Annotated in this window: 98 protein-coding genes and 2 tRNA genes (1 of these 100 running past the window's edge); 29 read left to right on the top strand and 71 right to left on the bottom strand. The window is 42.1% G+C overall.

The genetic code is table 11. From position 1 onward, the window contains the following. Both H8S63_RS03345 and H8S63_RS03340 read left to right on the top strand, forming a co-directional pair. On the top strand, positions 1-326 hold the end of the coding sequence (locus tag H8S63_RS03345; protein ID WP_149965228.1) for a site-specific integrase. It extends 898 nt beyond the left edge of the window; the window shows 326 of its 1224 coding nt (coding positions 899-1224); the start codon falls outside the window, past its left edge; it ends in the stop codon at positions 324-326. A 25-nt stretch (positions 327-351) separates the two neighbouring features. Further along, positions 352-1473: a YhcG family protein gene (locus H8S63_RS03340; RefSeq protein ID WP_149965227.1), complete on the top strand. Its 1122-nt coding sequence runs from the start codon at positions 352-354 to the stop codon at positions 1471-1473. Positions 1474-1706: 233 nt separating this feature from the next. Here H8S63_RS03340 and H8S63_RS03335 read toward each other — a convergent pair whose 3' ends face one another. From H8S63_RS03335 to H8S63_RS03260, 16 genes are all read right to left on the bottom strand, one after another. Next, a complete protein-coding gene (locus H8S63_RS03335; protein WP_149965226.1) occupies positions 1707-2069 on the bottom strand; it encodes a hypothetical protein in 363 nt (120 codons plus the stop codon). Positions 2070-2627: 558 nt separating this feature from the next. After that, positions 2628-3086: a hypothetical protein gene (locus tag H8S63_RS03330; RefSeq protein WP_149965225.1), complete on the bottom strand. Its 459-nt coding sequence runs from the start codon at positions 3084-3086 to the stop codon at positions 2628-2630. A gap of 577 nt (positions 3087-3663) precedes the next feature. Further along, complete coding sequence (locus tag H8S63_RS03325) at positions 3664-4599, bottom strand: LysM domain-containing protein (protein ID WP_186925720.1); 936 nt, start codon at positions 4597-4599, stop codon at positions 3664-3666. Positions 4600-4688: 89 nt separating this feature from the next. Continuing rightward, entirely contained in the window at positions 4689-5294 is a 606-nt protein-coding gene (locus tag H8S63_RS03320) for a hypothetical protein (protein ID WP_240058706.1), read from the bottom strand. Positions 5295-5334: 40 nt separating this feature from the next. Then, positions 5335-5982, bottom strand: coding sequence for a hypothetical protein (locus tag H8S63_RS03315; RefSeq protein ID WP_147331563.1), 648 nt, complete (start codon positions 5980-5982; stop codon positions 5335-5337). Between the two features lie 6 nt (positions 5983-5988). Beyond that, positions 5989-6465, bottom strand: coding sequence for a hypothetical protein (locus tag H8S63_RS03310; protein WP_013618436.1), 477 nt, complete (start codon positions 6463-6465; stop codon positions 5989-5991). A gap of 11 nt (positions 6466-6476) precedes the next feature. Beyond that, the gene (locus H8S63_RS19835) at positions 6477-7352 is read right to left on the bottom strand and encodes a TIGR02594 family protein (RefSeq protein ID WP_013618437.1); all 876 of its coding nucleotides are present in this window, start codon (positions 7350-7352) and stop codon (positions 6477-6479) included. A gap of 15 nt (positions 7353-7367) precedes the next feature. Next, entirely contained in the window at positions 7368-8093 is a 726-nt protein-coding gene (gene tssD, locus H8S63_RS03300; protein WP_149965221.1) for a type VI secretion system tube protein TssD, read from the bottom strand. Between the two features lie 133 nt (positions 8094-8226). After that, positions 8227-8946, bottom strand: a complete 720-nt coding sequence (locus H8S63_RS03295; protein WP_149965220.1) for a hypothetical protein — start codon at positions 8944-8946, stop codon at positions 8227-8229. Positions 8947-8951: 5 nt separating this feature from the next. Next, positions 8952-9872 carry a relaxase/mobilization nuclease domain-containing protein gene (locus H8S63_RS03290; protein ID WP_013618440.1) on the bottom strand — a complete coding sequence of 307 codons (921 nt, stop codon included), beginning with the start codon at positions 9870-9872 and terminating at the stop codon, positions 8952-8954. Beyond that, entirely contained in the window at positions 9838-10221 is a 384-nt protein-coding gene (locus tag H8S63_RS03285; RefSeq protein WP_013618441.1) for a MobC family plasmid mobilization relaxosome protein, read from the bottom strand. The genes H8S63_RS03290 and H8S63_RS03285 overlap by 35 nt, the downstream gene beginning before the upstream one ends. 145 nt (positions 10222-10366) lie before the next feature. Next, positions 10367-11332, bottom strand: a complete 966-nt coding sequence (locus H8S63_RS03280) for a toprim domain-containing protein (protein ID WP_055293697.1) — start codon at positions 11330-11332, stop codon at positions 10367-10369. A gap of 163 nt (positions 11333-11495) precedes the next feature. Next, positions 11496-12569: an AAA family ATPase gene (locus tag H8S63_RS03275; protein WP_055293699.1), complete on the bottom strand. Its 1074-nt coding sequence runs from the start codon at positions 12567-12569 to the stop codon at positions 11496-11498. A 5-nt stretch (positions 12570-12574) separates the two neighbouring features. Beyond that, positions 12575-12862, bottom strand: a complete 288-nt coding sequence (locus tag H8S63_RS03270) for a helix-turn-helix domain-containing protein (protein WP_055293700.1) — start codon at positions 12860-12862, stop codon at positions 12575-12577. A gap of 125 nt (positions 12863-12987) precedes the next feature. After that, complete coding sequence (locus H8S63_RS03265) at positions 12988-13902, bottom strand: hypothetical protein (RefSeq protein ID WP_055293702.1); 915 nt, start codon at positions 13900-13902, stop codon at positions 12988-12990. Positions 13903-14138: 236 nt separating this feature from the next. Continuing rightward, positions 14139-14222: transfer RNA gene (locus H8S63_RS03260), tRNA-Leu, on the bottom strand. A gap of 162 nt (positions 14223-14384) precedes the next feature. Between H8S63_RS03260 and H8S63_RS03255 the strand changes: the two genes are divergently transcribed. Beyond that, the gene (locus tag H8S63_RS03255) at positions 14385-15467 is read left to right on the top strand and encodes a mannose-1-phosphate guanylyltransferase (protein ID WP_186925719.1); all 1083 of its coding nucleotides are present in this window, start codon (positions 14385-14387) and stop codon (positions 15465-15467) included. Positions 15468-15574: 107 nt separating this feature from the next. On the opposite strand, the gene H8S63_RS03250 is transcribed toward H8S63_RS03255, so the two are convergent. The 15 genes from H8S63_RS03250 to H8S63_RS03185 form a co-directional block, all read right to left on the bottom strand. Next, positions 15575-18604, bottom strand: coding sequence for a hypothetical protein (locus H8S63_RS03250; protein WP_229102150.1), 3030 nt, complete (start codon positions 18602-18604; stop codon positions 15575-15577). A 22-nt stretch (positions 18605-18626) separates the two neighbouring features. Beyond that, positions 18627-20960 carry a hypothetical protein gene (locus tag H8S63_RS03245; protein WP_055279411.1) on the bottom strand — a complete coding sequence of 778 codons (2334 nt, stop codon included), beginning with the start codon at positions 20958-20960 and terminating at the stop codon, positions 18627-18629. A 21-nt stretch (positions 20961-20981) separates the two neighbouring features. After that, positions 20982-21548, bottom strand: a complete 567-nt coding sequence (locus H8S63_RS03240) for a DUF3575 domain-containing protein (RefSeq protein ID WP_007756596.1) — start codon at positions 21546-21548, stop codon at positions 20982-20984. A 7-nt stretch (positions 21549-21555) separates the two neighbouring features. Then, a complete protein-coding gene (locus H8S63_RS03235) occupies positions 21556-22614 on the bottom strand; it encodes a fimbrillin family protein (protein WP_007756595.1) in 1059 nt (352 codons plus the stop codon). Between the two features lie 17 nt (positions 22615-22631). After that, on the bottom strand, positions 22632-23723 hold the full coding sequence (locus H8S63_RS03230; protein ID WP_255467624.1) for a fimbrillin family protein: 1092 nt from the start codon (positions 23721-23723) through the stop codon (positions 22632-22634). A 9-nt stretch (positions 23724-23732) separates the two neighbouring features. Continuing rightward, entirely contained in the window at positions 23733-25016 is a 1284-nt protein-coding gene (locus H8S63_RS03225; RefSeq protein ID WP_186925716.1) for a fimbrillin family protein, read from the bottom strand. Between the two features lie 44 nt (positions 25017-25060). After that, the gene (locus H8S63_RS03220) at positions 25061-26434 is read right to left on the bottom strand and encodes a hypothetical protein (protein WP_229102153.1); all 1374 of its coding nucleotides are present in this window, start codon (positions 26432-26434) and stop codon (positions 25061-25063) included. A 4-nt stretch (positions 26435-26438) separates the two neighbouring features. Next, on the bottom strand, positions 26439-27794 hold the full coding sequence (locus H8S63_RS03215) for a hypothetical protein (RefSeq protein ID WP_186925715.1): 1356 nt from the start codon (positions 27792-27794) through the stop codon (positions 26439-26441). Next, positions 27794-28912 carry a DUF3575 domain-containing protein gene (locus H8S63_RS03210; protein ID WP_229102154.1) on the bottom strand — a complete coding sequence of 373 codons (1119 nt, stop codon included), beginning with the start codon at positions 28910-28912 and terminating at the stop codon, positions 27794-27796. The genes H8S63_RS03215 and H8S63_RS03210 overlap by 1 nt, the downstream gene beginning before the upstream one ends. 398 nt (positions 28913-29310) lie before the next feature. Continuing rightward, positions 29311-30603: a DUF4010 domain-containing protein gene (locus H8S63_RS03205; protein ID WP_022274834.1), complete on the bottom strand. Its 1293-nt coding sequence runs from the start codon at positions 30601-30603 to the stop codon at positions 29311-29313. A 50-nt stretch (positions 30604-30653) separates the two neighbouring features. Beyond that, positions 30654-31121, bottom strand: coding sequence for a CYTH domain-containing protein (locus H8S63_RS03200; RefSeq protein WP_007756567.1), 468 nt, complete (start codon positions 31119-31121; stop codon positions 30654-30656). A 22-nt stretch (positions 31122-31143) separates the two neighbouring features. Beyond that, positions 31144-32196: a porin gene (locus H8S63_RS03195; protein ID WP_149923680.1), complete on the bottom strand. Its 1053-nt coding sequence runs from the start codon at positions 32194-32196 to the stop codon at positions 31144-31146. Positions 32197-32320: 124 nt separating this feature from the next. Further along, entirely contained in the window at positions 32321-32455 is a 135-nt protein-coding gene (locus H8S63_RS19915) for a hypothetical protein (RefSeq protein WP_007756564.1), read from the bottom strand. 84 nt (positions 32456-32539) lie between these two features. After that, positions 32540-33656 (bottom strand): peptide chain release factor 2 gene (gene prfB / locus H8S63_RS03190; protein WP_143865140.1). Its coding sequence is split into 2 segments (ribosomal slippage): positions 32540-33592 and positions 33594-33656, totalling 1116 coding nucleotides; the frame shifts between segments, so codons are not numbered across the junction. Positions 33657-33730: 74 nt separating this feature from the next. Then, positions 33731-35539, bottom strand: coding sequence for a long-chain fatty acid--CoA ligase (locus H8S63_RS03185; RefSeq protein WP_186925713.1), 1809 nt, complete (start codon positions 35537-35539; stop codon positions 33731-33733). Between the two features lie 109 nt (positions 35540-35648). Between H8S63_RS03185 and H8S63_RS03180 the strand changes: the two genes are divergently transcribed. Beyond that, a complete protein-coding gene (locus H8S63_RS03180; RefSeq protein WP_186925712.1) occupies positions 35649-36716 on the top strand; it encodes a M20 family metallo-hydrolase in 1068 nt (355 codons plus the stop codon). 45 nt (positions 36717-36761) lie between these two features. Here H8S63_RS03180 and H8S63_RS03175 read toward each other — a convergent pair whose 3' ends face one another. From H8S63_RS03175 to dut, 4 genes are read right to left on the bottom strand one after another with little or no spacing between them, the layout of a single operon-like run. After that, positions 36762-38063: a murein hydrolase activator EnvC gene (locus H8S63_RS03175; RefSeq protein WP_186925711.1), complete on the bottom strand. Its 1302-nt coding sequence runs from the start codon at positions 38061-38063 to the stop codon at positions 36762-36764. Then, positions 38060-38626, bottom strand: coding sequence for a DUF4292 domain-containing protein (locus tag H8S63_RS03170; protein WP_186925710.1), 567 nt, complete (start codon positions 38624-38626; stop codon positions 38060-38062). Before H8S63_RS03170 ends, H8S63_RS03175 begins: the two co-directional genes overlap by 4 nt. After that, positions 38623-40380, bottom strand: coding sequence for a tetratricopeptide repeat protein (locus tag H8S63_RS03165; RefSeq protein ID WP_186925709.1), 1758 nt, complete (start codon positions 40378-40380; stop codon positions 38623-38625). Before H8S63_RS03165 ends, H8S63_RS03170 begins: the two co-directional genes overlap by 4 nt. Then, a complete protein-coding gene (dut, locus tag H8S63_RS03160; RefSeq protein ID WP_007756555.1) occupies positions 40377-40811 on the bottom strand; it encodes a dUTP diphosphatase in 435 nt (144 codons plus the stop codon). The genes H8S63_RS03165 and dut overlap by 4 nt, the downstream gene beginning before the upstream one ends. A gap of 98 nt (positions 40812-40909) precedes the next feature. Here dut and H8S63_RS03155 point away from each other — a divergent pair, with 98 nt between their 5' ends. Then, a complete protein-coding gene (locus H8S63_RS03155; RefSeq protein WP_186925708.1) occupies positions 40910-42253 on the top strand; it encodes a deoxyguanosinetriphosphate triphosphohydrolase in 1344 nt (447 codons plus the stop codon). On the opposite strand, the gene H8S63_RS03150 is transcribed toward H8S63_RS03155, so the two are convergent. After that, positions 42225-43238: a GNAT family N-acetyltransferase gene (locus tag H8S63_RS03150; protein ID WP_186925707.1), complete on the bottom strand. Its 1014-nt coding sequence runs from the start codon at positions 43236-43238 to the stop codon at positions 42225-42227. The genes H8S63_RS03155 and H8S63_RS03150 overlap by 29 nt on opposite strands. Positions 43239-43264: 26 nt before the next feature. After that, positions 43265-44083, bottom strand: a complete 819-nt coding sequence (locus H8S63_RS03145; RefSeq protein ID WP_186925706.1) for a 1-acyl-sn-glycerol-3-phosphate acyltransferase — start codon at positions 44081-44083, stop codon at positions 43265-43267. Between the two features lie 259 nt (positions 44084-44342). On the opposite strand from H8S63_RS03145, the gene H8S63_RS03140 reads away from it, so the two are divergent. From H8S63_RS03140 to H8S63_RS03070, 15 genes are all read left to right on the top strand, one after another. Beyond that, entirely contained in the window at positions 44343-44846 is a 504-nt protein-coding gene (locus H8S63_RS03140) for an RNA polymerase sigma factor (protein ID WP_186925705.1), read from the top strand. Positions 44847-45033: 187 nt separating this feature from the next. Then, positions 45034-45504: a division/cell wall cluster transcriptional repressor MraZ gene (gene mraZ / locus H8S63_RS03135; protein ID WP_007756540.1), complete on the top strand. Its 471-nt coding sequence runs from the start codon at positions 45034-45036 to the stop codon at positions 45502-45504. Continuing rightward, a complete protein-coding gene (gene rsmH, locus H8S63_RS03130; protein ID WP_186925857.1) occupies positions 45491-46405 on the top strand; it encodes a 16S rRNA (cytosine(1402)-N(4))-methyltransferase RsmH in 915 nt (304 codons plus the stop codon). Before mraZ ends, rsmH begins: the two co-directional genes overlap by 14 nt. Positions 46406-46411: 6 nt before the next feature. Then, positions 46412-46768: an FtsL-like putative cell division protein gene (locus H8S63_RS03125; protein ID WP_007756538.1), complete on the top strand. Its 357-nt coding sequence runs from the start codon at positions 46412-46414 to the stop codon at positions 46766-46768. Between the two features lie 57 nt (positions 46769-46825). Beyond that, on the top strand, positions 46826-48955 hold the full coding sequence (locus H8S63_RS03120) for a penicillin-binding protein (RefSeq protein WP_186925856.1): 2130 nt from the start codon (positions 46826-46828) through the stop codon (positions 48953-48955). Positions 48956-48981: 26 nt separating this feature from the next. Beyond that, positions 48982-50433, top strand: a complete 1452-nt coding sequence (locus tag H8S63_RS03115) for a UDP-N-acetylmuramoyl-L-alanyl-D-glutamate--2,6-diaminopimelate ligase (RefSeq protein ID WP_007756532.1) — start codon at positions 48982-48984, stop codon at positions 50431-50433. Between the two features lie 18 nt (positions 50434-50451). Further along, positions 50452-51720 carry a phospho-N-acetylmuramoyl-pentapeptide-transferase gene (gene mraY / locus H8S63_RS03110; protein WP_022276265.1) on the top strand — a complete coding sequence of 423 codons (1269 nt, stop codon included), beginning with the start codon at positions 50452-50454 and terminating at the stop codon, positions 51718-51720. A 131-nt stretch (positions 51721-51851) separates the two neighbouring features. Next, on the top strand, positions 51852-53186 hold the full coding sequence (gene murD / locus H8S63_RS03105; protein ID WP_186925704.1) for a UDP-N-acetylmuramoyl-L-alanine--D-glutamate ligase: 1335 nt from the start codon (positions 51852-51854) through the stop codon (positions 53184-53186). Positions 53187-53218: 32 nt separating this feature from the next. Next, complete coding sequence (locus H8S63_RS03100) at positions 53219-54535, top strand: FtsW/RodA/SpoVE family cell cycle protein (RefSeq protein ID WP_186925703.1); 1317 nt, start codon at positions 53219-53221, stop codon at positions 54533-54535. Between the two features lie 57 nt (positions 54536-54592). Next, complete coding sequence (murG, locus tag H8S63_RS03095; protein WP_186925855.1) at positions 54593-55711, top strand: undecaprenyldiphospho-muramoylpentapeptide beta-N-acetylglucosaminyltransferase; 1119 nt, start codon at positions 54593-54595, stop codon at positions 55709-55711. A gap of 31 nt (positions 55712-55742) precedes the next feature. Beyond that, positions 55743-57125 carry a UDP-N-acetylmuramate--L-alanine ligase gene (murC, locus tag H8S63_RS03090; RefSeq protein WP_007756520.1) on the top strand — a complete coding sequence of 461 codons (1383 nt, stop codon included), beginning with the start codon at positions 55743-55745 and terminating at the stop codon, positions 57123-57125. A gap of 6 nt (positions 57126-57131) precedes the next feature. Then, positions 57132-57872, top strand: a complete 741-nt coding sequence (locus H8S63_RS03085) for a cell division protein FtsQ/DivIB (protein ID WP_007756519.1) — start codon at positions 57132-57134, stop codon at positions 57870-57872. Positions 57873-57947: 75 nt separating this feature from the next. Next, positions 57948-59405 (top strand): cell division protein FtsA, encoded by a 1458-nt coding sequence (gene ftsA, locus H8S63_RS03080; RefSeq protein ID WP_186925702.1) that lies wholly within the window; start codon positions 57948-57950, stop codon positions 59403-59405. A gap of 56 nt (positions 59406-59461) precedes the next feature. Beyond that, positions 59462-60772, top strand: coding sequence for a cell division protein FtsZ (gene ftsZ, locus H8S63_RS03075; RefSeq protein ID WP_007756514.1), 1311 nt, complete (start codon positions 59462-59464; stop codon positions 60770-60772). Between the two features lie 85 nt (positions 60773-60857). Then, positions 60858-61307 (top strand): GatB/YqeY domain-containing protein, encoded by a 450-nt coding sequence (locus H8S63_RS03070; protein ID WP_186925701.1) that lies wholly within the window; start codon positions 60858-60860, stop codon positions 61305-61307. Positions 61308-61748: 441 nt separating this feature from the next. Here H8S63_RS03070 and recO read toward each other — a convergent pair whose 3' ends face one another. Continuing rightward, complete coding sequence (recO, locus tag H8S63_RS03065; protein WP_007763269.1) at positions 61749-62477, bottom strand: DNA repair protein RecO; 729 nt, start codon at positions 62475-62477, stop codon at positions 61749-61751. A 386-nt stretch (positions 62478-62863) separates the two neighbouring features. Between recO and H8S63_RS03060 the strand changes: the two genes are divergently transcribed. The 3 genes from H8S63_RS03060 (at position 62864) to gyrB (ending at position 65390) form a co-directional block, all read left to right on the top strand. Further along, a tRNA-Glu gene (locus H8S63_RS03060) sits at positions 62864-62935 on the top strand. 44 nt (positions 62936-62979) lie between these two features. Then, a complete protein-coding gene (gene rpsT, locus H8S63_RS03055; protein ID WP_007756504.1) occupies positions 62980-63234 on the top strand; it encodes a 30S ribosomal protein S20 in 255 nt (84 codons plus the stop codon). Between the two features lie 197 nt (positions 63235-63431). After that, positions 63432-65390, top strand: a complete 1959-nt coding sequence (gene gyrB, locus H8S63_RS03050; protein WP_007756494.1) for a DNA topoisomerase (ATP-hydrolyzing) subunit B — start codon at positions 63432-63434, stop codon at positions 65388-65390. Between the two features lie 118 nt (positions 65391-65508). Here gyrB and H8S63_RS03045 read toward each other — a convergent pair whose 3' ends face one another. Then, on the bottom strand, positions 65509-66090 hold the full coding sequence (locus H8S63_RS03045; RefSeq protein WP_007756492.1) for a DUF3109 family protein: 582 nt from the start codon (positions 66088-66090) through the stop codon (positions 65509-65511). 67 nt (positions 66091-66157) lie between these two features. Then, positions 66158-67672, bottom strand: a complete 1515-nt coding sequence (gene gpmI, locus H8S63_RS03040; protein WP_007756490.1) for a 2,3-bisphosphoglycerate-independent phosphoglycerate mutase — start codon at positions 67670-67672, stop codon at positions 66158-66160. A 271-nt stretch (positions 67673-67943) separates the two neighbouring features. Here gpmI and H8S63_RS03035 point away from each other — a divergent pair, with 271 nt between their 5' ends. After that, a complete protein-coding gene (locus tag H8S63_RS03035; protein ID WP_007763262.1) occupies positions 67944-68873 on the top strand; it encodes a magnesium transporter CorA family protein in 930 nt (309 codons plus the stop codon). A gap of 177 nt (positions 68874-69050) precedes the next feature. Here the strand turns inward: H8S63_RS03035 and H8S63_RS03030 are convergent, their stop codons facing one another. The 3 genes from H8S63_RS03030 to H8S63_RS03020 form a co-directional block, all read right to left on the bottom strand. Beyond that, positions 69051-70595: a DUF5723 family protein gene (locus tag H8S63_RS03030; RefSeq protein ID WP_186925700.1), complete on the bottom strand. Its 1545-nt coding sequence runs from the start codon at positions 70593-70595 to the stop codon at positions 69051-69053. 182 nt (positions 70596-70777) lie between these two features. Further along, on the bottom strand, positions 70778-71380 hold the full coding sequence (locus H8S63_RS03025) for a ribonuclease HII (RefSeq protein WP_186925699.1): 603 nt from the start codon (positions 71378-71380) through the stop codon (positions 70778-70780). An 88-nt stretch (positions 71381-71468) separates the two neighbouring features. Beyond that, positions 71469-73673, bottom strand: coding sequence for a sodium-translocating pyrophosphatase (locus H8S63_RS03020; protein WP_007763251.1), 2205 nt, complete (start codon positions 73671-73673; stop codon positions 71469-71471). Between the two features lie 39 nt (positions 73674-73712). Here H8S63_RS03020 and H8S63_RS19910 point away from each other — a divergent pair, with 39 nt between their 5' ends. Further along, the gene (locus H8S63_RS19910) at positions 73713-73859 is read left to right on the top strand and encodes a hypothetical protein (RefSeq protein ID WP_229091039.1); all 147 of its coding nucleotides are present in this window, start codon (positions 73713-73715) and stop codon (positions 73857-73859) included. A gap of 160 nt (positions 73860-74019) precedes the next feature. On the opposite strand, the gene H8S63_RS03010 is transcribed toward H8S63_RS19910, so the two are convergent. From H8S63_RS03010 to rimP, 8 genes are all read right to left on the bottom strand, one after another. Next, positions 74020-75231, bottom strand: coding sequence for a cysteine desulfurase (locus H8S63_RS03010; protein ID WP_022276254.1), 1212 nt, complete (start codon positions 75229-75231; stop codon positions 74020-74022). Between the two features lie 8 nt (positions 75232-75239). Continuing rightward, the gene (gene sufD, locus H8S63_RS03005; protein WP_029425929.1) at positions 75240-76583 is read right to left on the bottom strand and encodes a Fe-S cluster assembly protein SufD; all 1344 of its coding nucleotides are present in this window, start codon (positions 76581-76583) and stop codon (positions 75240-75242) included. Positions 76584-76585: 2 nt separating this feature from the next. Continuing rightward, positions 76586-77338, bottom strand: a complete 753-nt coding sequence (gene sufC / locus H8S63_RS03000) for a Fe-S cluster assembly ATPase SufC (RefSeq protein WP_007756466.1) — start codon at positions 77336-77338, stop codon at positions 76586-76588. Between the two features lie 19 nt (positions 77339-77357). Then, on the bottom strand, positions 77358-78812 hold the full coding sequence (gene sufB / locus H8S63_RS02995) for a Fe-S cluster assembly protein SufB (protein WP_007756465.1): 1455 nt from the start codon (positions 78810-78812) through the stop codon (positions 77358-77360). Beyond that, a complete protein-coding gene (locus H8S63_RS02990; protein WP_007763228.1) occupies positions 78790-79320 on the bottom strand; it encodes a CvpA family protein in 531 nt (176 codons plus the stop codon). The genes sufB and H8S63_RS02990 overlap by 23 nt, the downstream gene beginning before the upstream one ends. A gap of 78 nt (positions 79321-79398) precedes the next feature. Continuing rightward, the gene (gene infB / locus H8S63_RS02985; protein WP_186925698.1) at positions 79399-82524 is read right to left on the bottom strand and encodes a translation initiation factor IF-2; all 3126 of its coding nucleotides are present in this window, start codon (positions 82522-82524) and stop codon (positions 79399-79401) included. Positions 82525-82629: 105 nt separating this feature from the next. Beyond that, complete coding sequence (nusA, locus tag H8S63_RS02980) at positions 82630-83895, bottom strand: transcription termination factor NusA (RefSeq protein WP_007756462.1); 1266 nt, start codon at positions 83893-83895, stop codon at positions 82630-82632. 2 nt (positions 83896-83897) lie between these two features. Further along, a complete protein-coding gene (gene rimP / locus H8S63_RS02975; RefSeq protein WP_007756461.1) occupies positions 83898-84365 on the bottom strand; it encodes a ribosome assembly cofactor RimP in 468 nt (155 codons plus the stop codon). 172 nt (positions 84366-84537) lie between these two features. Here rimP and H8S63_RS02970 point away from each other — a divergent pair, with 172 nt between their 5' ends. Further along, positions 84538-84933 (top strand): hypothetical protein, encoded by a 396-nt coding sequence (locus H8S63_RS02970; RefSeq protein WP_186925697.1) that lies wholly within the window; start codon positions 84538-84540, stop codon positions 84931-84933. A gap of 158 nt (positions 84934-85091) precedes the next feature. Here H8S63_RS02970 and H8S63_RS02965 read toward each other — a convergent pair whose 3' ends face one another. Continuing rightward, positions 85092-85790 (bottom strand): SprT family zinc-dependent metalloprotease, encoded by a 699-nt coding sequence (locus H8S63_RS02965; protein ID WP_186925696.1) that lies wholly within the window; start codon positions 85788-85790, stop codon positions 85092-85094. A 129-nt stretch (positions 85791-85919) separates the two neighbouring features. On the opposite strand from H8S63_RS02965, the gene H8S63_RS02960 reads away from it, so the two are divergent. After that, positions 85920-86702 (top strand): head GIN domain-containing protein, encoded by a 783-nt coding sequence (locus tag H8S63_RS02960; protein WP_007756445.1) that lies wholly within the window; start codon positions 85920-85922, stop codon positions 86700-86702. 182 nt (positions 86703-86884) lie between these two features. Here the strand turns inward: H8S63_RS02960 and H8S63_RS02955 are convergent, their stop codons facing one another. The 6 genes from H8S63_RS02955 to H8S63_RS02930 all read right to left on the bottom strand — a co-directional run bounded on the left by H8S63_RS02955 (position 86885) and on the right by H8S63_RS02930 (position 91862). After that, complete coding sequence (locus tag H8S63_RS02955; RefSeq protein WP_186925695.1) at positions 86885-87364, bottom strand: hypothetical protein; 480 nt, start codon at positions 87362-87364, stop codon at positions 86885-86887. Then, entirely contained in the window at positions 87354-87863 is a 510-nt protein-coding gene (locus tag H8S63_RS02950; protein WP_186925694.1) for an RNA polymerase sigma factor, read from the bottom strand. Before H8S63_RS02950 ends, H8S63_RS02955 begins: the two co-directional genes overlap by 11 nt. Positions 87864-87923: 60 nt before the next feature. Next, positions 87924-88697 (bottom strand): acetylglutamate kinase, encoded by a 774-nt coding sequence (argB, locus tag H8S63_RS02945; RefSeq protein ID WP_007756439.1) that lies wholly within the window; start codon positions 88695-88697, stop codon positions 87924-87926. A 2-nt stretch (positions 88698-88699) separates the two neighbouring features. Further along, entirely contained in the window at positions 88700-90592 is a 1893-nt protein-coding gene (gene speA, locus H8S63_RS02940) for a biosynthetic arginine decarboxylase (protein ID WP_007756434.1), read from the bottom strand. 99 nt (positions 90593-90691) lie between these two features. Further along, complete coding sequence (locus tag H8S63_RS02935) at positions 90692-91219, bottom strand: shikimate kinase (protein ID WP_007756430.1); 528 nt, start codon at positions 91217-91219, stop codon at positions 90692-90694. A 40-nt stretch (positions 91220-91259) separates the two neighbouring features. Beyond that, positions 91260-91862: a nitroreductase family protein gene (locus H8S63_RS02930; protein WP_007756427.1), complete on the bottom strand. Its 603-nt coding sequence runs from the start codon at positions 91860-91862 to the stop codon at positions 91260-91262. Between the two features lie 124 nt (positions 91863-91986). Between H8S63_RS02930 and H8S63_RS02925 the strand changes: the two genes are divergently transcribed. Together H8S63_RS02925 and H8S63_RS02920 are read left to right on the top strand one after the other, a co-directional pair. Continuing rightward, on the top strand, positions 91987-92616 hold the full coding sequence (locus tag H8S63_RS02925; protein WP_007756422.1) for a viroplasmin family protein: 630 nt from the start codon (positions 91987-91989) through the stop codon (positions 92614-92616). A gap of 29 nt (positions 92617-92645) precedes the next feature. After that, entirely contained in the window at positions 92646-94376 is a 1731-nt protein-coding gene (locus H8S63_RS02920; RefSeq protein ID WP_186925693.1) for a glycosyltransferase family 39 protein, read from the top strand. On the opposite strand, the gene H8S63_RS02915 is transcribed toward H8S63_RS02920, so the two are convergent. From H8S63_RS02915 to H8S63_RS02855, 13 genes are all read right to left on the bottom strand, one after another. Next, positions 94366-96339, bottom strand: coding sequence for an LTA synthase family protein (locus H8S63_RS02915; RefSeq protein ID WP_022274916.1), 1974 nt, complete (start codon positions 96337-96339; stop codon positions 94366-94368). The genes H8S63_RS02920 and H8S63_RS02915 overlap by 11 nt on opposite strands. A gap of 39 nt (positions 96340-96378) precedes the next feature. Continuing rightward, complete coding sequence (locus H8S63_RS02910; protein ID WP_007756417.1) at positions 96379-96804, bottom strand: GtrA family protein; 426 nt, start codon at positions 96802-96804, stop codon at positions 96379-96381. After that, entirely contained in the window at positions 96782-97744 is a 963-nt protein-coding gene (locus tag H8S63_RS02905; RefSeq protein WP_022274917.1) for a glycosyltransferase family 2 protein, read from the bottom strand. The genes H8S63_RS02910 and H8S63_RS02905 overlap by 23 nt, the downstream gene beginning before the upstream one ends. A gap of 8 nt (positions 97745-97752) precedes the next feature. After that, positions 97753-98544 carry a polysaccharide deacetylase family protein gene (locus tag H8S63_RS02900; RefSeq protein WP_007756413.1) on the bottom strand — a complete coding sequence of 264 codons (792 nt, stop codon included), beginning with the start codon at positions 98542-98544 and terminating at the stop codon, positions 97753-97755. Between the two features lie 130 nt (positions 98545-98674). Then, complete coding sequence (locus H8S63_RS02895; RefSeq protein WP_186925692.1) at positions 98675-100756, bottom strand: BT4734/BF3469 family protein; 2082 nt, start codon at positions 100754-100756, stop codon at positions 98675-98677. A 183-nt stretch (positions 100757-100939) separates the two neighbouring features. Beyond that, a complete protein-coding gene (locus tag H8S63_RS02890; RefSeq protein WP_186925691.1) occupies positions 100940-102025 on the bottom strand; it encodes an SGNH/GDSL hydrolase family protein in 1086 nt (361 codons plus the stop codon). 17 nt (positions 102026-102042) lie between these two features. Continuing rightward, positions 102043-104529, bottom strand: a complete 2487-nt coding sequence (locus H8S63_RS02885) for a family 20 glycosylhydrolase (protein ID WP_186925690.1) — start codon at positions 104527-104529, stop codon at positions 102043-102045. 48 nt (positions 104530-104577) lie between these two features. Beyond that, entirely contained in the window at positions 104578-105474 is an 897-nt protein-coding gene (locus tag H8S63_RS02880; RefSeq protein WP_022274921.1) for a glycerophosphodiester phosphodiesterase family protein, read from the bottom strand. Between the two features lie 64 nt (positions 105475-105538). Further along, complete coding sequence (locus tag H8S63_RS02875; protein ID WP_022274922.1) at positions 105539-106987, bottom strand: hypothetical protein; 1449 nt, start codon at positions 106985-106987, stop codon at positions 105539-105541. Positions 106988-107029: 42 nt separating this feature from the next. Continuing rightward, a complete protein-coding gene (locus H8S63_RS02870; RefSeq protein ID WP_186925689.1) occupies positions 107030-108802 on the bottom strand; it encodes a RagB/SusD family nutrient uptake outer membrane protein in 1773 nt (590 codons plus the stop codon). Positions 108803-108814: 12 nt separating this feature from the next. Next, positions 108815-111718, bottom strand: coding sequence for a SusC/RagA family TonB-linked outer membrane protein (locus tag H8S63_RS02865; protein WP_370527599.1), 2904 nt, complete (start codon positions 111716-111718; stop codon positions 108815-108817). Between the two features lie 126 nt (positions 111719-111844). Next, positions 111845-112846, bottom strand: a complete 1002-nt coding sequence (locus H8S63_RS02860) for a glycerophosphodiester phosphodiesterase family protein (RefSeq protein WP_370527598.1) — start codon at positions 112844-112846, stop codon at positions 111845-111847. A 441-nt stretch (positions 112847-113287) separates the two neighbouring features. Next, entirely contained in the window at positions 113288-114931 is a 1644-nt protein-coding gene (locus tag H8S63_RS02855) for a DUF6377 domain-containing protein (protein ID WP_022274926.1), read from the bottom strand. Positions 114932-115343 lie beyond the last annotated feature (412 nt).

The raw sequence follows: 115343 nt of genomic DNA, 5'->3' as shown, positions 1-115343 counted from the left end.
TAGTTATTCCACTGAACGATGGTTTGCTGTCTATCATTGGCGAAGCTCCGGCAGACAAGAATTGTCTGATATTCGATTTGCCCTCATACGAAAGTTGCTGTAAATCAGTAAAGCGTTGGGTTAAAAGAGCCGGAATAGACAAGCACATAAGCTGGCATTGTGCAAGACACTCCTTTGCCGTGAATATTTTGAACAATGGTGCGAATATCAAGACAGTAGCCAGTCTTTTAGGGCATAGCGGATTGAAGCATACGGAGAAATACACTCGTGCGGTGGATAAATTGAAAGAGGAAGCAATAAACAGCTTACCCGAATTAAAGTTTTAACCATAAAAGACTTATCTTTGTAACTATGGACTTTGAATCATTAGTAGAACATATCAGTACGATACAGAACACGTTGCAGGCACAAGCCGCACACGCAGTAAACCTCGCCCTTACCGCCCGTAACTGGCTTATGGGGTGCTATATCGTGGAGTTTGAGCAGAACGGAGAAGACCGTGCCGCATACGGCGAACAACTGTTGAAGAAGCTGGAACAACGGCTGAAAACAAAAGGTCTGAATGAACGTAGATTTCGTGAGTTTAGGCGGCTGTACCTTGTTTATCCACAACTGAAAGAACAAGTATTACACTATATCATGTCGGGAAATGAAATTCAGCACACACTGTCCGCCGAATTCACAGAGCCAATTCGGCACTCAGTGTGTGCCGAATTACAAACATCAGAAATACAACATAATAAATGGAGTATTCCTTCAGAAAGATTATTCAACAAGCTGCCATATTCTCACTTAAAATTCATATCTAAAATCGAAAGTCCTATAAAGCGTGCTTTCTATGAAATGGAAGCAATACGTGGCTGTTGGTCTGCAAGAGAACTGGAACGGCAAATAGCGTCTTTATACTATGAACGTAGCGGACTATCCAAAAACAAGGAAGCTCTTTCCGATTTAGTCCGGCAACAAGCAGCCTTATTGCAGCCTAAAGATGTTATCAACACCCCTGTTACTTTAGAATTTTTAGGATTGAATGAACGTGCCTTAGTAACAGAAAGCGACTTGGAGCAATCCATTCTTGACAACCTGCAACACTTCCTGCTGGAAATGGGACATGGATTCTGCTTTGAAGCCCGGCAAAAACGTATCCTGATTGATGAGGATTATTTCTTTGCTGACCTTGTATTCTATCACCGCATTTTGAAGTGCCATGTCATTGTGGAATTGAAGATAGACAAGTTTCGCCATGAGTATGCTTCACAACTCAATATGTACCTTAACCACTTTAAAGCGGAAGTGATGCAGCCGGACGATAATCCACCTATCGGAATCTTGCTTTGTACCGAAAAGGGAGATACATTAGTAAAATATGCCACTGCCGGATTAGACCCGAACATCTTCGTGCAGAAGTACATGATAGAACTTCCAAGTGAGGAAGAAATAAAGGAGTTTATCACTTCTGCAAACTGCCAATAATTCAACCAAACAAATACTGGCGAAAAGAAAAAGACTATTTCTCTTTTCGCCAGCATAAATATTTTGCTGCTAATAGAAATAGGTTTAGTTTGTTTTGGATATATACAAAGCCATAAACTAACCTTATTATAAAAAGCTAAAAGACATCCCGTATAGAAATTGACTTTAAGTAAATACATATTTCTTGCTGATTAGCCTATTGGTTTCAATTTATTTCACAGCATGAACATTATTTATGGTATTTCCAGATTCATTTTCTTCATATAGGCAGTATCAAGCTCCGCGCCTTTCCAGTTTATGTCAGGAGGAAACTGTTTCCATCCGTCTTTGGGTGGCGCAAGTACCCATTTGGGAACAATGGTACTTAAGACATTCGCATTGCCCGGAAATACCGCAGAGAACATTATCAATGCGTATTTATGAGACACATCTGTATTATTAAATTTACTTGTTGTTGCGACATGTCTAATACTATCAACATAATAAATGAATCCTTTTTCTTGACTTGAACTTGAATTGATAACAAATCCATCTTTATAGTAAGTTCCAATTGTATAACGAATATTATTGTCATTAAAATAATAGAACTTATCCATAAAGTAGAATATAGGCAATTGCAATAAAACACAAATGCAAATAATCCTAAATATCCATTTCTTTTTTTGTGAGAGATTTATTTCCATAAATTTGATGAATAGCTTTGCCAAGTTAATGTTAATGAATTGCAAAAGAATGCCATTTAAGGATAGACCTCCCTTGCTAATAATGTTTTTTTACAAGATGCGAAATGACCATTGACAAAAACAAATAAATGAACACACAGCCTTGCATTAATATAAAGATGTCCGGTGCTATGGGTTTGCTGTTTGTGTAATATATGTATCCGAAACTGAATAAACAGGTCGCTACCAACATAATTACAGCCATTATACGAATTGCGTTGCAGTGCAACCATAAATCAGTTATGATAAACAAAAAAGAAACAAACAATTGCAAAATAAAGACACCAAGGAACATGCCAGAGATATATTCCGATTTTGGTATTGACTTTAAATAAAAACATGATAAATATATGTTTACACTAAATGCTGTAAAGAACAATATAATTGTTACTAATTGTCCTATTTGTTTTAACTTATTTCGCAACATGAACATTATTTAGGTATTTCCAGATTCATTTTCTTCATATAGGCGGTATCAAGCTCCGCGCCTTTCCAGTTTATGTCGGGAGGGAACTGTTTCCATCCGTCTTTGGGTGGAGCCAGAACCCATTTAGGAACAACTGTTTTTACAACAACTCCTGCTCCATGCATCTTTGTTGAATATTTAATAAGTAGTCTGTCTTCCTCAAGATTGTAATTGCTAAGAGTTGCTCTTGTGTAAGTATTATAGCTGTTTCCATTCACTTCATAAGAAAAATCATATTGTGTTTTTGGACTTTTTCCTACCAGAAAACTTGTATTCTTATACTTGGCTATGGTATAGCGTACATTTTCGGAATTATAAAAGTAATATTTATCAGAGAAATAGACGTAAATAATATTCATAGCCAGTAAGATACCAACTATTTTCCAACCGTTCTTTTTTATCCAATGTATAAATTTACCTGTCATACCACTTGATGCTTTTATTGCTTACCTGATAGTTTGAGGATAGTACAATTTTTCTTCCTTATTTAATTGAAAAATAGCCAATTGCTATTCCCAAGATAATGGCACATACAAGAATCCCCAATGCTATAAAGAGATAGTTGGGATAATGAAACTCAAGGTCCATATAAGGTATATGTTTTCGTTTCACATATTTACTCCATAGCCAAATAATATATTTGCCTATACTTTCCAGTCCTACAATATCAATCATTATTATCGTTTTTGAATATTCATTCCATAATTCGTTTTAGAAACAAACCGACCATTCATCGGTTTTCCGTTGGTCTCATAGGTCTTTGGTCAGTCTGAATAATGTATATCCTATTATGATGAATAATATTCCTACAATAATGCCAACTATCCAGAATAGTTTTATTGGATATTGAAATATAATATCTTCATATTTTATCTTTTTTTTCTGTGTATGATTATGCCAAATCCAAACTAAGAATTTCCCAATATGATAATATATACCTGGTGCACTCATTATTACTTATTGCTTTTGTTGTTTAATGTATCTATTGAAGTTTCATACCACTTAAAAATGTTCTTCTGAGGTATCATTCCAAAAGTTGAAAGTTTCTACCATGTCAATAAATGATTTACCTTCTCCACTCATTTTGAAACGTTGTTTAGCCTGCTGAAACATTTTTCCAGCCTCTTTTTGCCATCCGTGTCCTTTAGGCTTATAAAGATTTTGTTTATACATTGGAGATTTGACATAAGCATTATAGCCATTAAGACCACTTGTTATTTGACTGCAAGGTCCTAAAATTCTTAGTGCTCCTCCAATGAATGCAGTGGGAGCAAAGTCCATGAATGCTTGAGTTCTTTCTTGTGGTGTTTGAGAAAAACCTCCAAGTGTATGTCCTGTAATCCAAATTACAGGGGCATTAACCCCATCATAAAAGAATTTTGTGAATAACCTTAGCCCTTCTCCTAAAATGTTTGAAGAAGGAGAGTTTATGTCCATCTCAAAAGCTGCTAATCCTTTCAATTCTTTAATTTCACCATGGTAGACCTGTTCTGGTATATCTATAATTCTTCTTTCCGTTATGTCAATTATTAATAATCTTTGTCCTGTGGATATAGAATACTCACTTGACAGATCATTCCATCTTTTTAATTCCTCAACAGTAACGTCAAACATTTCTGCAATATATGCTAAGGTATCTCCTTCACAAACGACATACCTTGCGCATCCGTTTTTGTCAAACAGCCCTCTAAGGCTTTTTTTTATCATTTCCTTTGAGGTATCAATGCATTGGATTTGAACAATGTTAGGTATGCATATCTGGTATGATGGTATATTGTCGTTTATATCCATGACCGTTCCCTCCGTGTCCTCATAATAATTCTGATATTGCACAAAAGCATACCCTTCTCCTATGACAAATCCGGTATATGGGATTCCTTTTGCTTTATAATCCAGAAAATCGTCTCTGCTTATAAAAATATTATTGTATTGGCTCATAGATGGATATAATTAGAATTATGGTGTATTATTTCAAACGAATCTAATAAATTATTCGCAAATATCAAATAATTTTAGGTATTTTCTTACTATTTATTGTTATCAACCAAATGCAAGCTAAAACATCCCCCCCAGTCCATATATGATACTTCTAAACACTTTCCCTTTGTATTGCAAAACTTATATAGAAAATTGTTATGTTTTTTTTCAAATTTCTCCGATTCTATTTTATTCAGAGAGCATCTTAATACATTAACACTTAATTCATCAAAAGTACCAAGATAAACAGCACAACTGTCTGTATAAGATTTCATCTGCAAATCACAGTTGTTTCTTTCTAACAAAAACAAACTGACAAATAAGAACTTATCTGTTTTATCATGGTGCTTTTTAAAATACAATAAATCACTTGTCCCATTAGTATAAACTGATCCATCTGAATAACTTGCAGATTCTTCGTTCGTTATAAAAGAATTGACAGGATATTTACTATTATTCAATTCTTCTAATATCGAATGCAAGAGCATTTCATTATCAACAAAATTATTTATCAAGTAGGTGCAGCAACTATCTACACCTACATTATATATCTTAATATTATTGGTCGTTTGGATATTTTTTTCAATGACAACAAATCCAATAAGCACAATTGCAATTATAATAAATAATCGTTTTCGCATTTTACCTTGTTTCATAATATACATTCTATACACAATTCAACTCAGTATCAAGTTATTATGGAATTATATATTTATTAAAAAACAATTGGTCTGAATCTCTACTGTGTTTATCAAACATTGGAACAGGAACAGATAGTGTACCATAAATAGGAGCTAAATAACCAAGAAAAAACAGCCTAAAATAAAGTATATTATAATGTTGTAGCCTCTCTATGGATTCATTATCATTTTGGAATAAAGCAATATAATCATATCTATTAGTTTTTTTACTTGGATATATATAAATACTCTCAAGAACAGAATCTTTTCCTATTTCTAAAATAGACTGATAGCCTTTTCTTTCTATAAAAGGAGATAAAAAAGCTATTTTTGGAGCACGAGAAAAATCCTCCAATTTTTTATCTGAATTAAATTCTAATACATATACTGGATAATTTTTGTTATATGGTATTATACTATGAATTTCATCAGCATTAACTTGTCTAAATGAAAGCGGGATAATACGTGGTATTTGACATGTTCGATAATAGTTGTAAAGTTCATTTGCTGAATACAATAAAACTATCAAAACAACAATAATCCATAAGAAATGATATTTTCTTGTTTTAACTACATACCCAATAATACAAATAGAAGTAATACCAACAATCAAAAGACTAAATATAAGATATAAAATGCCCATATCCTTGACTAAATTTGCCAAAGCACATCACCTACTTTTACATTTTGATAATGCTTTGATTGAATGTAATGGACAATATTTATTTGGAAACACCTCATCAGCTACCTCTACATTAACCTTAGTGTACTCTTTATTAAATCTGAAAGAAAGAAAAATTTCTTCACTTTCATATAAATACTCTATAACAAGGTACATCTCACCATCTTCATTGAAATCCATTTCTGAGCCATAATCAGATGAGTATTTATTTTCAGCTACACCATTTACTCTCTTAATTTCATTTTTTAACTTATTATACGAGGTTAGTTCAAAATCAATTTTTATATCGTCTATTCGCTGAAAAACAAGAGTTTGACTTAATGTATCACAATTATAACAAAAAACTAATGTGTCTTTTGTTTTAGATTTTATATTCGTACTATCAATATTCAGGCAATTAGCATAAAATGGCATGAATATAAAGCCTAATATTGTCATGCTTATGTATAAAATAAATTTGCTCATAAAAATGATTATTATCGCGTTGATGAAACATCCAAACTTCTTCCTTTAAGATGATATTTAGGAAGATTATAATCAGGTGTAAACCCAATTGGATATCTATATGACTTCACTAATTTTGAAGAATTTGGAGATAAAGTAACAGCATCCCCTTGATTCCCTCCTAATAAGATAATTCGATGGTCGTCATTGATTCCTGCCACAAATCCAACATGAGAATAATTCATAATTGCTATTGCCCCATAAGCTGGTTTATTTAATTCTATTCCATAATGCAACCAAGAATATGCTAATGCGTTATTTGTCCCCACAATTCCAACTTGATATAAACACCAATTAACAAAACTGGAACACCAAGGTATCTCATCTTTATCAAAATTTGAATTAGTAACACTATGATATTCTATAATTCTTTCATTATGTTTCTTCCCTCTTACTTCTTGAACACCTAATTCTCCGATAGCAATATCCATCCAAGGAATTTTGTTGATTATTGGCATAGAAGCGATTATAGGAGTTTCTTGAAAATACCCAAATCCATTCGAAATGCCACAACATAGTTTTATTTCTTTTTGGGACAATAAACTCTTATAATCATAAGACTGTTTTAAACAAACTTCTAAATAATTTTGCATTTGGAAAAAATAAGCAGGAATTATATTTTTCAACATATCTAAGAATATTACCTCTTCAAAGTCCTCCTGTTTTAAAAATATCTTTAATAGGACATTGTAAGCCCAATATTCTTCAATATATAATCTTACCGTAGAGCCAAAATACCCTTTGTCTATTTTATTACCATCCTCATCTGCCCAATATGCTTTTAAATGAACTTTATTTAAAGTAGCACTTTTTTCTGAGTCTTTATAAAGACCAATAACCTTAACCATATAAAAATCCTCCAATTATAACAATTTTACATTTTTCACTTCTACTATACCTCTTGAATCAACGACACCTGAAAACCGTTTGAAAGTGCCATCATCAAATTCAAGTATAAAATTAACCTTATCACCTTCAGTTGCATGTTTTACTACAGCACATAAGGTAGCTATACCATTATGAGGAAATTCATTTATTCTTTGATGAGAATTTGCATCTTTCCAATAAACTTCAACAATTTCACCTACTGAACCCTCTTCTAAAACACGAGTAATTACTTTAAAGTTTTCTTCCTCCTTATATTCCTCCCACCAAAAGCCGTAAGTCGTGCTGACTCTCCTGTCCATTCTAACGGTTCTGTTTATATCCAACCGTGTAGGAGATATGAGGAAACGAGTAATCATAGGAGCATTTCCCTCCGCACTCATACTCTCCTCGTGAAAATAAAGGTACGCTTCATCAAAAGCGATTTCACGAAACATCATGTCATCCTTGGTATGAATTATCCGTCCGAACACAGGTATGGGTTCAGACCTTAAAAAGAAACTTTGAAGCGGTCTGTCCATATCGGCAAGCAGCATTTCCAATACATCATTACTGCTATCAGATTCCATCTCTACATAGATGTCTCCACCCAATATCCCAGTAGTAGGTCTACCTTTCCAATCAATGTTACGACAAAAGCCATATTCATACCTTAATATATTATGCTTGTAACTATTTATTTCTAAGGTTATTTCAGAATTCATACTCTTTACTTTTATATGTTTAACATCATCAATCCCAAATATATAAAAAATCAGGAAGAATGATATTATCTGAGCGGATTATCTCTGTTTATCTGTTCAAGAACATAAATATCTTTCTTCCTGATTATCAGTATTAACGGTTCTTCATCTTGTCAGCTTCCTTTTTCAACTGCTCGGCTTGTTCGTTGAGCAGTCTTGCACGCTCCAACGCTTCCGCCTGTTTCCGCAAGCGGTATTCAAAATCAATCACCGAATCCGTCAGGCTTCGGATAAAACGCTCATTTCTCTGCCATTTGAAATTGTTCTCCAGCAAATCAAGGGTCGTTCCATCTGCCTGTCCCTGCATCAGTAAATAGCGATATTTTATATCGTTGTCCTGTAACTGTTGTATTCGTGTAACCAAACGAATGTTCAAACATATGGAAGCGGAACAGAGAACCAGCACTGCCGAAAAGATAAACAATCCCGGACGAATCCAAGAAGTAACCTTGTTGTAAATCCGTTGATAAAACGGTAAGGGAATTACACTTTCTTTCTCTGTCCTGTAAGCGTTCAATGTATCAACCATTGTTTTGAAACAACGATAGGTTTCCAATGATATTTTCTTGGTGTCCTCAATATGCTGCTGCTGACCTTGTATCCTGTTCCGTACATCGTCAAGCTGACTTTGAATAGTCTGCAACTTCTCCACAGGAACAGCCGGGTTATTGTGCAGCCTCGACAATGCCTGTTCAATCGCTCCAAACCGTTCGAGAGTTTCCTCCCGACTGGCTGGGGTTATTTGTGCTTCCTGCTTCTCTTTCAGTTCAGTAACCATTGAGAGAAGCCCCTCTAAAATCAGATTATCGTCCATTCCGTTTACAATTTAAGTTGTCTTTTCTTTTTCTTCTTCTTTTTTAAGTAAGGATTATAAGGGTCTTCATTTGTCGGATTCGGAGAAAACAAGCCCCCACAACCTGAAAACAAAGATGTACCGCCGTTCTCCCGGACTGGAGCCTGTTCCCGGACTAGTGCACCAACTTGTTGCCCATTATGTTCAGCGACGGTTACCAACCCCGTATCTCCGAAAAATCCGTCCAATTTGGAGAAACTGAAACTGCGGTCTATCTCTGAACCCTTGAACGTATATTCTCCTTTGGTAAAGGATATGCCCTGTATCTCATCACTCTTTCCCTTATGCTTGAATTGGATGGTGATGTCCTTTTCCGCCAACCGCTTTTGTAGCTGCTGCCAGTTCCTGGATTTTCCGATTTCATTCTTCACAGCCGTGTAAATCTCGTATTTCGACTTGTCCGGCTCTTTCAATCGGTGTTGCTTTACCTGCTCCTTGCCACCTGCGAAATAAAGCCCGTGCTTGGCTTTTAGCTTCTTGCATACCTGCTCATTGCGGTACATATCGTTTCTGTCCGATATGGTCTTGCCGTTGTTGTCTATGCGGTTAAACACGATATGCACATGAGGGTGTTCCCTGTCCTGATGGCGCACGATGATGTACTGCGTATCGGTGATTTTCATTTCACGCATATACTCCTGTGCAAGCTGTACCATTTTCTCATCCGTCAGATTGGGCGCATCCACTACCGAATAGCTTAGCGCAATATGTCCGACCGGCTTTTTCAGACCGGGATTCATCCCTGCCTGTGTGCAGAAACTGCGGATTATATCTCCCCGGCTTTCCGTCAGTACCCCGTCCGCATGAAGCAAAGCCGCCTGTTCCTTGCCCAGCACATAGTTTACACACCCCTTAAAACCGCTTCCCTTTTTTATTTTTCCAATCATCGGACAACTGGTTTATGATTTCGACAATCCCGTTTTTGAGTTTTACCAACTCCACCGCTACAAGCGCAAACCCTCCTGCGTTTGCCCGATGTGCCAACTGGTTGAGGTTGTTGGCTTCTCCTGCCAGCTTGCGGATGGTGTCCGCATCCTGCCTGTTCAGACGTGGAACGACCTCTGCCGTAATAATAGCCTGCCGGACATATTCGCTGACCTTTACTCCGGCTTCTCCGGCTCGCCTTTTGACTGCGTAGTATTGCAGTTTTGTCAGCTTCGTACTGACTACCCTGTTCTGTCTTTCCAGTGTCTTTTTTACCGGGCGCCCCCCCGGCTTATCCTTTATCTCTGTCATACTTTTTCGTTTTAGATGATGTCTTAAAAATTGCGACCAACGGGAGAAATCTTCTTTGCGGTGAGCAAAGCAAGGTGGTTTCGGTCTACCGAAACATAACCTTGCTCTCCCTATGAAACCGCCTGCCGCTGGCAATCCTGCCGGACTAAATGCCCCTGCCCCTTTTCTGTCTTGGGGCGGCACGTTGTCCGGTTTCCTGCTTTATCTCCTGCGCTTGGCTGGTGCTGTTCTTCTGTTCCTGCTTCCTGCCGCACAGGTAATCGTTCAAGTCCGAATAACCCCTGTAATTATCCGAGAAGTCACGCACACGGTAGGTATATTCCAACGTAATAGCCTGTGTCGCCTTATACCCCGTCTCGTCATTGTCAAGCATACAGTGGATGCGTTCATACGGGTACAGCACGTCAATGGCTTTCGGCACATTGACAGTAGAGTTGAGTATGACATAATCCTGCCTGTCAAGGTCGGGCATGGTCGGGCAGTTCTTCATCCGGAGCGTGAGGAAAGAAAGATAGTCCATAAAACCCTCGAATACCAAACACTTCTCTCTCGGCTCTCCCTGCTGCCGTATATGGGTGATGTCTTTCGGGGCGATGCAGCCTTTGAAAAAGGAATTGCGAACCTCGTAACCTCCTGCCATGTTCGGGAAACCGATAGCAAAGAACGGTCTGCCGTTATTGGTAAAATGGAGTTCCTTACATTCTCTTTTTGCCAGCTCGACATTGATACCCCGTCCCTGCAAGTAACGGAGCAATGCCGGATGGGTAAGGTCACGGACTTCCAAATGTTGGAAACTCGGTTCTGTCCTACGCTGGGGAAAAGAAAAACTGACCGGGCGGACGTGCGGTGTCTGTTCCGCTATCCGGTTTAAAAGGTATGGCAGGCTGTCGGAGCAATAGAGTTCCTTTGCCAATGCGATGATGTTGCCGCCCTTGCCTGCGCCAAAGTCATACCAAAGGTTGCGGTCAGTATTCACCTTGAAAGACGGTTCGTGTTCCTCCCTTAACGGTGATTTGTACCATAAGCCGTTGCCCTGCTGCTTGACAGGAGAGTAGCCTAAACTGTGCAGATAGTCTGCGATGGGTATTTGTTTCACATCTTCGATATTCATAACATTTTCTTTTTTGGGGATTAAAAAATAGTTGAAAAGTGCGCCAGTCCTGTTTAGTCCGTTATATATATACCCGTACCATACTAAACCTGCTTGTTTCGATACTGGGAAATAGTAAGTCCATTCCTCTTGTATATACACCCGGACTAAACCAAACTGACTTTTAATAATGGAAATCGGGATTATAGCGGTAGCCCTTGCCCTCTTTCACAATCATGCGCTTGTTCACAAGGAACTTGTTAAGTGACACAAGGACATTGCGTCCACGCTCGTAACCGATACTCGCATAACCCTGTTTCAATGCCGCTATGACATTGGAATAGCCTTGTACCACCTGCTTGCCGAAACCGTTCTCCAACGCTTCCCGGTGTTGCTGTTCGGTCAGTTCCGTAAGCGGAAAGTTCCTGTCCTGCTTAGGTTGTTGGAATACATAACCGTCCACGATTTCGGGCAAAGCGTTGTCATTGATACGGAATGCGAACGGGTCAAACTCCCGGTCACGTATGTGCATCGCCTTTACCTCGCTTATGTTGCCGTCCTGCTGGCTTTTCGTGATTTGCAGGACGGTTTCAGCCTTGTTGTTCAGTTCCGTACCGATATGCCCCCTTGTGTTGTCATCCCCCTTGTTCAAATGCAGTACGGTATGGATATGCAGGTTATATCCGCTTGACCAGCGCATCAAGAGGTTGATTAGGTCGGTTGATTCGCTGGGGCTGTTGATGTCATACATCAAGTCACGGATTCCGTCAATGATGAGTAACCCCACATCGGGCATATTTTCAAGCATATAGCCGATAATCTGTTTCCGCTTGTCGGGGGTCTGCTCCCTTAGCACGATGAAAACAAAATCGTCCCTGTCCTTGTCGGTAGGCAATCCGGCAAGGCGCAAAATACGCTCCATGACCTTATGGCAATGGTATTTGCTCTGCTCGGTATCTACATAGAGGATTTTCCGCTTGTTCGGTGGCAGGTATGCCGAATACTTCAGTACCTCGTCATTCTTCAACGCTGCCGCAACGATAGCGGAAATGTTGAATGTCTTTTTGCTCTTGGCTTTACCCGTGGATGCACTGAAATTACCCAGCGTGCCAATGGTAGAGCCGTTCACCCAGAGTATTTCGGGCGGCACTTCGTAAGTGTCCGTCACCTTTAGATGAATGGTTTTCCAAAGGGCTGCGAAATCCTCTTTCTGCATGGTGATGTCCTGCCCGGCTTCTGTCGCTTTTCTATTTTCCATAGCCGTTATTTCTTTAGAGGACGGTTAAGGATATACTTCTGCGCTTCCTGCTCTATCTGCGCCTGCGTCTTGACCGGGTTCTGACGTAACCATGCTTCCAACTCCGCTTTCTCAAAATAAAGCATTTTGCCCTGCGGCTTGTAATGGGGTATCAAGTTACCCGAAGTCAGCTTGTACAGGTAACTTTTAGAAAGGTTCAAGAACCTGCTCGCTTCATCGAAGCTAAGCACGTTCTTTGAAAGGAACAACATCTTTTCGAGTTCGGAAACTCTTAACTCTAAATCTCTTTCCATATTGTTTAGGAATTTAGGTGAAACAATATGAAGGTGCGCACCCTCGTTTTTTTTGTTAACGGGGGCAAAGTTAAGAGCTTGAAAATGAAATCTAATTGACCTTTGTTTGAGCGTTCAATCTATGCTCAACCTTTTTTCAGTTGTTCGATGTATTTGTCTATGATTTCATATCCTTTCGGATAGATGTTTTTTGCTTGGTCTGTCGCACTCGACAGGTCAGTACGTGTAAGCGGTTCTCCTTTTATCTTTCCCAGTATCAGTTTATTGTTTGCTATGACAGACTGCCATTCATAAACAATATAATTATAGCAGCCAAGCTGCATCATAAGGTAGGCAAACAAACGTGTATTATTAACTTTCAGAACACCGTCAAGTTTACAGTTGAAAAAATCGGTAAGTATTCTTGCATTTATTGTGGTAGTAAAAACATGAGCTTCATTGATACAGTCAGTAAGCAGACTGATTTCCTTTTGGGTAAGTACGGATTTAAAAGGATTACTTTTACCTACAATCTTAACTGGTTTATTTTCCGTACTCGCTTCTTTTTCTTTTGGCAAGGTCTGTTCTTGTGCTTGGATGGCAACTGTATCTATATAGTATTCGCTTTCCTGTTCTTGAAGATGGTTCAAATACTTAGAAAGTACGACAAAATTAATAATGATGGAAAAGTAAGGAAGCTGTTCATCATAACAGAATGGCTCACGTAAATATGCATCCATATCGAAATCAGAACACCGGAAACTAATATACTTTCTTTTTTCATCAGAGTTCAAATCCTCAAAGAAACTGCTTTCCCATAAAAAATCGGGAATATCCATATCCAGTACAATATATTGCAGTACACGATATTTTTGTTGAATAGCTACAATATCCTCGGTCACACGAAAAATTTCTTGCCGCAAATAATCCTTTAGCTGGGCTTGCGTCAAATACTCACGTTTTAAAAATAGTGCATCTACTTTAGTTTTATAGTCATGCGCTATACAACTATCTAATATCTTCTGTATTTCTCTGAAATTGGTTTCTATATGATTTTCCATAATCGTGTGCCTTTAAACGTTCTTACTACAAATATAAGGTAAGAATCTCACTTTTCCCGAAAACATCGGCAATAATAAGGAAGAAAAGACAGGATAAGAGTTAAGAAATTATAAAGATACAGGGAGAAAAATTATAAAAGTACACCTTTTCTTTGTATTCGTCATTCAGTACACATTTAGTACGCCCTATAAAAGCAGAAAACCCTGATAATCAGGCGATTATCAGAGTTTATTCGTACCCAGACCCGGGGTCGAACCGGGATGGAAGTGAATCCACTGGTGTTTGAGACCAGCGCGTCTACCGATTCCGCCATCTGGGCATACTTGATTTCTCAATTGCGGTGCAAAGATACGACATTATTTTGAATCTGCAATAGTTTGGTAGGAAAAAAGAGAAAAAAATAATAAAACATATCTCAAACACTTCTATATTCAGAGAATAAGCCGTACATTAGCAGAAACTTTTAAATAGAGTCTCTGTTATGACAAACAAGGATAATTATTGCGTGATTATGGGTGGCGGTATTGGAAGCCGCTTCTGGCCGTTTAGCCGCAAAACATTGCCTAAACAATTCTTAGATTTCTTCGGAACCGGTCGTTCACTCTTACAACAAACGTTTGACCGTTTCCAAAAGGTAATACCAACAGAAAATATTCTTATCGTTACCAATGCAATGTATGCAGACTTAGTTAAAAAGCAGCTACCCGAAGTAAACGAAAAACAAATACTGCTAGAACCAGCACGAAGAAATACTGCTCCATGCATAGCTTGGGCCTCCTATCACATCAGGGCACTGAATCCAAATGCCAATATAGTAGTGGCCCCCTCAGACCACCTTATTTTAAAGGAAGATGAATTTCTTGCCGCTATCGAAAAAGGACTGGATTTTGTCTCACACTCTGAAAAGCTACTGACACTAGGAATTAAGCCTAATCGACCGGAAACCGGATACGGATATATACAAATTGCCGAGCCTGCCGGAGATAACTTCTACAAAGTAAAAACATTCACCGAGAAACCAGAACTGGAATTAGCTAAAGTATTTGTAGAAAGTGGAGAATTTTATTGGAATTCCGGACTGTTCATGTGGAATGTAAATAGCATTATCAAAGCGAGTGAATCCTTATTGCCCGAGCTGACTTCTAAACTGGCGCCCGGAAAGGAAATTTATGCCACTGATGGAGAAAAAGCATTTATTGAAGAAAATTTCCCAGCATGCCCTAATGTGTCCATCGATTTCGGCATTATGGAGAAAGCAGATAATGTATATGTATCATTAGGAGATTTTGGTTGGTCTGATCTTGGAACTTGGGGATCACTTTATGATTTATCAGACAGAGACCAAGAAGGTAACGTCAGTTTAAAATGTTATTCACTTTTATATAACAGCAAAGACAATATGGTAGTATTACCGAAAGGAAAACTCGCTGTAATTGACGGATTGGAAGGATACCTGATAGCGGAATCCGAAAACGTCTTACTTATTTGCCGTAAAGACGAAGAACATTCCATCCGCAAATATGTCAATGACGCCCAAATTCAATTGGGCGATGACTATATTTAATAAACAAGGCAACTTCTTCATTACGAATTAGTTGCCTTATATTCTATATTTAAGGAATATCCCTAAAAAAGCTTGCAATATTTGAGTACACGTTATACTCTCATAAATCAAAATCTGTAAGAGGTTCCCACCGAGAATGACGCATGAACAGGAGTCAAATCTCCACCCGACCATATATCTTTAGTGTATAGTCGCAAACGAGGTTCGGCAAAAACACCGAATCCCTTAAGCAGTTTATAATAAAAATGTACACCGCCCTCCGCACCGATATTCGTTTTATTAGGCTCTTTTCCGAATGACAACACAGGACCTGCAAACAACTCGACACCAAATTTACGGTCCGGATTATAACCTCCCATAAAATGAGTCACATCAAAGAGATAATCTGCCGATAAACTAATCAACTTACGGGCATCCGATCCATTCTTTCCCGGCAAAGCAACATAATCCAAGCCTATCCGTGCACCGGAACAAGGGAAGAACTGCCGTCCCCCAGACACTCCTATTAAAACTCCAAGACCAGAACCGTCATCTAGTTTCACCCGATGAATAGGCATATTTCCACCTACATTCCATGAGGCAAAATAATAAGGCTCGAATTCACTTCTGCGAGCAGCCAGCTCTTTCAACGTCTTACCACCTGCACGACGGAATTCCAGTCCGACCTGCACACTCATCACATTATCTGCCGTAGAGATGCGAGGCCCCACATAATTATCAATAACGTTGACATCTCTGTAATAATAAGGAATACGAGAGAAACGAGGTTCTATAAATAATGCCGTATGATCGGAGAAGTAATATTTACATTGCAGCCCTGCCGTCACACCGGCATATGCAGCACCTGCCGCACTAACCTTTATATTTTCATTTTGCCTCCGTACCTTACCTAGTTCCAGACCTAACATCGGAACAATTCCCCAACGTTGTTCATTATCATGCTGCCAGAAAGAAAGAAGATTCAACATACTCTCTATCCGGACTCCTCCTTGCATCGTTCGCTTGTCAGCAAGAGTTCCATCTTCACGCGCAGCCTGCCCCCAACTACTTATACCTGCAAAACCGGAGAAACGTAATCCCCAGAAAGGTAGAAACCATTTACCGGCAGATACACTCATAGTAGGCCCTACCGAAGCTAAAGCCCCCATAGAACGTCCCGAGCCACTCAGGAACTGAAAGCCGACCCCTCCACTGATGAAAGTATTTCCCCAGAATGTTCCATCACCAAAACCGCTTTCTAACAATCTCTTACGATAAGAAGGGCTGAATCGATACGAAGTACCCACCGCAAAAGAGAGCTGTAAAGGAGTTCCCTTACCCTCACGCGAATTGATATAACGTTGCGTATACAGTCGCAATTTAGACTCAGCAAAAACATCAAATTGCTCACCTAGCCTCCAATAAGGACGTACACCGCCTTCTCCTCCCAAATAGGTCTTTCCCGGTTCAAAGCGATGGGTAATGACCGGACCGGCAAAAACTTCCGTACCAAACTTACGTTCCGGATCATAACCGATTACCCAATTGGATATATCAAACATATAATCCAAAGAAAGGCTCGTAAAAGTGTAACGGTCAACCTTAGCATCCGCCAAACGGGTAGCCGCATTGTTGAAGTCAAGTCCTAAACGGAATCCGGAAAGCGGACTAAACTGCCGTCCGACCGCAGCTCCGGTAATGAAACCCGGACGGCGTGAAGTAGGCCGGTTCAACTGTTGCGGCATTGTCATGCCGACAGCATAAGAAGTATAATAATAAGGAGTAAAATCTCCCCTAAGTTTGGCTAACTGCTGCCATTGCGGACGAGTAGGACGACGCAATTCGACCCCTACACTAATATTCATCAGCTTATCCATAAAAGAATACTCATTCACTTTTCCGGAAATCGTCTTCTCTGTAAAGGTATAAGGTACGAAGGACATACGTGGTTCTACGAAGAAAGCCAAGTTCTCTATCGGATAATACTTAAACTGTACTCCACCTGTCCATCCCGTATATGTTTTAGAAATAACCTCCTGCTCATCCTGTTTCTTCATCATCCCCAACTCGACACCGAACATCGGGACAACTCCCCACCGCATAGAACGCGCTTCTTTCTTGAACAACACAAAAGGATTCAACATCACTTCTGCCCGTCCGCCTCCATACAGAGTCATTCTGTCCATACCTGCCTTTTGATTCTCTTTCCACGCATCATACGATCCGAATGCAGATAAGCGGAAACCAAACAGATCCAAAAACCATTTACCTACGGACACATTAAAAACAGGTCCTGTAGAGCCCAGCAGTCCTTGTTCCCTGGCCAATGAGGAATTTTGCGCTTGAAGTCCCATAGCCGCACTGATGAAAGTATTGTCCAAGAAGTTCTCCTCTCCTGCTTCCGTACTTCCACGCTGCTTGAAGGTACCTAAACGATAATTCATCCCCACACGGGCATTAAATCCCAGATCATATCCGTGCCAGTTATTTTCTCCGGAGATATCGATATTATCGGTATAAAAGGAGATTGCCGGTTCTACAAACACGTCCAGACGCGTGCCGGTGGCCAACTTCATCTGTAAACCTAGATGGAAATCGCCCGCTCTTTTTTTCTCTCCAGCCAAAGAAGCGAGATGTACACCCAACCCTTCAACCGTAGAAATCTCGAACATACGATAAGGATTATATCCGGCAAAAGCCGTACTAAGATTGAATATATGATCTATACCGAACGAATAATTGCTCCATTTTTCATTATCACTCTGGCGACTGGCGCTTTGCCATGTTCCATAGAGTCGCATTCCGTTTTTAGAAGAAAAGAATTTAGTTGCAGACAGTCCGATTTCCGGTCCGCCGGAAAGATTCATATCCCCTTGTGGAATAATACGGTTGTAACCACCCCAAAAACCGAAGAAGAAGTTATCAAGAAACTTTTTATTGTTGAACTCCATCCCTTTAGGCTGATAACGTTTCTGCATTGAATACTTCATTGCATTGAACTTCACACGATAGGCTGTATCGGCCTGGCTTCTTCGTTGCATTGCGGAATCCTGAGCAGCTGCTGCATCTCGCATCTTTGCAATGGAATCTTGCTGCTGGGCAAGTACACCGCCCGCAAATATTCCACAACAAATACACGTCAATATATATCTTTTCATCACCATTATTTATCTATTTAAGCTATTCATTTCCTCCCGTAGTCATTGCATCTTCATACCCCATCTTAGCATATTTGAAACAGTCTTCACTGATATCTCCATCCCATTCGGCTATTGAGATATAACTGCTGTCCTTCTTGAAACAGTTTGTCAACGCCTCTTCTGCCTGCATGGCATAAAAGTCTCCTTTACGACAATATAACACCGCTTTCAGATACATCGTCTTCGGATCGTCTGCGGGTAAATCCTCCAATGCTTTCTCCGCTTTTTCATTCCATGCGTGTGTCTTCATCGCCAGACACATCACGACATTATTAAGAGGAGAACTATTCTTGACCAATTCAAATGTTTCCAGACGACGGGCTATTTCCGCATCATTCAATCCGCTGGTCACTTTATAATATCCTCCCAAGCAGAACGCAAATGCCTTTATCTTCTTGTTCTTCTCATTGTCGGGCAGCAATTGCGCCAGACGACTGGCCTCCGAAAAATCTCCCTTCTTCAAATACATGGCAAGTTGATTGGCTACCACCTCCTCAACATTATCAATACCAATCACACGTCCGTCAAACGTACGCTCCACATTACAGCCTCTCACTGAGAAATCAATTAACGGCTTCAATACTTCCGTATCCACCGTATCGCGTTTCAAGTAAGCCACCGCTAAATTATTAGCAGCCAGCACCCACGGTTTTCCACCCGTCAATTCTTGAGAATAGTGATATGCACGGCGATACAGCTCCTCCAATTCCTTAGGATCTTTCACCATATTGAATAAGTGCCAGTATTCATACAAAGCAAAGTTCTTTTTTCCCGAATGATAATCAGGATCATTCCGGTAACGATTCAATATTTCCTCCTTCGTCAAGGCACGATAAATTTCTGCGGTATATTCGCACTTCATTGAACGCAATTTGGGAAGATGGCTTTTTATAATAGTACTATAATATGGTAAAGCAGCTACTTGCCGAAATTGCTGGTCTTGGTTCTTCGGGTATTTCTCTACAATTTCGCGAATAGCGGCAGCCTCCGCAGGCAGCGTATCTTGCTCCAGCAAATCCGCTACCTCCAACCAAGTAGCAACTCGCGAATCATTAGGTGTATAAGTATACAAACGTTGCATCGTATGAGCCGGAATAACAGAGTACACCAACGAACGTGCATACGCCAGACGACGTTGCGACAAAGCCATATTAGACGCATAAGAACCTTCCGGTGACGAAACGCTATACAAATGAAGCTCTTTCAAAGTAGAACTTTCGCCATTTACCACCTCCAACAGTTTCGCTTTCAGTTTATTCAACTGTACTTCATTATTAGGATCTTCAGGATCCAATTCCGCCTTCCCCAGTAAGAAGCTCAAAGAAATGTCTTCCACACCGGTACGGCGTTCAACTTTCGGTTTTTCCTCATATTTCTTAGGGTCCAGTTCATACTGGTCGAGCGAATATTCGAGGAAACGTAACGGACGTCTGGGGCTACGGGTAGAGAGCTCCAACAAGCGTTCGTAATAAGGACGCGTATAATCTTCCATCTGCATAAGAGCCAGCACTTGGAAGTTATCTTGCGCATTGGATAGTTTGATTGTATCATTCCACATATAGGAAGCCTTCTCCGCTGAGAGGGGTTCGTTTTCAATGATAAAAGCGTCCAGCGAATCCCGGGTTATATCATATCCCATACGACGGTCCTGAGTCAGATAATATTGCGAACCATCGTATACACGAGGCAGACGATACATTTCAACTTTCTTTCCTTTACTATTATTTATCACGTATGGCTGTACGATCATTCGGGCATTGTCCTTTCCAATACGTGGAGGAACTGCAACTTTCGCTCCGTTCAAAATAATCATATCTCCATACTGATCAGGCGTTTCGGGCATGGACGTAACCTCCGTACGTTGCCCCACAACGGTTACCTGACTAATCATGTGTCCCATATCTACATACGTAGTAATCTCCCGTCGACCACTGATTGCTTCAAATACAGCGGGCGCCGTACTTACTTTGATAACCAATGAACCGGTCTCCGGTAAAGTAATCTGATAAGCTCCCGTCGCATCGGGTACTTCGTACATGGCTGAAAGGGTCAAACTGATGTTGTCTTTGTTCAGTGCCGCTTCCATATCCTTTCCTTCTTGAACGGTATTGAAATAATAAATCTTTATGTCACCAATAGAAGAAATATCAAACGGGACAGGTTTGCGTTTCTTCTCGGATGCTTCTTTGTCCAAAATACGTCCCATCACTAATTTGGGGGCTTGCGCATTCAACTGAACACAAGTAGCTAAATAACATATCAATAGAAAAGCTATTCTCATAGCTCCGTTCACCCTTATCAAATTTACTTTCATATCTACAATCTCACTTTCTAACTATCTAATAATATAAGAAATAGAAACCGCTAACTTGGCTGGAAACAATTTATATCCATGCGCATTCGTCTTTCCCGGATTATTTATCAGATAATCCTCAAAATTATCATTCTCATAGTATTGTTGGTGCCAGAAACAAACGGCTCCGAAACCTGCCGAAAATTCAAGGTTCAAGCGTTTTCCCAATACCATTGAATATCCCATCGTTATACCAATACCTATGGCATCTCCATCGTAAATATGTTTTCCCAGATGCATATCATAGCTCGCACCTAAAGCGGATATACCGATGTATTCACGCACCATAGGACGTCCGTTAAACCAATATCGATACTCCGGCTGTACTCCGATAAGCTTGATATCTGTCCCCCAAGGTTTGTATCCTCCATAGAAACTTAAATCAACACTGGAGCGTTCTCCCACTACAAGTTCACATCCTAAGTTAGGCACTCCTGCCAAAAGTGACAAGCCATTGGTTTTCACTGCTATTTGCTGGGCGCACATCTCTTGTGCTCCAGCTCCAAGCAGCAAAATAAAGAAGAACAGATATTTTACGATTCGTGTCATGTCGTTATTATAACTTTACATCTTTATCAATAGTCGTATTGCTATCCCATGAATTTACATCGACTGCAGATGAGATGGATGCATCTTTTGGCAAGAATTTAACATTCATATTTGTTATTTCTCCTTGCCGTACCGGAATTGTATAACCGGAATATTGATCATAAATAGTATATTTCTTAACCTCTCCAGCTCCGCTTCTCATAACACAAGTCACTTCTTTTATCAGCGTCTGAGTATGAGGAAACATAAAACGAGCTGCCGGTTCACCTGGTATATTCCATGCGACAGAACCATCCACGACTTTATATGTAGAAGTAAATTGCTCTGTTGTAAATGACATACTTCCATTGGCAATTGCCATCCAACCTTTTTTACCGGAAATACAAGTTATTGTAACAGACTCTACAGTATAATTCTTATTAAGAACAGCCATACTCGTCGTATAGAACTTAAAATCCACTCTACCAAAGGCATGTTGAAACTCCAAAGTAATTGGATTGAGTCCCCATTCTGAATATCGAACGAATTTTTCACCTGTATAAAGATAGTCTATTGTATTAGCCATATTGTCAGTATCTAGTTGCCATGGAACAGCCCACTGAGAAGCTCCGGCAATTTCACGATATTCCGCCTTGTCCGTATAAGGATAATACCCATACAAATATAAAGCAGGATTTGCTCGTGATGGATATGTAGCCTGAAATTCCGATTGTAATTCGTCATACCCAGAAACATAGGTATATCGACCATTAAACAAATATTTTTGAAAATCGGATTCAAATTTACAATCACGCAAATTACATGATTCATTCTTCCCTCCATCAACTCCCGGTATTCCATAAATTCCAATTTGAGAGTTGTTCTCAAAAGAGCTCAATGGCGCACGAGTCGAACTCCTAGTAGGATCAACGTCAACCACGATAGACGAAAGAACATCGGAGCTGAATTTCAATTCAGCCCCTCCATTCATTATATCATCAGATTGAGGTGTACCCTCATCATTATCTTTACTACAAGATGTCAGTAAAAATAATATAACCGATACACCTAATATCCATTTATTCATAAACACTTTTTTAATGTTTAATTGACCTCTTGAGTTATATCCTCTCCGGTTTCCCACTTACCCAATGTAGCATGAACCTGGACTATCTGTAATCCATACACTGTCAAAGTGACTTTATATTGGGTATTAGGAGCGAAATCGACTTTACTGTTAATTTTCACAATACCCTTTTCTGGTTTTCCAGTAGGAGTGTTATTCTCGTCGAGGGCTACCAAAGTAACTTCCAACTCATATTCTTTTGTTTTTGAAGGCATTAACAGCACTGTTCCCAATGCTTTTTCTTGACCAAGTTCAGGAACAACAATCGTATCAAAAGAAGGAGTATCTCCATTATACAAAGACAACTCACCTGTTGCACCAGACTCTGTCAAGGTTCCAGCACCATCTCCCACAACTGTTAAATTAGCCGCAGTAGGAACATTCAAGACTTTTATATCTTGAACAGCAACAGGGACAGGTTTTCCTCCCCCTTCAATTCCTTTTTGAACTACAAAGTTTAATCTAGTCAAGCAATGTTGAAATTTCAAATCAGGAACAGGTGCGTCAACCACTTTACGAAAATATAATGCATTATAACCTGAGTATGTAACACCATCGACCATCTTATCTTCACAAACTGCACTTCCCCACATAATATCAGTCTTACCATCAATTGTATATGGACAAGAAATCGACCTCCTAGCAGCAACAGCAGTTCTAACGACCGGATAACAAGAATAGAAACTATAATTAACTTTAGAACTCATCGGATAGTAATAAGGGCCATTATCAAAAGTCACATCTCCACCACTTGCAACCGTAGCAGTCACAGGATCAGTTTGCCCAAATATATGAGAACTAACCAAGTTCCATTCTGCAGTTTCTGAACGATCTACTCCCCAAATTCCAATTTGTTCACCGTTCCAGGTATCCCCAAGAGCTGCTCTAGTATTATTATACTGTTGCACTGCACTCACCGTAGTTGCCTTTCCGAAAGCTATTTCGACTTCACTATTATCTACCGGTTCTACTGGAGTATTATTTCCTTCTTTTTCGTCAAAACCTTCACCACTTGAACAGCCTGCGAAAACAGCGACCATTGCCATTACATATAAAAGATTCTTTTTCATATTCATTACTTATTTTACATCATTTGAAAAATCATTATCAGGATCGAACACAATACTTCCTCCATCTTTCCATTCGCCCAATTTAGCAGTAAGAGTTATCTCAGTTAAGCCATGTACCTGAATAGTTACATCGTAAGATTTAGAAGCTTCAAATATTGTGGGAGTCGGTTCACCTTTAGGAGGAGCAACTTTAGCAATGTCCAAATTCAACTTATAAGTATTTTCACGTTGAGTTAAATCTGTTATTATCTTACCATTTTTATTATAATATTGTACAACATCCACTTCAAGGGCATACGATGTTACACCCGGTTCAACCAACAAAGCTTCTCCTACGGGAGTCGCATTTGCAGCACCAGTTGCAGACGCATGGTATTTTCCGATAGTACCTTTGAAATCTTTTATATCCTCAGTCAGGTCAGCCTCTGTGAAAGTAATGTCTGCGTCCAATGCCTGCATAACACCTTGCATATTTCTCTCTTTCAGATATAAGAAAGGGAGAGTCTCCGGTGTAAATTGGTCAAAAACAGCCCCCTTATCAGTATCTGTTACATAAGCAAAAACCAATTTACCTGTATTTCTTGATTTAACACGAATACTCTTTACATATACATTTTCCGGACCTTGATCGCCCATACCTTGTATATTAAAAGTTAAACGAGTCAATAAGTGTTCAAATGTCATTGCTGGTTGATATCCTTTACGAGCAGTATATGCACTATATGCTTTATACTTGTCATCGCCAAGTGCAGCCTCCTGTTCTGTTGACAATTTTGCTTTAGCAATCATAAGATCCTGAGAGCCATCAATTGTAAAGTTTGCATATAATGTATTTGTTCCTGTTTCATAAGTTGGATTTTCTCCCAATGCATCATCTGCATAGTAACCAAAGAAATCATAAGCACCACTACGAGGGAAATATAAAGTCTGATCATTTTCCCATTTAACTACGGTTTCATTGTCACTGGCAGCAATACCAATCTTATCAAAAAAAGTCTTATCACCTGTAATTTTATCACCATAAGTTTCACCAGTAATTGCGTCTTTTTGGAATGCAAAAATATGCAATCTTTGACCACTCCAAACATTAGCGTCACCTTTCCCACCAACAGTACCTGCACTTCTTGTCGAAGCCTCAACAGAAGCTGAAGGAGCCACAGCCGACAATAGAATAGGAGCTGCATCAGTACCTCCATTTACAGAATCATCTTGAGGTAAACCATCATTCTCACCCTGTGAACAAGACGCCAACACTCCGGCTGTCATCATTGCATAAAGAAGAAATCGTTTCATAAATAATACAATTTAAATTAATAAATATATTTGAATTTCACATTTTATTTATCTTCAAATTCCCCATCCGGATCTAATATAGTTTCTCCACCCGGTGTCCATTCACCGATTTCAACATTAGGTTTAATATCAGATAAACTATTAATTGTTAAATAGATTACATACGCACCACCTGCTACAAAACCAGCTCCTCCACCAGGCTCCAAATCAACATCTACAAATCCATGTCCCGGGTCACTCGACTTATCTTCATCCAAAAAGATACGTGCCGAATAAGTAGTAGCAGGCGCTAATAACAAGCTGGCACCGCTATTATCATTCTCATCTTCTTTTCCTAAAAAAGAAGGCTTCTTTTTATCTTCCGCACTTAACTCTGAATACTTCTTGCAGTCAATTACCCGACACCATCCGTCACTCCCTATCTCCTCACCATTCTTTTTCAACAAGTACAGATAGTCTTCACTATTCGCATAAGCCTCCTCCGACGCGTAGTCTTCTCTATTAAAAGATAGCCCTACATGAGGTTTTCCTGCATCATCCGCATCTATATCATTGACAGCAACGGTAAAACGTCCCCGAACTTTAGATTTTACACTAACCTTTTTTACAACCAAACTTTCATTGATAGAAGGTACACTTCCTCCCTCCTCCGGACGGCAGATTACAAATCGCAGACGCACCAAATGGTGCTGAAAACTAAACACTGGATTCAAACCATGACTAGCAGAATAGGCGCTATATGCACGGTCCATGATTTTTTGTTTATAGGGATTATTTGCATATTTATCTTCCTGCAATTTAGGATTGGCCACAGAAGACATAAAATCCCTACGCCCATCCAACTCTACATCATAATAAATACGATTCTTCTCCCGAACGCATTGAAGTTGTGTTAAATCCAAATCATCCAGATAATAAGCAAAGAAGTTATACGGCCAATCCGTATGCTTCATATTATAGTAAATATCCTGTGAGCCTGTTTTATCATCAGGAAAGAATGGCATTAAGTTCGAATTATCAACCTTTACCCGAACCTCTTTCCCATGGCTGGAGGATTGTCCCCCATCTTCCGAAAGTCTGTTTGCATCCAATAAACAAATGTCTTCATTTGCCTCACTCCAACGAACAGACAAATCGGTTTCTACATTCTTATTAAATGCATAAACGTAGAACTTCGCATTCTTCCAAAATTCTAAATTTGTTCCACTCTCGACAGCTCCACTTCCACGCGTCAATATATCAAAGCTCGATACACCAAAACCTAAAACGATAGGAATATTCTCCGTCAAAGGTGCATCGTCATCTTCCGGTAACTCGCCCACATACGTACCTCTGGAACAACCGCACAGTAGCAACATACAAAGTCCTACCCACAAGACCTGTCTTACGCCTATATATGTTTGACCTCTTTCCATCATACTTTTATATATCCACATGAATCTCATTCGTTACATCGTCCCAGCCTATTACTCCATCACTACCTGCTCCACCTTGTGCACCGGAAGGAGTGATACGTAAATGGACATCAATAGTCAATTCACCGCTATCTTTCAGTCTCCTTCGCTCATTCACCTGTCCGGTTTCTTCGGTCAAGCCTAATTCCTTGATCTTTCTGGAAAGATTGGCTATACCGTTAGAAATAAATTCTTTTGTTCCGGTCTTCACTGAAAGAGCCAGACAGCAAACTCCCGGTCCCATAATCGCATAATTATCCATACCACCGACTAAACCGAACACATCCATAGAGGCAGTACATTTCAAGGTGGTGCATTTCTTGCCACTTTCTTCCGTTATAGTTTCTCCTGTAGTAGGAACAGGCACTTTCACAATCACCCTTTTCAAAGATGAAGTATTCAACAATCCGGTAGAAAGAGAAATTTCCGGCACAATCCCAGACATTTCGACAAAAATATATTTGATATCTTCCGGTTTCAGCTGTTGTTTATCTTCACCCTCTCCATCCTCTACCAAGTCCAGGTAAAAGTTAATATCAATATGCTGAGTTAAAGAGGTGAAATTGAATGGTTGTTCATAATTATTCCCCGCATTCAGTTCCAGATAATCACAACGGGAAATGATTAATCTACGACCTGCCTCCCATACATGTTCAATGCCGGGATTCAAATCCTTCCATGTATCATGAACAATATCCGTAACACTCTCTAATGCATGATGACGCATTTTTACTTCTTTCATGTGAACAGCATCGTTTTCCTTGAATTCATCCAAATTATGCAATTCAACTCTCGTATCTTTCACTTCCTCCATGACGATATTATCATTCATGTCTTTTACAACATTCCCGTCCTCATCCTTTTTCTCTTTCTTCACCATCGGATATGCCGGATCAGTAAAAGCCATCATCACGTATTCACCTCCAGGAAGCTTGATATCAGGCTGATACTCACTCTGAGGTTCGGACTGGTCATCGGGAGTCGTGATGTCGGTATTGTCGCGAGTGGTTGAGCCATCACCCAAAGTTTCAGTATTTCCGTCATCAGGAGTTATTGCCGTTTCTTCTTTGCTCTTCTCCACTTTAAAGTTTCCATCTTTATCTGTCTGATAAACTATATGGCGTGTATTCAGGATACGAGTAGCTACAAAATATAGTTTCTCAGGCGTTTCATCGGCAGATAAGCCCAGTTCATTCCAATTATATGTAACCGAGAACCCGTCCACCACGTGCGGATGTGTAGTTTCATCACACAGATCTACCTTTGTACAACCGACCAAAAGCAAGGAAACCAATAGAATTTGATATATAACAGTCACTTTCATTACGCTTCACCTCCCTCATTAGTCGTTAGTGGCACGATTCCCTGATCTTTCAAAGATTGTGGTTCGACGGCCTGCGGTTCAGGCGAGTCAGACTTAGCAGGCTGTTTCTCCTGAGCAGGTTGCTGTTCCTCCGTTGATTGTTGTATATCAGGTGTTTCCACTACTTTCCCAGCTTGTTTCTTCTCTTCCTTTAAATTTTTCTTCTCCAACTTTTTCACTTGTTCCAAAGAATCTTTCATCAACTTATCTTGTCTCTTAAGTGAGTCCTTTATCTGATCCAAAGCTTCTTTTGCCAATCGTATAGAGTCTTTCTGCAACTCTTTCAGATGTTTCGCCCTATCCCGTGCTTCACTAATAGAATCACGCCTCAATTGCTTTTGACGCTTAGCTTCCGCACGCGCATTTATCTTATCATAATCAATTAGTTTATACTTGTTCTTGACAGAAGTAGAGAAACGATAAACAAAAGCTACCCGCAAATCACTGACAACCGGGAAAGGAACTAAATGACCTCCCTTGCTTTTTTCTGGTAAGCGAGGATAACAATTACTCTCAGCATCATGCTTATACGCATCATATTTAGTATATACAAATCCGACACTGGCACCTAACTCCAAATCAATGAAGTTCTGGCGATAACCATATAAAGGAATACTGAATCCACCGGATACACCCAAACCGTAAGCAGAACCTTGCATTCCTGTCGAACCAAATTTAAAATTATAATTAGCAACGTCAGCATACACCCCCCAATAATAGGCACGCCAATAACGAGGATGGAAACGTTTAATAGTGAACACTTCCTCTTTCATCCGTTGAAAGAAAGAAGCAGAATCCAGATGATGGAAGTTACGTTGAGTAGTACGGAAATATTTCCGGAACTCCATACGGGCATCAACCAGATTATATACAATGCTAGGTTTATAATTTTGAGAAGTATTCCAGTTGCCTTTGATACCGAGACTTAATGTGTAGTGTTTATAAGGAGAGCCGAACAAATCGAATTCGGCAGTAACATTAGGTAACAATACAAGCCACTCGACAGCATTTGTTTTAAATGCCCATCGAGATTTAAAAGGCATGATGGAATCCTTATTTTCCACTGCCTTCTTACGCATAGAAGATTGAGCATAGCATTCTACCCCTAAAAAGGAAAAGAATAAAAACAACACACAAAATAGTAGTTTTATTCTAGAAATATGCCAAATCTTTTTGTGCTTACATATAAACGACACCGGCTTTCCTTGTACAAGGAAAGCACTATGCCCTTCGCCCTCATTTCCCATAACCTGCGTCTTACGCGTTTATTTTTGCTTATTTGTTCTACATTGTTCCCTAATACAATGCTAATCAGCAGCAAAAGTAGATTAAATATTACAAGATAACAAATATAAAACCAACTTTTTAATAAAACACAAAAAGAAAAAAGAAAAACAAAGTTTTTCAATCTTTCCATTAGCAGAAAGTAAACGAAAAAGAAGATGTTTGTATGACAAATAGAAAAAAGGAGACTTTCTTAAAGATAAAAGAATAATAGTAAAACAAGGTTGCAGGCAATCACTGCTCCGAAGCCTCCCAAAATCCAAGGACGAAGTTTACTTCTTTTCCCGGCAAAAAATAAGGCATAAAACATATTCACCAATATATTACTTACAATCGCCTGCATACTGCAAGCTGTAATAATCAGTACGGCAACGCTCCCCGTATTTTGCAATAAGTTCAAAATAAAAGGGGTTATATCGCTGAAACCGGATACAAAAGAGAGCAAATTCAATCCGCTTGTACCGGCGTAAACCAAAGTATAATGTGTCAAAACCGTAAATACGACAAATAATACAGCAAAGATCAACGCAACCTTAAATTCCAATGGATTGCTGCTATCATCCTCTTCCGACTCGACAGAAGTATCTTTAGGAAGTTTCTGCCGTGAATGAACAAACCAACCTACTATCGCGGATACCACTGACATTATCAACAGGTACGGATAAATAGAAAGAAAGATTTCCCTGCTAAAAATAAGTATCAGTATCATAAAACGCAAAAACATCATACTGACCGCCAATAACATGGCTGCGACGTACTCCGTAGCCTCTTGCTCCGAAGCTTTCCGACTTTTACGTGCAAGTACCGAAATAGTGGCTGTACTACTATACAACCCACCTATAATACCGGACACCAAAGTACCGGATTCATGAAACACATACCGCTTCAGCAAATAAGAAAGGTAGGAAATACCTGAGACGACCACTGTTGCCAACCAAATAGAATAAGGAGTCAGATTTATATCCGGAATCAGGTTTTTATGTGGAAGCATAGGTAATATAATACCACTAATAGCCAAAAACTTTGCCAACGTAATCATTTCATCATTTTTCATCCGCTGGGCAAATTCCGTAAAGGTATGCTTTAGTTCTGTAAGCAGAAGTACCGTCACAATCACCATGACATAAAACCAGGAAGGTTGGGTGGACACAATGGGAGCCAGACAATAGGTGATTAAGGCGATAATAATAGTCGTCACGCCAAAAACGTGAAATTGAGCCTGCTTCACATAATAGTTCAGTCCCAGCAACAGTCCCAAAACGGCGCCTCCTCCCATAAACAAACGCATCCCCGTAGGGTCCAATATATAAAGAAGATAGCCTAATATACCGATGAAAGTAAATGTACGGTCAGTACCGAAAAGAGTTGTCTCCCCTTCACGCTTCAGACTGATACGGCGCTGTGAGAGTCCGATTAACAAAGAGAATAAGGTCACCAGAATAAAGGTAACCAATTCTCGTGGCACATAACCATATAACTGTTCCATATACTACCCTTTTTATTATAAGAACAAATATACGGTTTATTTGTTAACGTTCACCACATCTTATACGGTTTTTTCATTAGCTGGGAATTGTAATAACGTATATCGCCCGTCACTTCTTCACCGATAAAGTCCGGCTTCACAAAGGCCTCATCTTCAGAAGCCAGCTCGACTTCCGCCACCACAAGCCCCTCATTCTCACCATAAAACTCGTCAACTTCAAATATATGCCTGCCGCTACGCACCAGATAACGGGTCTTGTCAATAATTCCCGGTTCACACAATTTCATCAGTTCTTCCGCCTCCGGCAAAGACAGTTCCTTTTCCCATTCATAACGGCTTGTACCGGAAGCGTTGGAAGCCCCCTTGATAGTCAGGTATCCCTTATCATCCCGGATACGTATCCGGACAGTCCTTCCACGAGCACTGCTGATATATCCCTGCACAATACGACTTTTCGCAAATGCCAACGACTTATACTCTCCGATAACTAAAAATTTACGTTCTATTTCTTGTGCCATGCCACAAAAGTAATCATAAAAATCAGAACCTTGTCATAAATTCAATTACGATTTTATCCTGCTCCGATTCTTTCGGGATACCGTTTTTTTTATAGAAATACTTTTCGAAGTTCAAACGAAGGTCGGCAATGAAAGCTTTTGAAAGGCTAAGTGTGATCCCACCCGTGACACGATGGCGTGCATAATCGTTTATAACCAAGGCATTTGTCGTCTTATCTATTTTGCCGTCACTATGATCCGTCATCATGTCATAACGTGCAAGAAAAGAAATTTTATTGAATACTTTCTTCAAAGGCAAGTCGTAATTGACAAAGCTATTCACAGCGTGCACATCTTTAAACGTCTCATGCCCGTACATTTTATATAGATATTCCGCTTCAATATGAAAACGATTATTTTGATAGTAAATACCGGCATCATACATATTAATCCGTACGGATTCCGGCTTTATCATCTGGGTGCTGAGTGTTATATTCCAATTTTTGCCAGGCAATAACTGAGCTTTAACCGAGTAGTTCAATGTTTTATGCCATTCTTTCTGATTGGTAAGCCCCGAACCGTTAAATAATCCGGCCTCAAGAATAAACGGGAAGCCACTCGTATGTTTATAAGCAGTAGTGAACCCGACATCACGGACATTTCCTACTTGCTTGGCTATGAATGAACGATTGGCAAAATACTGTTGGTGAGGAGAACGATGAGCATCAATCGTAAAAGGTACCCGCATTTGCCCAATCGTGAAATTAAGATCTTTCATCGGAAAGACACGTGCATACGCATCCAGCATTTTAATAGAGCCCTCGTCAGAAAGGTCGATTTCCGCTTTATAAGCAACCAAAGGATGCACATTTCCCGAAACACTAAAGCGCGCGTTACGTACTTCAAAACGACTTTCCTCTGTTTCTGTCTGGAATTCGTATTTTCCCCGAATCGTTCCGTGAATCTCGGGCAAATAGTCTTTCCATTCCATCGTCTGCTTATCTAATTTTTTACCATCTCCGGCGTCTTCTTTAGCCTGTCCGAAAGCTGTTGCCGCCAACAATAATGTTACGACTGTTGTTGTAATTCTACTCATTTCAGTTGTTTGCTACTTAATCCGCAGCAAAAGTACAACTGCAAGGATACACAAGAATGACAATCCGGTTACAGTAGTATTACAAAAAACTCACCACAGATTACACAAACCTGTGGTGAGATTATCAGCCGAAAAAGGAAAAGGCAATCAGCATAATCAGTGCCAAAATAATTAATGAGACAAACACTATTTTGACAACCTTCTGGGCCTGCTCTTCTTCCTTCTTACTAATCGCTACTTTTTTCTTACCCTTGCCCATAATAGTTAGCTTTAAAGTTCAACGCTAACAAAGTAAGGACAAATCTTTTAACTTTCCAAAAATAACAGTTGCTAATTTTGTATTTTATGATTCCTGTGAAGAGAATTCCATCAGATAAGCCTTAATAAAATCCTCTATCTTACCATCCATCACTCCGTTCACATCCGAAGTCTGATAGTTGGTACGATGATCTTTCACACGGCGGTCGTCAAATACATAACTTCGGATCTGCGAGCCCCATTCGATCTTCTTCTTTCCCGCTTCCACCTTCGCCTGTTCTGCCATACGGTGCTGCAACTCTTTATCATATAAGATAGAACGCAACTGGCGCATTGCATTTTCACGGTTCTTAGGCTGGTCGCGGGTTTCCGTATTTTCAATCAGAATCTCCTCTTCCTCACCTGTATAAGGATCTTTATATTGGTAACGCAGACGAACTCCGGATTCTACCTTGTTCACATTCTGACCACCGGCGCCACCGCTTCGGAAAGTATCCCAAGAGATACGTGCCGTCTCAATATTCACCTCAATACTGTCGTCTACCAACGGGGTGACAAAGACAGAAGCAAAAGATGTCATACGTTTACCCTGTGCATTGTAAGGAGAGACACGTACCAGACGGTGCACCCCATTTTCTCCTTTCAGATAACCGTAGGCAAAATCCCCTTCAATATTGATCGTACAGGTTTTGATTCCGGCCTCATCACCTTCCTGAAGGTTGGCAATAGTAGCCTTATAGCCATTTGTCTCAGCATAACGCAAATACATACGCATCAACATAGAAGCCCAATCCTGACTCTCCGTACCACCGGCACCGGAATTGATCTTCAACACACAATCCATTTGGTCGGCCTCATCACGAAGCATATTCTTGAGTTCAAGCGCTTCTACCGCCTCACGCGCTTTCGCATAAGCAGTATCCACATCTTCCTCTGTTACCAGTTCCTCTTTATAGAAATCAAATGCCAGCTCAAGTTCATCTGCCAGCGTTTTGACCTCATTATAGCCGTCAATCCACTTTTGCAGGTCTTTCACCAACTTCATCTGGGCTTCAGCTTTCTTCTGGTCATCCCAAAATCCCGGAGCCTGCGTTCTTAACTGTTCTTCTTCAACTTGAATTTTCTTCCCGTCGACGTCAAAGATACCTCCTCAGCGCATCCGTGCGCTCTTTCACGTCTTTAAGTTGTTCAATAGTAATCATCTTCTTAAATTAGAAATTAAAAGTTATAAATTATAATCGTACACTTATCTCACATCGAATCTCAAGCCTGGCTCTCAACTCTCCTCGTACATCTTTTCAATCAGGTCTTTATAATTTTCAGAAACGACTGAACGTTTCAGTTTCAATGTATTGGTAAGCTCTCCACGCTCCATACTAAATGGTTCGGGAAGCAAGGTGAAACGTTTGATTTGCTCATAATGCGCAAACTGTTGTTGCAAGGTTTCTATCCGCGCACGGAACAGCCCTACAATCTTTGGATGTTGCAACAATTCATTCATATCCTTATACTCAATACCTTTTTCCTTCGCATACTCTTTCACATATCCATATACGGGAACAATCAAAGCAGAAACGAACTTACGCTGATCGGCAATAATAGCAATCTGGTCAATATAACGGTCGATAACCAACTTTGTTTCCAAAGCCTGCGGAGCGATATATTTTCCATTCGAAGTTTTGAATAGGTCTTTAATACGCTCTGTCAGGAACAACTGCCCATTCTTAAAATAGCCTGCATCGCCCGTATGAAACCATCCGTCCGAATCAATAGCAGCAGCCGTAGCTTCCGCTTTCTTATAATATCCTTTTGTAATGGTTTTACCTCGAAGAAGAATTTCATTATCCTCACCGATCTTCACTTCAACTCCCGGCAATACAACACCTACCGAACCGATATCATATCCCACCGGCAATGTGCAAGACACAGTAGCCGTAGACTCTGTCAGTCCATAACCGACAACCATATTAATGCCTACCGAATGGACAAATTCATTGATTTCATCGGGTACGGCAGCACCGGCAGTCGGAAAGAAATTCCCGTTTTCAATACCGATGGTCTTCTTCAGTAAAGAATAAATTGTCTTTTCGTAGAACTTATATTTCAATTGGTTCATCACAGGAGGCGTCTTTCCTTTCCGCAGATAATCAAGATTGTGAATCTTACCAACCCGGATAGCATCCAACATCAATGCTTTCTTCATTCCTGTGGTCTCATTGATCTTCTCTTGTACTCCGGCATACACTTTTTCCCAGAAACGAGGAACGCTGCACATCAATGTCGGACGAATTTCCTTAATGGTTGTCTGTATATCCGCCGGACGGAGATTGATACAGATCTGTACCCCTTTATGGATACAGAGATAGCACCAAGCCTTTTCAAATACATGCGTTAATGGAAGGAAGTTCATAGAAACATCCTTATCCGACATCGTAGTCAGGCGGTCGTCATGAGTGCGAAACTGTTCCAAATAACAAGAATGATGAAGCATGACTCCCTTCGGTTCACCTGTCGTTCCGGACGTATAAAGAATATTAGCCAAATCGTCATAAGAAGCACGTCCCGTACGCTCTTCCACCACATCATTGTGCGGAAGTCCTTCTCCCATCGCCATAAACTCATCAAAATAGATGGACGACACATCACGGGGGTCTTTTACGACCGAACGGTCAAAGATAATCAGTTGTTGCAGTGAGGTGCAAAAGCCAAAGATACTGAATGCAGCGTCGTATTGAAATTGCTCACCTACAAAAAGATAGCGTATCTGTGCGTCGTTGATAATGTATTGTGCTTGTGCCGGTGAACTGGTCGCATAAAATGGAATGGTCACAGCACGATTGGCGAATGCACCAAAATCTACATAAAACCATTCAGGCTTGTTTTGCGAAAAGATACCGATATTCTCTTGTTCTCCCACTCCCAACGCAACAAGCGCATTGGCAGCCTGCCTCACAGTTCCGGAGAATTGATTCCAGGTGATCGGAATCCATTGAGCTGTCTCATAGTCACGGTACCTTAAGGCTACCTTGTCGCCATACTTTTCAGCCTGACGATGGACTAAGACAGATAAATGATGATAAGTCATACTCTTTGTATTAGTAAATATGGTACAAAGGTATTAGTTTTATTTGAAACAATTGCGCAAAACGACTATCTTTGTGCAAATATTAAGTAATAGACAAAATATTTGCAGTATGAAATATGATATTCCGACTATGGCAGCAGAGGCTACAAGCCTTCTTAAATCGTTAATCAGTATCCCTTCTCTTAGCCGGGAAGAGACTCAAGCCGCAGACTTCCTGCAAAATTATATTGAAATGGAAGGTATGCAGACCGGGCGCAAGGGTAATAATGTGTGGTGCTTTAGCCCCATGTTTGACCTGAAGAAGCCGACTATACTGCTCAATTCCCACATAGATACCGTCAAACCTGTCAACGGCTGGCGGAAAGACCCGTTTACGCCACGTGAAGAGAACGGAAAATTGTATGGACTGGGAAGCAACGATGCAGGCGCAAGTGTTGTATCTCTATTACAGGTGTTTCTGCAACTATGTCGTACTTCACAGAGATATAATTTGATTTATCTTGCTTCCTGTGAAGAAGAAGTATCGGGCAAAGACGGAATTGAAAGTGTATTACCTGGACTCCCCCCCATTTCATTCGCCATCGTAGGCGAACCGACGGAGATGCAACCTGCCATTGCCGAAAAAGGGCTTATGGTATTGGACGTTACCGCCACAGGCAAGGCAGGACATGCCGCACGCAACGAGGGAGACAATGCCATTTATAAGGTATTGAATGATATTGCCTGGTTCCGCGACTATCACTTTGATAAAGAATCGCAGTTACTAGGACCGGTAAAAATGAGTGTAACTGTAATTAATGCAGGTACTCAACACAACGTAGTTCCCGATAAGTGCACTTTCGTTGTTGATATCCGTAGCAACGAGCTTTACTCGAATGAAGATTTATTTGCTGAAATCAAGAAACATATCTCTTGCGAAGCCAAAGCCCGCTCGTTCCGTCTCAACTCCTCACGGATCGACGAGAAACATCCGTTTGTCCAAAAAGCAATAAAAATGGGACGTATTCCTTTCGGTTCCCCTACTCTATCCGACCAGGCATTGATGTCTTTTCCATCGGTAAAAATAGGACCGGGACGTTCTTCACGTTCACATACGGCAGAAGAATATATTATGCTGAAAGAGATAGAAGAAGCTATCGGACTATATCTGGAATTATTAGACGGACTTCTGCTTTAATACAGAAGTCCGCTCGTTATACTCTTAGTATCTTCAACTATCACTTTATCGATTGAGCCAAGGCTCCGGATTCAGTTTCTCCTTTTCACGACGCAGTTGGAAATGCAACACCGTCCGTCCATTATCCGTTCCAGCCGAAAAGACCTGTCCGATGTGCTGTTTAGTTTTCACTGTATCACCGGACTTCACAGAAGCGGAAGACAGATTACAATAAACAGAAATATAATTCCCATGCCGGATAAGAACATTAAATAATCCGTTCAGTTGGAATACGGCCGCCACTTTTCCGTCAAAGATGGCACGTGCCTGAGCACCCGGCTTTCCTTGTATATCTATTCCTTTATTATCAAGTTTCACATTGCGTAGTCCCTCTACCGCATATTGCCCATAATGACTGGTGATGATATAAGCACCGGATATGGGCATAGGAAGCTTTCCACGATTGGCGGCAAAATTGCCGGATAGCTCCCGATCCGCCTTACTCATTGTATACACCTCCAAAGGCTTCGACTTCGTTTTCGCTCCGGTTCCAGCCGATTGTCCTTCCTTGCCTTGCGCCTTCCTGCGAGCCGCCTCCTCACGACGGGCTTCCTCCTGTGCACGCTTACGGGCCCGTTCAATCTCTTCTGCAATCAGCTTGTCAATACGGGCATTCAGTTGATTAGCCTCTCTCCGTTTCTTATTAATCTCATTCTGCAATCCTCTTTGTTTCTTTTGCAGATTGGCAACCAAAGTCCGTTTTTCTTTCTCCTGTGCTTCCAACTTCACTTTTTCACCTTCACGTTCTTTCAGCAAATTCTCTTTGGCAGCCTTTACCTGCTGCCGTTCCGCCTTCTTTTTACGTATCTGTTCCTGTTTTTTCAGGATTTCTTCTCCTTGCAAACGCTGATAGGTAGCATATTCGCGAACATAACGCATACGGCGATAAGTTTGCCCCAAGTTCTTGGCAGAAAAAATAAACATCAGTTTTTCCTCTATCGATTTATTCTTATACAGGTACTGGACAGAAGCTTCATATTTCTTTTTCTTATCTCTCAAATCTTTTTCCAAGCTCCTCAATTGCCGTTGAAGAGAAGCCAGCTCACGCTCGATAGCCTCTACATCATTGTTAATAGCCATGATATAACGTTTCCTCTTTTCAATCTGCCCGGTCAATGCCGCCAGACTATTCAACTGACTACCTACATCTTTCTTTGTATTCTTCAATATCGTTTCCGACTCGGCAATCTGTTTTTGCAGCGCACCACGTTTGCTCTCCAACTCACGAATCAGTTTGTTCGATTGAGCGAAAAGCGGAACTGCCAGCCAAAGGCAACCGATAAGAATAACAAAAAAACGTTTCATCATAACAAAGCTACCAACATTTTTATTAATTCTTCCAAAGGAACCTGTCTGTACTTAGAACTCAACTCAGTCGGAGTCATTGAAAACTCTTTCGTAGAGAACTCATAAAGTTGCACCTTTGCTTTTTCCAACGAAGAAATTCCTATATCCTTTCCTGTCAGTTCTGTCTTTCCACCGGGTAAAGACGCATCTGTCAGTATCTTCTCCAAACGAGAGAACTCCGCATTCTTGGGTAATATATCCTTCAGTTCTTCTTTACTTGCACGAACAAATCTTCTGTTCATCCTGTCCACTAACAATACCTCCTCAGGAGTCACTTCGATACGTGCTACCTCTGTACGCAGAATAGGCATCAGCAAAGAGATTTGCACCCGCTCATGAGTTTTCATCCTCATGGTTCCTCCTACCGACAGGCTTCCTCCTTTTTTATCGGGAATAGTCAGTTGGAGCTTGGAAGCCAGATAACTGGATACAGGTGCCTTTGTCTCCGAAGTCACCAGGCGCTTCGAACTCTTACAACCAGCCAACACAACCACAACCAACAATAGATAAACTATTCTTTTCATTCTGCTATAAATTTCTTCTTTTCTATTTTCTGCTTCAATGTTTTCGACTCACTACCCATCTCCAATGCCTTCTTCCAATATCCCAGTGCGCCTTCCACATCACCCGTCATAAAATAAATATCCCCGCAATGCTCCACTATCACATCACTTTTCCCTCCATCACTCTTCATTGCATTATCAATATAAATACGAGCCTCAGCATAGTTGCCTTTCTCAAAAAGAATCCAGGCATACGTATCGAGATAAGTCGAATTATTAGGTTCTGCCTTTACGGTCTTATAACTCATTTCTTCCGCTTTATCCAAATCACGCCGTTCTACAGACAGATAATAGGCATAATTATTCAACGCACCGATGTTGGAAGGGTTATACACCAAAGCTGAATCGTAGGCAGCATAAGCTTCCTTCATTTGCTTTTTGGTATGATAGATATCCCCCATAATTGAATAGAAATCCGAAATGACCTCTTTTCGGGTATCGGGTGTAATATGCTCTAATGCCCTGCTACAAATACTCAACACACTGTCTGTCTGCTCTGCCTGATGATAGGCAATAGCCAGATAATAATAAAGTTCCAATGCATCCGGAGTAGCTTCAATGCCCGGCTCGCAGACTTTTATAATCTGCTTGTAGTCTTCCTTTTTCACGGCAGCGCTGACCAACATCAAGCGGGCAGCCTTATTCGTGGGATCTAAATCAACCACCTGTTCCAATACAGGCACTGCTTCCGGTTCCATATTCTTCGACAATAGATACTGTGCATAAAGCATGGGAATCTGCGGATCATCCTGGTCCAGTTTCATAATCCGATCAAACAGGGCTATCACTTGGGTACTGTCTTTAGCGACCGATTGCTCATTCTCCACAATAATCTGACGCATCACATTAATTTTAGTATCAGGCGCCACTTTCTTATTCAGCAATAATGTGTCCAATTGTTGCTGATACAATTCTTTCTGTCCAGTCTGATCATAATAGGAAGCCATCGAGAAAAGCGCCATCGGATTATCCGGTTCCACAGCCAATACCTTTTGGTACGCTTCGTATGCTTCCTGCTTCTTTCCGTTTTGCAGATATACATCCCCCAGTATCACTTGATAGCGCATGTCCATCGGATATTCCTGCACCAGACTTTCTATCTCCCTGAATGCTTTTTTATCATCTTTCATCTGAAGATAAATACGGAATTTCTCCATAGACAACTGTTCGTTCTTTCCCAAACGTTTCTCCAAACGGTTCAATGTGGAAATCACATCATTATATTTCTCCTGACGGCTGTAAATATCAAGTAAATTGAACAAAGGGTCTTGCTTCACCGGAAAACGAGTAACCATTGTTTCAAGCAAAGTCACAGCCTTATCCAGTTCATTCTGCTGCTGATACAGGCTGACTAATCCCTGACTATACCAATAATTGTCCGGAGCATAAGCTACCGCTTTCTCTAAAGCAGCCTGTCCCTGAGGTACCTGACGGAGAAACATATAATATTGAGAAATTTCATAAAGGGCGGACGAAGCGTTCGGGTTGATTTCCAAACAATGTTGTAACAGACCAAAAGCCGTAGCATATTCTTTCTTTTCCTTCATTCGTATAGCTTCAAGAAAGAAATAGTCATATTTACGTTGCTGCTCTTCCGTCAGTTGCAGTACAACAGTTTTCTCCTCCTTCCTCACCTTTTTCTTTTTACCTTGCACAGTCGTGCAAAGAGGAAACAGTAAGGCATTTATCAGCAAGAATAGTATTATCTTTTTCATTTTTTCCCTGTATGACCGAAGCCTCCGGCTCCACGTTCTGTTTCATCAAGCACTTCCACTTCCTGCCACACGGCTTGTTCGTGCTTGGCTATCACCATTTGGGCGATACGTTCTCCATCTTCAATCACAAACGCTTCGGACGATAAATTGACTAAAACAATGCAAATCTCCCCCCGATAATCCGCATCAATCGTTCCGGGAGAATTGAGAACAGAGATTCCTTTCTTGATAGCCAGCCCGCTACGGGGACGTATTTGCGCTTCGAATCCTTTCGGAAGAGCTATATATAATCCGGTAGGTACCAGACAACGCTGCAACGGTTCCAATATAATAGGTTCGGAAAGATTAGCACGGATATCCATTCCTGCAGATAATTCTGTGGCATAAGCCGGAAGCGGATGCTTCGATTTATTGATAACTTGAATATTCATAAAATACACGTTTACTATATTAACAGGCGAAAATACACATTTTGAACTGAAAAATAGTTAAGTTTGCAGTTAAATAATAAATAATGCACACATTTGCCATGAATTGGAACCAATTAATATCAGCTAAACGCTTCGGAATGGAAGAATTCCACGAAGTACGACAGGAGAACCGCTCGGAATTTCAACGGGACTATGACCGTCTGATCTTCTCCGCTCCTTTCCGCAGGTTACAGAATAAGACGCAGGTATTTCCCCTGCCGGGCAGTGTCTTTGTACACAACCGGCTCACACACAGTCTCGAAGTTTCTTGTGTCGGCCGTTCTCTAGGCAATGATGTAGCCAAAGCCATCCTGCAACGCCAACCGGAGCTTCAAGAATCCTTTTTACCGGAGATCGGTTCTATTGTCTCCGCCGCTTGTCTGGCGCATGACTTGGGCAATCCTCCCTTCGGACATTCCGGTGAGCGGGCTATATCCACATTCTTCTCTGAAGGGAAAGGACTCCGCTTGAAAGAAATACAGCCGGATGGAGAGCAACTTTCTACGATGGAATGGGAAGATCTGACACATTTTGAAGGAAACGCAAACGCATTCCGACTCCTGACCCATCAATTTGAAGGTAGGCGGAAAGGAGGATTTGCAATGACATACACGACATTGGCTTCCATTGTGAAATACCCCTTTTCATCAAGTCTTGCCGGCACAAAATCCAAATTCGGATTCTTCGTCAGCGAAGAAGAAAGTTTCCATAAGATAGCAACCGAGTTGGGATTAACCTTACTTAATGAGCATCCGTTGAAATATGCACGTCACCCATTGGTCTACTTGGTAGAGGCCGCAGATGACATCTGCTATCAAATGATGGATATTGAAGATGCGCATAAACTGAAAATCCTCACTACCGAAGAGACAAAGGAACTGTTAATGGCCTATTTCAGTGAAGAACGCCGGGAACGCATCCGACAAACCTTCCTCATTGTCAGCGACACGAATGAGCAAATCGCTTATCTGCGTTCTTCCGTCATCGGATTACTGATTCGCGAATGTACCCGTGTATTTCTGGAGCACGAAGCGGAAATTCTATCCGGCACTTTTGAAGGAGCGCTTATCAAACATATATCCGAGCGTCCGGCAAACGCATACAAGCACTGCGCCGAAGTATCCCTGAAAAAGATCTACCGGTCAAGGGATGTACTGGACATCGAGTTAGCCGGTTTCCGCGTCATCAGTACCTTGCTGGAACTGATGATAGATGCGGTAACCTCTCCCGGAAAGGCCTATTCCGAGTTGCTCATCAATCGGGTTTCAAGCCAGTATAATATAAAAGCGCCTGCACTCTATGAAAGAATACAGGCGGTACTTGACTATATATCGGGTATGACCGATGTCTTCGCTCTTGATCTTTATCGTAAAATTAACGGCAACAGTCTGCCTGCGGTGTAACGACTTTCGGAGCGAATGCTTCATCATTATCACAAGGCATTTTCATCGCATCCGGATGGCTTTCTATAAACGTCTGGATGTGTCTCATCCGCTTATCCTCCAATATTTCATCTACCGCAATCAGGATTCCGGTTTCTTCCACATCGCCAAATTCATAGTTGATGGCGGTTCCGAACATCCGCATCGTAGGGCTCAAGCTCATATAAGCATTCACCAACGGCGGGATGTTATATCCCAATTTGCGAATCTCACAATTCAATATCTTATAGTCTTCCTTGAAAGTATCCTTACAGAACAAAGCCTTCAACTCTTCTTCGGAAGTCTCCGACTTCAAAGGCTCCATTGGAGTAACCAATTCATCTTTATCATAGAAGTGCTTTTTGAGGAAATAAAGAATCATATCACGTCCCCGACGATGATAACTAGGATACATGGTCACTTTTCCAAAGAAATACTTCACGTTCGGCATGACCACCGTTAACGCGCCCAACCCATCCCACAAATTATCCAGAGCAAACAATCCTTTGCTACCGGCACGTGTAGACTGATATTCGAGCGTAACGAACGAACGTCCCAGTTCAATGGTCTGCGGCAGGTATTCTTTAATAAAAGCATCAGAAAAATGAAACATGTGGGAAGTAGCCAGGATCGGAGCGCCTTTCTCATCGAAACGCACATCCGTTCCAAGCAAATACCGATAGCCGCCCAATATTTCTTCTGCTTCCGGATTCCATACGATCAACTGCTTATATGGATGTTCCATAGTGTCATATTCATCTATATCCATCGACAGCCCCGTTCCTCCACCGGCAGCACGAAAAGCGATTTCACGCAAACGACCGATTTCCCTCATTACATTGGGTGCATTCTGATAAGTAATAATATAAATCTGATTATTACTTTTATTCGTCATTCGCAAGCGTTTGTCTTCCGTCAACTCCGCCTTCAGCAGCTCTTTGCTTACCGGTTTAATAATCTCTTCCATATTTCTTGTTATAGTTGTTCTATCAGTTACAGTTTATATACAATGTCTTTCACGTACTCCGCCCACTGTGCCGGAGTTTTCGATTTATCGAAAGTCTGCCAGGGTATCGGCTTACCGAAAGTTACAGTAAAAGTCTGGTGTCGGTTCTTGAACATTTCATCCGCAAGGTACAACATGGCGATATTGAACTTAATACCTAATGCTTTGCAGAAATTTGCCAAATTATAAAAGAAATCGGAGTTCCGACCTCCAAAATGCACGGGGATCACATCACGTTCCGCCTGTATACTCTTTACTACAAATGTCTTCTTCCATTCCAGATCGCGAATCACTCCATTCCGCCGACGCGAGCAGAGACCGGCAGGAAACATGATCAGCTGATCGTCGGACTTAAATCCGGCCTCCACCATCTTAGGGAAATCCTTTGCCTGTTTGCCGGTTTTATTAATAGGTATGCAAAGCGGAGCTAATCCGTGAAGATTCATCAACAAGTCGTTCACCAGATATTTCACCTTCCCGTCATAATGCCGCCCCAACACATAACCAAGCGCGACACCGTCCTGCCCTCCCAACGGATGATTGGACACAAAGGTGTACAATCCGTCTTTAGGCAGGTTTTCGATACCTTTCACATCCACCTTCGCATCCAGAAAGTCCATACATGCCTCCAAGAAGTCTACCCCTACTTTATCTTTCGATTCATTCAGGAATACATTGATCTCATCCTGATGAACAATTTTCTTCAAATAAGAAATCACGAACTTAGGGATGTACTTATATCGCTTCGGAGCTTTTGCCCGAAGAATCTTATCGACATCAATCAAAAATAAAGAGTCATCAGTCATTCTTTTCAAATAAAAATGATGGCACAAAATTAACGGTTCTTTTTTATTAATCGCAATAATTTGGTAGAAAATGCAGGATTAAAGTTCATAACACAAAAAAATAGCACCCAAAAACTATCAAATACCACCTAAAAACTATCAGCTGACAATTTTCAGGTCAAATTCAGTCTGATTTTCCCCCATCGGATTCCTGAAAATACCGTAAAATTGCAACATCGAAATTTACGAACGAATATTCACAATTTAAAAGCAACACAGTATGAAAAGTTTAAGCTTCAGAAAAGATTTAGTAGGAGTACAAGAAGAATTACTCCGCTTCGCCTACAAACTGACAACTGATCGTGAAGAAGCAAACGATTTGTTGCAGGAGACATCATTAAAAGCATTAGATAACGAAGATAAATATATGCCTGATACTAATTTTAAAGGATGGATGTACACCATCATGCGCAATATATTCATCAACAACTACCGCAAGGTAGTCCGCGATCAAACATTTGTTGACCAAACCGACAACTTATACCACCTGAACTTGCCGCAAGATGCAAGTTATGAAAGTACAGAGAGAGCATACGACCTGAAAGAGATGCACCGGGTAGTCAACAAACTCCCTAAAGAATACAGAGTTCCGTTTGCAATGCACGTTTCAGGATTCAAATACCGAGAAATTGCGGAGAAACTGAACCTCCCTTTGGGTACAGTAAAAAGCCGCATCTTCTTCACACGCCAGAAATTGCAGGAAGACCTGAAAGATTTTCGCTAGACCTTAACTAAAAAGATACTAAATTGTACGAGCCCCGAGTGTTGAACATACCGACACTCGGGGCTCTTTTTTTCAAGTAAATCAACATTTAACACTCTGTTGAAAACTTCTCTAAAAGTTTTTGTGGAAAATCGTGGGGAATTGTGGGGAATTTCATACTTTTACGGTCTCTTATTATAATAAGGTAATGATACGTTTTTTAGGTAATATTGAAGCCAAAGCAGACACTAAAGGAAGAGTGTTCATTCCCGCTATCTTCAGGAAGCAATTACAAGCTGCTTCTGAAGAAAGGCTTATTATGCGCAAAGACGTATTTCAAGACTGCCTGACTCTATACCCAGAGGGCGTGTGGAACGAGGAGTTGAACGAACTTCGCAGCAGACTTAACAAGTGGAACAATAAGCATCAACTCATTTTCAGACAGTTTGTGAGCGACGTTGAGGTGGTGACACCGGACAGCAACGGACGCATATTAATCCCCAAGCGGTATTTACAGATCTGCAATATACATGGGGATATACGCTTCATCGGCATCGACAACAAGATAGAGATCTGGTCGAAGGAGCGGGCAGAACAGCCGTTTATGTCACCCGAAGAGTTCGGAGCGGCATTAGAAGAAATTATGAACGATGAAAACAAACAAGATGGAGAAAGATGAACTGACATATCATGTACCTGTGCTGCTGAAAGAAAGCGTTGACGGGATGAACATCCACCCTGACGGAACGTATGTAGACGTTACCTTCGGTGGAGCAGGACATTCGCGAGAGATTCTTTCACGGCTCGGGGAAGGCGGACGACTTTTAGGATTTGACCAAGATGAAGACGCCGAACGGAATATCGTTGATGATCCCCACTTTATTTTCGTACGCAGCAACTTCCGTTACCTGCACAATTTCCTGCGCTATCACGATATAGAGCAAGTAGATGCGATTTTAGCTGATCTAGGTGTGTCTTCCCATCATTTTGATGACAGTGAACGCGGTTTCTCTTTCCGTTTCGACGGAGATCTGGATATGCGCATGAATAAACGTGCAGGACTTACGGCAGCCGATATCGTAAACACTTACGAAGAGGAACGCCTCGCCAACATTTTCTATCTCTATGGAGAATTAAAAAATAGCCGTAAACTCGCGTCTGTGATTGTCAAAGCACGGAACGGGCAGGCTATCCGTACCATCGGAGAGTTTTTGGAAGTCATCAAGCCACTTTTTGGCCGCGAAAGGGAAAAGAAGGAATTGGCAAAGGTATTCCAAGCACTGCGGATTGAAGTAAACCAAGAGATGGAAGCCTTGAAAGAAATGTTACTGGCAGCAACAGAGGCATTGAAACCGGGTGGCAGACTAGTAGTGATCACCTATCACTCACTGGAGGACCGCATGGTGAAGAACATTATGAAAACCGGAAATGTAGAGGGAAAAGCAGAAAGCGATTTCTTCGGGAATCTAAATACCCCCTTCCGCCTTGTCAACAACAAAGTGATTGTTCCCGATGAAACGGAAATAGAAAGGAATCCGCGTTCAAGAAGTGCTAAATTACGAATTGCAGAAAAGAAATAAAGAGAAATGGAAGAGGAAGTAGTAAATAAGAAAACAGAAGAGGGAAAAAAGAAAAAACGCACCTCACTAAAAAGTATTCTGGGTGGAGACATTCTGGCTACCGACTTTTTCCGCCGTCAGACGAAGTTGCTGGTACTGATCATGGTATTCATCATCTTCTACATCCATAACCGCTATGCCAGTCAGCAACAACAGATCGAGATAGACCGGTTGAAAAAGGAACTGATAGATATAAAATACGATGCGCTGACACGTAGCTCGGAACTGATGGAGAAGAGCCGCCAGTCACGTATCGAAGACTATATTTCTAGTAAGGAGAGTGATTTGCAGACATCCACCAACCCTCCTTACCTTATTAAATAGGTGGAGATCTGGGAGTTTTAAAAGACAAGCACTGTGGCAGTTAATAAAAAGAATATAATGACCCGCTATTTCTTCGTCATCCTCGTGATGGCGTTGATAGGTGTAGCAATTGTCGTAAAGGCAGGAATCACTATGTTTGCCGAGCGTCAGTATTGGCAGGACGTAGCCGATCGTTTCGTGAAAGAGAACGTAACGGTGAAGCCTAATCGTGGAAACATTATTTCCTCCGACGGTAAACTAATGGCCAGTTCCTTACCCGAATACAGGATATATATGGACTTTATGTCCGGTGAGAAGGACGAAAAACGAAGAAAGAAAGATCAGGTCAGACGCGATTCCATTCTTAATGCCAACATGGATTCAATCTGCATCGGACTGAACAAGATTTTCCCGGATAAGAGTGTCGCTCAATTTAAGGCACATCTTAAAAAAGGGCGCCAGGCTAAGAGCCGTAACTATCTGATTTATCCGAAACGCATCTCCTATATACAATATAAAGAGGTAAAGAGATTGCCTGTGTTCTGCCTGAACCGATACAAAGGAGGATTCAAGGAATTAGCCTACAATCAGAGGAAAAAACCGTTTGGCTCGTTGGCAGCACGTACGTTGGGAGATGTTTATGCCGATACGGCAAAAGGAGCCAGAAATGGTATAGAGTTGGCTTTTGACACCATCTTGAAAGGACGGGACGGACTGACACATCGCCAGAAAGTGATGAATAAATACCTGAATATAGTAGACGTACCACCGGTTGACGGTTGCGACCTCCTCACTACTATTGATGTGGGTATGCAGGATATTTGCGAAAAGGCATTGGTAGACAAGTTAAAAGAGTTGAATGCAAGTGTTGGTGTAGTCGTTCTGATGGAAGTGGCTACGGGAGAAGTAAAAGCAATCGTCAATATGATGCAGGGCAAGGACGGAGAATATTACGAAATGCGCAATAACGCCATCAGCGATATGCTTGAGCCCGGTTCTACCTTCAAGACGGCCTCCATTATGGTAGCTCTTGAAGATGGAAAAATCACTCCCGACTACGTAGTGGATACAGGCAACGGGCAAATGCCGATGCATGGTCGCGTGATGAAGGACCACAACTGGCATCGCGGAGGATACGGCAAACTAACTGTCACCGAGATATTAGGAGTGTCTTCCAACGTGGGTACATCGTATATCATAGACCACTTCTACGGAAGCAATCCGCAGAAGTTTGTCGACGGACTAAAACGGATGAGTATTGACCAACCTCTCCATCTGCAGATAGCCGGAGAAGGGAAGCCGAACATTCGGGGACCCAAAGAGAGAAGTTATTTTTCAAAGACCGCGTTGCCATGGATGAGTATCGGTTACGAGACACAAGTACCACCGATGAACATCGTTACTTTTTACAATGCAATAGCCAACAAAGGTGTAATGGTGCGTCCCAAGTTCGTAAAAGCAGCGATAAAAGACGGAGAGATAGTAAAAGAATATCCGACCGAAGTTATCAATCCGAAGATATGTTCGGACAAGACATTGGCAGACATACAGATGATATTGCGTAAAGTAGTAGGTGAAGGACTTGCCAAACCGGCAGGAAGCAAACAGTTCCATGTTTCGGGAAAAACGGGAACAGCGCAAATCTCACAGGGAGCAGCCGGATACAAGACGGGGAGAACGAATTATCTAGTCAGTTTCTGCGGTTATTTCCCGTCAGAGGATCCTAAATATAGCATGATTGTTTCCATTCAGAAACCGGGACTACCAGCCTCAGGAGGTTTGATGGCAGGTAGCGTATTCAGCAGGATTGCCGAAAGAGTATACGCCAAAGACTTACGTTTGCCGCTCACCAATGCGATTGATACGAATTCCGTAGTCATTCCGAACGTAAAAGCCGGAGAGATGAGGGAAGCTCAGCGGGTATTGGAAGAACTGAATATTCAGGTGCAAGGTAAAATAGCCGACGCAGGAAAAGAAGTGTGGGGAAATACCCACCTGGCTCCACAAGCCGTAGTGCTGGAAAGTCGGAGCAATATGCAGAATTTTGTACCGAGTGTCATAGGTATGGGAGCTAAAGACGCTGTATACCTGCTGGAAAGTAAAGGGTTGAAAGTGCATCTTGTCGGAGTGGGCAAGGTAAAAAGTCAGTCGATAGCCAACGGAAGCATTGTTAGAAAAGGACAGACAGTGACGCTTACGCTAAAATAGTGAATGATTAAAAAACAAATAGAGTAATGTTATTAAATGAGCTACTGAAAGCAATCCAACCGGTACAGATAGCCGGAGATTCAAATATAGAAATTGCCGGAATCAACATAGATTCCCGTTTGGTAGAAGCCGGACAACTGTTCATGGCTATGCGCGGTACGCAAGCCGACGGCCATGCCTATATACCCGCCGCCATCAGTAAAGGCGCCACCGCTATCCTCTGCGAGGATATGCCCGAAAAACCGGTGGAGGGAATTACCTATATACAAGTAAAAGACAGCGAGGACGCGGTAGGTAAGATTGCCACTACCTTCTATGGAGATCCGACTTCCAAACTGGAGTTGGTCGGTGTCACCGGAACGAATGGAAAAACAACCATCGCTACCTTATTATATAATACCTTCCGCTATTTCGGATATAAAGTAGGACTTATCTCTACAGTCTGCAATTATATCGATGACGAGCCGATTCCAACGGAGCACACCACACCTGACCCTATCACGCTGAACCGTTTATTGGGACGGATGGCAGACGAAGGATGTAAATACGCCTTTATGGAAGTCAGTTCCCATTCGATCGCACAGAAGCGTATCAGCGGATTAAAATTCGCCGGAGGTATCTTCACCAATCTCACCCGTGACCATCTGGACTATCATAAGACAGTAGAGAATTATCTGAAAGCTAAGAAAAAGTTCTTCGATGACCTGCCGAAGAATGCGTTCAGTCTGACCAATCTCGATGACAAGAACGGACTGGTAATGACGCAAAACACACGTTCCAAAGTCTATACTTATTCGCTGAGAAGTCTCAGTGACTTCAAAGGACGGGTGTTGGAATCCCATTTTGAAGGAATGCTACTTGATTTCAACAATCACGAGTTGGCAGTTCAGTTTATCGGCAAGTTCAACGCTTCCAACTTATTAGCGGTATTCGGTGCCGCTGTCCTGCTCGGAAAAAAAGAAGAAGATGTGTTGGTTGCCCTTAGCACACTGCATCCGGTTGCAGGACGTTTCGACGCTGTGCGTTCAAAAGACGGAGTTACCGCAATTGTCGACTACGCCCATACTCCGGACGCCCTTACTAATGTGCTGAATGCCATACACGGGGTATTGGAAGGGAAAGGAAAAGTAATCACCGTAGTAGGTGCGGGTGGCAACCGTGACAAAGGCAAGCGCCCCATCATGGCAAAGGAAGCCGCCAAAGCCAGCGACCGTGTTATCATCACTTCGGACAATCCCCGTTTTGAAGAGCCGCAAGACATCATCAACGATATGTTGGCCGGACTGGATGCAGAAGACATGAGAAAAACATTAAGCATCGCCGACCGCAAGGAAGCCATCCGTACGGCCTGTATGCTGGCTGAGAAAGGAGACGTAATACTCATTGCCGGAAAAGGGCACGAGAATTACCAAGAGATAAAAGGAGTAAAACATCACTTCGATGACAAAGAAGAAGTGAAGAGAATGTTGAACGATTAGACACCAACCACTGAAGAAATGTTATATTATTTGTTTGAATGGCTGCATAAGCTCAATTTTCCCGGAGCGGGAATGTTTGGATATACCTCATTCCGTGCACTGATGGCAGTTATCCTCGCCCTACTTATTTCGAGTATCTGGGGAGATAAGTTTATCAACCTGCTCAAGAAGAAACAAATCACGGAGACACAACGGGATGCGAAAATCGACCCGTTCGGCGTCAACAAAGTAGGCGTACCAAGTATGGGAGGCGTCATCATCATTACAGCCATCCTGATTCCTTGCCTGCTTTTAGGCAAGTTGCATAATATATATATGATACTTATGTTGATCACCACCGTATGGCTGGGATCACTCGGTTTTGCCGATGACTACATCAAGATTTTCAAGAAAGATAAAGAAGGACTGCATGGCAAGTTCAAGATCATCGGGCAAGTAGGTCTGGGACTGATTGTCGGACTTACTTTATATTTAAGTCCGGACGTGGTCATTCGCGAAAACATCGAGATACACAATCCGGGACAGGAGATGGAAGTGGTACACGGAACGAATGACTTGAAATCTACCCAGACGACCATTCCTTTCTTTAAGAGCAACAACCTCGACTATGCAGATCTGGTAGCTTTCATGGGCGATCACGCACAAACGGCCGGATGGGTACTGTTCGTTATCATCACCATCTTTGTCGTTACCGCCGTATCCAACGGAGCCAACCTGAATGACGGCATGGACGGAATGGCGGCGGGCAACTCCGCCATCATCGGAGCTACGCTAGGGATATTGGCTTACGTATCATCACACATTGAGTTTGCCGGCTATCTGAACATTATGTACATTCCGGGATCGGAAGAACTCGTAATTTACATCTGCGCCTTTATCGGTGCATTGATCGGCTTCCTCTGGTACAATGCCTATCCGGCACAAGTATTCATGGGAGATACCGGCAGTCTGACGATTGGCGGAATCATTGCCGTATTCGCCATCATCATCCATAAAGAATTGCTGATACCGATTCTCTGCGGTGTATTCCTCGTAGAAAATCTGTCGGTCATTCTCCAACGGGCTTACTATAAAGCCGGAAAACGAAAAGGAGTGAAACAACGGCTGTTCAAACGGACGCCGATTCACGATCATTTCCGCACTTCCATGAGTTTGATAGAACCGGGATGTACGGTGAAGTTCACCAAGCCCGACCAACTGTTCCACGAATCAAAAATTACTGTCCGTTTTTGGATTGTGACCATCGTGCTGGCAGCCATAACGATTATAACGCTGAAAATAAGGTAAACGCTGAAGATAACTGAGGCGTGAATTAACAATAAAGAATCAGAGAGTATTAACCCGATTATTAACTTTTAAAGGATGTGCACAACTAATAGGCAATTCAGCATATTGGAGACAAGAGCACATTAGTGTAAATGAAAAGAATAGTAATTTTAGGAGCTGGCGAAAGCGGTGCAGGTGCAGCCGTGCTCGCTAAAGTCAAAGGATTTGAGACGTTTGTTTCGGATATGTCCGCCATCAAGGACAAGTATAAGGAACTTCTCGACAGCCACCACATTGACTGGGAAGAAGGCCGCCATACCGAAGAACTCATTCTGAATGCCGACGAAGTAATCAAAAGTCCGGGTATTCCGAATGACGCTCCTCTCATTCTGAAACTGAAAGCTCAAGGAACGCCGGTTATATCAGAGATTGAGTTTGCCGGACGTTACACGAACGCCAAAATGATCTGTATCACCGGTTCGAACGGGAAGACGACTACGACTTCCCTCATCTACCATATCTTCAAGAGTGCAGGTCTGAATGTAGGTTTGGCAGGCAATATCGGCAAGAGCCTGGCTTTGCAGGTAGCCGAAGACCACCATGACTATTATATTATCGAACTGAGTTCTTTCCAGTTGGATAATATGTATAACTTCCGTGCGAATATAGCCGTATTGATGAATATTACTCCGGACCATCTGGACCGCTACGATCATTGTATGCAGAATTACATCGATGCCAAATTCCGTATCACCCAGAATCAAACTCCGGACGACGCTTTTATCTTCTGGAACGACGACCCTATCATTAAACGCGAATTGGCAAAGCATGGTCTGAAAGCACACCTCTACCCTTTCGCAGCCGTAAAGGAAGACGGAGCGATTGCATACGTAGAAGATCACGAAGTGAAAATCAACGAGCCGATTGCTTTCAATATGGAACAGGAGGAATTGGCTTTGACAGGCCAGCATAACCTGTACAATTCTTTGGCAGCCGGTATCTCAGCCAATCTGGCAGGTATCACCAAAGAGAACATACGCAAGGCCCTCTCCGACTTCAAGGGCGTGGAACACCGGTTGGAGAAAGTGGCACGTGTCCGTGGAATTGATTTCATCAACGACTCCAAAGCGACGAACGTCAATTCGTGTTGGTATGCCCTGCAAAGCATGACTACCAAAACAGTATTGATTCTCGGTGGAAAAGATAAAGGAAACGACTATACGGAAATTGAAGACCTGGTACGCGAAAAGTGCTCGGCTCTTGTATATATGGGACTTCACAACGAGAAGCTGCATGATTTCTTCGACCGTTTCGGTTTGCCCGTAGCAGACGTGCAAACCGGCATGAAAGACGCCGTAGAAGCCGCCTATAAATTGGCGAAGAAAGGTGAAACCGTATTATTGAGTCCTTGCTGCGCTTCTTTCGACCTCTTCAAGAGTTACGAGGATCGTGGCGAGCAATTTAAAGAATGCGTCCGTGCCCTTTAATTTTTAATTTATAATTTTTAATTTCTGCAAGATTGGATTTATTAAAGAACATATTCAAAGGCGACAAGGTAATCTGGATTATTTTCCTTTGTCTCTGCCTCATCTCGATAATCGAGGTGTTCTCGGCAGCGTCGACACTGACCTATAAAAGTGGCGACCATTGGGGACCGATTACACAGCACTCTGTTATTCTGATGGTGGGTGCAGTAGTAGTGGTAATTCTACACAACATACCCTACAAATGGTTTCAGGTATTTCCGGTCTTCCTGTATCCGATTTCTCTGGTACTGTTGGCATTTGTCACCCTGATGGGTATCATTACAGGCGACCGTGTCAACGGAGCTGCGCGTTGGATGACCTTTATGGGATTACAGTTCCAACCGTCGGAGTTGGCAAAAATGGCGGTTATCATTGCCGTCTCATTTATCTTGTCCAAGAAACAGGACGAATACGGAGCCAATCCGAAAGCCTTCAAATACATTATGATTCTTACCGGACTGGTCTTTCTGCTTATTGCACCGGAAAACCTTTCAACAGCCATGCTGCTATTCGGAGTTGTATGTATGATGATGTTCATCGGGCGGGTATCTTCCAAGAAACTGTTCGGTATGCTGGGGCTAATGGCACTTGTAGGCATAGTCGCTGTGGGAATACTAATGGCCATTCCCGGAAAGACACTGCACAATACACCGGGACTTCACCGTTTCGAGACCTGGCAGAACCGTGTTTCCGGCTTCTTCGAAAATGAAGAGGTACCTGCCGCCAAGTTCGATATTGATAAAGACGCACAGATAGCACACGCCCGAATCGCCATTGCTACCAGCAATGTAGTCGGCAAAGGTCCGGGCAACTCAATACAACGCGATTTCCTCAGTCAAGCCTTCTCCGACTTTATCTTCGCCATTGTGATCGAAGAGATGGGATTGATAGGGGGGATATTCGTGGTATTCCTCTATCTATGCTTGCTGATGCGGGCCGGACGAATCGCCCAGAAATGCGAAAGGACTTTTCCCGCCTTCCTTGTGATGGGGATTGCCTTGTTGTTGGTATCGCAGGCAATACTGAACATGATGGTTGCCGTCGGACTATTCCCCGTCACAGGACAACCGCTACCTCTAGTCAGCAAAGGAGGAACAAGTACATTGATTAATTGTGCTTACATCGGAATGATATTAAGCGTCAGCCGATATACCGCTCATCTGGAAGAACAGAAAGCGCACGATGCGCAGATTCAGTTGCAGATCGCGACAGATGCGGCCGCCAATTCGGAAGCTCAGACTGCTGCCGAGCCAACTGCACAGATTTTGAACAGCGATGCAAAATTCGAGGATGAGAGTGACAAGCGATGAACGGTCAGTAGCACGAAACGGCCAACTGAACGAAACGGATAGGAGAAAAGAACTATGATGGAAAAAGAACTTAGAATTATTATTAGCGGTGGAGGTACGGGAGGGCACATCTTTCCCGCCGTCTCTATTGCAAACGCGATAATAGAGTTACGCCCTGACGCCAAAATCCTCTTTGTAGGAGCGGAAGGTCGTATGGAAATGCAACGGGTTCCCGATGCGGGCTATCAAATCATCGGTCTTCCGATAGCCGGTTTCGACCGCAAGCATTTATGGAAGAATGTATCGGTAATCATCAAACTGATACGCAGCCAATGGAAGGCGCGCAGTATCATCAAGAACTTCCGTCCGCAAGTAGCGGTAGGCGTAGGCGGTTACGCCAGTGGTCCCACGTTGAAGACCGCTGGAATGATGGGAGTACCTACCTTGATACAGGAGCAAAACTCGTATGCCGGAGTCACCAATAAACTATTGGCACAGAAAGCCCGGAGAATCTGTGTAGCTTATGACGGTATGGAGAAATTCTTCCCTGCCGATAAGATTATCATGACGGGAAATCCGGTACGTCAGAACCTGACAAAAGATATGCCGTCCAAAGAGGACGCACTACGTTCTTTCCATCTGCAACCGGACAAAAAAACGATTCTTATCGTAGGTGGCAGCTTGGGAGCGCGCACCATCAATAACACGCTGACTGCCGGATTAGCGACAATCAAAGAAAACGGAAACATACAATTTATCTGGCAAACCGGTAAATTTTACTATCCGCAAGTGACAGAAGCTGTGAAAGCGGCAGGCGCACTTCCCAATCTATATGTAACGGATTTTATCAAAGATATGGCAGCTGCCTATTCAGCGGCCGACCTTGTTATCTCCCGTGCAGGAGCAGGCTCCATCTCTGAATTCTGCCTATTGCATAAACCTGTCATTCTGGTACCTTCCCCCAATGTGGCCGAAGACCATCAGACTAAGAATGCCCTAGCACTGGTAGACAAACAGGCAGCCATCTACGTCAAAGACAGCGAAGCGGAAAAGACATTGGTAGATGTTGCTTTAACCACCGTCAATGATGAGCGGAGATTAAAAGAATTAAGCGAGAATATAGCCAAGCTGGCTTTACCCGATTCTGCGAAAATCATCGCGCAGGAAGTGATAAAACTGGCGGAAGCAAAGAACTAATCGATTCATACAAATACTAAAGATAGAAGAAATGAATATCGAAACTATAAAATCAGTTTATTTCGTAGGTGCCGGCGGTATCGGTATGAGTGCCCTTGTACGCTACTTCCTCTTCAAAGGCAAGGTAGTAGCCGGATATGACCGTACTCCCACTCCATTGACTGAAGCTCTGATTGCCGAAGGCGCGCAGATACATTACGAAGAAAATGTGGATTTGATTCCGGAAGCTTGTAAAGACAAAGAAAGTACGCTCGTCGTATTCACCCCCGCCGTCCCACAGGAACACGAAGAACTGGTTTACTTCCGCAACAACGGATTCGAGATACAAAAACGCGCTCAAGTATTGGGAACGATTACACATTCGAGCAAAGGCTTGTGTGTAGCCGGTACTCATGGAAAGACCACTACATCCACCATGACGGCACATCTGCTCCATCAGTCACACGTAGAATGTACCGCCTTTCTCGGAGGAATCTCGAAAAATTACGGAACAAACCTCTTGCTTTCACAGAAAAGCCCTTACACGGTAATCGAAGCCGACGAATTCGACCGTTCCTTCCATTGGCTGTCCCCGTTTATGTCTGTCATTACAGCTACCGATCCGGATCACTTGGATATTTACGGAACAGAAGCAGCTTATCTGGAAAGTTTCGAACATTACACAACCCTCATCCAGCCGGGCGGCGCATTGATCATCCGCAAAGGCATCTCACTACAGCCCAAAGTGCAACCCGGTGTACGCGTTTACACCTATTCACGTGACGAGGGCGACTTCCATGCAGAGAATATCCGCATCGGAAACGGAGAGATATTTATAGACTTTGTGGCGCCGGATACCCGTATCAATGATATCCAACTCGGAGTGCCCGTGAGTATCAACATAGAAAATGGCGTAGCCGCTATGGCATTGGCACACCTGAACGGAGTAACCGATGAAGAGATTAAAAGAGGCATGGCTAGTTTTCGGGGAGTAGACCGCCGGTTCGACTTTAAGATCAAGAACGACCGGATAGTCTTCCTGAGCGACTATGCCCATCACCCTTCAGAAATCAAGCAGAGTGTACTGTCGATGCGGGAGCTTTACAAAGACAAGAAAATCACAGCTATCTTCCAGCCACACCTTTATACCCGTACGCGCGATTTCTATCAAGACTTTGCCGACAGCCTGTCGCTGCTTGACGAAGTGATTCTGGTAGATATCTATCCGGCACGCGAAGCCCCGATTCCGGGAGTTACCAGCCGGCTGATTTACGACAATCTCCGTCCCGGTATCGAAAAAAGTATGTGCAAAAAGGAAGATATACTGAACATTCTGAAAGATAAAAACATTGAAGTATTAATAACTTTGGGAGCAGGAGATATAGACAACTATGTCCCCGAGATAAAGAAAATACTGGAAAGGAAGAATGATTAATAATTTATGGTAAAGAGAATCCTTCTGTCCATCGTCATGTTGGTGCTCATAGCCTACCTGGTCGTAGCTGTCAGCGCCTTCAACCGCAAGCCTGCCGACCAGACCTGCCGTGACATGGAATTAGTTATCAAGGATACCGCTTATGCCGGTTTCATCACTAAAGACGAACTGAAAGGCATCCTTCAGAAAAAAGGCATCTACCCCATCGGGAAAAAGATGGGACGCATCTCTACCAAGTCACTGGAACGGGAACTGAGTAAACACCCGTTGATTGACGAAGCAGAATGCTACAAGACTCCTAGCGGCAAAGTCTGCGTGGAAGTGACACAACGCATTCCCATCTTACGGGTAATGAGCGCCAACGGTGAGAATTACTACCTTGACAACAAAGGAACCGTCATGCCTCCCGATGCAAAATGCGTCGCTCACCGGGTAATTGTCACCGGAAACGTAGAAAAGTCGTTTGCAATGAAGGATTTATATAAGTTTGGTGTATTTTTGCATAACAATAAGTTCTGGGATGCGCAGATAGAACAGATTCATGTATTGCCCGACCGCAATATCGAATTAGTGCCACGTGTGGGAGACCACCTTGTCTATCTCGGCAAACTGGATGACTTTGAAGACAAACTGGCACGCCTGAAAGAATTCTATAAGAAAGGGCTCAATAAGGTAGGCTGGAACAAATATTCACGCATCAACCTTGAATTCAGCAATCAGATTATCTGTACGAAAAGAGAACGATGAGTGATAAGTGATGAGATATAAGTGACAGATCTCTCCAAATAGTAAACTGTAAACAATTAAATAGTAAATAAAGAGATGGCAACAACAGAATTTATCGCCGCTATTGAACTTGGTTCATCGAAGATAACCGGTGTGGCCGGAAGAAAGAACAGTGACGGAAGTATGCAGATACTGGCGTATGCACAGGAAGACTCTTCTACGTTCATCCGTAAAGGAGTTATCTTTAACCTGGACAAGACGGCACAAAGTCTGACTTCTATCATCAACAGACTGGAAGGTGAGTTGAAAAACTCAATTGCTAAAGTATATGTAGGTATTGGCGGCCAATCACTTCGCACAGTACGCAACGTGGTAAGTCGCGATCTGGAAGAAGAAGCCATCATATCGGAGGAACTTGTCAGTGCTATCGGCGACGAGAACATCGCCATCCCGGTGGTAGATATGGACATACTGGACGTAGCGCCACAGGAATATAAAGTGGGAAATAACCTGCAAGCCAATCCGGTGGGTCTGGTAGGAAGCCATATCGAAGGCCGTTTCCTCAATATTGTCGCCCGTGCTTCCGTGCGGAAGAATTTGGAGCATTGCTTCCAACAGGCAAAAATAGATATAGCCGAACAACTGATTGCCCCGCTCGTGACAGCCAACGCGGTATTGACAGAAAGCGAACGCCGTTCGGGCTGTGCTTTGGTCGACTTCGGTGCAGATACGACTACCATCTCCGTTTACAAAAACAATATCCTCCGCTTCCTGACTGTACTGCCACTAGGAGGTAACAGTATCACACGAGACATCACCACCTTGCAGATGGAAGAGGAAGAAGCAGAACGTTTGAAGAAAACCTACGGTGACGCTCTTTATGAAGAAGAGCCCGAACAAGAAGAGGCTACTTGCAAACTGGACGATGACAGCCGTATCATTAAAGTAGCCGACCTCAACAATATCATCGAAGCCCGTGCCGAAGAAATCATCGCCAATGTATGGAATCAGATACAACTCTCCGGCTTTGACGACAAACTGCTGGCAGGAATTATCATGACAGGAGGAGCTACCAACCTAAAGAACCTGGAAGAGATGTTGCGCAAACGTAGCAAAATAGAGAAAATCAGAATGGCAAGACTTCCACGCAATACCGTTCATGCCCCTAGTGATATCCTGAAAAAAGACGGCTCGCAGAATACGTTATTCGGACTTCTGTTTGAAGGGAACCAGAATTGCTGCCTGATAGAAACTGTTTCTCAACCTGCTCCGGCCACTCCTAAACCGGAAGCGGAAGTTCTCAAGACAGCCGATATGTTCGAAAACGACCAAGATTTGAAAGAACAGGCCCGCATCGCCCGACTCAAGAAAGAGGAAGAGGAACGAGAAGCCAAACTGGCTGCCAAAGAAGCCGAGAAACTTCGCAAACAGAAAGAAAAGGAGGAGAAAGAAAGGCGGAAAAGAGAAGCTAAGCCCGGTTGGTTCACAACAAAAATGAAGAAAACGATTGAGGAAATGACCAACATCTTCAATGAAGATGATGAAATGAAATAACTTCCGGAGACATAGCTTGTAATTTGTAAATAGTAACTAGTAATTAGCATAAGATTATGGACGAGATAGTACAATTCGATTTCCCGACAGATTCACCGAAGATCATCAAAGTGATTGGCGTAGGTGGTGGTGGTGGCAACGCTGTAAACCACATGTACCGGGAAGGTATTCATGATGTAACGTTCGTTCTTTGCAACACGGACAACCAGGCATTGGCCGAATCACCGGTTCCGGTGAAACTGCAACTGGGCCGTAGCATCACACAAGGTCTTGGGGCCGGCAACCGTCCCGAACGGGCACGCGATGCCGCCGAAGAAAGTATAGAAGACATTAGAAACCAACTGAACGACGGCACCAAGATGGTATTCATCACTGCCGGAATGGGTGGTGGAACAGGAACCGGCGCAGCCCCTGTCATTGCCCGCATCGCAAAGGAGATGGATATTCTGACAGTCGGTATCGTTACCATCCCCTTTATCTTCGAAGGGGAAAAGAAAATTATCCAAGCGTTGGACGGCGTGGAACGTATCGCTCAACACGTTGACGCTTTATTGGTTATCAACAACGAACGCTTGCGCGAAATATATGCCGACCTTACCTTTATGAATGCATTCGGCAAGGCCGATGATACACTCTCCATCGCTGCCAAAAGTATTGCCGAGATTATCACCATGCGCGGTACGGTCAATCTGGACTTTGCCGATGTGAAGACTATCTTGAAAGATGGTGGAGTAGCCATCATGAGTACCGGATTCGGTGAAGGAGAAAATCGGGTAACCAAAGCAATCGATGATGCGCTGCATTCTCCGCTACTCAACAACAACGATATCTTCAACGCCAAAAAGGTAATGTTGAACGTTTCTTTCTGTCCGTCATCCGAATTGATGATGGAAGAGATGAACGAGATACATGAATTCATGAGTAAGTTCCGCGAAGGTGTGGAGGTTATCTGGGGTGTTGCCATCGACAACTCTTTGGAAACAAAAGTGAAGATTACCGTACTTGCAACCGGATTCGGAGTAGAGGATGTTCCCGGCATGGACAGCCTGCACGCTGCGCGCAGCCAGGAAGAAGAGGAACGCCAACTGCAACTGGAAGAAGAAAAAGAGAAAAACAAAGAACGCATCCGCAAAGCATACGGAGAAAGCGCCAGCAATATCGGAAGCAAGAGCCTGCGCAAACGTCGACACATCTACCTCTTCAATATGGAAGACCTGGACAACGACGACATCATCGCTATGGTAGAGGATTCTCCCACATATATGCGCGATAAGACAACCCTCACCAAGATACGGACCAAAGCCGCTTTGGAGGAAGAAGTCACAACGGAAGAAGCAACAGACGAGAATGGCGTGATTACGTTCTAAACAAAGAACTAAAAACGAAGATTATAAACTCGCAGAATCAGGCTTCAGTTATAATTTTTAATCTTTAATTTTTAATTATAATAGTATGGATTTATTTGATAAAGTCAGCGAAGACATAAAAAACGCAATGAAGGCAAAGGACAAAGTAGCCTTAGAGACTTTGAGAAACGTTAAGAAGTTTTTCCTTGAAGCAAAGACTGCTCCGGGAGCTAACGATACACTGACAGATGACACGGCACTTAAAATCATCCAGAAACTCGTAAAACAAGGAAAGGACTCTGCCGAGATCTATATCGGACAAGGCCGTCAGGACTTGGCTGACGCAGAGCTAGGACAGGTAGCCGTTATGGAGAAGTATCTGCCGAAACAAATGTCTGCCGAAGAACTGGAAGCGGCATTAAAGGAAATCATTGCCGAAGTGGGTGCCACCAGCGGAAAAGACATGGGTAAAGTAATGGGAGTAGCTTCCAAGAAATTGGCAGGACTTGCCGAAGGCCGTGCCATCTCAGCAAAAGTAAAAGAGCTTTTGGGATAATTCACCCACTCTCTACTGAGAAGTTTTTTTTACTTTCGATCTCTCATAAATCAGAGATAAAAGATTAAATATCAGCAATATACTTTATGAGAGATAACTCACGATGAGTTATCTCTCATCATTTCTCCCAGTATCTCTCATCATTTCCTCAAAACGTCTCTCATCATCCTTCAAGTACCGGCATTCATCTATCAAAGCACTGGCATAAGTTTATAAAACTACCGACATTGTTCTGTTAAAACACCGGCATAGTTAATTCGTCACGGCCGTGACGAGATCTCGTCATGGTTGTGGTAGGATCTCGTCACAGCCGTGGGAAGAAGTCACCACAGCCATGACAAACCATCTATATCGGTATCCAATATGAACAATGCAGGGAATAAACACATTGTATCCCTACTTCTTTCATCTACTAAATCAGTGCCTATCAGCCGAAAGGAGCTAATCAAACAGTTCTTTCAACACTTCTAATGATTTCAATACCGGGAAGTCCGGCAAATGCAGACTATAATAATCATTGATAGTCGTCAGACAACGAGTACGTTCGGCACGACTCATACCGAAAAGATGCATAGTCTCATAATTCATACGCATCAATTGCCGAAGACGTCCCGCATCTTCAGGATTGATATAGGATGAATGCAGTTGGGGACGAGTAGAAGTAAAACAAGCATTCAGCAAATCGAAGTAATCACCGGCATGATAGTCTTCCAGATTGGGATAAAGGCCCAAAAAACGGGAAAGACGCATTAGAAAAACAAGATGGAAATTAGAGAATCCTTCCCTGCACTCATCCAGCCAAATGATGGAATGCTGCAAATAAGCAAACAGCGGACGGTTCTCAGCCTCCTCCCGAATAGCCCGATAAAGGAATTCCGATAGAAAAAGTGCCATCGCAGATTTATAAGGATCATAGGGAATGGAAGAAAAAGGATAAAAGGATTTCGCCTCTTTCACCCGATAAAGAGTCGCATTCGGTCTGTAATCCGCCTCAAATTCAATAAAAGACAACGGCTGGAAAAGAACGGATTTCACCGCTGCTTTTCGTGAACGGGGAACTGCCACAAGAAAAGAAGCCCTGCCGGAAAGCTCCGTATATATATCTACAATGATAGAAGTATCATTATACTTTAATGTATGAAGAACGATTCCTTTCGTTTTTTGCAGCATAACCAATCACAAATTTCCATTCCGGAACAAAACTACAAAAAATCTTCTAAATAAGAATCCCGTTGACTGCCGAATAAAAGAAAATAAGCGATTCCGTTCGCAGAGAGAAGGAAGAGGAAAAGAGCGCCCTTTATATATAATAAGGTATAGGCAAAAGTACATCCGATATTGGCAAAAGGAAAAATGAAGTTTTTTCACGAGAAACAGAGAAGTATAATTAATTGAATATCAGAAAGAAAAGAAAGACAAAAGAAGACAACCGGAAAATTTATGCTATTTTTTTCAGCAAATTGTTTGTCAGTTTCAAAAAAGTTCCTACCTTTGCATCCGCAATCGAGAAACAAACACAGATTCGAGAAAGCAAAAGCAGAAATGCAACACAGGATGGCCCGTTCGTCTATCGGTTAGGACGCAAGATTTTCATTCTTGAAAGGGGGGTTCGATTCCCCCACGGGCTACAAGTTAAAAGAATAAACGAACTAAAAAAAACAGATTAGTCGAGATGGCAAATCATAAATCATCACTGAAAAGAATCAGACAAGAAGAGACTAGAAGACTTCACAACAGATATTATGGCAAGACCATGAGAAACGCTGTTAGAAAGCTTCGCGCAACTACTGATAAAGCAGAAGCAGTTGCAATGTATCCGGGCATTACAAAGATGTTGGATAAGTTGGCTAAAACAAATGTGATTCACAAAAACAAAGCTAACAATCTGAAATCTAAGTTGGCTATTTACATCAACAAGCTCGCTTAATAAGAAGAATTCAATAATTCTATATAGCACCAGGCTGAACTTTTAAGTTCGGCCTTTCTTGTTTATAATTACCTATATACCAGTTCACCCAAGAAAACGGAGAATCCTCCTCCATTCTTAATTTTTCACGGTTTATTCTTCGTCAAGTCGACAAATTTCACTATATTTGCTCTGTTATTAAAGTTAGAAAGGCAATTATGAGCGAAGAACAAATCACTCCCAATAACGGGTCTTATTCTGCGGATAGTATCCAGGTATTGGAAGGTCTCGAAGCAGTAAGAAAACGCCCTGCGATGTACATCGGTGACATCAGCGTAAAGGGACTTCACCACTTAGTATACGAAATTGTCGATAACTCCATCGACGAAGCGTTGGCAGGATACTGTACGCACATAGAGGTGACAATCAACGAAGACAACTCAATCACAGTACAGGACAACGGACGCGGTATTCCGGTAGACTATCACGAGAAAGAAAAGAAGTCGGCATTGGAAGTAGCCATGACCGTACTGCATGCCGGAGGTAAGTTCGATAAAGGTTCCTACAAAGTATCCGGAGGTCTGCACGGTGTAGGTATGTCTTGTGTGAACGCATTGTCCACACACATGACTACTCAAGTATTCCGGGGTGGTAAGATTTACCAGCAGGAGTATGAAATAGGTAAACCACTTTATTCTGTAAAAGAAGTCGGCACTTCCGACATTACCGGTACCCGCCAACAATTCTGGCCGGATGGCAGCATTTTCACGGAAACGGTGTATGACTACAAAATATTGGCTTCACGTCTGCGCGAATTGGCCTACTTGAATGCAGGACTACGCATCTCACTGACCGACCGCCGCGTGGTAAATGAAGACGGCAGCTTCAAAAGCGAGCAATTCTATTCGGAAGAAGGTCTGAGAGAGTTTGTACGCTTCATCGAGTCTTCTCGCGAACACTTGATAAACGACGTTATTTATCTCAATTCAGAGAAGCAGGGAATTCCTATTGAAGTGGCCATCATGTACAATACCGGATTCTCCGAAAACGTTCACTCATACGTTAATAATATCAACACCATCGAAGGTGGTACGCACCTGGCCGGTTTCCGCCGCGCATTAACCCGTACATTGAAGAAATACGCCGAAGACAGCAAAATGCTGGAAAAGGTGAAGGTGGAAATCTCGGGAGATGACTTCCGCGAAGGTTTGACCGCTGTTATTTCTGTAAAAGTAGCCGAACCTCAATTTGAGGGACAGACCAAGACGAAGTTGGGTAACAACGAAGTAATGGGTGCTGTAGACCAAGCGGTAGGTGAAGTGTTATCCTACTATTTGGAAGAACATCCGAAAGAGGCCAAAACAATTGTTGACAAGGTGATTTTAGCCGCTACCGCCCGTCACGCTGCAAGAAAAGCCCGTGAAATGGTACAACGCAAGTCTCCGATGTCCGGAGGCGGTCTGCCGGGCAAACTGGCCGACTGTTCGGACAAAGATCCGTCTAAATGCGAACTGTTCCTTGTCGAGGGAGATTCGGCAGGCGGTACTGCCAAACAAGGTCGTAACCGTATGTTCCAAGCCATCCTCCCGCTACGCGGTAAGATTCTGAATGTGGAGAAAGCCATGTACCACAAAGCTTTGGAAAGCGAGGAAATCCGTAATATATATACCGCATTAGGGGTAACAATCGGAACGGAAGATGACAGCAAAGAAGCAAATATCGAAAAGCTGCGTTATCACAAGATTATCATCATGACCGATGCCGACGTCGATGGTTCTCACATCGACACATTGATTATGACTTTCTTCTTCCGCTATATGCCTCAAATCATTCAGAACGGATACCTGTACATTGCTACTCCTCCGCTCTACCTTTGTACGAAAGGCAAGGTAAAAGAATATTGCTGGACAGACGCGCAGCTTCAGAATTTCATCGACACTTACGGCGGTGGTTCCGAAAGCGCCGTACACATCCAACGATACAAAGGTTTGGGTGAGATGAATGCGGAACAGCTATGGAGTACGACTATGGACCCCGAAAACCGTATGCTGAAACAAGTAAATATAGATAATGCAGCGGAAGCCGATTATATCTTCTCCATGCTAATGGGTGAAGACGTAGGTCCGCGCCGCGAATTTATTGAAGAGAACGCAACATATGCAAATATCGATGCATAGTTGTCATATTACGTTTTTATAAACCAACCTCACATCTTACAACGAGGAAACGCCTGCCGGAGAGTAATCTCACAGCAGGCGTTTTTCTTTTCATCTTACTATCCCGTGGAACCGAGAATCAGAGAAGATGTTGTTTTTTCAGTTCCTCAACCGCTATTTCCAGTTCTTTATACCATTCCTCCCCGAACTTACGGATCAAAGGCTCTTTCAGGAACCGATAAACCGGGAGGTTTTCCTTTTTACCTAGCAACACTGCCGCCTTGCATACATCCCAACGATGATAATTGACAGCCTTGTAAGGTCCGTAATCTCCGATACGGATAGGATAAAGATGGCAGGATACCGGTTTATAGAAATCTGTTTTTCCTTCACGATAGGCTTTTTCAATAGCGCAGTAGCAACATCCCTTCTCATCATAACAAGTAAAGACACAGTCTTTATTATTAACAATAGAGGTCACCAGATCTCCTTCTTCATCCGTATATACCACTCCTTGCTTTTCTATTATCGCACGGGCTTCGGGTGCCAGCTCATCCCAAATAACCGGCAACACTTCTTCCAGTTTCTCCACTTCCTCCAACTCTACAGGTGCCCCTGCATCTCCCTCAATGCAACATTCACCTTTACAAGCGTCCAGATTACAAAGGAACTTTTCCCGAAGCACATCCAGCGATACAACTACATCATCAATCTGTATCATTTGCAATATTTATATCAGACAAAAAAGGCGGAGTTCTACCCCGCCCTCCCAATTATAAAAATCTAAATTACTTAATCAACACGCTACCGTCCATCTCAGCCGGAACTTCCAATCCCATAATCTTCAGGATAGTCGGAGCGACATCAGCCAGACGGCCGTTCTCTACTTTCGCAGCCTTATTCTCTGTCACGTAAACACAAGGAACGGGATTCAGAGAGTGAGCCGTGTTTGGAGTACCGTCCTCATTCAAAGCGTGGTCAGCATTACCATGATCGGCAATGATGATTGCTTCGTAATCCTGTGCTTTAGCAGCTTCGATCACATCTTTCACACAAGCGTCTACAGCAACAACAGCTTTCTCGATAGCTTCGTAAATACCCGTATGGCCTACCATATCACCGTTGGCGAAGTTCACTACGATGAAATCATATTTGTTTTCGTTGATAGCAGCCACCAGTTTATCTTTTACTTCGTAAGCGCTCATTTCCGGTTTCAAGTCGTAAGTAGCTACTTTCGGAGACGGAACGAGGATACGGTCTTCCTTGTCAAACGGAGTTTCACGTCCACCGTTGAAGAAGAACGTCACGTGAGCATACTTTTCCGTCTCAGCGATATGAAGCTGGCTCATACCCTTAGCAGAAAGATACTCACCCAAAGTGTTAGCCACATTTTCTTTGTCGAACAGGATATGTACACCTTTGAAAGAAGCGTCATACGGAGTCATACAGTAATATTGCAATCCCGGAATGGTGTGCATACCTGCTTCCGGCATATCCTGCTGAGTCAACACAACGGTCAGCTCTTTGGCACGGTCGTTACGATAGTTGAAGAAGATTACCACGTCACCTTCTTTGATTGTTCCGTCGACATTGGCATTTACAATCGGCTTGATAAATTCGTCCGTCACACCTTCATCGTAAGATTCCTGCATTGCCTGAACCATATCGGTTGCTTTCTTTCCTTCACCGTTCACCAACAGATCGTATGCTTCTTTTACACGTTCCCAACGTTTGTCACGGTCCATTGCGTAATAACGGCCGATGATGGAAGCGATCTTTCCTGCCGATTTCTCACAATGAGCAGACAGTTCCTCAATAAATCCCTTACCGCTCTTCGGGTCTGTATCACGACCGTCCATGAAGCAATGGATGAATGTATTGTCGATATTATATTCCTTAGCGATATCGCAAAGTTTGAAAAGGTGAACAAGTGAGCTATGTACGCCACCGTTGGAAGTCAGTCCCATGAAATGCACATTCTTTCCGTTTTCCTTTGCATAAGAGAAAGCCGAAATGATTTCCGGATTTTTCAGAATACTATTGTCAGCGCACGCACGGTTGATTTTCACCAAGTCCTGATAAACTACGCGTCCTGCACCGATATTCAAGTGTCCTACCTCAGAGTTACCCATCTGTCCGTCGGGCAAACCTACATTTTCACCGCTTGCCTGGAGCTGCGAGTGAGGATAAGTGTTCATCAGATAATCCCAATAAGGAGTGGGAGTGTTGAAGATTACGTCGTCTTTCTTTTGGTCACCTAGTCCCCAACCGTCGAGGATCATTAAAAGGGCTTTCTTACTCATAATATTTCAATATTTAAATTATCACTCTGATTTTCGGGCGCAAAGGTACAAAAAAGATGGTTACGATGACGCTTAATCTATGTTAAGCCAGTTGATTATCAACGGGCAATCCAACTATTTTCTTTACCTTTGCAACGCTTTTAAATTAAAATCATAGAAATATGGACGATTCAAACCCGCGAACGTGCACAACTAGTATTAATTAAAGCGAACAGAGTCATTAATATCCGATGTCTCTGCTCGTACTAAACAACGAAAGGAGACAATTAAGATGAGAACGTATCTTTATTGCGAGGCCGGCTTTGTGGAAAAAGCACAATGGCTGCCGAATAGCTGGGTCAACGTAGTATGCCCGAACAATGATGACTTTGAATTTCTGACTAAAACACTAAATGTTCCCGAATCATTTCTTGATGATATTGCCGATACCGACGAACGCCCGCGCACGGACACGGAGGGAAATTGGCTGCTCACCATTCTGCGCATCCCGGTGCAGAACAAGCAAAACGAGAATCTGCCTTTCGGCACCGTCCCCATCGGCATTATCACCAATAATGAAATCATTGTATCCGTCTGTTATTACAACACTGATTTGCTGCCGGACTTTATCGAGCATACCCGCCGGAAAGGTATCATTGTCCGCAATAAGTTGGATTTGATTTTACGGCTTATCTATTCTTCTGCCGTATGGTTTCTGAAATATCTGAAACAGATAAATCTGGACATCAGTGCTGCGGAAAAGGAATTGGAACGCAGTATCCGTAATGAGGACCTGCTTCGCCTGATGCGATTGCAGAAAACACTGGTTTATTTCAATACTTCCATACGGGGCAATGAAGTGATGATCGGCAAACTGAAAACGATTTTCCAAGACACGGATTACCTGGACAAGGAATTGGTAGAGGATGTTATTATTGAATTGAAACAGGCACTCAATACCGTCAATATTTACAGTGATATCCTTACAGGCACAATGGACGCTTTCGCTTCCATCATCTCGAACAATGTGAATACAATCATGAAACGCATGACCAGTTTATCCATTGTATTAATGCTCCCGACATTGATCGCCAGCTTCTATGGCATGAATGTGGATATCCACTTGGAAGAAGTGCCTTTCGCTTTCTCGCTGATTGTGCTCTTCTCCATCGGATTGTCAACATTGGCGTTCGTGATATTCCGGAAAATCAAATGGTTCTAAATTCAACTCAGAACCTATTGTATGGAATACTACTCCACATAATTGATGTTGTCCAAACCTGCAAAATAAAAACAGCTTGTCATCTTATATAAACCATAAGCGACAAGCTGCACATTATACGTTTTTTCTTCTAGAGAAATTAATAAAAAGAGAATGTTTAGAGAGAGAAATTATTTTTTATCCTTGTTTACAGCAAGCTTTTCTTTTATTCAATGGAATAGAAACTCCGATAAACCCATTAACTGAGTTTGAGTTCTTTCCTAAGAACATATAGTCTGTTCCAAGAAAGATCGGTCCCAATTTCAAACCAAGTCCGAAAGACTTACCTGCTGACTGAATAGCCGAATAACTAAGCGCTACGTTAAACCAACTCTTCGGACGATAGTTTGCTGACAATGTCAATTCAGTAAGGGCATCTGGTTGTACAAAACGAGTTGTTGACAATACACCAACAGCCAATTTATTATTGAAGAAACCGTATTCTGCACCTAATACTAAAGTAGAAGCAAGACGAGATTTCCGAGATTCTTTAGCTTCACCTACTTCGAGCTGCAACATATCATAGTTAAGCACATCACCTTGCGTCACAAGATCCATATAATTTTCAGTATCACTCTGTAGCTGATTCAATGCACCCTTAACACTATTTTGTGGGTCAGTTATATTAATCATATCTGCATAAGTACTTCCTTTAATATTGATTGGATCCGGATTAGCAGATGCAATCTTTGTACTTGATTTAGACCAAGAAATAAAACCTAAATCGAGAATAGAAGCAGATACAGTCAAATTATCCAGAATTTTATAAGACGCACCTAAATCAATACCAAAACCATAACCAGCTATACCTAAATTTCCACTATCAAAGTCAAAATCAGTTACATAATCTTTACCCTCTTCTTCTTTTAATTCTAAACCTTTGAAAGAACTCTTAAGCTCGGCACCAACAGTGAGGTTTGCATGATAGTTATCAAACTTTGCTTTCAAGTCTTTAGCTTTTGTTTCAATCTCCCCCAAAGAGCCACTCCAATAGCTATCATTAGACCATTCATTTATTTGTTGGTCAGTAGGTAGATTAGCACTCATTGCTATTCTATTAAGCTTCAATTCCATATTACCAATACCTAATAAAGCCTTTACTCTAGCACCAACAGTCAAACGACTATTAATCTGGCGGGAAAGTCCTAAACCTATTTCTGTATAAGCATTGATATTCAATTGCTGCCCACTAATATCATAGTTGCTATTTCTCCAATTGTCTTCTATTGTCTCCATCTGATTTAGGAACGTAAACATTGATTTGGTCAAATTAGCACCAATATCTGTACGAAGACCAATATTGAATGACCAGAAGTTCTTTCCTTTATACCATCCAGCAGAAAGGATTTCAGTACTGAAATTCACATTCAGCGTATTATTATCTTTCAAACGGTTCATGAAATCTGGTTTGGTATAAAAATCACCACCGTCGTCTATAATATCAATAATATCCTGATAACCTAATGAAGTAGAACCAACCGTTGCATTGACGGCACCTATCACCGGAAGATTAATAAATCCTTTCGTCGGTGTCAAAGCGGGATTCAATTGCTGACGATAGTGTGTACCTTCCATAAAATAAGAAGTACGTAAGAACTGCGCATTCGCAGGAAGAGTAATAATTGTCATAATGAAGGTCATCCCAATGAGCTTCATAAAAGAAAGTAGCTTGTTCGTTGCCATGATTTTATACTTTTTAATTCTTGTTATTGTTTGCAAATATATAGTATTTCAATAACAAATAAAAGCATTAACCAACAGTTTTTCAGCCTAAACAGAACATTTTTGCGGTTATATATAACAAAAACGTGTCTATTCTGCAAAAAAATGTAGAACGGATGAGAATAGAAGAAGCCCAAACTGATTTAAAAACCTAAAGTCAGTTGTCCATCTCCCAACAAATTGAAGGTCATCCGATGGTAAGGAGTCGTTCCCCGTTCGGCAATAGCCGCGCGGTGCTTTTTAGTCGGGTAACCTTTATTGTGATCCCAATCATAATAAGGGAACTCCTCATGAAGACGATTCATATAATCATCTCTGTATGTCTTTGCCAATATAGATGCGGCCGCTATTGAAAGATACTTTCCATCCCCTTTCACAATCGTTGTATGAGGAATGCCGGGATATTTATTAAAACGGTTTCCATCGATTAGCAAATGTTGGGGACGAACAGCTAATTGATCAACGGCACGATGCATGGCCAGGAAAGAAGCGCGCAAAATATTTATCTCATCAATTTCTTCCGGTGAGACAACACCAACCGCCCAAGCCACCGCTTCCCGTTGTATGACCTCACGCAATGCGTAACGCTGTTTTTCCGTCAGTTGTTTGGAATCATTCAACAACTCATTCTTAAAATCTCCCGGAAGAATAACCGCAGCAGCATATACCGCTCCCGCCAGGCAGCCACGACCGGTCTCATCGCATCCTGCTTCAATCAGATTCTCATTTAAATAAGGTAATAACATCTTTATCGTTTTTATTTAGCTGCAAAATTAAACGAAATAAAAAAGGAGACCGTATTTCGCCTCCTTTTTCTTCCTTATTTCTCACTTTTTAGAATAAGCTCCAAGCAACAGTAAGCCCTGCCATCACAATAGCTACCATACTCATAAGCTTTATCAGAATATTCAAGCTCGGACCGGACGTATCCTTAAAGGGGTCACCCACCGTGTCACCCACTACCGTCGCCTTGTGAACCTCACTTCCCTTTCCACCGAAGTTACCTTCTTCCACATATTTCTTTGCGTTATCCCATGCTCCTCCGGCATTAGCCATAAAAATAGCCAATACAAAGCCACTACTTAAACCGCCAATCAACAACCCAAGCACACCGGGAACGCCAAAGATGAGCCCGGTAAAGATAGGAGCGATAATGGCAATCAAGGAGGGAACAACCATTTCCCGTTGAGCGCCTTTCGTAGAGATGGCAACACAACGTTCGTAATCCGGCTCCGCCTCTCCCGTCAGAATACCTTTAATCTCACGGAACTGCCGACGCACCTCATCTACCATGTGTCCCGCCGCACGCCCAACAGCATTCATTGTCAGTCCACAGAACAGGAAAGCCATCATCGAGCCAAGGAACATGCCTGAAAGAACTTTCGGGTTCATCAGGTTTACTTCATAATAATTCATGAAATCTACAAATGTGGCATTTGCCACACTGACAGTTCCACCATCCGGGAAAGTAAGCTCCACGCTTCCAAGACGTGTCAAGCCGATGCGTATTTCTTCAATATAAGAAGCCAGCAAAGCCAAGCCGGTCAGTGCCGCAGAACCTATCGCAAAACCTTTACCGGTAGCCGCAGTCGTATTTCCCAACGAGTCGAGCGCATCAGTACGCTTACGGACCTCAGCACCCAATCCGGACATCTCGGCATTACCACCTGCATTATCCGCAATCGGACCGTAAGCATCGGTCGCCAACGTAATGCCCAACGTAGAAAGCATGCCGACAGCCGCAATGCCGATTCCGTACAATCCCATTCCGACATTAGTGAAATCACCACCGGAAGCCAGCAGATAAGAAGCAATGATACCAACCACCACAGCAATTACGGGAATTGCTGTAGAAAGCATACCCAACCCTATACCGGAAATAATGACAGTTGCCGGTCCCGTCTTACCGCTCTCGCTCAACTTTTGTGTAGGACGATAGGATTGGGAGGTGTAATATTCCGTAGAACGTCCGATGACAATGCCGACCAGCAGGCCGACTACTACGGCACAGGAAATCAAAATCCAATTATCCAACTGCAAAAGCCATAGTATCAAAAAAGTGGCAACAACAATAAGTACCGAACTAAGATTTGTCCCAAATGCCAATGAGCCAAGCAAATCTTTCATCGTCGCATTCTCTTTAGTACGGACAGCGAATATACCTATAATAGAAAGAATGATTCCGACAGCTGCAATCAGCATAGGCGCAATCACTGCCTTAAACTGCATTGCCGTATCCGCCGAATGGATAAAGGCGGCAGCACCCAGCGCAGCCGTTGCCAGAATAGAGCCGCAATAGGATTCGTATAAATCAGCTCCCATACCTGCCACATCACCGACATTGTCACCGACATTATCGGCAATGGTAGCCGGATTACGAGGATCATCCTCCGGGATTCCGGCTTCTACCTTACCTACCAGGTCAGCCCCGACATCGGCAGCCTTCGTATAGATACCTCCGCCCACACGGGCAAAAAGCGCCTGCGTCGAAGCTCCCATCCCAAAAGTAAGCATGGTAGTGGTAATCACACAGAGTTTATGAGTAGGTGTCAGTGCATCAGCAGGAATCACCGCATTCAGCAACAGATACCAAAAGGAAATATCAAGTAAACCTAGACCGACAACTACGAGCCCCATCACCGCACCGCTCCGGAAAGCGATTCTTAACCCCGCATTCAGTGAATTGCGAGCTGCATTAGCGGTACGTGCCGAAGCGTAAGTAGCCGTTTTCATTCCAAGAAAACCGGAAAGACCGGAGAAGAAACCACCTGTCAGGAAGGCAATGGGAACCCATGCGTTTTGTACGTGAAAGCCGTATGCCATAATCGAAAACAAAATCACCAATCCCAAGAATACGCAACCTACTATTTTGTACTGTTGTTTCAAATAAGACATAGCTCCCTTGCGCACAGCAGCAGCTATCTTTATCATTTGAGGTGTACCCTCACTCTCTTTCATCATTTGCTTATGAAAGTAATAGGCAAAACAGAGGGCCAACACGGAAGCGACCGGAACCAGCCAGAAAAGAATGTCATCCATAGATCCAAAATTATTAAAGGGTTTACAATCGCTAAAAATATGGAAATCAATCGAAAAAAGCAAGTAAAAAAGAAAGAAAATCAAAAAGGGATGAATAGCAGTATCCATGAAAAAGTTGCAGCTATACCGTATGTATTTTACGATATAGCTGCCATTAATGTTAAAGAGAGAGAATTTATAATATAAGCATAGTCTCACGACCCTCCAAATATTCGTTTTATATATTAGACGCATCAAACTCCAAATAACTGCACTCGGAGGGAACTTTTTTTAGTTAAAGAATAAAAAAATCGCCATTCCTTCAAGGAACAGCGATTTAATATATGAGACTATTTTGTTTTATGGACTAAAACATACGGCTGACACGTTCGATTCCTGCCACCAATGCATCTACTTCAGCTTTCGTATTGTACATAGCAAACGAAGCTCTGACGGTACCTTCAATGCCAAGTCGCTGCATCAAAGGTTGTGCACAATGATGTCCTGTGCGGACAGCGATACCCAAACGGTCTAATAACGTCCCTAAGTCAAAGTGATGAATATTACCTACCAGGAAAGAAATTACAGCTCCCCTGTCGGAAGCTTCACCGAATATACGCATATCGGGAATTTCCTTCAATCGTCGCAAAGCGTAATTAGTCAGTTCATGTTCGTGATCCGCAATCCGTTCCATGCCGATACCGTTCACATAATCAAGGGCTTTCGCCAATCCGGTCGTACCGATATAATCCGGTGTGCCGGCTTCAAATTTGAAAGGAAGTTCATTGAACGTCGTTTTCTCGAAAGAGACATGCTGAATCATCTCTCCTCCTCCTTGATAAGGCGGCAGACGGTCCAACCACTCTTCTTTTCCATATAGCACGCCGACTCCTGTCGGTCCGTATATCTTATGGGCAGAGAACACTAGAAAATCGGCTCCCAAATCCTGCACGTCCACCTTCATGTGAGGAATGGACTGGGCAGCATCTACCAGGAAAGGCACACCATGGGCATGTGCTGTCGCAATCATCTCCTTGACCGGATTCACAGTGCCCAAGACATTGGAAACCTGGACTACACTGACAATTTTAGTACGTTCGGAGAAGAGTTTCTCATATTCATCCAACAATAGCTCACCTTTATCGTTCATCGGGATTACTTTGATGGCAATACCTTTGCGGGCTGCCAACAACTGCCAGGGAACGATATTGCTGTGATGTTCCATCACCGAAAGGATAACTTCATCTCCTTCTTCCATAAATTCATCACCGAAACTGGAGACAAGCAGGTTAATGCTTTCCGTTGTTCCCCGAGTGAAGATCACTTCGTTAGTAGTACGGGCATTAATAAACTGACGTACCGTCTCACGAGAAGCTTCATGCAGTTCCGTAGCCTGTTGAGAAAGATAATGTACGCCGCGATGTACATTTGCATTCACGGAGTAATATTCATCTACCAACGAATCGACCACCAGACGAGGCTTCTGCGTCGTCGCACCGTTGTCGAAATAAACCAAAGGCTTACCATAAACCGTACGGCTCAAGATCGGAAAATCCTCACGTATCTTTTGAATATCCATTTTTATGTTCATTTACAGATTGCACATCCCTGACATCTGTTCAACTCACCACGGAAACGTTTTTCCACCAACAGATGAAGGCGGTCCTTCAACGCATCCAGACGAATCGTATCAATCACTTCATTGACAAATGCAAACATCAACAGCAACCGCGCTTCTTTCTCCGCAATTCCACGTGCACGCATATAGAACAACGCATTTTCATCAAGCTGTCCCACTGTCGCTCCGTGCGAACACTTCACGTCGTCCGCATAAATCTCCAACTGGGGCTGTGTATACATCCGCGCATCACGGGTGGCGCAAAGATTACGGTTGGTTTGCTGGGAACTTGTATGCTGCGCATCAGGACGCACCAGTACCAACCCGGCAAAAGCACCTACCGATTGATCATCGAGCACGTATTTAAACAGCTCATTACTCGTACAGTTGGGCACTGCATGGTCAATACTCGTGTTGTTATCCACATGCTGGTTCTTATCAGCGATAGCCATGCCGCAAAGATTTATTTCAGCTCCCTCGCCTGCCAACAACACTTCGGTTGTATTACGGGTTGTACCGTTATGCAACGTCATGCCATTCAGAAGTACATTGCTGTTCGCTTCCTGCTTCACATACAGGTTGCTGAAACGCACCGTGCTGGTATGCGTCTCTTCCAACTCATACATATCGAATACCACATTCTCTCCGGCAAAAACCTCAATCACCTGCGTTGCCAGGAAATTCACGTTATCCATTGCATGGTCGCAAAGCAATAAACGTGCCTGCGCACCGTCTTCCAGAATAATCAGCACACGGCGATTGACCATAAAGTTGACATCCGCACGCAGGATGTTCACCAACTGAATAGGTTTTTCCACAACCACATTCTTCGGCACATAGAAGATAACACCATCCTGTGCAAAAGTCGTATTAAAAGCTGTCACACCATCTTTGGAGGTATCCGCCAACTTACCATAATACTTCTTCACCAACTCCGGATACTGTTCGGCCACCTCTTTCAGGCTACCGAAAATAACGCCCTCCGGTAAATGGGTTTTAGGGAGTGCCTTATTATAGAATGCGTCATTGACCACAAAATAAAGAGCTGTGCTCATGTTCGGAACATCGCACTTAAACACCTCATACGGATTGACCGGAATAGCAAGACGGTTCAGATTCAGACCGAAATCCGGTTCAAAATACTTGCTTACATCCGTATATTTGTACTTCTCCATCTTACGGGTCGGAAATCCGATTCGCTCAAAATCGGCAAAAGCAGCAGCACGAGGGGCATTTAACACCTCAGCGCTATGTTTGCAGATCATGGCTTCCGTTTGTGAGAAGAGATCTATGTATTGTTGTTCAGCATTCATCGTCATTCTCCTACTTCTTTCTTAATCCAGTCATAACCTTTATCCTCCAATTCCAGAGCAAGTTCCGGTCCGGCAGTTTTCACGATACGACCTTTGTAAAGCACATGCACAATATCCGGTTTGATATAATCGAGCAAACGTTGGTAGTGGGTGATGACAATCGTACTGGTTTCGGGAGTCTTCAGTTTATTTACCCCTTCGGCCACAATACGGAGCGCATCGATGTCCAAACCGGAATCCGTTTCATCGAGAATGCTCAAACGCGGTTCCAGCATTGCCATCTGAAAAATCTCGTTCCGTTTCTTCTCTCCACCGGAGAAACCTTCGTTCACCGAACGGTTAGCGAGCTTATTGTCCAGTTCAACAACCGCACGTTTCTCGCGCATCAGTTTCAAAAACTCACTGGCGGTCAGTGCAGGCAGACCTTTATATTTGCGTTGTTCATTCACAGCAGCACGCATAAAGTTTACCATGCTCACACCCGGAATCTCTACCGGATACTGGAAACTAAGGAAAATACCCTCATGACTGCGGTCTTCCGGACTCAGTTCTAACAGATTCTTTCCATAAAAAGTAACCGAACCTTTCGTTACCTCAAAAGCAGGATTACCCACCAATACGGAGGAGAGCGTACTTTTACCGGAACCGTTCGGTCCCATAATCGCGTGTACTTCGCCCGGCTTTACCGTCAGGTTAATGCCTTTCAATATCTCTTTGCCATTAATGCTGGCATGCAGGTCTTTTATCTCTAACATAATCTTGATTAAAATTCATTTATCCTACGCTTCCTTCCAACGAAATAGTAAGCAACTTCTGTGCTTCTACCGCAAATTCCATCGGAAGCTTATTCAATACTTCTTTCGCATATCCGTTCACAATCAGCCCGATAGCGTCTTCTGTCGGGATACCACGCTGATTGCAATAGAAAATCTGATCTTCACTGATCTTGCTCGTCGTAGCTTCATGCTCCACTACCGCCGTCTCATTGTGAATGTCCATATACGGGAACGTATGCGCACCGCACTTATCCCCCAGCAACAGCGAGTCACACTGACTGTAGTTACGGGCATTATCCGCTTTTTCCGCCACACGCACCAACCCGCGATAGGAGTTCTCGCTATGTCCGGCAGAGATACCTTTACTTACAATCGTACTACGGGTATTCTTCCCTAAATGAATCATCTTCGTGCCGGTGTCCGCCTGCTGAAAATTGTTTGTCACAGCTACGGAATAAAACTCGGCCGTCGAATTATCACCTGTCAGAATACAGGAAGGATATTTCCAGGTAATTGCCGAACCGGTCTCCACCTGCGTCCAAGAGAGTTTGCTGTCCACCCCTTTGCAGTTACCACGCTTCGTCACAAAGTTATATACACCGCCCTTACCTTCGGAATCTCCCGGATACCAGTTCTGAACGGTACTGTATTTCACCTCCGCACGGTCGTGTACAACAATTTCTACAATAGCGGCGTGCAACTGGTTCTCATCCCGCATCGGAGCCGTACACCCTTCCAGATAGGAAACATACGAATCATCATCCGCCACTATCAATGTGCGTTCAAACTGTCCCGTGTTGCGGGCATTGATACGGAAATAGGTGGAAAGTTCCATCGGACAACGTACTCCTTTCGGTATATAGACGAATGAGCCGTCCGAGAACACTGCCGAATTCAGTGCGGCAAAGAAATTGTCACGGTAACCCACTACCGACCCCATATATTTCTTTACCAAATCCGGATGTTCGCGCACCGCCTCACTGAACGAGCAGAAAATAATTCCCTTTTCCATCAGTGTTTCCTTGAATGTCGTCTTTACGGATACGGAATCCATTACCGCATCCACCGCCATCCCGCTAAGAGCCATCTGTTCTTCCAGAGGAATTCCCAGTTTATTAAACGTCTTTATAAGTTCAGGATCTACTTCTTCCATACTTTTCGGTCCCTCTTTCTTCTTCGTCGGGTCAGCATAGTATGAAATAGCCTGATAATCAATCTCCGGAATACGGAGATGTGCCCATGTAGGCATTTCCAGCGTCAGCCAATGGCGGTACGCTTTCAGCCGGAACTCCAGCAACCATTCCGGTTCGTTCTTTTTCGATGAAATCAAACGAATCACATCCTCATTGAGTCCACGCTCAATGACATCGGTATGCACTTCCGTGGTGAAGCCATATTTATACTTCTCCTGCGTCAGTTCCTTTACATATTTATTGGGTTCTTCTTGTTGCATCTTTATTCTCTAATATATATTGTTGAGTCATATTCTTTGCAGCAGGGAAAAAAATTCCCGCAAACGTCTCCATCGGATAATATAACAAGGATTCTTCCTTTTTTGTTGCACTAATTAACTTATTATCGCCATCCACAAACTCTATCGCTCCAATCACCACACTTGTCAATAACAGAAATTTAAGCGCTCCCAACCCGCTTCCCAGCCAACGGTTCAACCAGTTCAGCGAAATGGCTTTCATCGCTTTTGTCAGCAAGGAGGCAATCAGCACAAAAATCAACGGAACGGCAATCCATATCATTATGAAAGCCAATACCTGCGCAACGGTCATCGAATCTGTCACTGCCGGACAAAGCTTCTCCGCCAAAGAAGCATACAAAGCCTTTGCCGCCAGCAAACCGACTATCAATCCCAAGATAGAGGCCAACTGACGGATAAAGCCCTTTATAAAGCCTACAATCGCCCCTGCACCCACTACTATAAGGATTATTATATCAATCGTTGTCATATTCCTTTCTATAAAGAAAAAAGAGGCACGGAGTTATAATTCACTCTGTGCCTCCGTTTATTCTCAATACAGTACAGTTTATAATGTCTGTTTCACTTCTATTTCCTCGAATGTCTCGATCATATCGCCCACCTTCATGTCATTGCAATTCACCAGACTGATACCACACTCGAAGTTTGTACCCACTTCCTTCACATCGTCCTTGAAGCGTTTCAAAGCGTTGATGTTTCCGGTAAAGATAACGATACCATCGCGAATCAAACGAGCCTTGTCGCTGCGTTTCACCTTTCCGGTCTTCACCATCGCACCGGCTACAAGTCCCACCTTCGTGATGTTGAATACTTCACGCACTTCGATCGTAGCTGTCACCTGTTCTTTCAGTTCCGGTGCCAACATACCTTCCATAGCGGCTTTCACCTCCTCGATTGCATCATAGATGACAGAGTATTTGCGGATATCGACACCTTCCTGTTCCGCCATCTTAGCGGCAGCACCCGAAGGACGTACCTGGAATCCGACGATAATCGCATCTGAAGCGGCAGCCAGAGAAACATCCGACTCGGAGATTGCTCCCACACCCTTATGGATTACATTAACCTGGATCTGTTCGGTAGACAACTTAATCAAGGAGTCGCTCAATGCTTCGACAGAACCGTCCACGTCACCCTTCACAATGATGTTCAATTCCTGGAAGTTACCCAAAGCGATACGACGACCCAACTCATCCAATGTAAGGATTTTCTGCGTACGCAAGCCCTGTTCGCGAGCCAACTGCTCACGTTTGTTGGTAATTTCACGGGCTTCCTGATCGCTTTCTACCACGTGGAATGTGTCACCTGCGGCAGGAGCGCCATTCAATCCCAGAATCAATGCCGGTTCGGCAGGTCCTGCTTCCTTAATACGCTGATTACGTTCGTTGAACATTGCCTTCACACGTCCGTAGCTTGTTCCTGCCAATACGATGTCTCCCACTTTCAAAGTACCGTTAGATACCAGCACAGTAGCTACATATCCACGTCCCTTGTCCAATGAAGATTCGATGATGGAACCCGTAGCATTACGGTTCGGATTCGCTTTCAGATCAAGCATTTCCGCTTCCAGCAATACCTTTTCCAACAAATCTTCCACACCTATGCCTTTCTTGGCAGAGATATCTTGTGACTGATATTTACCACCCCATTCTTCAACGAGATAGTTCATGGCAGCCAGTTCTTCCTTAATCTTATCCGGATTTGCCGTCGGCTTATCAACCTTATTAATGGCAAAGACAATAGGCACACCTGCCGCCATCGCATGGTTGATTGCTTCCTTTGTTTGCGGCATGACGTTATCATCGGCAGCTACAATAATAATGGCGATATCCGTTACTTTCGCACCACGGGCACGCATAGCGGTAAACGCCTCATGACCCGGAGTATCGAGGAATGTGATACGGCGTCCGTCCTCCAACTTCACATTATATGCACCGATATGCTGTGTGATACCTCCGGCCTCACCGGCAATCACATTCGCCTTACGGATATAGTCAAGCAATGAAGTCTTACCGTGGTCAACATGTCCCATCACCGTAACAATCGGAGCGCGCGGTTCCAGATCTTCCGGAGCGTCTTCCTCTTCCACAATAGCCTGAGCAACTTCCGCACTTACATATTCGGTCTTGAATCCGAATTCTTCAGCCACCAGATTGATTGTTTCAGCATCCAGACGCTGATTGATGGAAACCATGATACCGATACTCATACAAGTGGCGATTACCTGGTTGACAGAAACATCCATCATCGTTGCCAGTTCATTAGCCGTAACGAATTCGGTCAGCTTCAACACCTTGCTGTCCGCCATTTCCTGATCTTCCAATTCCTGCATACGGTTGGAAGCCATCTCGCGTTTCTCTTTACGATATTTGGAAGTCTTATTCTTACCTTTGGTTGTCAGACGAGCAAGAGTCTCTTTTACCTGCTTTGCTACATCTTCCTCGCTTACCTCCTGTTTGATAACCGGTTTCTTGAAGCGATCCTTATTATTATTTTTACGGTTATTATTGCCACCCTGGTTGTTGCCACCATTGTTACCGCCTTTGCCTTGCACATTCGGTCTCGGAGCAGCAAAGCCCGAAGTAGCCACGTTGTTCACGTCCACCTTCTCTTTGTTGATACGGTTCCGTTTTTTCTTGTTTCCGGCTGCGTCAACATTATCTTTCACTCCACCCTTCTGCAGTTTCGAGTCATCCTTGCGAATCTCTTTGATGATAGCTTCTTTCATCAACTTCTTCTGATCCTGACGGATTTTCTCTTTCTCTTCACGTTCACGGCGTTTCTCTTCCTTCGATTTTTTCTTAGGACGGGTAGACTGGTTCAATGCAGCCAAGTCAATCTGACCGATTACATTGATTTTCGCACCCAATTCCGGTTGACGGATCTTGAATATCTCTTCTTCTTTAGAAGTTTCTTTCTCTACTTCTACCGTTGCCTCCGGGGCTACTTCCGCCGATACTGCTTTCACAGGTTGTTCCATGCTGTTATGTTCTTCCGCCTTCACAGGTGCAACTTCTACCTTCGGCTCTTCTTTAATCACTTCCTCCACTACTTTTTCAACTTCTGCCGGTTGCTTTTCCACTATAGGTTCCGGCTCTTTCACCGGTTCCGGTTTTACAGCCTCCGGTTGCTTCACCGGCTCTGTCTGTTTGACCGGTTCAACTTGTTTAGCCACAGGTTCCGCCTGAACAGGTGCTACCACCTCTTCTACCTTCACCTCAGGTTCCTTCCTCACTTCCGGTTGAGCTACTGGACGTCCTTCAACAGTTTCTTTCTTCTGTTCCGGTTCTTTCTCAACTTTCTCAGTTCTACGACCGTTCAATTTATCCAAGTCAATTTTCCCGACAGGTTTAAACTTCGGGCGTGCATCCTCCGGTACGACTGTTTTGATCACATCTTCCGACTTCGGTTTTTCCGGTTGCTTTTCAAAGCCTTCAATCGAAACCGACGCCTTATTACGATCCTTATTCTGACGTTCCTGAATGAAACGCTCCGACTCAAGTCTAAGGTTCTTATCTGTACTAAACTCTTTTACGAGTATAGCGTATTGCTCCTCGCTAATTTTTGTATTAGGATTAGCCTCAACGGTATACCCCTTCTTTTGCAGGAACTCAACTACCGTCGCGATTCCTACGTTCAAATCTCTTGTAACTTTGTTTAACCTTATCGTCATATTTTAAATTTAATGAATAAATGGAGCTTTAAGAAGTTGAGAGTGGAGAATTGAGAGTTGAGAGTGGAATGAGTATGGATTTCTTTCACTCCCAACTCTCAATTTTCAATTCTCACTTTCTTCAAACTCCGATTTCAAAATGCGTATTACCTCGTCCACCGTCTCTTCTTCCAAGTCCGTCTTTTCAATCAACATCTCACGAGGAGCATTCAACACAGCCTTCGCCGTATCGATGCCGATAGCTTTGATAGCGTCGATCACCCATCCGTCGATTTCGTCTCTGAACTCGTCGAGATAGATATCCTCATCAGCTACACTCTCATCCAACTCACGGAACACGTCGATAGTGTACTCAGTTAACATACTGGCCAGTTTGATATTCAAACCACCTTTACCGATAGCCAGCGAAACTTCTTCCGGTTTGAGGAAAACCTCCGCTTTCTTCTCTTCCTCATTCAGACGGATAGAAGAAATCTTAGCCGGGCTTAAAGCGCGCTGTATAAACAATGAGATGTTCGATGTGTAATTAATTACGTCGATGTTCTCATTGCGAAGTTCACGAACAATGCCATGAATACGACTTCCCTTTACACCTACACAGGCTCCTACAGGGTCGATTCTGTCATCGTATGATTCCACCGCAATCTTGGCACGTTCGCCGGGAATACGGGCAATCTTCTTGATGGTAATCAAACCATCATTAATTTCGGGTACTTCCATCTCGAACAGACGTTGCAGGAAAACGGGAGAAGTACGTGACAAGATAATCTTAGGATTATTATTCTTGTTGTCCACGCGGGCAACCACCGCACGGGCCGTTTCACCTTTACGATAGAAATCGCTTGGGATTTGCTCCGTCTTCGGCAACAGCAACTCGTTTCCTTCATCGTCCAGAAGCAACATTTCCTTTTTCCAGATTTGATAAACTTCTGCATTGATGATTGTACCTACCTTATCTATATATTTATTATAAATACTGTCTTTTTCCAATTCCAGAATCTTGGAAGCCAATGTCTGACGGAGATTCAGGATAGCACGACGACCGAATTTGGCAAAGATCACTTCGTCAGTCACCTCTTCACCCACCTCATAGGAAGCGTCGATTTTCTGCGCTTCACTCAATGAGATCTGCATATTCGGGTTCGTCAGGTCTTCATCGGCCACAACTTCACGGTTACGCCATATCTCGAAGTCCCCTTTGTCCGGGTTCACGATCACGTCGTAATTCTCATCGGTGCCAAACATTTTCGCGATAACACTACGAAACGACTCTTCCAGTACGCTAACCATCGTCGTTCTATCGATATTTTTCAGTTCCTTAAATTCCGAAAATGTATCAATCAAGCTGATTGTTTCTTCTTTTTTGGCCATAACTATTTAAAGCTAATTAAGTATTTAGTATATTTTATTTGCTCGTAAGTGAAGGTTTCGTCCTCTTCCACCAGTTTCGGACGCTTAGCACCTTCCATTTTCACTTTCTTCTGTACAGACACTGTAAATTTCTCTTCATCTGCATGTTTCAGAACACCGGTCAGTTTCTGTCCACCCTTAGTCATCACTTCCACTTCCTGTCCGATGTGGATGTAATACTGTTGCAGCACCTTAAAGGGCTGTCCGATACCGGCCGAACCCACTTCCAGTTCATAATCCTCCTCTTCACGGTTCAGTTTCGACTCTATGTAGCGGCTAAGCTCCACACAATCTTCAATCCAAACACCTTCTGCATGGTCTATCTCAACCACGATCTTGTCATCCGGGCTTACGGTCACTTCTACTAGAAAGTAGTCTTTTCCTTCCAGCCACTCTTCTACAATCTGACAAACAGTTTTCTTTTCTATCATTTATTAACTATATAAGAACAAAAAAAGGAGCTTAATCGCCCCTCCACCTTTCATCCGTTTTCGGTTGCAAAGATATAAATAATCTGTTCGACTACAAAACATTAAAGAAAAAAAGTATGAATTAACAGCCTTATCTTTGTATCTTTACACCGCAATTAAAAAAATAAGCACTATGGCACATCGTCTAAACACCAATAAACAGTTCATGGTAGGCAACGGAATTCTGGCTTTTGCCGTCATCTTTGTCGTGGTTATTTTCGTATACATGAGTATGCGGCTACAACGGGAAAAGCAGGAAGAATGTCATTTCATCGAAAGCTACACGATCAGTCTGGTAAAAGGTTTTGCCGGAGATTCGATTTCTTTGTTCGTCAACGACAGTCTTATCTCCAATAAAACCATATCGGAAGAGCCTTACACGGTAGAAGTAGGACGTTTTGCAGAACAAAGCGCTTTATTGATCGTAGATAATAACACAGAATTAGTCTCTACATTTGATCTTAGCGAAAAAGGAGGGGCTTATCAGTTTGAAAAAGAATCGGACGGGATTAAACAATTAGCCAAATAATAAAGACATATCCCCCTATTACGTATCATAACGAACCATCATCAGGAATGTATAAGATTTAGAAGACAGCCAGAAATAGGAGCTTACAAGGCTTTACCCAAGATAGAATAAACTAAGTTCGTGACAATGCGAGAATATTATCTTGGCTGTAAAGCATTTTATATTTCCGTACGGTACTTTCTCAATTCTCCCCGCAAGGTCAATGCTTTTCCTTCTGTAAATTGATTAAGTAACGCCCAGAATCGTTCGCTATGATTCATCTCGCGGGTATGGCATAATTCGTGCAACAACACGTAGTCTATCAAATGAGAAGGCAGCAAAACCAGGTAATAGGATAAATTAATAGCTTTTCGAGCCGAACAACTCCCCCATCTGCCCTGACTGGAGTTTATTTTCACACTCGAATAGGGCAATCCGCATTGCTTGGACAAGAAGTCCAAACGTGAAGGCAGAATACTTTTGGCATTTCGCCTCAATGATTCTTCAATAACCTTATGCAACCAGCTTTGCAGTTTTTCATCTGTAAAATCAGCATGAGGCGGACAAACGATCTCCATGACACCCAACCGGGAATTAGCCAGAAACTGATCTTTCCCGCCCGACACCAAAGATAGTTTAAAATGCTCCGCATCAATCTTATAATTCAAACCAATCAACGGACGAGCGATTTTTTGCCGGGAGGCCAGAAGTTTTCCACGCAGGTTCTCTATGGCCAGTTTCACTTCTTTCAGGGTGGTACCAGGAGGAACTGAAACATAAACAGCATCACTCTTGGTACGAAACACAAGACTTCTCGCACGTGAATTGACGCGTATCACCAAGCGCCCTAACTCATCATCTTCTATAATCTTATCCATTATAATCCTCCTATCAACAGCCACAAAAGTAATAAAAAAGAAGACGCTAACGAAAAACTTTATGGAAGATGCAACTTTAGATCAAATTCTTCCGTCTAACCATTATATCAATCATAAAAAAGCGTAATTATGAAAACAAGTTTATTGCTCGTATTAGTCACGGGAATGTTTCTAGTACTTACTGCCGGCTCTTGCTTGCAGGGAAAACACATCGTAGGCAGCAAGAATTACATCTCCAAAGAAGTGAAAGCCGACCACTTCAATGAAATCAAACTAGTGGGAAGTGCCAACATCAGTTATTGGCAAGACACATGCAGCCATGTCGAAATTCATGGTTCCGACAACATCATACCACTTATAGAAACGTATGTGGAGGGTAGTACATTCATTATAAAATTCAAGAAGAATGTCACTATCTGGAAAGGAAAACTGGAAATAAAAGTTTTTGCTCCGGAGCTGAATAAACTGTCGGTCAACGGTTCAGGAAATATAAGATTAATCAATGGGATACAAACCTCTAAAGATATTGAATTCCACATCAACGGTTCGGGCAACATTCAGGGAGAAGGATTCAATTGCCAAAAAATGGCCGTTTCAATTAATGGCTCGGGAGATGTAAGACTACAACAAATAGAGAGTCAGGAATGTCAAGCAAGTATTTCCGGTTCGGGCAATATCAATCTGAACGGCAAAGCCATTCAAGCGAGCTATTCTATTGCCGGATCAGGAAATATTCAGGCCGCCGATTTGCAGGCAGAAAACACAGACGCAAGCATTAGCGGCTCCGGCAACATCAGTTGCTATGCCAGTCAGAAGCTGGTTGCCCGCGTCAAAGGAAGCGGTGATATTGCCTATAAAGGAGATCCTCAAGAAGTGGATGCTCCAAGAAAAAATATACGGCAGATCAAATAAAGACAGTTTAAATAAAGACCGTTTAAAAGCATAAAAGGGCTACTGCATCACGCGGTAGCCCATTTATTTAGTTAGTTTTAATCTAAAAAATTGAGAGAATTGAAAACTTCACAGTTTCGCCTTCGTTGTTGTTTTAATTAAGCACACTAACTATATTATATGTTTAAAGCAAATGAAAATGTCTATTCGTTCATAACGTGCGCCTTATGATCAATCCTCGCCAAACTGTCAACGAGTGCCTGATCCGCTTTCACGTCATTCGAGATTGCGACCGACGGTGCGGTTACCTGCTTACCAATGGTATCTGCCGCCAATACACTTCCGTCATCTCCGGAGAAAGAATGTTGTGCCACATTCCCCAAAGAAAGGATGATTGCAATTACGGCAGCCGCCTTGAAGAGAGGAACGAAGCGACCGACCAGCGTCAAGCGTTTTGCTTTTACCACCACCGGCTCTACCTCTGCCAGAATACGCGCGTCAAAGTCTTCGCCCAGCCCTACCTCTTGCTGAACCTGTTGATAAACGAACAAGTTCTTATAACGGAGCAGATGAGCCGGAACTTCTTCCTTTGCGAAGAAGTCGCGCAATGCCGCTTCCTCCTCAACGGAAGTCTCGCATTGCCAATATCGCTCCAAGAGCTGTTCTATATCCTTATAATCCATATTCGTCAATTTCTAAATACCTTTGTTTCACCTTTTGTCTGGCTCTGAACAGATTTACTTTTACCTGTTCTTCGGTCAGATTCAGAAGGGCTGCAATTTTTTTATAGCTTTCACCTTCAATGTCCCTCAGTTGCATGATAAGCCGCTGTTTTTCGGGAAGTTCGTCGACCAGCCTGTTAATGATCCTCATTTTTTCATCATGAACCATCCGGTCATACGGACTATTGGCATCAGGCTCCTCCTCCATTTCCGGAGTGAGTTCCACATTCTGAGCTTCTTTCTTCTGACTCCGGTCTATCGCCAGATTCTTTGCCACAATCAGGCAATAGGCTTCGACCGATTCGAATTGCAACCACTCATCACGCTTGTTCCACACTCTTATCATGGTATCCTGAACGACATCCTCGGCTTCAGCTCTATCCAGAGTAATTCTGAGAGCCAATCGAAAGAGTTTATCTTTCAACGGCAAAATATCGTTTCGGAAGCTGATTTCTTGCATCTCTATAATAATGACGGGCTAGGATACGAAAAGTTACAGGCGCCCACTACTTTTTTTGAATTATTTTTTTATTTTTGTTCCTCCATTGTCGTTAATCGCTGACGCTAAGGTGATTATCACTTCCGACACCCCCGCATTTATTGCTTCAAAAGAGTTCTCCAACTTCGGAATCATACCGCCTTGAATAACGCCGTCGGCTACGTATTGTTCGAATTCGGCACGGGTAATCTGCGGAATCACACTATCGTCATCGTTCTCGTCACGCAGCACTCCTTTCTTTTCGAAACAATACACCAACGTCACATCAAACAGTGCCGACAAAGCCTTAGCCGTCTCTCCGGCAATCGTATCCGCATTGGTATTCAGCATATTTCCCTGTCCGTCATGTGTCAACGGAGCCATCACCGGAACAACTCCTTTGTGTATCAAATCCGACAGTAAAGTTGCATCCACCTTTTCCACATCCCCAACAAATCCGTAATCCACATCCTTGACCGGACGTTTCACCGACCGGATCACATTCATATCCGCCCCGGTCAATCCGAGTGCATTCACTCCACGCGCCTGCAGTCCGGCAACAATACTCTTATTGACCAAACCGCCATACACCATAGTTACCACTTTCAATGTCTCCACATCAGTAATACGGCGACCATTCACCATTTTGCTTTCAATGCCCAGTTGTGCGGCAATCTTTGTAGCCGACCGACCACCGCCGTGAACCAGCACTTTGTGTCCTTCAATGGCAGCAAAGTCATTTAACAACTGACGAAGGGTGGCTTCCTCTTCTACGATTTTGCCACCCACCTTAATTACTGTTAGTTTTTCTCTCATTATTATTCCAAATACGTATATCCATAAAGTCCCGAACGGTAGTTGGAAAGAAATTCTTTTCCCTCTTCCAAAGAGATCTTACCCTCTTTCACCGATTTCGTCACCCAAGTTTCGAGTGTACGTACCAGTTTCTTCGGACTGTATTGCACATAGTCCAATACTTCCGCTACCGTTTCTCCATCAATAATCTGTTCGATACTGTATCCCTTCTCATTCACCGAAACGTGTACGGCATTCGTGTCACCGAACAAGTTATGCATATCTCCCAAAATCTCCTGATAAGCCCCCACCAGGAAAACAGCGACATAATAAGGCTCCGTTTTCTTCAAAGCATGTACAGGCAGATAATGAGCAACATTACGCGTAGAAATAAAGTTGGCAATCTTACCGTCCGAGTCACAGGTTATATCCTGCAAAGTAGCCGAACGTTCGGGCTTTTCATCCAACCGCTGTATAGGCATAATCGGGAATATCTGGTCAATCGCCCAAGAGTCCGGCAGTGACTGGAACAACGAGAAGTTACAGAAGTATTTATCCGCCAACAGCTTAGACAATCCCCGGAATTCATCAGGCGCATGTTTCAAACCACCGGCAATCTGATTGATCTCACGAGTGATCGACCAGTACAGACGCTCGATCTGCGCACGGGTCTTCAAGTCCACGATTCCATGACTAAACAAATCCAACGCCTCTTCCCTGATCTGCTGCGCATCATGCCAAGCCTCCAACATCTTATTCTGGTTCAGTGTATCCCAAATGGCATACAATTCCTGCACCAGTTCATGTGCATCCGGAGCAATCTCCTCTTCATCGTCCCATTCGGGCAAGGTAGCCGTTTCGAGCACCTCAAAGATAAGTACCGAATGATGCGCCGTCAAGGCACGGCCACTCTCTGTTATGATGTTCGGATGCGGGATACCGTTTTTGTCACTCACGTCCACCAAAGTGGAAATCGAGTCGTTCACATATTCCTGGATCGAATAATTGACACTCCCCTCACTGCTGGATGAACGTGTTCCGTCATAATCGACTCCCAATCCGCCACCGATATCGACGAACTCGACCTTGAATCCCATCGAATGAAGTTGCACATAGAACTGTGAAGCCTCGCGCAAGGCGGTCTTGATGCGGCGGATCTTCGTCACCTGACTTCCGATATGGAAATGAATCAACTTCAGACAATCCTTCATGCCCTTACTTTCCAGAAAATCGAGTGCTTCGAGCAACTCACTGGAAGTCAAGCCGAACTTGCTGGCATCTCCTCCCGACTCTTCCCACTTTCCGCTACCGGAAGAAGCGAGTTTGATACGGATACCGATGTTGGGTTCCACATTCAGCTGTTTTGCCATCTTCGCTATCAGCTTCAGCTCGTTCATCTTCTCCACAACGAGGAAGATACGTTTACCCATTTTCTGGGCAAGCAAAGCCAGTTCTATATAACTTTCGTCTTTATAACCATTGCAGACAATCAATGAGTCGGAATCCGTATTGACGGCAATCACCGCATGGAGCTCAGGCTTGGAACCGGCTTCCAGTCCAAGATTGAACTTCTTTCCGTGACTGATAATTTCCTCCACTACAGGGCGCATCTGGTTGACCTTGATCGGATAGATAATAAAGTTCTGCGCTTTATACCCGTATTCCTCAGCCGCCTGTTTGAAACAAGACGACATCTTTTCAATACGGTTGTCCAGAATATCCGGGAAACGTACCAGCATAGGGGCTGCCACATCCCGCAACTGCAACTCGTCAACCAATTCTTTCAGATCGACAGTCACTCCGTCTTTACGCGGTGTAACAACGACATGTCCTTTGTCATTAATACCAAAGTAGGAGGTCCCCCAACCCGTGATGTTGTAGAGTTCCTCAGAATCTTCAATACGCCACTTTCTCATTTTTCTGTAATTCAGTATTTTTAGTAAATAATTGGAGGGCAAAAATACAGATTTATCTACATCTTGCCAATTAATTGCCTATTAATTCGTTCAATTATGTTATAATCCGAGAAGTTGTTGCAAACGTTGCACCGATGTTTCAATCTGCCATCGGTCTTCCAATTCGTCCGCATTAAAGATATAATGTGCCTGATGATAAAAAGGCGCGCGTTTTTCAAGTGCCTGTATGATAAAAGTTTTCAACTCGTCATCTTCTTTTCCCTGAAGGATGGGACGCTGCTGCTTGGCCACACGCAAGCGTCTGAACAGCACATCGGGATGCACATCCAGAAAAACCGTCTTACCTGCCCGATTCATAAACTCCATATTATCAAAAAAACAAGGCGCTCCCCCACCCGTAGAGATTACCACATTCTCGAACTCGGCTACCTCATGAAGCATATTCCTCTCCAGCTCCCTGAATCCGGCCTCACCCCGTTCTGTGAATAACTCTCCCACCGTTTTGTGGAAACGCTCTTCGATATACCAATCCAGATCAATGAACGGTATATTCATCTTGCGGGCAAAAGCCTTGCCCAATGTCGTTTTTCCGGCGCCCATATAGCCGGTAAGGAAGATACGAATCATAAATGACTAATTTTACCTGCAAAATTAGTCATTTATTTCATTATTTAAAGATTTTCACTCTTTCTTCGAGTGGTTGGAATTCTTTTTCTCCCGGTTTTTCGGCAGGAAGCCCGAACGGCATTTCGGCAATCAAGTGCCAATGCTCCGGCAAGTTCCATGTCCGACGCACTTCCTCGTCAATCAACGGGTTATAATGTTGCAATGACGCTCCGAAGCCCACATCTTCCAGCATTGTCCACATAGCCAGTTGGTGCATGGCGGAAGTTTGCAGCGACCATCCCGGAAAGTTTTCCTGATAGGAGGGAAAAGCTTCCTGAAGCCCTTTGACTACTTTCTGATCTTCAAAGAACAACACAGTTCCATATCCACAGGCAAATGAGTGGTCTATCTTCTCCTCTGTTTTCACAAAGGCGTCTGCCGGCACAATCTTCTTCAAAGCGTCTTTCACGATTTTCCACAATTTCTTGTGAGACTCACCCAGCAGTAACACCACGCGTGTGGACTGAGAATTAAATGCCGAAGGCACGTGACGAACAACCGTACTCACGATACACTCGATTTCCTGATCGGATATAGGTGACTGATTAGTAATTGAATAGTAAGTCCGACGATGTTTTAATGCTTCACTAAAAGATCTTTCCATAATATATCCTTTCTTATATATGATATTTCTTAAACTCTCTTTTTTTTATAACAAGTAACTCTACTAACTTGTTCAGTTAGAGAATATATTCGTACCTTCGCAGCCGAATAAACCATTATCTTTTATGGCTAAACAGAAATTCTACGTAGTATGGGAAGGCGTCACTCCCGGAGTTTATACCTCCTGGACGGATTGCCAGCTCCAAATCAAAGGGTATGAAGGCGCCAAATATAAATCTTTCGACACCCGCGAAGAAGCCGAACGCGCACTCTCAGCCTCACCATACGCTTATATAGGAAAAAACGCAAAAAAGAAAAATGAAAAGATATCCTCCGATCTGTTGCCTCCTTCCGTGATAGACAATAGCCTGGCGGTAGACGCGGCTTGCAGTGGAAATCCCGGCCCTATGGAGTATCGCGGTGTGCACATAGCCAGCCGACAAGAGATCTTCCATTTCGGTCCGATGAAGGGAACGAATAATATCGGAGAATTTTTAGCTATCGTGCACGGACTGGCGCTATTGAAACAGAAAGGATTCGATATGCCCATTTATAGCGACAGTGTCAATGCCATCAGTTGGGTACGACAAAAGAAGTGCAAGACCAAACTCCCCCGAAATGAGGAAACAGAAGCACTATTTCAATTGATAGAACGGGCGGAAAGGTGGCTGAGCACGAATACCTACACTACCCGTATCCTCAAATGGGAAACGAAAGAATGGGGAGAAATCCCGGCGGACTTCGGAAGAAAATAAATATGATATAAAATTCAAAACAAATAAATATGAAAACATTGACTTCTAACAAAGCTTTCTGGCTACTATTAGTCATTTGCGTAGTAACGATCCTTCCTTTTCTCGGGCTGCCGGAGTATCACACCAAAGGCGAGCCCCGCGAATCGATTGTATCCTATTCTATGTTGGAAAGCGACAACTGGATTTTGCCGAGAAATAATGGAGGAGAGATACCCTACAAACCACCTTTCTTCCATTGGACTATTGCAGCCGTTTCAACATTGAACGGCGGTCAGGTTACGGAGATGACTTCCCGTTTGCCATCGGCCATCGCGCTAATCTCCATGACTCTTTTCGGCTTTCTTTTCTTCGCCAAAAGAAAAGGAACGGAAGTGGCGCTGCTCACCGCATTCATCACCTTGACCAACTTCGAGTTGCATCGTGCCGGAGCCAACTGCCGGGTGGATATGGTGCTGACAGCCCTCACCGTCTGTGCGTTATATTGTTTTTACAGATGGTACGAGAAAGGGCTTAAAGGCATTCCCTGGCTGGCTATCCTTCTTATGAGTTTGGGAACGTTGACCAAAGGTCCGGTAGGCACTATCATCCCCTGTCTGGTTACAGGTGTATTCCTTCTGCTCAGAGGAGTAAACTTCTTCAGGGCTTTCCTTCTCCTTTCCGCATGGGCCATCCTTTCACTCATCTTGCCGTTCTGCTGGTACATAGCCGCTTACCAACAAGGGGGAGAAGAATTCCTTGCATTAGTCATGGAAGAAAACTTCGGACGTATGACCAACACAATGAGTTACGACTCCTGCGTGAATCCCTGGCATTACAACTTCGTAACCCTGTTTGCCGGTTATGTACCTTGGACGTTATTGGCACTGCTTTCTCTTTTCAGTCTCACCTATCATAAATTCAGTATCCAGCCGGCTGCCTGGTGGAAACGCTTTACCGCATGGATCAAGAATATGGATCCGGTGGATTTGTTCGCTCTTACCAGCATAGTTGCCACATTCATATTCTATTGCATACCGCAAAGTAAACGTAGCGTATACCTAATGCCTATTTATCCTTTCATCGCATACTTCCTGGCAAAATATTTATTCTATCTGGTGAAGAAACGCTCTAAAGTGATAAAAGTATACGGTAGTATCCTCGCCGTACTGAGTTTACTATTGTTTGCCTGTTTCATTGCCGTGAAATGCGGTCTTATCCCGGAAACAATCTTTCAAGGCCGTCATGCGCAGAACAACATCAATTTCCTGCATGCCATACAGAACATTAACGGAATCGGCTCTTTCATATTAATTGCCATTCCTACATTGCTTGGCATCTGCTGGTGGTTCTATCAACGCAAATATACACTCAGCAACCGATTCCTCTATGTCATCGTTGCACTGACTATGGGAATGTATATCGCACTGGACGGAGCTTACCAGCCACCTATTCTCAATTCAAAATCGGTAAAATCCGTTGCTGCGGAGATAGACCGGGTAGTACCGGCAAGTGCAGGCACGCTTTACGAATTTATCGAGGCCGGTGTACGCTCCATAGGTGACCCTGTACACTATTTTGAAATCAACTTCTACCTGGGAAACCGGATCGGAAATTTCTACAAAGACCGTCCTTCGGAAGGGTTCCTGCTAATAGGAATGCAGGATGCGGAACGGAATCTTCCCGAGTTCGAAAAGGAAGGCTACCAGTTCGAACGGATCTATCAATCACCCAAACCCGTTCTTCGCCAGACTGCCGAGATATACAAATTCATCAAAAAGTAGTCTCGGATGAATTCACTGTTTTTCCATGCTTCACCAGATATTCCGCTGACTGGAGCATGGAAAAACTATATTCTTTCAAGGGCAGAAAACTATCATCCATCGGGACGTGAACCAGCTTCCCATTATCGGTATGATAGGCAAATTCCTGATTCGTCTCATAATTGTACATATACAACTGAGTCGCATTACGGCCTACAATCATATTATCGGCTGTATAAAACATACACGGACGTTCTTCTTTCAACAAGTCCACTCCGAAATTATTCTGCAAATAATCAATACCCAACAGTCCCAATACCGTAGGCTGTATGTCTATTTGTCCACCAAAAGCCATATGTTCCGCTGGAGTTATACTGCTGGAATAAATCATCAACGGGATATGATTATACGATTGCGGAAGTTCACACTCCGCATCCCCAACCAATTTGCCATGATCTCCCTCCAACACGAATATCGTATTCTCAAACCACGACTGTTTGCGCGCTTCTTCGAAAAATTTACGCAAAGCCCAGTCCGCATATTCCACAATCTGAGTTTCCGGTTTGTCCGTTCGGGGATGGAAATAAGGAGGTATTACATAAGGCGGATGATTGCTGATTGACAATAAGGTAGCGAAAAACGGTTGCCCTTCGTCTGCCGTCCGATTCAAAACCGGAATAGCATAGTCGTATAAGAAATCATCCTGTACTCCAAAACTATTCACAACCTTCTCTGACGGATAATCTTCCTGAGCAAAGACCTCATCAAAACCGTTCGTCCTGAAAAAGGCATTCATATTATCGTACTGCCCTTCATGTGTCATAAAAAACAGATTATGATATCCATTCTCCTTCAATACCGTAGGCAATCCCGAATAATGGGGAATCACCGAACCTTTCATCAAGTTCCGTTTCATCATGGCAGGAAAAGAATATAAAGTAGCGTACAAACCATGATTGGTATGAATCCCCGCCGAATAAAAGTTGGGGAAGCTAAGGGAACAGGCATACAGGCTATCCAGAAAAGGAGTCAGATTCTGTGACTGCCCGAAACGTTTCATGAAATTGGACGACATCGACTCCATCATAATCAATACCACATTGGGACGGCGTCGCGATACGCTATCCTGTGAATTATGCCGATAAACCGCCAACGGAGAGACATCCGGTTCACCCGGCCGTGCTAACAAAGCTTTTACTTTTTCCAGCGCTTCCTGTTCATCCATCAGATGCAGATATCTGTTTTCCGGCCGTCGGTCGTCCAGCACGCTCGTCAACAAATTAAAGGTCGGACTGACCCCCAACTGATTCAAAAAGGCATCCTGACAGAAATAGGCGGCACTTACCTTGATCGGATTATAGCCTGTACGTCCCCTAATGCCAAATACACAAAGCCCGATCAAGCCAAGCCCTACCAAACCCGCAACACTTCGTTGCAAGCAAGGGAATGAACCGGGAGCAGACAGGCAACGGTGACGGAAATACCGGCCAAGAAAGGCAATCCACACAACAAAGCCAATCAGAAAGAGCAGGAATAAGGCAATGGACAAATAATAGGAAGTCTCTCCCAATATCATCCCCGCAGTAGTACCCGCATAACCGAACCATTCGAAAATGGAAGAATTGATATGCTTGAAAAAGTAGGCGAAATAAGGAATATCAGCCGCACTGATCAGATAAACCAACCCATAAAAGACACCGAAGAAGATAGTGAAGAAACGGAATAAAGCCTTCCCATAACAGTTGCAAAGCCCACAGGCTACAGCTACCGTCAGCGGAAGCAGTAATATGTAACAACCTATCACGTTATCGAACCATACTCCATGTATAAATGCTATCAATGACAGACTTTTATCAGACAGTGCTTCGGCAGTCAGTTGATGGTAAGAAGAAATGAACAATACCCCTCTGAACAATCCGGTGATTATCAGTGCGGAAAGATGCACGGAAAGTATATATACAATAAGATTTAGAAAACGTTTCATAATAGCTTTTTCTTTTTATGAATAGTTCTGAAAGCAGACCTACTGTTTATTTTTATAAGTATATACGAAATGAAGAATCAGGAAATTGATGGGAACGACTACGATAAGCACCAATATAGGAGCGAGAAACTCGCCGAATCCGATCCACAGGAAAAGGTTCAGCAAACCTACCTCAAGCAGATAATTAAGTAAATGACTAAAGCCAAACCCGACAGCGTTGCGCGATGAAGGCTTGGAACGGAATGTAAAGAATGTAGTTAGAAAATAGTTACAGACAAATCCGACCGCATAACCTGCCGTAAAAGAAAGCGTCGGATTGGCCACCAACAGTACCAGACAATATACGCCATAGTGAATCGCCGAAGATATCGTACCGACGATGCCAAAACGCATAAACTGCCAGAATTTCTCCTGCCAGTCCGGGTGTTGTTCCCATGTCTCTTTAATGACTTTGTTTATCCTCATCGCATAACACCTCTTCTACATTATAAAGCGGACGATGTTTCACCTCTTTATATATCTTTCCGATGTACAGCCCTACCGCACCGATTGACATCAGGACGACACCGCCTACAAACCATACGGACAACATCAGAGAGGCCCAGCCATGTTCCGCCGTTCCCGCAATCAACGAATAAAGGACATAAAAACCGATCAGAATGCTGATAAAGACAAAGATAATACCCAAATAGACAATGCCATAAATCGGCTTCACCGAGAATGAGGTTATTCCGTCGAGAGCCAGTCCCAGCATTTTCCGCAGAGTATATTTAGAGCTTCCGGCTGTGCGTTCCCGAATCACATCGTCCACCGTAGTGGAAGGAAAGCCCAGCAGAGGAATAATGCCGCGCAGGTATAGATTACGCTCTTGATAATGTGACAACTGTTCCAGTACCCTCCGGCTCAGAAAGCGGAAATCGGCATGGTTATAAATGGATTCCACTCCCATCCTGCGTTGCAGTTTGTAGAAAGCCGTAGCGGAGAGACGTTTCAACAACGGATCGGCCTGGCGGGATACCTTCACTCCGTACACCACATCGTAACCGGCTGTATAAGCATCAATCATTTCCTCTATCGCATTCAAGTCATCCTGCAAATCCGCATCAATGGTAACAACGGCGTCACTCCAGTCTTTGGCAGTCATCATCCCTGCCATGATAGCACTCTGGTGACCTACGTTCCGCGCCAGATTCATTCCTTTCACGTAAGGATTTTCCTTATGCAGCTTCTTGATAATGTTCCACGTACGGTCCTTGCTACCATCATTTACAAAAAGCACGAAGCTGTCCGCACTGATCTTTTCCTTCCCAACCAGCTCATCAAACAAGGCTGTCAAACGGGCGGCTGACTGTTCCAACACTTCTTCCTCATTATAGCAGGGAGACACAATTGCCAATTTAATCATTTCTCGTTCTATTTAGTTAGTTCTGTCCGTTTCATTTTCGCAAATTCCGAGTACGTCAGAAAATCGGCTCTCTTCTCCTTGAAATTACGGATCAGCAGATCCAGCCGTTCTTCCATCCCTTTGCCGGAATGATTACGGATAATAAACGGCATTTTAAATTCGGGATGTTCATTCAATGGATAAAACTCCCACGGGTGGAAATAGGTCACAAAATAGCCGTCGTGCTTCAGCACCCTGTTTGCCATCCATTGGTACAACTTCACCGGAAGATTATGGCAAGACAACCAGAATAGCGGAAAACGTATCCACGGAGTCACCGACGCAGGAATTTGAAGAACCTTACCCGTCATAAAGCAAGTACGCGGCTCAGAAAGATGCATATATCTGCCGGGAATAAACGCCGGATTCAATGAAGAATTATACAGATATCCCATCCGCTCTATCTCTTCATCGGACACCGGAAACATACGCGGCTGGCGATACCCCTCTATCTTCCTCCCCGTCAACCGTTCGAGTATCTCTTTGGAACGACTGACATCCGAAGCCTGAGGCTGCCAATGGTCACACCCATGAGCCGCCACTTCATGCCCTTCATCCATAATACGGTGCATCACCTCCGGAGCATTCTCCGCAAAGTTGCTTGTACAGAAAAAAGTAGCCCGCACCCCATTCTTTTTCAGACAGTCCAGTATCTTGTTCGTACCATAAACCGATACTTCCATTGCCTTATCCAGCGGAAAGTCCACTCCATGTTCACGGGGTACATCAAACTCCTCTGTGTCAAAACTTAATAATATCATTGTCAATTAGCTTTCTATTTGATATCCACTTATAATGGAAGATCGTGCAAAGATAATTATTATAAAATAATAAAGTCCATTCCCTACATAAAAAGAAATAAAACAAAAATACACATATTAAACAATCATATCACTCCAAAGCCACTACATGATAATAAACCCCATGTGTTTTCCTGAACGACTCTACTCCCAGCCGTCGCAGGATACGCCCGAAATGGGTGGCTTGTCCGGAGGAGAATTTCATTTTGGCGGCTTTCTGTATACGTTGCAATATATCCGCAGCAAGCAACCATTCGCCTTCTTCCTCCTTTCCTGCCGCCCGATAATACACTTGAAACAACTGTTCAATAGCGGGCGACTGCTCAAATTCCTGATTGGCCTCCGTCATGATGGCCTCATCCCGCTCGTCAAACCAATACCGTTCATTCTTATATAATGCCGCCATCGCTTGCGCGTAAAGCTGTTCGTAATCAATAGGACGGACAACATCTATCACTCCCGTCACCTCGACAGCGATATAGCGGCGGCTGCCGGAAGTGTCCGTCAACAAGTCCTTATGATTACTCGTACCGATAAAAGAAGCATAGCGCCGAAGTTCCTCCACCGCCGAAGCATTGGGACGCCTTGTATTCACAACCGGTTTTTGCAGAATATGCTTTAGGAAAGGCTGTTGAGCAATGCTGATCTGGTCGAATTCATCCATATTAATCAACAGGAAACGATTCAGGTACAGTTCCGCATCCCGCTTCCGGCTGAAATCAATGCTATCCGTGTAATAAGCTTGCAGACACGGTGGCAGAATCAAGCGACAGAACGTAGATTTCCTGTATGCCTGCGGACCAACCAATATCGGTGAAGTGCTATTCGCATAATTCTTCCTCATCATTCCACGCCAATGCGCCACCATGCTGAGAAACCAACGGCGAAACAAATGCGGCCAATGAGGATTGTCGCAAGGCACCCGTTTTGCCAGATCTCCAATATGATCCTTCCCATCCCAATGGGGAAGGTCATAAAGAAATTCTTCAGCTGGTTGATACACAGGGACATGATCGGAATTCAGATAACGCACCACATCCTTGTCCCAAAGCTTAAGCCCCTCGTACTGCGCATTCATCGTAATGCTTGCCATCTGCCGTTTGTCCACCGGATGAAAATAGAAATTAAAGGTATTCCGCTCCCGACATTCCACCTGTGTAGTCAACTGGTTGAAACGAAACTCATAGCGGCGTTTCATAAATTCATCCATCTGCATAACAAATATCTGTTCGGGAAGCAGACTGCTTTTATCGGCAAACCCACGTCCGGAACGATAGACATTCTTCACCGTCTCCCGAATCAGAAAATCATCTTTCGGCAAGTGATAATGAGCGCGCGACCACCGTACCGTATCCTCTTCGGGAATACCTGCACGGAAACAATGTCCCGCAAGGGCAACCAGCAACGAATGTATATCTCCGTCCGGCTGAAATTCCTCCTGTTCCTCCAGCGCCCGCGCAAAAGCCGCTTCGAACAGAACGGAAAGCGCTTCATGACTTTCATATCCGGGCGCAAGCCGTTGTAAAGGGGAAGCCTCCGTCTGTACCTGTTCACGATAAGTCGTTTCGCCGGGCATAGATGCAGGCTGCTTCATGTAAATCGGCATTGATTCGGGATTGAAATACAGCTCCGGATCGAAAGTCAGGCGACAATACTGTTCCAACGAAGGCTCTTTCAGTTCAATATGAAAAGGAAGTTGAGGTTGGTAGAACTTCACCGCCAGCCGATAAGCGTGCGCATGAAACAATTCCGCTTGCTCGCGGGTGACCGGCAAAAGATCGTCAGGATAAGTAAAACGTACCCAGATCTTGACAGACTTCCCGGAAGAACCGACAAATGCCAGATACGTTTGCGGGAGTTCTTTCACCCACTTCTTCACCTCATCGGCCTCCATAGACCCCGACAGATTATTCACCTGAATCATTACGATTCCATTGTATTCCGCCATAACCATCACCCCGTTTTTACGGACAAAGGCGGCAGCAGGAAGCAGTTTCGGCACTTTCTGAACATAGTCGTTTTTATCACCGGGAAGCATATAGGGCAGGATTTCTCTCATTTTTGAGACGGGCTGTGCTTTGGTTTCCACTTTCATCAGCTCCACGAGCTGCTCAATTCTCAACGTACGCAGTGTATTCACCTTGCCATCGTCTCTCACTTGTGTTATTCTCATTATTTTATTTATTTGTCCTGCATGTGTGGTGTAGGGCTGTTGTTTACAGACACAAATGTACTGCAAATATTTCACAGAAGCAAATGTATCGTCTCGACACCTTGTATGCAATATTTTAGCGGCAGGAAGCTTTTTATGTATTCAATTTGTGGCATTGTCCCATTAAATTATTAGCCAATAAATTTACTTCCTAAATTTAATATCTAAAATTTCAGCCAAGGCAGGCTTGATTTTCTCCAACATTCGTTCAAACCCTAAATCGCTAGGATGAACACCATCAACAGTACCCTCATGATCTGTTCCTAGAAAATGATTTTCTTTTATTAAGTATAAGTTTTTAAAACCGAGTTTGTGAAGGATGTGTATTTGATCTTCTATTGCTCTATTTTGTTCTTTTACCATCTTACATATTTTCATGTTAAAATTCCCTTTCTCACGAGTAACGGACTGAATGACAATTATGGGAGCATCGGTATGTTTGTCACGGATCGTTTTTATGAAATTGATAGTTCTATCACATATCTCATCGACTGAAGGATTGGGAATACAATCCAAAATAAAAGCATCAACATCATTTATTTGGGATAACATTTTTGCAACAGGTAATTCCATCTTGCCATTTCCACTTAACCCCATATTAATAAACTGATATCCACTACTACGTGATAGTTGAGACGGGTAAGCCAGCCCAGGTCTACTGGCAGATGCTCCTTGGGTAATACTCGACCCATAAACAATGATTTTTCCTTTAAATGGATTATCCATTTTTTTCAAATAGGATTTTTTTGATACTCCTATCTCTAAATGTGTAATTTCATCATATAAAGGTAAATATATCAAACATTCTTTTTCTGATTCATCCATATTTTCTGCTAATATAGAAGATGAATCTATGCCTTGGGGAATGCCGACCCCTGCATACTGCCATATTCCATCTTTTCTAATGTATAAATCAAGTCCTTTTTGCATAATGGGAGTCATATTGGCATTTTGTTTTTTATTAGGCACTCTCCATTTCACCTTTATCACTGAACTATTTGTTTTAAAAGCAATGGCAAGTCCCGCCGAATAAGTATACAGTTGTTTTACAGTCGATGGTAGATTTTGATAATGAGCTGTGTCAATGCGATGAAAAAAATCTCCTTCCACAGTAGCTTTACCAATTAATTGTAAATTGCTGGCATTTGTATAAACTATGTTTTCTTCATTGGCCGCTTGTAGCCATAAACCAGCATAAAAAGCAAATAGAATCAAAATATGTCTTTTCATATATAAAATATGATTACCTAATTAAATTGGGAATTCATGCTCACTGTTACACTCTTTTTGTTTCCTACAAAAAGCTTGGCTTTAACTTCATTTGTCCTGCACTTCACTGGCTTATTCCAAATCTTGGAATTTTTAGTAGGCTCTTTCCCGTCAGTGGTATAGTGGATTTCTCCACCCAAAATAGGAGTGTTTGCAAATAAGAAACCATCTTTGTCAATATATAAACCTGGAAAAGGTAGCCTATAGTTTATATTCATTTTATCCCAATAAGGGATTTCTTTTTGGGATATACGCTTGTAATAAAATGCCAGATCCTTTTCAAAAGCAAGCTGCTCGTCTATGCCTGTCATAGGTTCCCATATGGGAGAAGAGTGCCATCCACGTTCGGCAAGCCCCATAATTTTAGGAAATAAATAATATTCAACTCCTTTGTAATTGCGAATAGTTTCACTCCACAAGGCAGATTCTACTCCTTTAATGTTTTTACGTCCTTCGGCTGTCAAAGATGTTTTTTCCTCTTGTTTTTGATTAGCGAGGAGGTGAGTACGTATTGAGCGGTAGATGCAATAGGGAAGTAGAGCGAAGGATTTTGATTCATCAACGTATCCATTCCAATTATGTCCTGGTTCATCTGGATGTGCATCATACGCCAGATCGAGATAAAAATTAGTGGCATTACTCAAAATAACAGGATACCCTTTATTGGCAAACTTATAGATTAATTCATCCGAATGATTATTGGCAGAGGTTCGCCAACAGGAAATGCCAAAAGCATTATCAGTTAAATACCGCTCGGAGATTTCATCATGTCCTAGAACAACCTCTTGCCAACCTGAAAAAGGTATTTTTTGTTCTTTTAAAAAATCGACGATCCTCATTATAAAATAATCAGATAGTTCTTGTACATCGGTCATACTATATTCCAGCATGAAATCTTTGCAAATTGGAGATCCTTGCCAAGCACCTTCGGCAACTTCATCTCCACCTATATGGATAGATTTTAATGGTACACCAGCTTCTTCATACATAAGTTGAAGTTCTTGTATCACTTTTTTCATAAAACGATAAGTAGAAGGCATCGCTACATTCATTACATTGTCCGAATACCCTTGTGCCGACACATAATGGGAAGCATCGTGAATGTCGTTCAATAGGTATTCATGTGCTTTAATAGGATCTGTCTCAAGATATCTCTCATAACGGGCCTTCATGGCAACAATGGCAGCACGGGCATGTCCCGGAGATTCAATCTCCGGGATTATTGACACATGCCGATCAGCTGCATATCGAAGCAAGTCAATAAATTCATCACGAGAATAAAAGCCATTACCTGATGTCTCTGACTGATAATCGAAATCCCCATTATATGCAGGATACAAACATTCGGATTCATCATAAGTATGTCCCCTGCGAGAGGCTATTTCCGTCAATTCCTCTAACCCTGGAATTTGTAGGCGCCATCCTTCATCATCTGAAAAATGAAAACGAAAAACATTTAGTTTATAAGAAGACAATATATCTATTAATTTCTTTAAATCAGTTATCCCTATGAAGTTACGTGCTACATCTTGCATATGTCCTCTATAGGAAAAATCCGGATAGTCCTTGATGAAAACAGATTTTATGGAATAAGGGGCCTCCTGCCCTTTCAATAAGGACAAGAAAGTTTGTATTCCATTGAAGATACCGTGCGGAGTTATTGCTGAAATATGTATTTTATCGTTTGTTACATTCAATTCATAATATTCTTCGTTGACGGCATTTTCTTTCTGCTGCAAGTAGTCTAGTGTCAATTGGACTTCTGATAGAGAGTCTTCTACAATCGCATACAGGGAAGCTAATTTGTCTTTCATTATGGCTACTTCCGTATGAAAATCCGGATGGGCAACAATATGTATTACATTCTTTAGTTTCAGATATGACTGAGAGTATGATACGTGTTTCACTGCAGGTATCACTTCTATACCATTTGCATGCTTCATTGCACTCTCTATACGTTTGTTGTCTTTATACACTTGGATAGCTTTTTCATTTTTTGAGTATATAAATGGTAGCGAACGAGTGACTAATTCTACAGGTAATGGAGTCGAGCTATGAGACTCATCTACCCAATAAACTCCTTCTGGTTTCATTGAGTATCCCGGCATTTCTCCGCGTCCACTTATAATTAGTATAATAGAATCACCTGGATTTAAAAGTTTGTAATTTTCTTTAGGAGAAATACGGTGAAATGTTCCTTTCACATTCTCTACCTTTACCATATTTGATTGTTGCTTGCAACTTTTCATTGGAAACTGGGAATAAAAAAGGCTCCAATTGCGACTAAGAGGAGTGTTGGATATGTTTTTAATAACAAACCTATGTTCATTGTTATTACTCTTGTTTATATCTGGTACACTCACTTGCCACGACACAGAGACTGGAGCTTTCCTATTTGACAGCTCACAACCTATTACAACCATGAATGTACATAATATCAATGATATATTAATTACCTTACTCATAGTTCTCTTTTATTTCATCTCACTATTAATAAATCAAATCAACGCCCATTACTTATGTAATTTTCTTTTTCGAAGATATTGTAATAAATAGGCTGGGCGGTCGGTTTGGATGATGCGTGCTCCTAATTTATCTATCAAATATCCATAACCTGCATCTGGATTTGATAGTGAAAGGTCGTCATCATGTCCACCTGCCATCGTGTCCCATAGTGTATTATACCAAATCAAAGATTTTCCTTTCAACATAGCAGGAATTTTTTTAGGCAACTCGTTGTTGCCTTTTATAAACAATAGTTCGAAAGCAACAGGATTAATATCCTTACAAAACTGTTCTATTTGTTGTTCCGCATTAAGTTTATCCAAGCTCACAATAGGCATATAGATGATTTCACAGAGATATTTCTCATATTGTCCTTTGACTTGTTCTACAGATTTACCTCCTTTCATTATAACCTGATTGACGGTTCCCGTCTTTTTTAATAAAGCGTAAACTTCATCAAAGTAACGATCAGCCTTGTCGAGATTTATCATAATTCTCCCCTTGGTTAACAGTAATGCTTCCTCCAAAGTTGGAACTTTGTGTTTTGTTCGAATTGCACAGCCATTTCGAAGGTATAAGTTTGATATGTAATCCATTGTAACCTCTGACACCTTTCCCTTTCCGGTTGTCGTACGATTCAAAGTTTCATCGTGCATTAAAATAAGGACTCCATCTTGGGTTCGTTGCACATCTAATTCTACGATATCTACTCCCATTTTTATTGCATTTTCAATTCCTTCAAGAGAGTTCTCAGGAAAATTGCGCCAATCGCCTCTGTGAGCAACAACCAATACACTGTTAGTAGAACGAGACATTAATTGCTCGCGAATTTGGCTCACTCGATTTTGTGCATAAAATTGAGTCGATAATAAGGTAATTATGAATGATAAAATAATTCTTTGCATGATTTTTGTTGATTATATGATGTGAAAGGGCGTATTTCGAATTATACGCCCTAATTTGGTTTAACTATAGCCCGGCATCGTATGCGCCTGCCTGCATTTTCTCTACATTACGGGATTTGCCACGCCCATCAATACTGAAAGCTGATTCACCACACCATTCCAAAAAATTAACTCCTATTGCCTTATCGTCTACTTTGAAATCTCTTACAACGTCTATTACTTCTTGTATAGTAGCAAAATTTTTAATTTTTTCTTCTGATACATTCCATTGGTAAACGCCATCTGTAAGTTCTGGCTCCGGCATTTGGACATCGCTATAATCAGTGTCTTTCTCTGTAGCTCCCCAGCCTTGATCAGCTGCTTGGTAGACATTGTAGCCTTTGGAAAGATAGGAAGACTTATCGAGGTAAATTGTTCGAGTTCCTTTCCCTTTGCTAAATAGAGAATTTACTAAAACTGCAGAATAACTAGGACTTCTAAGTACACCATAATTATTTTTTTCGTTACCTATAATAGTTGTATTCGCAAATAAAAAATAACCGTCCCCATTAACAACAATGTTTCTGTCGTCATTGCCAGCCGCTCCCCAGATAGTTGTATTATTCATACACATAATAGCCTTGCCACCTGTATGAATCGCCGTACTCCACTGACCTGTGACATAGTTTTCATACAAGGTACATGCATTCATAAATAATTGACAATTACCATTTGCTACCATCAAGGCCCCTCCACGATCTCCGGCAATGTTATTATATATTTCTACATTATTCATAAAGACCTCACCTCGGTTGATAAAGATAGCTCCACCACGAGTGGTCACTGCTTTTTCTACATTAAAATTCTTGATTACACAATCTGTTAAGTATAACGAGGTGTTAATGCCATTAGAATAAAATGCTCTCACAGCTCCATCTGTTTCCTTGTCATATTTTCCATCGAACACACAACCATTGAAGTATAAGTTCATTTGATTGCCCAATTGAAAAACTGAATTGGTAGTTTTGCCTGCATTGCTATCCGTATTTCGTGTCAATGATGTGATAAAACGTTTGGTATCCCTTTTGCTTAAATCGCCACCGGTGCTCTCTGGATCATAGCCGCCTTCTATATAAATATCTACAGAGCTGTTGTAACTAGTGTAATCCATTTTTATTCCAGCATCATTTTTAACCAATTCATATTCGCCTGCAGCCAAATAGAGGTTTTTCCCATCCAGTCTTTCTGCTTTTTCGTTTGTGATATCTGCATTGCTGCTTGCACTTAGCAAATCTCGAAAATAATCTGCACTCATTGCATTGTCCCACGAGCTACCATCAAGATTCCCCTTTCCACTTGGAGAGACATAATAACATTCCAAGTCTTCCGGTATAATCACTTCTTCATCTAAGTCATCTGTTCCTGTAATCAATGGAGGATCCACCATTTCATAGTTCTCTTGGCAAGCTTGATTTATAAGCAAGGCACAAGTTATCATTACCAAATATGAGAATATAAATAATATCTTTTTCATTGCATCTTCTTTTTTAATGTTCAACTGATATATTTTCTTGTGTCAACGAATGATATCCGGATAGCCCGGATTTTGTTTCAAATATTTGTTTTGTTCCAAAACTTTTTGAGGAATGGGGAATAATTCATAATGATCATCTTTGTCTCGGGGCTTATCCCACCATTCTTCTTGAAAACGTCCAAAACGTATGAGATCTGTGCGACGACGAGTTTCATTTAAGAATTCACGTCCCCATTCATCCAACATTTCTTTTAAATCGAGTTCTACATTACCTTCAGGCTTATAAGCAATATCTACATTGAAATTTTCATAATTGCGTTTACGAACACTGTTCAACAATTTTCCCGCTTCATCTACTCTGTTCAAACGAATTAAACATTCTGCTTGGGAATATATGATTTCGGGCAAACGCATAATGGTATAATCCGGCTCAGCAAAATATCCACCGGAGAATGAATAAAATGGATATTTCACACAATATAACCCTGAATTAAAATCCCCATTTTCATATTTAGATTCTGCATAATTGGGATTAGAGATGATTCCTTCCGGAGCTTTTCCTTCAAAACGTCCGACCTGATCTCTTAAATAGATAACGTATTGATTAAATGGATCATAAGCATATCCACCATTCATTCGTGCATTGGGAATTCTTCCTTCCAAGAAAAACATTCCTTCGCGTGACTTATTACTCGTGTTTTTATATTGTTTGTAACGTACATCTCCTGGATATTTCAGGAACTTCTGTGTTACCATACCCAGCTCATAAGTAAATAATTGAGGCGGATTTTGATTGTCATAACTTGGGGAAAGAGCAAACTGTGGATTTCGTTCACCGTCTCCTTCAATATCCAAATAATTGGCAGACCCATAAGGCATACTACGTCCGTATACCGTACGATGGTTTTGAAGCATATGCCAATGATTCATCCCATATGAAGAAGGAAATGCAAATATTACTTCATTGGATGTATCATTGTTCCAATCAAAAGCTTCATACCAATTTTGAGCAACTGCATAATGTCCAAAATCTCCCTTTGTGATGCGAGCACACATCTCTTCACAAGTACTCCACTTTGCTTCACCAATCCATTTTTCTGCATTCAAGTACAAACGTACTAATAGTCCTGCGGCAAATGCTTTAGTACATTGTCCCTGTTGTATGCCATTACCTGATTGACCATTTTTAATAGGTAGAATGGATAAACAGTCCGTCAATTCTTTTTCTATAAAATTGAACAAAACTTTCGGCTCAACCTGTTTCTGATTCTCGGGCAATTTATTTATAGCTTGATCGGAAGACGTGCAAAGTACGACATAGCGATAGGCATTAAGTAAGCGTAAATATTGATAAGCACGAATACAGCGTAATTGTCCTTTGAAGCCATCCCATTCTTCTCCTGTGATTCCAAAGTGATCTGGAGATAAACGATTTAAGTCATCTAAAATAACATTAGCTTGAGCAATCGTCAAATAAATGCTATTCCATTCTTGGTTCCAACGTGCTTCAACTAAATCATCGTACTGATGACGATGAAACTTAGCCCATACACCACCATCCACCCACCATGTTCCACGGCTAGGGGTTATTAATTGATCTGCACAACATTCTTCGCTCCAATTTGCCTGACTTACAGTGGAATAAATTCCTTCAAATGGGCGAAATACAGCATTGATAATATCTTGCTTTGTTCTATAATAATTATCAGACATTACAGAGCTATATACTGTTTCATCCAAATCAGTACACGATGAGAAACTACATACCGTAATAGCTATAAGTCCTAATTTAATGATATTTTTTATTTTTTTCATACAGTCCTTATTTTAAAAGTTAACTTGCAAACCCAAAATGAATTGGAAAGCAGATGGATAATAGTTTGCATTGCCTCCAAAGGTTCCAGGAGTTAAACCATTTACCTGATAGGTCGAAGGATCTACTCCAGAGAATTTTGTAAATGTATACAGATTGTTAGCAGTACCAAAGACACGAATCCTATCTATGTACTTTTTCTTTATATCAAGTGTATATCCCAATGTAATATTATCAATTTTCAAATAATCTCCCGGTTCAATAAAATAGTCACTCAATATATTAATTCCTTTTTTAATATGTGCATTCTTTGAAAAGGCTGTAGTTAATAGATTAGTTGTTCCACTTTGCAAACCATAATAAAAATCATGTACATTAAAGATATCAAATCCACATGCTCCACGTAATGCAATGGTCAAATCAAAATTTTTATAAACGAAGTTATGGGTCATTGAGCCAGTAAATTTAGGCAGACCATTACCTGTAATACTTTTATCATCTTCAGTTGCCTCTGCAATAGGAATAGCTTTACCCTCCTTATTATACACCATCCAATCTCCCTCTTTGTCTACACCAGCATAACGGTAAGTAAAATAGTTACCTATTCGTTGGCCTTCCTCAATCCGCTGCAAATACCCCGGATTATTCGGATTTGCCATTTCACAGGTTGAATAATAGCTCTGTCCTTTGTAAATGTCATTAGAGAAGCTGACAAACTTGTTGTTGTTTGTTGCACCAACCACAGTCATATTCCATGTAAAGTCCTTCATTTTAATAAGATTTGCCGTAATATCAAATTCAAATCCTGTATTACGCAATGTTCCTACATTGGCATAAATAGTACTATACAAGTTGGGCGGTGTAGGAACATTGTAGCTCCCCAGTAAATCTTCCTGCTTACGGATATAATAGTTGAGCGAACCGCTGATTTTGTTCTTAAACAAGGAAAAATCCAATCCAATATTTTGATTGCGTCCCTGTTCCCATCTAAGCTCAGAATTAACGTTTTTGCTTGGTCCCCATACATGGAAACTATTTCCATTATATTGATACCATCCAAAAGCTTTATAGGTTGCCAGTGATTTATAATTACCAATTTCCTGATTACCAGTCAGACCATAGTCATAACGTATTTTTAGATCGTCAATCCAGGAAATTGAATCCATAAACTTTTCATCCGAAATACGCCAACCTAACGAAAATGCCGGGAAATTTCCCCATTTATGATTTTTACCAAAGCGGGAAGAGCCTTCATGCCGTAAAGAGAAAGTTAGCATATACCGTTCTTTCCAGTCATAGTTAACACGCCCGAAGAAAGAGATTAATTTGTGATCACTTTTGGATGATTCCATCATTGTTTTTCCTTCTATGGAGGCGTATAAACCCGCTCCTAAATTGTTATATCCTAAAGCATCCGAATCAAAATTCCAGTTTTCGGCATCAAATCCTTGACTGACACCGTACATATAACTGTATCCCACCATCGCACGAATCTGGTGATTCTTTATCCGGGTGGAAAAATTCGTTATCCATTCAAGGTTTGTATTCGAACTTTTAGCAAAAGAACGTTTCGCCTTGCCATCTATTCCCGCATTCACATTCGGACCATAAGTGGAGGGGGTGAATGTGCCAATTAATTTGTCCACCTTATATTGCGATACTGTTATTTGAGATTTTAGCACCATATCCGGGTTTTTGGGGTTAAATAGCGGAAGTAAATTGACGCCTGCAGAAGCATTCCACTCCAAAATGTCAATTTCTGTATCATCCTGCTCTTCTTTAAGTCGTTCAACAATGTTATATAACCCGCTACCTGAAGGAAAGCGATAATACCCATTTTTTTCTTTTGAATCATAAACAGGTACTGTTGGATTATTTTGGATAGCTCCTGTAAAAACATTAGCCGCAACTTGGCGTTTGATATCACGAGGACTAATGTTGGCTGAAAATGTAAAAAGTCCATCTTTCGTTGTATGATTTATGCTTGCACGTGCACCATACTCCCGGCGATCAGAGCGAAGGTCTACTCCTTCCGCGTTCCGATAGTCAGCTGTCAGACGGTAGTTGGTACGAGCAGTACCTCCAGATAGTGTTAGGGTATGCATATGTGTGACCCCTAAACGCGTAATTTCATCAAACCAATCTGTACTAGCACCTAAATCATTCAGAGGATTAGATGGTATACAATATGCCCGGTATTGTTCCGCATTCATGATATCTAACTCATTTTTTACTTTATTGAAAGTAACAGATGTACTATAAGTAGTATGAATCCTTCCATCTTTAGTACCTTTCTTAAGATTAACCAAAACAACACCGTTACTACCACGAGTACCGTAAATAGCTGACGCTGCTCCATCTTTCAGTACATCAATCGATTCAATATCTGCAGGATTGATGTTAGTTAAATCACCTCCAGGTATACCATCAATCACAATGAGCGGACTGAGACTTGCATTGCGTGATGATATGCCACGTATTTGAATACTGCCCGTACTGTTAGGGTTTGCCAAGGCTGTGTTGGATACAGACACACTAGAAACTTTTCCCTGCAATAACATTGATGCATCCAAGCTTGATATTTGATTCAAGTCTTTAGCACTGACGTGTGAAATAGCAGAAGTCATTTCTTTCCGTTTCATTGTGCCATAACCGACAACTACCACTTCGTTTAAGACAGTGTTCTCTTCCTTCAGGACAATACGCAACTGCTTTTGTTTTCCTATTGCTATTTTCTGGGTTTCATAACCAATGTATGAAACTGAAAGATGCCCATTCGAAGAAACTGGAATGGTGAATTCGCCATCTATATTTGTTACAGTTCTTTCCTGTGAATCAATCACTTGAATTGTGGCCCCTATTATAACTTCGCCTTTTTCATCTACAACAATTCCTTTTACTTTCTGGTCTTGTTGCATTTTTACAGTTGTTGCATACGTATCTATTCCACTCCAAAATGTGACTATTAAAACTAACATGCAACAATATAAGCTGTGTAATTTATTGATCATAAAAATATTATAATTTTAGTATAAGACATAAGGTTAACGTTTTCCTCGTTGTTTCAAAGCTTTGATGAGTTCCTTGGGAACATCTGTCATAATCATTTTTACATCCGGGAAAATGGCAAGCAAATCCTCTAGATATGTTTCATTCAATTCATATTCAGAGACATCGCTGCCTGTCCAGGCAAGCATACCGATAGAAACAATCATACCATCTGCTATGCCCTCGGATACATCAGTACTCTTACCATTTGTCATATAACTGCCTTGAATGAAGTAAGTTCCCGGTAAGCCAACCAAAGCTTTATGTGCACCGACCCATGGATACGCATGCGCATCTTGGTCTAAATCCAATACTTCTTTTACTTTCTGTTCACTATTGCAGTAAAAGAGTACCGACTCCGTCATTTCTAATTTTTTAACGATATCAAAGACTTGTTTGGTAGATGCAGTACGAGGGGAATAATCTAAATTAAAATATATTTTTCCACGACCGGCTTTCAAAAAAGCTTCTAAAGTTGGAATTTTTTCATCTGTTAAATTTCCGTTCCTATCTTTTAAGTTATATTTCTGTATTTCTTCAAAAGTCATCTTTGTAATATCACCACTCCCATTAGTGGTCGCATTGAGTGTTTGATCATGGCATACGACAACTACACCATCTTTGGTTACATGGGTATCACATTCTATGATTTCCGCACCTGATTTAATAGCCGCAGATACTGAAGGAATCGAGTTTTCGGGAATGGTTAAATCGGTTGTGTGCGCCCGGTGAGTCATAACCCATACTTTTTTATAATTAGGATCTTTAAACTGTTTCATCGCTTCAGTTAAAGCTAACAAGTTGTAAACCCTTATCCGCTTCTGGATTTTATGTTCTCCTGCCGTAACATTCATGGTATAATCTCCGCTTTGGGTATATTTATGTGTTATTACATCGGTAGACATACCTTCTTTTATAGTTCCATCTCCGAAATCAATATGAATGTTGGTATTCTTATCAAGATTCAGAAACCTGACTTCTACTGCTTCCTTCAGCATAGCTCTTGTACATGTGGAAAGATACGGATTCTTTTTTACAGAATCCTCGTCCGAACATGCTGTCAAGATACTACCTACATATAATAGCAATATCCAACAGCAGCAATTCATCACAAACATTTTAATAGTTGTCCTTTTGTTATTGGACAAGGAAATCAAATGATTTTTTTTCATTAGCGTTATACTTTATGATTAACAATTACAATACAAATGATCTTTTCATTTGCGGTAGTAAAATTAATCATAAAGAATAAACGTTAAATCGGTAAAATTGAAAGAAGTAGATTTTAAAGCATTTATAAGCATATAAATATCTTATTTTCAGAAAATTATATAACATTACATAAACTAAGAAAGTAGAGAATATAGTCGCAGATAGTAGACTCTTTTTCTGGCAGAAAATCTCTATGATACTCTTGTAATTGTTTTGTAACGCTATTGTTATTGGATTTGCATCACTTTTTCTTCGAAAACATCTCGTGATAGTGCTTTTTCGCGTAAACGTGTTCGGTAATTGTAGATGGTAGTTGGAGAATAATGTAATAATTCGGCAATCTGGGCACTCTTTACAAAACCCAAGCGAATCAATGCACAGATGCGAAGTTCAGTATTTAGCAACTCTCCTTCTTTCAGTATAAATTGTTCACCGGGAAGAAGTAGATTATTTACAGAAGCTACAAAATTGGGAAATATGTGTAGAAACGCCGAATCAAAATGCTCATATAATTCTTGTTGCTCCGTGACAAGTAGATCGCTGGCACATGAGGTCATTTTCATCAAGTCGGAATACTCTTTCTTGAGCAACTTCTTATTAACTTGCTTACGAAAGTTGTGCATACGATCTACATAAGTGGAACATAGTTTAAAAAAACGGGAGATATATACTTCTTTAATATTATTACTGTCTAAAAGTTCTAAATTAGCTTTTTTAAAATTATTGTTAATTTCTTCCAGTTTATTATTGGCAACTGTTAAGTCTTTGTTTAAACCTTGTTGTCTTTCTTTAGCCACCTTCAGGTTTATCATTTGGCGATAAACATAAATTAGTGTTATTCCTGACAGAAATGTTAATAACGTAATTAATAATAAATAAAACTGAAGTTTCTCATTTTGCTTGCTTATTATATCTTGAAAACGACTATTAATCATAGAATAGGGTATGATATGCCTCCAGTTTCTCATACGGGTTTTATATGCTTCAGTTACGCTCCATGAAAAATTGATATAAGTATTTGCACGAGTGATATCTCCTCTTTCATACATTATTTGTGCCAAATTCATAATTGAAGACTGTTCCTTTATGGCTGAACGTACGTCTGAAATAGCTGAAAGAATAAGATAATATAAAGACTCATCATCTTTGCCCATTGTTTTCAAAATGCCAGATCGGTCATAAGTAACTAAAGCATAAAAAGATGTACCAAATGTAGCCGATTCCATACGTTTGTCATTCCAATATAAGGCTTTTTGGTAATCTCTTATTTCTTTGGCTTGAAACATCTTTTCTGACAAATAGGCATCATCGGTAGGAGATAATACTTGTAGTATGGAATCCCGGTATGTTAAACCTATATTTCGATAATATAACGAAGTGTGCTTGTTTCTAGGTAAACTTACTCCCGTTTCAAAAAACAAGCGTTTGCAATACATATAATATCTCCCTAAGAGAGAAGAAGGAAGCGTGGAACGGTCTATCTTTGATAACATATCTTTGGCTTCTAGATACATTCCTACACAAGTTAGCAAATATACTTCTTCCAATAAAGTCTCAACCTCACAAGTAAAATTGTGTAAATGTTTTGCTAAAGCCAAATTCTTGTATAGATAATGAAATGCAGAATCTGAACTATATGTCTTATATTCATTATAAATTGAGAAGTTCAAAGCGTAGCGGTCTATTGAATTAGGGGCAACAGTTGTAGATTTTAGGTTTTCTACACGTTCTTTCTTGTTTTTCTCATATATACTATAATTACTAATATCATGATCCAAAACATTGAGTAATGAATCTATTTCCTTATTAGCATACCCCCAAGTGGATAATAAAAAGGATATGATTGACAAGATATAACGTAAAGAATTCATTTTATTCAACTATAATTGGTTGTTTAATACAAAGATAACGATTATTTAATAATAATCAACTTTCTAATTCAAATCAAGGTTGCAAGACACCCTTTTTTCTTTTTAAAGGGACAGTATCGTTTATAACTTAAATCCAGCGACAGCACATACTGACAAGAAATCGTAAGCGTCTCGGCGATGCCATATTTTCTATCTTAATTTTTCCTTTTAGCTTTGCGTCATAATAAAAAACCACATCTTATGACTGCACATGATTTGTATACCCGTACCTTATCGGATTATAAATCCTGTTTATGTTCTTCTCCTGCCTTAACTCTTCGTAGTTATTGCCGTGAACGACATGTAAACTACCATGGTATGTGTCTTTGGCTTTCCCGTCACGGCATCAGTATCCGTGAGTTGCGTCCCTCCT

It is taken from the genome of Bacteroides sp. NSJ-39 (genome assembly GCF_014287315.1).
Lineage (GTDB): Bacteria > Bacteroidota > Bacteroidia > Bacteroidales > Bacteroidaceae > Bacteroides > Bacteroides finegoldii.
Note: the sequence above shows the minus strand (reverse complement) of the source record. Positions and strands in the feature narration are given on the sequence as shown.

What these genes read in the sequence shown, in the direction of transcription:
- H8S63_RS03340 (WP_149965227.1), top strand. Translation starts at nt 352, where the DNA reads ATGGACTTTGAATCATTAGTAGAACATATCAGTACGATACAGAACACG.
- H8S63_RS03335 (WP_149965226.1), bottom strand. Translation starts at nt 2,069, where the DNA reads ATGGATAAGTTCTATTATTTTAATGACAATAATATTCGTTATACAATT.
- H8S63_RS03330 (WP_149965225.1), bottom strand. Translation starts at nt 3,086, where the DNA reads ATGACAGGTAAATTTATACATTGGATAAAAAAGAACGGTTGGAAAATA.
- H8S63_RS03325 (WP_186925720.1), bottom strand. Translation starts at nt 4,599, where the DNA reads ATGAGCCAATACAATAATATTTTTATAAGCAGAGACGATTTTCTGGAT.
- H8S63_RS03320 (WP_240058706.1), bottom strand. Translation starts at nt 5,294, where the DNA reads ATGAAACAAGGTAAAATGCGAAAACGATTATTTATTATAATTGCAATT.
- H8S63_RS03310 (WP_013618436.1), bottom strand. Translation starts at nt 6,465, where the DNA reads ATGAGCAAATTTATTTTATACATAAGCATGACAATATTAGGCTTTATA.
- H8S63_RS19835 (WP_013618437.1), bottom strand. Translation starts at nt 7,352, where the DNA reads ATGGTTAAGGTTATTGGTCTTTATAAAGACTCAGAAAAAAGTGCTACT.
- tssD (WP_149965221.1), bottom strand. Translation starts at nt 8,093, where the DNA reads ATGAATTCTGAAATAACCTTAGAAATAAATAGTTACAAGCATAATATA.
- H8S63_RS03295 (WP_149965220.1), bottom strand. Translation starts at nt 8,946, where the DNA reads ATGGACGATAATCTGATTTTAGAGGGGCTTCTCTCAATGGTTACTGAA.
- H8S63_RS03290 (WP_013618440.1), bottom strand. Translation starts at nt 9,872, where the DNA reads ATGATTGGAAAAATAAAAAAGGGAAGCGGTTTTAAGGGGTGTGTAAAC.
- H8S63_RS03285 (WP_013618441.1), bottom strand. Translation starts at nt 10,221, where the DNA reads ATGACAGAGATAAAGGATAAGCCGGGGGGGCGCCCGGTAAAAAAGACA.
- H8S63_RS03280 (WP_055293697.1), bottom strand. Translation starts at nt 11,332, where the DNA reads ATGAATATCGAAGATGTGAAACAAATACCCATCGCAGACTATCTGCAC.
- H8S63_RS03275 (WP_055293699.1), bottom strand. Translation starts at nt 12,569, where the DNA reads ATGGAAAATAGAAAAGCGACAGAAGCCGGGCAGGACATCACCATGCAG.
- H8S63_RS03270 (WP_055293700.1), bottom strand. Translation starts at nt 12,862, where the DNA reads ATGGAAAGAGATTTAGAGTTAAGAGTTTCCGAACTCGAAAAGATGTTG.
- H8S63_RS03265 (WP_055293702.1), bottom strand. Translation starts at nt 13,902, where the DNA reads ATGGAAAATCATATAGAAACCAATTTCAGAGAAATACAGAAGATATTA.
- H8S63_RS03255 (WP_186925719.1), top strand. Translation starts at nt 14,385, where the DNA reads ATGACAAACAAGGATAATTATTGCGTGATTATGGGTGGCGGTATTGGA.
- H8S63_RS03250 (WP_229102150.1), bottom strand. Translation starts at nt 18,604, where the DNA reads ATGAAAAGATATATATTGACGTGTATTTGTTGTGGAATATTTGCGGGC.
- H8S63_RS03245 (WP_055279411.1), bottom strand. Translation starts at nt 20,960, where the DNA reads ATGAAAGTAAATTTGATAAGGGTGAACGGAGCTATGAGAATAGCTTTT.
- H8S63_RS03240 (WP_007756596.1), bottom strand. Translation starts at nt 21,548, where the DNA reads ATGACACGAATCGTAAAATATCTGTTCTTCTTTATTTTGCTGCTTGGA.
- H8S63_RS03235 (WP_007756595.1), bottom strand. Translation starts at nt 22,614, where the DNA reads ATGAATAAATGGATATTAGGTGTATCGGTTATATTATTTTTACTGACA.
- H8S63_RS03230 (WP_255467624.1), bottom strand. Translation starts at nt 23,723, where the DNA reads ATGAAAAAGAATCTTTTATATGTAATGGCAATGGTCGCTGTTTTCGCA.
- H8S63_RS03225 (WP_186925716.1), bottom strand. Translation starts at nt 25,016, where the DNA reads ATGAAACGATTTCTTCTTTATGCAATGATGACAGCCGGAGTGTTGGCG.
- H8S63_RS03220 (WP_229102153.1), bottom strand. Translation starts at nt 26,434, where the DNA reads ATGATGGAAAGAGGTCAAACATATATAGGCGTAAGACAGGTCTTGTGG.
- H8S63_RS03215 (WP_186925715.1), bottom strand. Translation starts at nt 27,794, where the DNA reads ATGAAAGTGACTGTTATATATCAAATTCTATTGGTTTCCTTGCTTTTG.
- H8S63_RS03210 (WP_229102154.1), bottom strand. Translation starts at nt 28,912, where the DNA reads ATGCGTAAGAAGGCAGTGGAAAATAAGGATTCCATCATGCCTTTTAAA.
- H8S63_RS03205 (WP_022274834.1), bottom strand. Translation starts at nt 30,603, where the DNA reads ATGGAACAGTTATATGGTTATGTGCCACGAGAATTGGTTACCTTTATT.
- H8S63_RS03200 (WP_007756567.1), bottom strand. Translation starts at nt 31,121, where the DNA reads ATGGCACAAGAAATAGAACGTAAATTTTTAGTTATCGGAGAGTATAAG.
- H8S63_RS03195 (WP_149923680.1), bottom strand. Translation starts at nt 32,196, where the DNA reads ATGAGTAGAATTACAACAACAGTCGTAACATTATTGTTGGCGGCAACA.
- H8S63_RS19915 (WP_007756564.1), bottom strand. Translation starts at nt 32,455, where the DNA reads ATGGGCAAGGGTAAGAAAAAAGTAGCGATTAGTAAGAAGGAAGAAGAG.
- H8S63_RS03185 (WP_186925713.1), bottom strand. Translation starts at nt 35,539, where the DNA reads ATGACTTATCATCATTTATCTGTCTTAGTCCATCGTCAGGCTGAAAAG.
- H8S63_RS03180 (WP_186925712.1), top strand. Translation starts at nt 35,649, where the DNA reads ATGAAATATGATATTCCGACTATGGCAGCAGAGGCTACAAGCCTTCTT.
- H8S63_RS03175 (WP_186925711.1), bottom strand. Translation starts at nt 38,063, where the DNA reads ATGATGAAACGTTTTTTTGTTATTCTTATCGGTTGCCTTTGGCTGGCA.
- H8S63_RS03170 (WP_186925710.1), bottom strand. Translation starts at nt 38,626, where the DNA reads ATGAAAAGAATAGTTTATCTATTGTTGGTTGTGGTTGTGTTGGCTGGT.
- H8S63_RS03165 (WP_186925709.1), bottom strand. Translation starts at nt 40,380, where the DNA reads ATGAAAAAGATAATACTATTCTTGCTGATAAATGCCTTACTGTTTCCT.
- dut (WP_007756555.1), bottom strand. Translation starts at nt 40,811, where the DNA reads ATGAATATTCAAGTTATCAATAAATCGAAGCATCCGCTTCCGGCTTAT.
- H8S63_RS03155 (WP_186925708.1), top strand. Translation starts at nt 40,910, where the DNA reads ATGAATTGGAACCAATTAATATCAGCTAAACGCTTCGGAATGGAAGAA.
- H8S63_RS03150 (WP_186925707.1), bottom strand. Translation starts at nt 43,238, where the DNA reads ATGGAAGAGATTATTAAACCGGTAAGCAAAGAGCTGCTGAAGGCGGAG.
- H8S63_RS03145 (WP_186925706.1), bottom strand. Translation starts at nt 44,083, where the DNA reads ATGACTGATGACTCTTTATTTTTGATTGATGTCGATAAGATTCTTCGG.
- H8S63_RS03140 (WP_186925705.1), top strand. Translation starts at nt 44,343, where the DNA reads ATGAAAAGTTTAAGCTTCAGAAAAGATTTAGTAGGAGTACAAGAAGAA.
- mraZ (WP_007756540.1), top strand. Translation starts at nt 45,034, where the DNA reads ATGATACGTTTTTTAGGTAATATTGAAGCCAAAGCAGACACTAAAGGA.
- rsmH (WP_186925857.1), top strand. Translation starts at nt 45,491, where the DNA reads ATGGAGAAAGATGAACTGACATATCATGTACCTGTGCTGCTGAAAGAA.
- H8S63_RS03125 (WP_007756538.1), top strand. Translation starts at nt 46,412, where the DNA reads ATGGAAGAGGAAGTAGTAAATAAGAAAACAGAAGAGGGAAAAAAGAAA.
- H8S63_RS03120 (WP_186925856.1), top strand. Translation starts at nt 46,826, where the DNA reads ATGACCCGCTATTTCTTCGTCATCCTCGTGATGGCGTTGATAGGTGTA.
- H8S63_RS03115 (WP_007756532.1), top strand. Translation starts at nt 48,982, where the DNA reads ATGTTATTAAATGAGCTACTGAAAGCAATCCAACCGGTACAGATAGCC.
- mraY (WP_022276265.1), top strand. Translation starts at nt 50,452, where the DNA reads ATGTTATATTATTTGTTTGAATGGCTGCATAAGCTCAATTTTCCCGGA.
- murD (WP_186925704.1), top strand. Translation starts at nt 51,852, where the DNA reads ATGAAAAGAATAGTAATTTTAGGAGCTGGCGAAAGCGGTGCAGGTGCA.
- murG (WP_186925855.1), top strand. Translation starts at nt 54,593, where the DNA reads ATGGAAAAAGAACTTAGAATTATTATTAGCGGTGGAGGTACGGGAGGG.
- murC (WP_007756520.1), top strand. Translation starts at nt 55,743, where the DNA reads ATGAATATCGAAACTATAAAATCAGTTTATTTCGTAGGTGCCGGCGGT.
- H8S63_RS03085 (WP_007756519.1), top strand. Translation starts at nt 57,132, where the DNA reads ATGGTAAAGAGAATCCTTCTGTCCATCGTCATGTTGGTGCTCATAGCC.
- ftsA (WP_186925702.1), top strand. Translation starts at nt 57,948, where the DNA reads ATGGCAACAACAGAATTTATCGCCGCTATTGAACTTGGTTCATCGAAG.
- ftsZ (WP_007756514.1), top strand. Translation starts at nt 59,462, where the DNA reads ATGGACGAGATAGTACAATTCGATTTCCCGACAGATTCACCGAAGATC.
- H8S63_RS03070 (WP_186925701.1), top strand. Translation starts at nt 60,858, where the DNA reads ATGGATTTATTTGATAAAGTCAGCGAAGACATAAAAAACGCAATGAAG.
- recO (WP_007763269.1), bottom strand. Translation starts at nt 62,477, where the DNA reads ATGCTGCAAAAAACGAAAGGAATCGTTCTTCATACATTAAAGTATAAT.
- rpsT (WP_007756504.1), top strand. Translation starts at nt 62,980, where the DNA reads ATGGCAAATCATAAATCATCACTGAAAAGAATCAGACAAGAAGAGACT.
- gyrB (WP_007756494.1), top strand. Translation starts at nt 63,432, where the DNA reads ATGAGCGAAGAACAAATCACTCCCAATAACGGGTCTTATTCTGCGGAT.
- H8S63_RS03045 (WP_007756492.1), bottom strand. Translation starts at nt 66,090, where the DNA reads ATGATACAGATTGATGATGTAGTTGTATCGCTGGATGTGCTTCGGGAA.
- gpmI (WP_007756490.1), bottom strand. Translation starts at nt 67,672, where the DNA reads ATGAGTAAGAAAGCCCTTTTAATGATCCTCGACGGTTGGGGACTAGGT.
- H8S63_RS03035 (WP_007763262.1), top strand. Translation starts at nt 67,944, where the DNA reads ATGAGAACGTATCTTTATTGCGAGGCCGGCTTTGTGGAAAAAGCACAA.
- H8S63_RS03030 (WP_186925700.1), bottom strand. Translation starts at nt 70,595, where the DNA reads ATGGCAACGAACAAGCTACTTTCTTTTATGAAGCTCATTGGGATGACC.
- H8S63_RS03025 (WP_186925699.1), bottom strand. Translation starts at nt 71,380, where the DNA reads ATGTTATTACCTTATTTAAATGAGAATCTGATTGAAGCAGGATGCGAT.
- H8S63_RS03020 (WP_007763251.1), bottom strand. Translation starts at nt 73,673, where the DNA reads ATGGATGACATTCTTTTCTGGCTGGTTCCGGTCGCTTCCGTGTTGGCC.
- H8S63_RS19910 (WP_229091039.1), top strand. Translation starts at nt 73,713, where the DNA reads ATGGAAATCAATCGAAAAAAGCAAGTAAAAAAGAAAGAAAATCAAAAA.
- H8S63_RS03010 (WP_022276254.1), bottom strand. Translation starts at nt 75,231, where the DNA reads ATGGATATTCAAAAGATACGTGAGGATTTTCCGATCTTGAGCCGTACG.
- sufD (WP_029425929.1), bottom strand. Translation starts at nt 76,583, where the DNA reads ATGAATGCTGAACAACAATACATAGATCTCTTCTCACAAACGGAAGCC.
- sufC (WP_007756466.1), bottom strand. Translation starts at nt 77,338, where the DNA reads ATGTTAGAGATAAAAGACCTGCATGCCAGCATTAATGGCAAAGAGATA.
- sufB (WP_007756465.1), bottom strand. Translation starts at nt 78,812, where the DNA reads ATGCAACAAGAAGAACCCAATAAATATGTAAAGGAACTGACGCAGGAG.
- H8S63_RS02990 (WP_007763228.1), bottom strand. Translation starts at nt 79,320, where the DNA reads ATGACAACGATTGATATAATAATCCTTATAGTAGTGGGTGCAGGGGCG.
- infB (WP_186925698.1), bottom strand. Translation starts at nt 82,524, where the DNA reads ATGACGATAAGGTTAAACAAAGTTACAAGAGATTTGAACGTAGGAATC.
- nusA (WP_007756462.1), bottom strand. Translation starts at nt 83,895, where the DNA reads ATGGCCAAAAAAGAAGAAACAATCAGCTTGATTGATACATTTTCGGAA.
- rimP (WP_007756461.1), bottom strand. Translation starts at nt 84,365, where the DNA reads ATGATAGAAAAGAAAACTGTTTGTCAGATTGTAGAAGAGTGGCTGGAA.
- H8S63_RS02970 (WP_186925697.1), top strand. Translation starts at nt 84,538, where the DNA reads ATGGCACATCGTCTAAACACCAATAAACAGTTCATGGTAGGCAACGGA.
- H8S63_RS02965 (WP_186925696.1), bottom strand. Translation starts at nt 85,790, where the DNA reads ATGGATAAGATTATAGAAGATGATGAGTTAGGGCGCTTGGTGATACGC.
- H8S63_RS02960 (WP_007756445.1), top strand. Translation starts at nt 85,920, where the DNA reads ATGAAAACAAGTTTATTGCTCGTATTAGTCACGGGAATGTTTCTAGTA.
- H8S63_RS02955 (WP_186925695.1), bottom strand. Translation starts at nt 87,364, where the DNA reads ATGGATTATAAGGATATAGAACAGCTCTTGGAGCGATATTGGCAATGC.
- H8S63_RS02950 (WP_186925694.1), bottom strand. Translation starts at nt 87,863, where the DNA reads ATGCAAGAAATCAGCTTCCGAAACGATATTTTGCCGTTGAAAGATAAA.
- argB (WP_007756439.1), bottom strand. Translation starts at nt 88,697, where the DNA reads ATGAGAGAAAAACTAACAGTAATTAAGGTGGGTGGCAAAATCGTAGAA.
- speA (WP_007756434.1), bottom strand. Translation starts at nt 90,592, where the DNA reads ATGAGAAAGTGGCGTATTGAAGATTCTGAGGAACTCTACAACATCACG.
- H8S63_RS02935 (WP_007756430.1), bottom strand. Translation starts at nt 91,219, where the DNA reads ATGATTCGTATCTTCCTTACCGGCTATATGGGCGCCGGAAAAACGACA.
- H8S63_RS02930 (WP_007756427.1), bottom strand. Translation starts at nt 91,862, where the DNA reads ATGGAAAGATCTTTTAGTGAAGCATTAAAACATCGTCGGACTTACTAT.
- H8S63_RS02925 (WP_007756422.1), top strand. Translation starts at nt 91,987, where the DNA reads ATGGCTAAACAGAAATTCTACGTAGTATGGGAAGGCGTCACTCCCGGA.
- H8S63_RS02920 (WP_186925693.1), top strand. Translation starts at nt 92,646, where the DNA reads ATGAAAACATTGACTTCTAACAAAGCTTTCTGGCTACTATTAGTCATT.
- H8S63_RS02915 (WP_022274916.1), bottom strand. Translation starts at nt 96,339, where the DNA reads ATGAAACGTTTTCTAAATCTTATTGTATATATACTTTCCGTGCATCTT.
- H8S63_RS02910 (WP_007756417.1), bottom strand. Translation starts at nt 96,804, where the DNA reads ATGAGGATAAACAAAGTCATTAAAGAGACATGGGAACAACACCCGGAC.
- H8S63_RS02905 (WP_022274917.1), bottom strand. Translation starts at nt 97,744, where the DNA reads ATGATTAAATTGGCAATTGTGTCTCCCTGCTATAATGAGGAAGAAGTG.
- H8S63_RS02900 (WP_007756413.1), bottom strand. Translation starts at nt 98,544, where the DNA reads ATGATATTATTAAGTTTTGACACAGAGGAGTTTGATGTACCCCGTGAA.
- H8S63_RS02895 (WP_186925692.1), bottom strand. Translation starts at nt 100,756, where the DNA reads ATGAGAATAACACAAGTGAGAGACGATGGCAAGGTGAATACACTGCGT.
- H8S63_RS02890 (WP_186925691.1), bottom strand. Translation starts at nt 102,025, where the DNA reads ATGAAAAGACATATTTTGATTCTATTTGCTTTTTATGCTGGTTTATGG.
- H8S63_RS02885 (WP_186925690.1), bottom strand. Translation starts at nt 104,529, where the DNA reads ATGAGTAAGGTAATTAATATATCATTGATATTATGTACATTCATGGTT.
- H8S63_RS02880 (WP_022274921.1), bottom strand. Translation starts at nt 105,474, where the DNA reads ATGCAAAGAATTATTTTATCATTCATAATTACCTTATTATCGACTCAA.
- H8S63_RS02875 (WP_022274922.1), bottom strand. Translation starts at nt 106,987, where the DNA reads ATGAAAAAGATATTATTTATATTCTCATATTTGGTAATGATAACTTGT.
- H8S63_RS02870 (WP_186925689.1), bottom strand. Translation starts at nt 108,802, where the DNA reads ATGAAAAAAATAAAAAATATCATTAAATTAGGACTTATAGCTATTACG.
- H8S63_RS02865 (WP_370527599.1), bottom strand. Translation starts at nt 111,718, where the DNA reads ATGCAACAAGACCAGAAAGTAAAAGGAATTGTTGTAGATGAAAAAGGC.
- H8S63_RS02860 (WP_370527598.1), bottom strand. Translation starts at nt 112,846, where the DNA reads ATGCTGAAGGAAGCAGTAGAAGTCAGGTTTCTGAATCTTGATAAGAAT.
- H8S63_RS02855 (WP_022274926.1), bottom strand. Translation starts at nt 114,931, where the DNA reads ATGAATTCTTTACGTTATATCTTGTCAATCATATCCTTTTTATTATCC.